General features: G+C 49.3%; 121 protein-coding genes, 22 tRNA genes and 4 pseudogenes (2 of these 147 running past the window's edge). 59 read left to right on the top strand and 88 right to left on the bottom strand.

What is annotated here, in order from left to right:
- Positions 1–188, bottom strand: the 5' portion of a protein-coding gene (locus FY034_RS18245; RefSeq protein ID WP_265555342.1) for a DUF1516 family protein. Its footprint begins 148 nt before the window's first position; 188 of the gene's 336 nt are visible here — the first part of the coding sequence; it begins with the start codon at positions 186–188; its stop codon lies beyond the left edge, outside the window.
- 93 nt (positions 189–281) lie between these two features.
- On the bottom strand, positions 282–689 hold the full coding sequence (locus FY034_RS18240) for a pyridoxamine 5'-phosphate oxidase family protein (protein ID WP_265555340.1): 408 nt from the start codon (positions 687–689) through the stop codon (positions 282–284).
- Positions 690–1,197: 508 nt separating this feature from the next.
- Here FY034_RS18240 and FY034_RS18235 point away from each other — a divergent pair.
- Positions 1,198–1,398 (top strand): hypothetical protein, encoded by a 201-nt coding sequence (locus FY034_RS18235; protein WP_265555338.1) that lies wholly within the window; start codon positions 1,198–1,200, stop codon positions 1,396–1,398.
- Positions 1,399–1,653: 255 nt separating this feature from the next.
- Here FY034_RS18235 and FY034_RS18230 read toward each other — a convergent pair.
- Positions 1,654–1,947: pseudogene (locus FY034_RS18230) on the bottom strand (hypothetical protein); the annotation flags it as partial.
- A gap of 126 nt (positions 1,948–2,073) precedes the next feature.
- Here FY034_RS18230 and FY034_RS18225 point away from each other — a divergent pair.
- Positions 2,074–2,625: a cob(I)yrinic acid a,c-diamide adenosyltransferase gene (locus FY034_RS18225; RefSeq protein ID WP_265555336.1), complete on the top strand. Its 552-nt coding sequence runs from the start codon at positions 2,074–2,076 to the stop codon at positions 2,623–2,625.
- A gap of 79 nt (positions 2,626–2,704) precedes the next feature.
- Here the strand turns inward: FY034_RS18225 and FY034_RS18220 are convergent.
- Both FY034_RS18220 and FY034_RS18215 read right to left on the bottom strand, forming a co-directional pair.
- A pseudogene (locus FY034_RS18220) lies at positions 2,705–2,863 on the bottom strand (PrpF domain-containing protein); the annotation flags it as partial.
- Between the two features lie 49 nt (positions 2,864–2,912).
- A pseudogene (locus tag FY034_RS18215) lies at positions 2,913–3,224 on the bottom strand (cobalamin biosynthesis protein); the annotation flags it as partial.
- A 206-nt stretch (positions 3,225–3,430) separates the two neighbouring features.
- On the opposite strand from FY034_RS18215, the gene FY034_RS18210 reads away from it, so the two are divergent.
- Both FY034_RS18210 and FY034_RS18205 read left to right on the top strand, forming a co-directional pair.
- Complete coding sequence (locus tag FY034_RS18210) at positions 3,431–3,682, top strand: type II toxin-antitoxin system Phd/YefM family antitoxin (RefSeq protein WP_265555334.1); 252 nt, start codon at positions 3,431–3,433, stop codon at positions 3,680–3,682.
- On the top strand, positions 3,679–3,933 hold the full coding sequence (locus FY034_RS18205; RefSeq protein WP_265552565.1) for a Txe/YoeB family addiction module toxin: 255 nt from the start codon (positions 3,679–3,681) through the stop codon (positions 3,931–3,933). Before FY034_RS18210 ends, FY034_RS18205 begins: the two co-directional genes overlap by 4 nt.
- A gap of 41 nt (positions 3,934–3,974) precedes the next feature.
- Here the strand turns inward: FY034_RS18205 and FY034_RS18200 are convergent, their stop codons facing one another.
- Complete coding sequence (locus FY034_RS18200) at positions 3,975–4,565, bottom strand: hypothetical protein (protein ID WP_416222796.1); 591 nt, start codon at positions 4,563–4,565, stop codon at positions 3,975–3,977.
- Between the two features lie 138 nt (positions 4,566–4,703).
- Here FY034_RS18200 and FY034_RS18195 point away from each other — a divergent pair, with 138 nt between their 5' ends.
- Positions 4,704–6,041 (top strand): transposase, encoded by a 1,338-nt coding sequence (locus FY034_RS18195; RefSeq protein ID WP_224963446.1) that lies wholly within the window; start codon positions 4,704–4,706, stop codon positions 6,039–6,041.
- On the opposite strand, the gene FY034_RS18190 is transcribed toward FY034_RS18195, so the two are convergent.
- The 13 genes from FY034_RS18190 to FY034_RS18130 form a co-directional block, all read right to left on the bottom strand.
- Positions 6,022–8,652 carry a UvrD-helicase domain-containing protein gene (locus FY034_RS18190; RefSeq protein WP_265555329.1) on the bottom strand — a complete coding sequence of 877 codons (2,631 nt, stop codon included), beginning with the start codon at positions 8,650–8,652 and terminating at the stop codon, positions 6,022–6,024. The two genes, FY034_RS18195 and FY034_RS18190, sit on opposite strands and share 20 nt — an antisense overlap.
- 18 nt (positions 8,653–8,670) lie before the next feature.
- Complete coding sequence (locus FY034_RS18185; protein ID WP_265555327.1) at positions 8,671–9,459, bottom strand: hypothetical protein; 789 nt, start codon at positions 9,457–9,459, stop codon at positions 8,671–8,673.
- A gap of 57 nt (positions 9,460–9,516) precedes the next feature.
- Positions 9,517–10,674: a vitamin K epoxide reductase family protein gene (locus FY034_RS18180; RefSeq protein WP_265555325.1), complete on the bottom strand. Its 1,158-nt coding sequence runs from the start codon at positions 10,672–10,674 to the stop codon at positions 9,517–9,519.
- Between the two features lie 9 nt (positions 10,675–10,683).
- Positions 10,684–11,220 carry a hypothetical protein gene (locus FY034_RS18175; RefSeq protein WP_265555324.1) on the bottom strand — a complete coding sequence of 179 codons (537 nt, stop codon included), beginning with the start codon at positions 11,218–11,220 and terminating at the stop codon, positions 10,684–10,686.
- Positions 11,221–11,277: 57 nt separating this feature from the next.
- Positions 11,278–11,565 (bottom strand): HU family DNA-binding protein, encoded by a 288-nt coding sequence (locus tag FY034_RS18170; RefSeq protein WP_265555323.1) that lies wholly within the window; start codon positions 11,563–11,565, stop codon positions 11,278–11,280.
- A 240-nt stretch (positions 11,566–11,805) separates the two neighbouring features.
- A complete protein-coding gene (locus tag FY034_RS18165) occupies positions 11,806–12,162 on the bottom strand; it encodes a hypothetical protein (protein WP_265555322.1) in 357 nt (118 codons plus the stop codon).
- Positions 12,150–12,800, bottom strand: a complete 651-nt coding sequence (locus FY034_RS18160) for a YcbK family protein (protein WP_265555321.1) — start codon at positions 12,798–12,800, stop codon at positions 12,150–12,152. Before FY034_RS18160 ends, FY034_RS18165 begins: the two co-directional genes overlap by 13 nt.
- A gap of 1 nt (position 12,801) precedes the next feature.
- Positions 12,802–13,182 (bottom strand): hypothetical protein, encoded by a 381-nt coding sequence (locus FY034_RS18155; RefSeq protein WP_265555320.1) that lies wholly within the window; start codon positions 13,180–13,182, stop codon positions 12,802–12,804.
- A 1-nt stretch (position 13,183) separates the two neighbouring features.
- Entirely contained in the window at positions 13,184–13,654 is a 471-nt protein-coding gene (locus tag FY034_RS18150; protein WP_265555319.1) for a hypothetical protein, read from the bottom strand.
- Positions 13,651–13,953, bottom strand: a complete 303-nt coding sequence (locus FY034_RS18145) for a hypothetical protein (protein ID WP_265555318.1) — start codon at positions 13,951–13,953, stop codon at positions 13,651–13,653. Before FY034_RS18145 ends, FY034_RS18150 begins: the two co-directional genes overlap by 4 nt.
- 17 nt (positions 13,954–13,970) lie before the next feature.
- Complete coding sequence (locus tag FY034_RS18140) at positions 13,971–14,474, bottom strand: metal-dependent hydrolase (RefSeq protein WP_265555317.1); 504 nt, start codon at positions 14,472–14,474, stop codon at positions 13,971–13,973.
- A gap of 112 nt (positions 14,475–14,586) precedes the next feature.
- Positions 14,587–19,485, bottom strand: a complete 4,899-nt coding sequence (gene traN, locus FY034_RS18135; protein ID WP_265555316.1) for a conjugal transfer protein TraN — start codon at positions 19,483–19,485, stop codon at positions 14,587–14,589.
- A gap of 51 nt (positions 19,486–19,536) precedes the next feature.
- On the bottom strand, positions 19,537–21,561 hold the full coding sequence (locus FY034_RS18130) for a hypothetical protein (protein ID WP_265555315.1): 2,025 nt from the start codon (positions 21,559–21,561) through the stop codon (positions 19,537–19,539).
- A 155-nt stretch (positions 21,562–21,716) separates the two neighbouring features.
- On the opposite strand from FY034_RS18130, the gene FY034_RS18125 reads away from it, so the two are divergent.
- On the top strand, positions 21,717–24,257 hold the full coding sequence (locus FY034_RS18125; protein ID WP_265555732.1) for an AAA domain-containing protein: 2,541 nt from the start codon (positions 21,717–21,719) through the stop codon (positions 24,255–24,257).
- Here FY034_RS18125 and FY034_RS18120 read toward each other — a convergent pair.
- The 3 genes from FY034_RS18120 to FY034_RS18110 form a co-directional block, all read right to left on the bottom strand.
- Positions 24,220–24,930 carry an OmpA family protein gene (locus FY034_RS18120; protein ID WP_265555731.1) on the bottom strand — a complete coding sequence of 237 codons (711 nt, stop codon included), beginning with the start codon at positions 24,928–24,930 and terminating at the stop codon, positions 24,220–24,222. The genes FY034_RS18125 and FY034_RS18120 overlap by 38 nt on opposite strands.
- Positions 24,931–25,008: 78 nt before the next feature.
- Positions 25,009–25,461, bottom strand: coding sequence for a hypothetical protein (locus FY034_RS18115; RefSeq protein WP_265555730.1), 453 nt, complete (start codon positions 25,459–25,461; stop codon positions 25,009–25,011).
- Positions 25,458–26,408 (bottom strand): hypothetical protein, encoded by a 951-nt coding sequence (locus tag FY034_RS18110; protein WP_265555729.1) that lies wholly within the window; start codon positions 26,406–26,408, stop codon positions 25,458–25,460. The genes FY034_RS18115 and FY034_RS18110 overlap by 4 nt, the downstream gene beginning before the upstream one ends.
- 391 nt (positions 26,409–26,799) lie before the next feature.
- On the opposite strand from FY034_RS18110, the gene FY034_RS18105 reads away from it, so the two are divergent.
- Entirely contained in the window at positions 26,800–27,297 is a 498-nt protein-coding gene (locus FY034_RS18105; protein ID WP_265555727.1) for a hypothetical protein, read from the top strand.
- Positions 27,298–27,641: 344 nt separating this feature from the next.
- Complete coding sequence (locus FY034_RS18100; protein ID WP_265555725.1) at positions 27,642–28,019, top strand: hypothetical protein; 378 nt, start codon at positions 27,642–27,644, stop codon at positions 28,017–28,019.
- 491 nt (positions 28,020–28,510) lie between these two features.
- Here FY034_RS18100 and FY034_RS18095 read toward each other — a convergent pair whose 3' ends face one another.
- The 3 genes from FY034_RS18095 to FY034_RS18085 form a co-directional block, all read right to left on the bottom strand.
- Positions 28,511–29,188 (bottom strand): hypothetical protein, encoded by a 678-nt coding sequence (locus tag FY034_RS18095; protein WP_265555724.1) that lies wholly within the window; start codon positions 29,186–29,188, stop codon positions 28,511–28,513.
- Positions 29,188–29,637: a hypothetical protein gene (locus FY034_RS18090; protein WP_265555723.1), complete on the bottom strand. Its 450-nt coding sequence runs from the start codon at positions 29,635–29,637 to the stop codon at positions 29,188–29,190. The genes FY034_RS18095 and FY034_RS18090 overlap by 1 nt, the downstream gene beginning before the upstream one ends.
- A gap of 299 nt (positions 29,638–29,936) precedes the next feature.
- Positions 29,937–31,262, bottom strand: coding sequence for an AAA domain-containing protein (locus FY034_RS18085; RefSeq protein WP_265555720.1), 1,326 nt, complete (start codon positions 31,260–31,262; stop codon positions 29,937–29,939).
- 565 nt (positions 31,263–31,827) lie between these two features.
- Between FY034_RS18085 and FY034_RS18080 the strand changes: the two genes are divergently transcribed.
- The 19 genes from FY034_RS18080 to FY034_RS17990 all read left to right on the top strand — a co-directional run bounded on the left by FY034_RS18080 (position 31,828) and on the right by FY034_RS17990 (position 43,550).
- Positions 31,828–32,184: a hypothetical protein gene (locus tag FY034_RS18080; protein WP_265555718.1), complete on the top strand. Its 357-nt coding sequence runs from the start codon at positions 31,828–31,830 to the stop codon at positions 32,182–32,184.
- A 110-nt stretch (positions 32,185–32,294) separates the two neighbouring features.
- The gene (locus FY034_RS18075; protein WP_265555716.1) at positions 32,295–32,741 is read left to right on the top strand and encodes a hypothetical protein; all 447 of its coding nucleotides are present in this window, start codon (positions 32,295–32,297) and stop codon (positions 32,739–32,741) included.
- Positions 32,742–32,992: 251 nt separating this feature from the next.
- Positions 32,993–34,186 carry a methyltransferase domain-containing protein gene (locus FY034_RS18070; protein WP_265555715.1) on the top strand — a complete coding sequence of 398 codons (1,194 nt, stop codon included), beginning with the start codon at positions 32,993–32,995 and terminating at the stop codon, positions 34,184–34,186.
- Positions 34,187–34,313: 127 nt separating this feature from the next.
- Entirely contained in the window at positions 34,314–36,539 is a 2,226-nt protein-coding gene (locus FY034_RS18065; RefSeq protein WP_265555713.1) for a vitamin B12-dependent ribonucleotide reductase, read from the top strand.
- Between the two features lie 78 nt (positions 36,540–36,617).
- Positions 36,618–37,010, top strand: a complete 393-nt coding sequence (locus tag FY034_RS18060) for a hypothetical protein (RefSeq protein WP_265555711.1) — start codon at positions 36,618–36,620, stop codon at positions 37,008–37,010.
- 1 nt (position 37,011) lies between these two features.
- On the top strand, positions 37,012–37,224 hold the full coding sequence (locus FY034_RS18055; protein ID WP_265555709.1) for a hypothetical protein: 213 nt from the start codon (positions 37,012–37,014) through the stop codon (positions 37,222–37,224).
- Entirely contained in the window at positions 37,221–37,841 is a 621-nt protein-coding gene (locus tag FY034_RS18050) for an ATP-binding protein (RefSeq protein WP_265555707.1), read from the top strand. The genes FY034_RS18055 and FY034_RS18050 overlap by 4 nt, the downstream gene beginning before the upstream one ends.
- A 96-nt stretch (positions 37,842–37,937) precedes the next feature.
- Positions 37,938–38,942: a hypothetical protein gene (locus FY034_RS18045; protein WP_265555706.1), complete on the top strand. Its 1,005-nt coding sequence runs from the start codon at positions 37,938–37,940 to the stop codon at positions 38,940–38,942.
- A 99-nt stretch (positions 38,943–39,041) separates the two neighbouring features.
- Positions 39,042–39,281, top strand: coding sequence for a hypothetical protein (locus FY034_RS18040; protein ID WP_265555705.1), 240 nt, complete (start codon positions 39,042–39,044; stop codon positions 39,279–39,281).
- Between the two features lie 225 nt (positions 39,282–39,506).
- Positions 39,507–39,935: a hypothetical protein gene (locus FY034_RS18035; RefSeq protein ID WP_265555704.1), complete on the top strand. Its 429-nt coding sequence runs from the start codon at positions 39,507–39,509 to the stop codon at positions 39,933–39,935.
- Positions 39,936–40,168: 233 nt separating this feature from the next.
- Entirely contained in the window at positions 40,169–40,969 is an 801-nt protein-coding gene (locus FY034_RS18030; RefSeq protein WP_265555703.1) for a hypothetical protein, read from the top strand.
- A gap of 3 nt (positions 40,970–40,972) precedes the next feature.
- Entirely contained in the window at positions 40,973–41,317 is a 345-nt protein-coding gene (locus FY034_RS18025; RefSeq protein WP_265555701.1) for a hypothetical protein, read from the top strand.
- Positions 41,304–41,591, top strand: a complete 288-nt coding sequence (locus FY034_RS18020; RefSeq protein ID WP_265555699.1) for a hypothetical protein — start codon at positions 41,304–41,306, stop codon at positions 41,589–41,591. The genes FY034_RS18025 and FY034_RS18020 overlap by 14 nt, the downstream gene beginning before the upstream one ends.
- Positions 41,584–41,952: a hypothetical protein gene (locus FY034_RS18015; RefSeq protein WP_265555697.1), complete on the top strand. Its 369-nt coding sequence runs from the start codon at positions 41,584–41,586 to the stop codon at positions 41,950–41,952. The genes FY034_RS18020 and FY034_RS18015 overlap by 8 nt, the downstream gene beginning before the upstream one ends.
- A 20-nt stretch (positions 41,953–41,972) precedes the next feature.
- Positions 41,973–42,314: a hypothetical protein gene (locus FY034_RS18010; RefSeq protein ID WP_265555696.1), complete on the top strand. Its 342-nt coding sequence runs from the start codon at positions 41,973–41,975 to the stop codon at positions 42,312–42,314.
- Positions 42,315–42,317: 3 nt separating this feature from the next.
- Positions 42,318–42,554, top strand: coding sequence for a hypothetical protein (locus FY034_RS18005; RefSeq protein WP_265555695.1), 237 nt, complete (start codon positions 42,318–42,320; stop codon positions 42,552–42,554).
- Positions 42,555–42,612: 58 nt separating this feature from the next.
- Positions 42,613–42,942 carry a hypothetical protein gene (locus FY034_RS18000; RefSeq protein WP_265555693.1) on the top strand — a complete coding sequence of 110 codons (330 nt, stop codon included), beginning with the start codon at positions 42,613–42,615 and terminating at the stop codon, positions 42,940–42,942.
- Positions 42,929–43,108 (top strand): hypothetical protein, encoded by a 180-nt coding sequence (locus tag FY034_RS17995; RefSeq protein ID WP_265555692.1) that lies wholly within the window; start codon positions 42,929–42,931, stop codon positions 43,106–43,108. Before FY034_RS18000 ends, FY034_RS17995 begins: the two co-directional genes overlap by 14 nt.
- Before the next feature lie 181 nt (positions 43,109–43,289).
- Positions 43,290–43,550 (top strand): hypothetical protein, encoded by a 261-nt coding sequence (locus tag FY034_RS17990; RefSeq protein WP_265555691.1) that lies wholly within the window; start codon positions 43,290–43,292, stop codon positions 43,548–43,550.
- A 310-nt stretch (positions 43,551–43,860) separates the two neighbouring features.
- Here the strand turns inward: FY034_RS17990 and FY034_RS17985 are convergent, their stop codons facing one another.
- The 48 genes from FY034_RS17985 to FY034_RS17755 form a co-directional block, all read right to left on the bottom strand.
- Positions 43,861–44,613 carry a DNA-directed RNA polymerase subunit alpha C-terminal domain-containing protein gene (locus FY034_RS17985; protein WP_265555690.1) on the bottom strand — a complete coding sequence of 251 codons (753 nt, stop codon included), beginning with the start codon at positions 44,611–44,613 and terminating at the stop codon, positions 43,861–43,863.
- Between the two features lie 14 nt (positions 44,614–44,627).
- Positions 44,628–45,938: a type II toxin-antitoxin system HipA family toxin gene (locus FY034_RS17980; RefSeq protein ID WP_265555689.1), complete on the bottom strand. Its 1,311-nt coding sequence runs from the start codon at positions 45,936–45,938 to the stop codon at positions 44,628–44,630.
- Positions 45,935–46,300: a helix-turn-helix domain-containing protein gene (locus FY034_RS17975; protein WP_265555688.1), complete on the bottom strand. Its 366-nt coding sequence runs from the start codon at positions 46,298–46,300 to the stop codon at positions 45,935–45,937. The genes FY034_RS17980 and FY034_RS17975 overlap by 4 nt, the downstream gene beginning before the upstream one ends.
- A gap of 132 nt (positions 46,301–46,432) precedes the next feature.
- Entirely contained in the window at positions 46,433–47,539 is a 1,107-nt protein-coding gene (locus tag FY034_RS17970; RefSeq protein ID WP_265555687.1) for an RtcB family protein, read from the bottom strand.
- A 211-nt stretch (positions 47,540–47,750) separates the two neighbouring features.
- Positions 47,751–47,825 (bottom strand) — tRNA-Phe (locus tag FY034_RS17965).
- Positions 47,826–47,831: 6 nt separating this feature from the next.
- Positions 47,832–47,908: transfer RNA gene (locus FY034_RS17960), tRNA-Arg, on the bottom strand.
- Between the two features lie 6 nt (positions 47,909–47,914).
- Positions 47,915–47,992, bottom strand: a tRNA-Arg gene (locus FY034_RS17955).
- A gap of 4 nt (positions 47,993–47,996) precedes the next feature.
- Positions 47,997–48,090 (bottom strand) — tRNA-Ser (locus FY034_RS17950).
- A 6-nt stretch (positions 48,091–48,096) separates the two neighbouring features.
- Positions 48,097–48,172 (bottom strand) — tRNA-Ala (locus FY034_RS17945).
- Positions 48,173–48,180: 8 nt separating this feature from the next.
- Positions 48,181–48,257: transfer RNA gene (locus FY034_RS17940), tRNA-Leu, on the bottom strand.
- A gap of 11 nt (positions 48,258–48,268) precedes the next feature.
- Positions 48,269–48,353 (bottom strand) — tRNA-Leu (locus tag FY034_RS17935).
- 12 nt (positions 48,354–48,365) lie between these two features.
- The gene (locus FY034_RS17930; RefSeq protein WP_265555686.1) at positions 48,366–48,710 is read right to left on the bottom strand and encodes an HNH endonuclease; all 345 of its coding nucleotides are present in this window, start codon (positions 48,708–48,710) and stop codon (positions 48,366–48,368) included.
- Positions 48,711–48,728: 18 nt separating this feature from the next.
- Positions 48,729–48,805 (bottom strand) — tRNA-Thr (locus FY034_RS17925).
- Positions 48,806–49,026: 221 nt separating this feature from the next.
- Positions 49,027–49,101: transfer RNA gene (locus tag FY034_RS17920), tRNA-Gly, on the bottom strand.
- Positions 49,102–49,109: 8 nt separating this feature from the next.
- A tRNA-Glu gene (locus tag FY034_RS17915) sits at positions 49,110–49,186 on the bottom strand.
- A 6-nt stretch (positions 49,187–49,192) separates the two neighbouring features.
- Positions 49,193–49,268: transfer RNA gene (locus FY034_RS17910), tRNA-Ile, on the bottom strand.
- A 28-nt stretch (positions 49,269–49,296) separates the two neighbouring features.
- A tRNA-Gln gene (locus tag FY034_RS17905) sits at positions 49,297–49,365 on the bottom strand.
- 59 nt (positions 49,366–49,424) lie between these two features.
- Positions 49,425–49,500, bottom strand: a tRNA-Asp gene (locus FY034_RS17900).
- A 12-nt stretch (positions 49,501–49,512) separates the two neighbouring features.
- A tRNA-Leu gene (locus tag FY034_RS17895) sits at positions 49,513–49,599 on the bottom strand.
- A 67-nt stretch (positions 49,600–49,666) separates the two neighbouring features.
- Positions 49,667–49,742, bottom strand: a tRNA-Trp gene (locus FY034_RS17890).
- A 103-nt stretch (positions 49,743–49,845) separates the two neighbouring features.
- Positions 49,846–49,922: transfer RNA gene (locus tag FY034_RS17885), tRNA-Met, on the bottom strand.
- Position 49,923: 1 nt separating this feature from the next.
- Positions 49,924–49,999, bottom strand: a tRNA-Ile gene (locus FY034_RS17880).
- A 417-nt stretch (positions 50,000–50,416) separates the two neighbouring features.
- Positions 50,417–50,494: transfer RNA gene (locus FY034_RS17875), tRNA-Asn, on the bottom strand.
- 8 nt (positions 50,495–50,502) lie between these two features.
- A tRNA-Ser gene (locus FY034_RS17870) sits at positions 50,503–50,595 on the bottom strand.
- Positions 50,596–50,910: 315 nt separating this feature from the next.
- Positions 50,911–50,985: transfer RNA gene (locus FY034_RS17865), tRNA-Cys, on the bottom strand.
- Positions 50,986–51,079: 94 nt separating this feature from the next.
- Positions 51,080–51,155, bottom strand: a tRNA-Lys gene (locus FY034_RS17860).
- Between the two features lie 7 nt (positions 51,156–51,162).
- Positions 51,163–51,240 (bottom strand) — tRNA-Pro (locus tag FY034_RS17855).
- A 741-nt stretch (positions 51,241–51,981) separates the two neighbouring features.
- The gene (locus FY034_RS17850; RefSeq protein ID WP_265555685.1) at positions 51,982–53,451 is read right to left on the bottom strand and encodes an HD domain-containing protein; all 1,470 of its coding nucleotides are present in this window, start codon (positions 53,449–53,451) and stop codon (positions 51,982–51,984) included.
- A 429-nt stretch (positions 53,452–53,880) separates the two neighbouring features.
- Positions 53,881–55,104 carry a hypothetical protein gene (locus FY034_RS17845; RefSeq protein ID WP_265555684.1) on the bottom strand — a complete coding sequence of 408 codons (1,224 nt, stop codon included), beginning with the start codon at positions 55,102–55,104 and terminating at the stop codon, positions 53,881–53,883.
- A 61-nt stretch (positions 55,105–55,165) separates the two neighbouring features.
- On the bottom strand, positions 55,166–55,789 hold the full coding sequence (locus FY034_RS17840; RefSeq protein WP_265555683.1) for a lasso peptide biosynthesis protein: 624 nt from the start codon (positions 55,787–55,789) through the stop codon (positions 55,166–55,168).
- Between the two features lie 12 nt (positions 55,790–55,801).
- Positions 55,802–56,434 (bottom strand): ribonuclease HII, encoded by a 633-nt coding sequence (locus FY034_RS17835; RefSeq protein WP_265555682.1) that lies wholly within the window; start codon positions 56,432–56,434, stop codon positions 55,802–55,804.
- Positions 56,435–56,441: 7 nt separating this feature from the next.
- A complete protein-coding gene (locus tag FY034_RS17830; protein WP_265555681.1) occupies positions 56,442–57,251 on the bottom strand; it encodes a DUF4942 domain-containing protein in 810 nt (269 codons plus the stop codon).
- A complete protein-coding gene (locus FY034_RS17825; RefSeq protein ID WP_265555680.1) occupies positions 57,244–57,729 on the bottom strand; it encodes a hypothetical protein in 486 nt (161 codons plus the stop codon). The genes FY034_RS17830 and FY034_RS17825 overlap by 8 nt, the downstream gene beginning before the upstream one ends.
- The gene (locus FY034_RS17820; RefSeq protein WP_265555679.1) at positions 57,730–58,362 is read right to left on the bottom strand and encodes a hypothetical protein; all 633 of its coding nucleotides are present in this window, start codon (positions 58,360–58,362) and stop codon (positions 57,730–57,732) included.
- Positions 58,363–58,666: 304 nt separating this feature from the next.
- Complete coding sequence (locus FY034_RS17815) at positions 58,667–58,918, bottom strand: hypothetical protein (RefSeq protein ID WP_265555678.1); 252 nt, start codon at positions 58,916–58,918, stop codon at positions 58,667–58,669.
- A gap of 77 nt (positions 58,919–58,995) precedes the next feature.
- On the bottom strand, positions 58,996–59,553 hold the full coding sequence (locus FY034_RS17810) for a hypothetical protein (protein ID WP_265555677.1): 558 nt from the start codon (positions 59,551–59,553) through the stop codon (positions 58,996–58,998).
- 138 nt (positions 59,554–59,691) lie between these two features.
- A complete protein-coding gene (locus tag FY034_RS17805; RefSeq protein ID WP_265555676.1) occupies positions 59,692–60,093 on the bottom strand; it encodes a hypothetical protein in 402 nt (133 codons plus the stop codon).
- The gene (locus FY034_RS17800) at positions 60,090–61,034 is read right to left on the bottom strand and encodes a hypothetical protein (protein ID WP_265555675.1); all 945 of its coding nucleotides are present in this window, start codon (positions 61,032–61,034) and stop codon (positions 60,090–60,092) included. Before FY034_RS17800 ends, FY034_RS17805 begins: the two co-directional genes overlap by 4 nt.
- Positions 61,035–61,057: 23 nt before the next feature.
- Positions 61,058–63,370, bottom strand: coding sequence for an ATP-binding protein (locus FY034_RS17795; RefSeq protein ID WP_265555674.1), 2,313 nt, complete (start codon positions 63,368–63,370; stop codon positions 61,058–61,060).
- Entirely contained in the window at positions 63,367–64,266 is a 900-nt protein-coding gene (locus tag FY034_RS17790) for a hypothetical protein (protein WP_265555673.1), read from the bottom strand. The genes FY034_RS17795 and FY034_RS17790 overlap by 4 nt, the downstream gene beginning before the upstream one ends.
- A gap of 3 nt (positions 64,267–64,269) precedes the next feature.
- Positions 64,270–64,746, bottom strand: a complete 477-nt coding sequence (locus FY034_RS17785) for a hypothetical protein (RefSeq protein ID WP_265555672.1) — start codon at positions 64,744–64,746, stop codon at positions 64,270–64,272.
- Positions 64,747–64,846: 100 nt separating this feature from the next.
- Positions 64,847–65,239, bottom strand: a complete 393-nt coding sequence (locus FY034_RS19080; protein ID WP_416222795.1) for a DUF4258 domain-containing protein — start codon at positions 65,237–65,239, stop codon at positions 64,847–64,849.
- A 185-nt stretch (positions 65,240–65,424) separates the two neighbouring features.
- Positions 65,425–67,728 (bottom strand): AAA family ATPase, encoded by a 2,304-nt coding sequence (locus FY034_RS17780; RefSeq protein ID WP_265555671.1) that lies wholly within the window; start codon positions 67,726–67,728, stop codon positions 65,425–65,427.
- A gap of 12 nt (positions 67,729–67,740) precedes the next feature.
- Positions 67,741–68,160 (bottom strand): hypothetical protein, encoded by a 420-nt coding sequence (locus FY034_RS17775; RefSeq protein WP_265555670.1) that lies wholly within the window; start codon positions 68,158–68,160, stop codon positions 67,741–67,743.
- Between the two features lie 74 nt (positions 68,161–68,234).
- A complete protein-coding gene (locus tag FY034_RS17770; RefSeq protein WP_265555669.1) occupies positions 68,235–68,453 on the bottom strand; it encodes a hypothetical protein in 219 nt (72 codons plus the stop codon).
- An 82-nt stretch (positions 68,454–68,535) separates the two neighbouring features.
- Positions 68,536–69,840, bottom strand: a complete 1,305-nt coding sequence (gene bet, locus FY034_RS17765) for a phage recombination protein Bet (protein ID WP_265555667.1) — start codon at positions 69,838–69,840, stop codon at positions 68,536–68,538.
- Positions 69,841–69,994: 154 nt separating this feature from the next.
- On the bottom strand, positions 69,995–70,426 hold the full coding sequence (locus FY034_RS17760) for a hypothetical protein (RefSeq protein ID WP_265555666.1): 432 nt from the start codon (positions 70,424–70,426) through the stop codon (positions 69,995–69,997).
- A gap of 14 nt (positions 70,427–70,440) precedes the next feature.
- Positions 70,441–70,983, bottom strand: a complete 543-nt coding sequence (locus FY034_RS17755) for a DUF6573 family protein (protein ID WP_265555665.1) — start codon at positions 70,981–70,983, stop codon at positions 70,441–70,443.
- Between the two features lie 989 nt (positions 70,984–71,972).
- Here FY034_RS17755 and FY034_RS17750 point away from each other — a divergent pair.
- Together FY034_RS17750 and FY034_RS17745 are read left to right on the top strand one after the other, a co-directional pair.
- Positions 71,973–72,347, top strand: a complete 375-nt coding sequence (locus FY034_RS17750) for a type II toxin-antitoxin system RelE/ParE family toxin (RefSeq protein ID WP_265555664.1) — start codon at positions 71,973–71,975, stop codon at positions 72,345–72,347.
- Positions 72,337–72,657: a helix-turn-helix domain-containing protein gene (locus FY034_RS17745; protein WP_265555663.1), complete on the top strand. Its 321-nt coding sequence runs from the start codon at positions 72,337–72,339 to the stop codon at positions 72,655–72,657. The genes FY034_RS17750 and FY034_RS17745 overlap by 11 nt, the downstream gene beginning before the upstream one ends.
- A 50-nt stretch (positions 72,658–72,707) precedes the next feature.
- Here FY034_RS17745 and FY034_RS17740 read toward each other — a convergent pair whose 3' ends face one another.
- The 3 genes and pseudogenes from FY034_RS17740 to FY034_RS17735 form a co-directional block, all read right to left on the bottom strand.
- Positions 72,708–73,250 carry a hypothetical protein gene (locus FY034_RS17740; protein WP_265555662.1) on the bottom strand — a complete coding sequence of 181 codons (543 nt, stop codon included), beginning with the start codon at positions 73,248–73,250 and terminating at the stop codon, positions 72,708–72,710.
- A 257-nt stretch (positions 73,251–73,507) separates the two neighbouring features.
- Positions 73,508–73,789: pseudogene (locus FY034_RS19075) on the bottom strand (uracil-DNA glycosylase family protein); the annotation flags it as partial.
- 123 nt (positions 73,790–73,912) lie between these two features.
- Positions 73,913–74,827, bottom strand: coding sequence for a LysR family transcriptional regulator (locus tag FY034_RS17735; RefSeq protein ID WP_265555660.1), 915 nt, complete (start codon positions 74,825–74,827; stop codon positions 73,913–73,915).
- A 119-nt stretch (positions 74,828–74,946) separates the two neighbouring features.
- On the opposite strand from FY034_RS17735, the gene FY034_RS17730 reads away from it, so the two are divergent.
- The 4 genes from FY034_RS17730 (at position 74,947) to FY034_RS17715 (ending at position 77,391) form a co-directional block, all read left to right on the top strand.
- A complete protein-coding gene (locus FY034_RS17730) occupies positions 74,947–76,080 on the top strand; it encodes a cysteine desulfurase family protein (RefSeq protein ID WP_265555658.1) in 1,134 nt (377 codons plus the stop codon).
- Positions 76,081–76,095: 15 nt separating this feature from the next.
- On the top strand, positions 76,096–76,347 hold the full coding sequence (locus FY034_RS17725; RefSeq protein ID WP_265555657.1) for a GSU3529 family protein: 252 nt from the start codon (positions 76,096–76,098) through the stop codon (positions 76,345–76,347).
- A gap of 2 nt (positions 76,348–76,349) precedes the next feature.
- Positions 76,350–76,607 carry a GSU3529 family protein gene (locus FY034_RS17720; RefSeq protein WP_265555656.1) on the top strand — a complete coding sequence of 86 codons (258 nt, stop codon included), beginning with the start codon at positions 76,350–76,352 and terminating at the stop codon, positions 76,605–76,607.
- A 133-nt stretch (positions 76,608–76,740) separates the two neighbouring features.
- Positions 76,741–77,391, top strand: coding sequence for an IS1595 family transposase (locus tag FY034_RS17715; RefSeq protein ID WP_265555655.1), 651 nt, complete (start codon positions 76,741–76,743; stop codon positions 77,389–77,391).
- 4 nt (positions 77,392–77,395) lie between these two features.
- On the opposite strand, the gene FY034_RS19070 is transcribed toward FY034_RS17715, so the two are convergent.
- From FY034_RS19070 to FY034_RS17680, 8 genes are all read right to left on the bottom strand, one after another.
- The gene (locus tag FY034_RS19070; RefSeq protein WP_416222794.1) at positions 77,396–77,689 is read right to left on the bottom strand and encodes a uracil-DNA glycosylase; all 294 of its coding nucleotides are present in this window, start codon (positions 77,687–77,689) and stop codon (positions 77,396–77,398) included.
- Positions 77,690–77,709: 20 nt separating this feature from the next.
- Positions 77,710–78,441: a hypothetical protein gene (locus FY034_RS17710; RefSeq protein WP_265555654.1), complete on the bottom strand. Its 732-nt coding sequence runs from the start codon at positions 78,439–78,441 to the stop codon at positions 77,710–77,712.
- Entirely contained in the window at positions 78,434–79,405 is a 972-nt protein-coding gene (locus tag FY034_RS17705) for a DnaB-like helicase C-terminal domain-containing protein (RefSeq protein WP_265555652.1), read from the bottom strand. Before FY034_RS17705 ends, FY034_RS17710 begins: the two co-directional genes overlap by 8 nt.
- A gap of 199 nt (positions 79,406–79,604) precedes the next feature.
- Positions 79,605–80,456 carry a hypothetical protein gene (locus FY034_RS17700; protein WP_265555651.1) on the bottom strand — a complete coding sequence of 284 codons (852 nt, stop codon included), beginning with the start codon at positions 80,454–80,456 and terminating at the stop codon, positions 79,605–79,607.
- On the bottom strand, positions 80,456–81,484 hold the full coding sequence (locus tag FY034_RS17695) for a DnaB-like helicase C-terminal domain-containing protein (protein WP_265555650.1): 1,029 nt from the start codon (positions 81,482–81,484) through the stop codon (positions 80,456–80,458). Before FY034_RS17695 ends, FY034_RS17700 begins: the two co-directional genes overlap by 1 nt.
- A gap of 31 nt (positions 81,485–81,515) precedes the next feature.
- A complete protein-coding gene (locus FY034_RS17690; RefSeq protein WP_265555649.1) occupies positions 81,516–82,445 on the bottom strand; it encodes a hypothetical protein in 930 nt (309 codons plus the stop codon).
- Positions 82,445–84,289 (bottom strand): BRCT domain-containing protein, encoded by a 1,845-nt coding sequence (locus tag FY034_RS17685; protein WP_265555647.1) that lies wholly within the window; start codon positions 84,287–84,289, stop codon positions 82,445–82,447. The genes FY034_RS17690 and FY034_RS17685 overlap by 1 nt, the downstream gene beginning before the upstream one ends.
- 8 nt (positions 84,290–84,297) lie before the next feature.
- Complete coding sequence (locus FY034_RS17680; protein ID WP_265555646.1) at positions 84,298–84,588, bottom strand: hypothetical protein; 291 nt, start codon at positions 84,586–84,588, stop codon at positions 84,298–84,300.
- A 476-nt stretch (positions 84,589–85,064) separates the two neighbouring features.
- Between FY034_RS17680 and FY034_RS17675 the strand changes: the two genes are divergently transcribed.
- Complete coding sequence (locus FY034_RS17675; protein WP_265555645.1) at positions 85,065–85,832, top strand: ParA family protein; 768 nt, start codon at positions 85,065–85,067, stop codon at positions 85,830–85,832.
- Positions 85,832–86,317 (top strand): hypothetical protein, encoded by a 486-nt coding sequence (locus FY034_RS17670; protein ID WP_265555644.1) that lies wholly within the window; start codon positions 85,832–85,834, stop codon positions 86,315–86,317. Before FY034_RS17675 ends, FY034_RS17670 begins: the two co-directional genes overlap by 1 nt.
- A gap of 36 nt (positions 86,318–86,353) precedes the next feature.
- Here FY034_RS17670 and FY034_RS17665 read toward each other — a convergent pair whose 3' ends face one another.
- Positions 86,354–87,742, bottom strand: coding sequence for a hypothetical protein (locus FY034_RS17665; RefSeq protein WP_265555643.1), 1,389 nt, complete (start codon positions 87,740–87,742; stop codon positions 86,354–86,356).
- Between the two features lie 2,115 nt (positions 87,743–89,857).
- Between FY034_RS17665 and FY034_RS17660 the strand changes: the two genes are divergently transcribed.
- Positions 89,858–90,187, top strand: coding sequence for an HU family DNA-binding protein (locus FY034_RS17660; protein WP_265555642.1), 330 nt, complete (start codon positions 89,858–89,860; stop codon positions 90,185–90,187).
- Between the two features lie 57 nt (positions 90,188–90,244).
- On the opposite strand, the gene FY034_RS17655 is transcribed toward FY034_RS17660, so the two are convergent.
- The gene (locus FY034_RS17655) at positions 90,245–90,670 is read right to left on the bottom strand and encodes a helix-turn-helix domain-containing protein (RefSeq protein WP_265555641.1); all 426 of its coding nucleotides are present in this window, start codon (positions 90,668–90,670) and stop codon (positions 90,245–90,247) included.
- A 158-nt stretch (positions 90,671–90,828) separates the two neighbouring features.
- Complete coding sequence (locus FY034_RS17650) at positions 90,829–91,509, bottom strand: IS1595 family transposase (RefSeq protein ID WP_265549735.1); 681 nt, start codon at positions 91,507–91,509, stop codon at positions 90,829–90,831.
- Positions 91,510–91,616: 107 nt separating this feature from the next.
- On the opposite strand from FY034_RS17650, the gene FY034_RS17645 reads away from it, so the two are divergent.
- The 23 genes from FY034_RS17645 to FY034_RS17535 all read left to right on the top strand — a co-directional run bounded on the left by FY034_RS17645 (position 91,617) and on the right by FY034_RS17535 (position 110,316).
- On the top strand, positions 91,617–92,441 hold the full coding sequence (locus FY034_RS17645) for a response regulator (RefSeq protein WP_265555640.1): 825 nt from the start codon (positions 91,617–91,619) through the stop codon (positions 92,439–92,441).
- Positions 92,438–94,927: a PAS domain S-box protein gene (locus FY034_RS17640; protein WP_265555639.1), complete on the top strand. Its 2,490-nt coding sequence runs from the start codon at positions 92,438–92,440 to the stop codon at positions 94,925–94,927. The genes FY034_RS17645 and FY034_RS17640 overlap by 4 nt, the downstream gene beginning before the upstream one ends.
- A 117-nt stretch (positions 94,928–95,044) precedes the next feature.
- A complete protein-coding gene (locus FY034_RS17635; protein ID WP_265555638.1) occupies positions 95,045–97,072 on the top strand; it encodes a phosphoadenosine phosphosulfate reductase family protein in 2,028 nt (675 codons plus the stop codon).
- A 7-nt stretch (positions 97,073–97,079) separates the two neighbouring features.
- The gene (locus FY034_RS17630) at positions 97,080–97,421 is read left to right on the top strand and encodes a hypothetical protein (RefSeq protein WP_265555636.1); all 342 of its coding nucleotides are present in this window, start codon (positions 97,080–97,082) and stop codon (positions 97,419–97,421) included.
- On the top strand, positions 97,418–98,044 hold the full coding sequence (locus tag FY034_RS17625) for a hypothetical protein (protein WP_265555635.1): 627 nt from the start codon (positions 97,418–97,420) through the stop codon (positions 98,042–98,044). Before FY034_RS17630 ends, FY034_RS17625 begins: the two co-directional genes overlap by 4 nt.
- A gap of 35 nt (positions 98,045–98,079) precedes the next feature.
- Complete coding sequence (locus FY034_RS17620; protein ID WP_265555634.1) at positions 98,080–98,580, top strand: hypothetical protein; 501 nt, start codon at positions 98,080–98,082, stop codon at positions 98,578–98,580.
- An 81-nt stretch (positions 98,581–98,661) separates the two neighbouring features.
- On the top strand, positions 98,662–99,687 hold the full coding sequence (locus FY034_RS17615) for a radical SAM protein (protein WP_265555632.1): 1,026 nt from the start codon (positions 98,662–98,664) through the stop codon (positions 99,685–99,687).
- Between the two features lie 16 nt (positions 99,688–99,703).
- Complete coding sequence (locus FY034_RS17610; RefSeq protein ID WP_265555631.1) at positions 99,704–100,282, top strand: hypothetical protein; 579 nt, start codon at positions 99,704–99,706, stop codon at positions 100,280–100,282.
- Between the two features lie 382 nt (positions 100,283–100,664).
- Complete coding sequence (locus FY034_RS17605; protein WP_265555629.1) at positions 100,665–101,105, top strand: hypothetical protein; 441 nt, start codon at positions 100,665–100,667, stop codon at positions 101,103–101,105.
- A 140-nt stretch (positions 101,106–101,245) separates the two neighbouring features.
- Positions 101,246–101,599: a hypothetical protein gene (locus FY034_RS17600; RefSeq protein ID WP_265555628.1), complete on the top strand. Its 354-nt coding sequence runs from the start codon at positions 101,246–101,248 to the stop codon at positions 101,597–101,599.
- Positions 101,600–101,609: 10 nt separating this feature from the next.
- On the top strand, positions 101,610–102,533 hold the full coding sequence (locus FY034_RS17595) for a DNA cytosine methyltransferase (protein WP_265555627.1): 924 nt from the start codon (positions 101,610–101,612) through the stop codon (positions 102,531–102,533).
- A gap of 165 nt (positions 102,534–102,698) precedes the next feature.
- Complete coding sequence (locus FY034_RS17590) at positions 102,699–102,890, top strand: hypothetical protein (RefSeq protein WP_265555626.1); 192 nt, start codon at positions 102,699–102,701, stop codon at positions 102,888–102,890.
- Positions 102,887–104,338: a phosphoadenosine phosphosulfate reductase family protein gene (locus FY034_RS17585; RefSeq protein ID WP_265555625.1), complete on the top strand. Its 1,452-nt coding sequence runs from the start codon at positions 102,887–102,889 to the stop codon at positions 104,336–104,338. The genes FY034_RS17590 and FY034_RS17585 overlap by 4 nt, the downstream gene beginning before the upstream one ends.
- A gap of 14 nt (positions 104,339–104,352) precedes the next feature.
- On the top strand, positions 104,353–104,490 hold the full coding sequence (locus FY034_RS17580) for a hypothetical protein (RefSeq protein ID WP_265555623.1): 138 nt from the start codon (positions 104,353–104,355) through the stop codon (positions 104,488–104,490).
- 126 nt (positions 104,491–104,616) lie between these two features.
- Complete coding sequence (locus tag FY034_RS17575) at positions 104,617–104,964, top strand: hypothetical protein (RefSeq protein WP_265555621.1); 348 nt, start codon at positions 104,617–104,619, stop codon at positions 104,962–104,964.
- Positions 104,952–106,004: a hypothetical protein gene (locus FY034_RS17570; RefSeq protein WP_265555619.1), complete on the top strand. Its 1,053-nt coding sequence runs from the start codon at positions 104,952–104,954 to the stop codon at positions 106,002–106,004. The genes FY034_RS17575 and FY034_RS17570 overlap by 13 nt, the downstream gene beginning before the upstream one ends.
- 606 nt (positions 106,005–106,610) lie before the next feature.
- Positions 106,611–107,510, top strand: coding sequence for a 3'-5' exonuclease (locus FY034_RS17565; RefSeq protein WP_265555617.1), 900 nt, complete (start codon positions 106,611–106,613; stop codon positions 107,508–107,510).
- Between the two features lies 1 nt (position 107,511).
- The gene (locus FY034_RS17560; protein WP_265555615.1) at positions 107,512–108,150 is read left to right on the top strand and encodes a hypothetical protein; all 639 of its coding nucleotides are present in this window, start codon (positions 107,512–107,514) and stop codon (positions 108,148–108,150) included.
- 82 nt (positions 108,151–108,232) lie between these two features.
- Positions 108,233–108,664: a single-stranded DNA-binding protein gene (locus FY034_RS17555; protein ID WP_265555613.1), complete on the top strand. Its 432-nt coding sequence runs from the start codon at positions 108,233–108,235 to the stop codon at positions 108,662–108,664.
- A gap of 129 nt (positions 108,665–108,793) precedes the next feature.
- Positions 108,794–109,117 (top strand): hypothetical protein, encoded by a 324-nt coding sequence (locus FY034_RS17550; protein WP_265555611.1) that lies wholly within the window; start codon positions 108,794–108,796, stop codon positions 109,115–109,117.
- Positions 109,118–109,119: 2 nt separating this feature from the next.
- Complete coding sequence (locus FY034_RS17545) at positions 109,120–109,380, top strand: hypothetical protein (RefSeq protein ID WP_265555609.1); 261 nt, start codon at positions 109,120–109,122, stop codon at positions 109,378–109,380.
- Positions 109,381–109,418: 38 nt separating this feature from the next.
- The gene (locus FY034_RS17540; RefSeq protein WP_265555607.1) at positions 109,419–110,006 is read left to right on the top strand and encodes a hypothetical protein; all 588 of its coding nucleotides are present in this window, start codon (positions 109,419–109,421) and stop codon (positions 110,004–110,006) included.
- Complete coding sequence (locus FY034_RS17535; RefSeq protein WP_265555605.1) at positions 109,996–110,316, top strand: hypothetical protein; 321 nt, start codon at positions 109,996–109,998, stop codon at positions 110,314–110,316. The genes FY034_RS17540 and FY034_RS17535 overlap by 11 nt, the downstream gene beginning before the upstream one ends.
- Before the next feature lie 503 nt (positions 110,317–110,819).
- Here the strand turns inward: FY034_RS17535 and FY034_RS17530 are convergent.
- Positions 110,820–110,973: the 3' portion of a GGDEF domain-containing protein gene (locus FY034_RS17530; protein WP_265555604.1), read on the bottom strand. Its footprint extends 794 nt past the window's final position; only the last 154 of its 948 coding nucleotides appear in the window; its start codon lies off the right edge, out of view — the gene reads right to left on this strand; the stop codon is at positions 110,820–110,822.

The following is a 110,973-nucleotide window of genomic DNA, read 5'->3' as shown; positions in this document are numbered from 1 at the left end:
CTGAACGGCAGAGTGAATAACAAATAGCATCCCGAAATGAGGATCAAAGCGTATCCAAGATAGAGGATGCCATGGGCAAATTTTTTAAGACCCGCGTTGCCGGAGAAAGCAGCTAAAATAAAGCTGACGATAACAACTAAGGCTGAAATAAAATGGGGCGGTTGGTTGATCAGTGCGAACGAATTCATGTTGTTTTTTCCTTTTCAATAAGTTTGATCAAATACCAGCAATAAGATTCGAGCTCGTTACTCAACTCTTACTGCCTCGTTTAGAAAGTTGCGTTATCCCATCGCCACCAAGGGGCGAATATCGGTAACATCAAAAACCACGCCTGCGACTATCATATTGGCAGCATCAGGTCCCGCGACTTCAGAGATGGCCTTTTTGACACCATCGATAATCGGACCTTCCTTTTGAATCTCACGAGTCTTCAAATAGAGTCGATATCCAGGTGTGGTGAAAGTAACCGGACTTTCATCGGCAACGAAAAAGACTGCAAAAGGGTTTTCTTCTAAATTTTCCAGAGACTTGTTGTTGCCCAAACCCATGACGATCTTCCCCTCTTCCGACAGCTGAGGGCTCCCGAAATAGGCAACGTTGGGCTGCCCTTGCTTATCCGCCGTACCGAGGGTGCCAATGCGACCGGGCTTATTGACGATTTCAAGAATTTCTTTGTTGAGCTCTACCATTTCATTCTCCTTCGGAATCAAATTAATGCTGCGTTAATCAATCATGCTTTGTTTTAAACGGAGCATACGGAGCATTCAGTCAACCGTCTGTAGCCGTTGTTACATCTGGTAAAAGATGAAACACAAATAAGTTTCTGCGAGCAGCCCACCTTGATCGTTCGCTCAAAATAATAGACGAGAGGATACCCGTCAAGCCTTTTTGAGCATTCATTCAACTTTTTTTAAATAGGTAGACGAATGAACCTGGTAAAGCGTCGCTATTGACTGGCTAAAATGACATGATTGGTGCCAGATTGAAATTTTCAGGAATGATGAGTTTTTTGCAGATAACGCGATGATGGAAACTTGCTTAGATACTCAATGAGCCCATGGAACTGTTTTGGAATAATCGATAAATTTCTTAATCTCATCCAAATTCAGATTATCCGACCATTCAAAACCAATATCCCGCTTTAACTTCAGTTCGGTTAATCCAACCTTGGTGACCTGCCCGAACTGCAAAGGTGTCATGCGGATACTGGCGTTTATCGAAGAAGAGCCGGTGATCCGCAGGATTCTGGATCATCTGGGGTTGTGGGATGTCCCGAAGCGGCAACCGCAATGTGGCAGGGGGCCGCCGGTAATAGTGGAAGCTGAACCAGCGCTGGTGTACGCCGACAGCCAGATTATTGAGTATGAAGAGGCGTACTTCATCCCGGAATACCTGTGAAGCCGGATAATACGGGGCGTTGCAGCAGGAATGGTGTGTGTTGAAAATGGCGAAAATGTGGTTTTTTGCTGGTCAGGCGGCGGCAATTGCAAACAATGATGCAGATTGAACCGTCATCAGGCCAGAATCTCCCCGGATAGTTCCCGATTTCCCCCCAAAAGTCCCGATAATCCATTGACGTAATCCCATTTCCAGTGGTATACAGTCTGCATCGAAAAAGCAAATTCCTATTCCTGAAAAAGCAAATTCCTATTCCTCAGCGAATTCCAGGCGCTTGGTGAGGAAGCGGATGCGGCGGTCAATTTCACGCAACCGGCGTTTGCCATAAATGTAGTCGCCGTTTTCCGAACGATCGCCGTTGGATGCGGCCCAGGAGACGATGCTGACTACCTCCGGGCGTTCCTTTTTCACCAGGTGGGTCAATTCATCACGCAGGCGACGATGGCCGGTGGGCGTCATATAATTGCGGCTGCCCTTGGGGATTTGCATCTCGGGCGGCAAATCGTCATCGTCTTCATGGTCGCTTTCGCGCACAAATGCCTTGTTCATGCGGGTACTCCGGAAAATCTGTAACATGATTGTACTAAAACATACCGCCACGGGCGTTGCCCGCTGAGGACGGAGTGGGGCCGGCACAACTTAGAATGGCGACAGAACGGCGCCAGGGAGCGTTTTATGGGTAACCGACTGACAAAAATTGTAACCCGCACCGGGGATGATGGCAGCACTGGCTTGGCAAATGGCACCCGGCTGGACAAGTCTTCGGCCAGGATCAATGCCTTGGGCGATGTGGATGAACTGAATAGCCACATTGGCGTGTTGATCGCCGATACGCTCAACGCCGAAGACCGGGCTTTTCTGCTGGCAGTGCAGCAGGATCTGTTTGATCTGGGCAGCGAACTGGCTGTGCCCGGCAACACCTATCTGCGTGCTGATGCCTGTGGCGATCTTGAGTGTTATGTTGCGCAACAGCATGTGTATTTGCCGCCGCTACGCGAATTCATTTTGCCCGGTGGCAGCCGTCCGGCTGCGCTGGCGCAAGTGTGCCGTACAGTGGCCCGGCGTGCAGAGCGGTCGCTGGTGGCGGTACAACGTGCTGACGGCGATCTGTCGGCTGCATCGCTGCAATATCTGAACCGCTTGTCGGATGTGTTTTTTGTGTTGGCGCGCCGTATCAATCAGCATATGGGCGTGGCTGATCCGTTGTGGCGCGGCGTGAAGAAATAGACTCTTTGCTGTTGTTAAACAAAACGCCCCGGCTTAAACAAGCCGGGGCGTTTTGTTTGGAGTGGCGTGCGATTGCGCTTCAGAACGCATCACCAGGTACACGCACCCAGCCTTCCATCAACACGCGGGCACTACGGCTCATGATGGCCTTGGTGACCGTCCAGTCGCCGTTGACCTGTTTGGCTTCGGCGCCCACGCGCAAGGTGCCGGACGGATGGCCGAAGCGCACTGTTTTCCGCCACCGACTCCACCGCTGCTCGGGTCACCTCACCTTCATCCAGCTGCTCCGTGTCCCGCCCTACCAGCCAGCTTACCCGCTGCCGCGCTTCTGCCAGATCACCAGCTTGCAAAGGCCGGTAAACAGCCAGGGCATGGTCATGCAGGGAGCGGGTTGCAAAGCAGGTATAGAGCAGCAGGATTGCTATGATATCTCCTGCCAGTGGATGCAGCAGAGCAGCTCCCTTTAACAGCCCAAAACCGATCAGGGTCGTACTGCCCACCACCCAGACAACGGCAACAATACCAGCCAGTTTTGGATTGGCAATCAGACGGCGCAGCGATGCTTCAGAACGCTGGGCCAGCCAGCCGATCCCCTGCACCGGATGGGGCAGCCAGCGCGGGTCGCCCAGCAGCAGGTCCAGCAGGATTGCCAGTAGTATTTGTTGGTAGAGAGGAATCACAGACTGTTAATAGCACGCGGATAACACGGATTGAACGGATTTTCGCAGATCATACAGAATCAGCGCCTTGTATTTATTGTCGCTATGTACTAAGTTATGTACATATTCATCAGGAGGTACCAGCAATGAATGCCCTGACCTATACCTATACGCGCCAGCATTTTGCAGAGGTCATGAAATCAGTAAATGAAGACCACGTTCCCGTGGTGGTGACCAGCCAGCGCGGCAAACCGGTTGTCATCCTTTCCCTCGACGATTTCCACGCTTATGAAGAAACCGCCTATCTGCTCCGTAATCCCCAAGGGGCCAAACGGTTGCTTGAATCTGTGGAGGAACTGCGTGCAGGCGGAGGGCAGACCAGAGACCTGACGGAATGATGATAAAATTCTCAACCGCAGCATGGGAGGACTATCTCTACTGGCAGACTACCGACAAGGCGATGCTGAAACGGATCAATCAACTTATCCGGGATATCCAGCGAGAACCGTTTGCCGGTATCGGCAAGCCGGAACCGCTCAAACATCAATTGGCCGGTTTCTGGTCACGCAGAATAGACAGCTGCCACCGCTTGGTCTATGCGGTTGAAGGTGATACGCTCCTGATTGCACAGTGTAGAGATCATTATTGAATAGCAGTTACTTGATACAGTGTATAAACCGTTTTCTGCTTCTAAATCAGCACACCGCCGCCAGAATCCCCCATGATAAACGCCGCACATTCTGCTGCGTGCGACATTGAGATCAAGTGACCCCCGTCAATCAGAAGATCAACCGTCTTCGGAGGCGGGATCACCAAGTCATGACTTCCGTGAAGCCGTATGACCTTGGTTGTACTCGGACCAAGCCCCTCCCAGTTGAAAATGGCAACACACATAGCCCGGACGAATCCGGGCTCGGCGCTGGTGAACATCTGTGCCAATTCCATCGGGATCTTACCTGCCAAAATCCGTAGCCAGTCAAGCGGGGCAATCTGAGCCAACGGGTGAAGGGCCGTAAGCAGCGTGCTGATTTCTTCTTTACGGGCTGCGCTGCCAATCAAATACAGGCGGGAGATGTCCCGGATCTTGCTAATCTCGCAGGCGACCATTCCCCCGAGGGATGCGCCAATCAAGACATCTCCATCGTTGATATGGTATGAGTCGCACATGGAGTGAGCAACCTCGCTCAAACTCTGCTCCCCGGCATAACGCACCCAGTCATGCGCTACAAATCCAGGAATGCTTGTCCAAGGTGCTGGGTACATTCTATGGTCGGCGCCCATACCGGGCAATGCATGGATCATAAAGTTACCGGTTAACGGGGCTGAGGCACCACCGGCTTGACCGGTGTTGCCGATGGTTGGAACTCACTCTTTCTCCATGGCACACCTTACGCATAACACATCTCTGGCAGGTGTGTCATGCAAAACTCCGTTGCGCCATACAGCCCGCGCAATCCCCGGTTATCCGACTATTACCGCTGTGTTGAGGATTATTTCGAGGAGCTGGAGCGGGTACACGAGGAGCGGTATCAGTCCCGTTTCGGGTATCTGAGACCTGAAATCAGGTTAACGATCTTTCGTTACCTAGACTGCGGCTGTCTGCACAATGGTTTCGCCCGTGTGAAGTGCGATGACTGCGGTCACGAATATCTGGTCGCTTTTTCCTGCAAGCGCCGTCACTTCTGCCCGTCATGCCATCAGAAACGGGTGGTGGAGTTCGGCGAATGGTTTCTCGATGATCTTGCCGTCACCGTACCACATCGTCACATTGTCTTCTCCATCCCCAAGCTGATCCGCCGCTGTTTCCTGTTTGATCGCACACTTCTTGCCGATCTAAGCCGCACCGCCTGGGAGACGCTGAGAGAGTACATGACAGGCACAGACAACTCCATGCCCGGCTGCGCCTGCTCCATCCAGACCTTCGGCGACTTCCTCGGTTTCAACCCTCACTGCCACATCATAATATCCGATGGCACCTTTGACGAGCATGGCATCTTCCACATCACTCCGTATTACGATTTCCACGCACTGGAACAGCTCTTCCGGCACAAGGTCTTGAAGATGCTGCTGGATAAGGGTGCCATCACCCAGTGGCACATTGATCTGCTCATGTCCTGGCATCACAGCGGCTTCAACGTACATATCTGCGAGCCGATAGCGGCTGATGACCGCGACGCCTTGGAGAAGCTGGCCCATTACATCATCCGCTGCCAGTTCTCGCAGGAGCGGATGACCTACATTGAACAGAGCGGCACGGTCATCTACCGCTCAAAAGACGGCCACACGACCAAAAGCTTCAGCGCCCTTGACTGGCTGGCTATGATCATCAGCCACATTCCGCGGCATGGCGAGCAGATGGTGCGCTACTACGGCTACTACAGCAACGCCGCCAGAGGCAAGCGCAGGAAGCTAGGGATGGACGACAACGACACACCGCAGATTGTCGAACAAGAGGCCGACACACCATATCGCAAAAAGTGCCGTGCCAACTGGGCCAGGCTGATCCAGAAGGTCTACGAGACCGATCCGTTGACCTGCCCGAACTGCAAAGGTGTCATGCGGATACTGGCGTTTATCGAAGAAGAGCCGGTGATCCGCAGGATTCTGGATCATCTGGGGTTGTGGGATGTCCCGAAGCGGCAACCGCAATGTGGCAGGGGGCCGCCGGTAATAGTGGAAGCTGAACCAGCGCTGGTGTACGCCGACAGCCAGATTATTGAGTATGAAGAGGCGTACTTCATCCCGGAATACCTGTGAAGCCGGATAATACGGGGCGTTGCAGCAGGAATGGTGTGTGTTGAAAATGGCGAAAATGTGGTTTTTTGCTGGTCAGGCGGCGGCAATTGCAAACAATGATGCAGATTGAACCGTCATCAGGCCAGAATCTCCCCGGATAGTTCCCGATTTCCCCCCAAAAGTCCCGATAATCCATTGACGTAATCCCATTTCCAGTGGTATACAGTCTGCATCGAAAAAGCAAATTCCTATTCCTATACACACAATCACCCTTGATAATAACGTAATCGCTTTCAAGCCCTTTTGACCTGTGCAGCGTATGCAGCGCGACTCCTTTGTACTGCTTCGGGAGATCCGAAAGTCCGATCAAGCCTTCGTTTGTGCGAGAAAGGATAAATATGGAAGACAGGGGATTTTTGTTTACAAGCAGAGAAACAAGTCTTTTTATGTCATCGTCACTTGCTATTCCCATAAACACGGCCGGCAATGGCGGAGACTTAACTTGTGACACACCATGCTTGCTGACAGCCCGGTCAAGGACGCGAGATACAACAACCTCTGCCGCATCAATGACCATCTGGCCACTCCTGAAGTTTTCCGGCATCACAAACGTGGCGGGCTCAGGGAAATACCGCTCAAAATTGATAAGAAAGTCCGGGTCGCTGCCGCGCCATCCGTATACAGACTGCCAGTCATCCCCGACTGCCATAAGCGAAGGAGTGATTCCTGACGCACGCAGCGTTTCCTGGACACCTATTACCCACCGGACGATTTGGCCAGAAATATCCTGGAACTCGTCAATCAGTAAGTTCGCCATTGGCTTAAATTTATCGAGTCCAAATTTTAGTATGTTTTCGCGTTCTGAAAGATGCAGAAAAAGCTCATCATAGGTGGTCATCTCCATCGACTGCAAAGACTTTGTGAACACCGGCCAAAAGTGAGCCAGAGCTAAACAGACATGACACTCCATTTTTGCTGATTCTTCATTTTTTAAGCGAGCTGCAATTTCTTGTGCAGCCGGCACAACATCGATACCCATACTCAGGATAAAGCTGGCGGTCTTATAAAGCAGTTCGAAAATACTGTAAGGCTTCCGCTCACCGGCGAGATGGACCTCAAAGGCAGGCAGTTTTTTTTGCTCAGACAAGGCACCATCGCACCAGGCAAGCATGGATTGCAGGCGTGCAAGGTCTGACTTGTTTTCAATGTAGAGGTAATGCTCGGTAGAGATGGCAGAGAGAACTTTGAGGCGTACGGTGTTTATGAAGCCAAAGTTACGGATACTGTCAATTGGATTCGCGATCTGGCCAGCATACTCGCCTAACCCACCGTTTCCCAAGATAATAGGCACACCACTGTCCTTGATTCGGCCATTGGCATGCCATGAGTCGCCCCTGCTGTTTTTGATGGGACTAATCTCCCATTCAACACCAGGTATCCCCGTCCGTAAATTTTCTGACCAAATCCGGTTAATTTCAGTGGCAAGCAACTGGTCTCGCTTGCTCGCCACCGCTATCGCTTTTTCAAGGCTCTCGCTGTCTTCATATTTAAGTCCATGCGGCTTATCAAACGCCAACATCATAAGGTCAATAATAATGCGCTTGAATTCTGGATCACTGTAAAAACAATCGGCAAACACTTGCCTCAAAACACTCATTTGCCGTGGATTTAAGGCGCCTGGATCTGCAACAATTCCTCCTGCTTCTTCGCCCTGAGGCATCGGCTCTCCCTGTTGCTCAAAAAATGATGGCCCCGCTCCCCCTCCGGCCGGCATGCTTTGAGAAATAAGTAGAGAATGAAATGTTCTGACTATAGATTTCACAACCCAAGGAGAAGCTGATATCCCGAAATCATTGAAGTCCCTTGTCAACTTTTCAATAAAATCCTTTCGAGATGCCTTGGTAAAGGTGACAACAGTTATCTGGTCAAGTGGGATATTGAGATACTTGTGCATGTAAACTACACGCAAAGACAAGCATGTTGACTTGCCAGAACCAGCACCTGCGATTACTCTCGAATTAAGAGCCCCTGAGATAATCACATTCCACTGGCTCTCGGTTGGTCTTTCTCTGCCGCAACCGACCAGGATAGCGTCCATGCTTCTTTTGTTGTTAGAAGCGAAGTCATCTTCAACAGGAGATCTCAATTTTTCCGGGGTGCAACCCTGGATGCTCTTCGTTTCTTCAGCTTGCCCTTCTTCACTACTTAAAGCGCAAGCTGGCGGAACAGCATCTTGCCCTAAGGTGGCAGGTCTTGAGTCAAGGCTCTTGGCCGCATATTTTTCGTAAAAATCCTCCTGCGGCTCAGTCAGTATTGCTGCTTCGCGTGCGATTTCGCCTGCTTCTTTATTACAGTTTTCCTCATTAGGCCCGCTCTGCACCGGATTTATTACTGGAGTCACAGACTGAAGCTTTACCCCCGCCCTTCTGGCTTTAATCTGCTCAATATCCTCAAACAGTCCCTGTCTGTCCAGATTGACCATCAGGTTTTTTATAGCGTCATCGCCACGTTTTCTCTCACTCGACGTAGTGATTTTTTTCATTATCTGTTTTTTTGAACCCAAGAATTGTAGTCCGCCATACGCGAATGCACTTACAGCCACTCCGAGTCCTATCAAGCCAATCTTTTCCATTACGTGCCTCTTCCCGCCTTAATCCGTTTTGTGTTTTGCCCACTCAAAAGGAGCGGCATCAAGCTCAGGAAATTCGCTGAATTTTGTCAACCAACGATTGGCTGCTTCAACCTGGTGGTCTGTGAGGTAGAGTTTTGTCTGGAGATCGGCAAGAAGCTTTGACAAAAAATTTCGCTTGTCTTCAGGAAGCATTAAAATAGCCTGAGACAGACAGTGGCTATACGCATAGCAAGCCTGCAGGTTTTCCATGGACAATCCCGGAAACTTGGAAGCAGGTATTTTGGCCATCAACTTTTTTACAAAATCCCTGTCATGGTCACTAAGCGCCCCACCTTCCTTGTATCTATTAAAGACACCGTCAAGTAGCTCAAACCCAGGTATCGAGAAACCTCTCAATTTTTCATAACGGAGAATCAGATACTCTTCTTCAAAACTAAACTGAGATCTTTTTACTTTTGAGGAGGCTCTTTTGAGGGAGACGCCTTCAGATGGTGGGTTCCGTGAGGCGCGGGTAAAATCTGGATAGACCTGATTTTTGGCTCCCGGCACACGCCGTTCCACGCAAGTAGGACCATACGGATGTTCAGCACCAGCAGGAGTTTTAACAATGTATGCCGTGCCTGAAGTCAGGGGCCTGTGACATGCAAAACACCGAGTAGACGCCGGGACAAAATCAAGACGATCCACCCTCAAGACACCTGTCAACTGTCGTGCCACCGCGCCTTTGTGTGGATGCTCCACGCTAACCTCAACAGTCCCTATCCCCTTTGACGCCGCCTTGACCACCTCAGCCAGACGTGTTGCCAAATCTGCTCCCGACTTAGACCCGTCTGATTTAATCTGCACCGTCACCATAAGTTGTCCCTATTTAACCGCTGTGTCAGCTGATTGAAGCATGGCAATCGCGGCCACAATCTTTACGCCAGAAACATCGTCGGCCCCGCGCAGAACCTTCGTTACGCCAGTTGACCTATTTATAATCACGGCGCTCGGAGTCATGCTTATGTCGTGAATCTTGCAAAAGTTGACCGTCTCTGCGACAAGGCGCCGGACTTCCCCTTCTTTTGCCGGCATAAACGCAATACCCGCTTCTTTCAACGCCTCGATAGCCTCTACGTCTGTAACGGACTGTTTTTTAGATGTAAGCCCATCAAGAATTTTTCTTCCCTTCTGCACGTCTTGGCGGGAGTTCAATAGCAATGACACACTGACAGGGACGACATTAAGAGATGCCATATGGACTGGCATATCAAGCCATGTATAACGGGCTTTACTGGCTACATCCGGCAGGCTTTTTTCAATGTCCGGTTGAATTTTTTTACAGTATCCGCAGTACCAGTCAGCGACCAGATATACATCAATCGGCGAATCCGCCTTGCCAATCCAAATATCAGCGTGTTCCAAAGGGTTAAGCAGTGAGTCTGGCGCCATACCCGACAGCAGACGTTTAGCTTGGGAACTAAGTGCAACAGGAGTTTTTTTCACACCGGCAACTGCTACCGCGAAGCCGCTTATAACAGTAAGTAAACATATAAGCGCCACCCCTGCAAAACGTAATACCGGTTTTGCTTTGCCTTTATCAACTTCCTCGACCAACCCACTCGCAGCCTTCTGCCTCAACCGGTCTCTGTTAAGCTCGTACCCCCGCATAACAGCAATCAAAACCACTACCGCGCAGATCGACAGACAAATGGGACACCACTGATGCACGCCAAACTTTTGGATTATTACAAAATAAATTTCTGCCCCGACCCCAGCCAACACTAGCGCATCAAACACATAGTATCGTTTTTCACGAGCATAGGACGCGATGGCAAAGCTGCCTGCTAGCAGGGAGAAATAGAAGACGCCCATATACGCGAAGCGAGTGCCAAATATCCTGTAGTCAGAGACAGCCGAACATCCACCGGTACACATATCGCTTAACGAAAAGAGCGACAGCAAAATGCCCCCCCAAAAAGCTCCATGAAAGGCCAGGCCCAAATTCGCTCTCGCTTTAATTTTTTTGATTATTGTGGTCATCCTCTTCCTCTACTCAAACAGATCCCACTGGATCTCGTCCTGGATTTGCACTTCTCCTGCAAATTCTACGGTTGACTTAGCCCGCTCGTGCTCAACAAAGCACCTCCCGCCAGCATCATCTTCAAAACAAAAGTAAGGGTCATCCACCCCAAGACAATCAAGAAGTTTGCTCGCAAGCCCAAGAGATGCTTCATAAACAACCACCCCCCTGCCCATCTCAACAGCGCCACCGATTCCCGCCAACAAACGTTCGTCAGGAGTGACAGGACAACCGGTAATTTCAAGTCGGTGGTGGCCAAAAGTGGCCAACAACTCGGAAACCACGCCACAACTTATCTCTTCACCATACACCGAGACCGCTGCCTCTACCGGGTACTTCAACCTCCCCAGAATGTCCGAAACAGCCTTTATTTGGCCCACCCCAGCAGACTTACTTATGACACTGCCACTAAATACCTTGCGGGTGTCCCTGAACTTAAGCTCACCACACCAAGCCAGCAGATGACCTTCTCTTAGCAGCGCTATGTCTATTGTTACATGCTGCATAAATTGCCAAACGCTCCCCCATTCTCGCTTTACGACCGGGGGAGCGTTTTTCAGCAACTACTTCTTTACCAAGCCGCTTACTGCATCCTTAAGCGACTTACCAGGCTTGAACTTGGGCACAACAGATGCAGCGATCTTGATTTCTTTGCCGGTTTGCGGGTTGCGCCCCGTACGTGCCGCTCGTTCTGAAACCTCAAATGTCCCGAAACCGACGAGCGCGATCTTATCTTTCGACGCCAAAGCCTTTTCAACACACTCGACAAAACCATTGAGGACTTTTTCAACCTCAGCCTTTTTAACACCAGATTTCTCAGACACCGCTCCGATCAACTCGTTTTTGTTCATAATCATACTCCTTAATTGTTTTTGCCATTACAGGCATGATATATATAAACTATCACAGTCTATATTTGTTGGCAACATTTTATGCCCTGCCGCCGGGCATCGAACCCGGTATTCCCCTCGGGATACCTTGCAAGAGAGGAAGGAGTTTGGATAAAAGTTGGGCGGTCAGCGGAAGAGGCTAAAATCCCCCGCCCTAGCAAGGTTACTCCGCGGCTCCCTCACCGCACGGCAGGGCGTACATCATTTTGCTTGATCCACATAATACGAAGCAGCTCCGGAGTTTTGCTTGTGTTTAGTCCTGGGGGATGAATACGAAGCAAACACCTGAGTTACTTCTTCTCGCTTAAGCTTGGCAGGACTGCTCCACCATTTGGCATCCTTAACAAGCCCAAGGTTTGCCCCTATTTCCTGCACTAGGGTCCCTTTGCTTGATGTGCTGGTTGAATTTACATATTTATCACCGTGTGTCTTTTTACCCTCATAAGAGTCTTTGCTCTTGACCACATCCATTACTAAAAGAACGAGGCCACCGACTATGCAAAGCCAAAAAACCACAGCTGGCAGCGCCATACCCTTATTACCTTCTAGCGGACCCATTCCTTGGCCTTTCCTGAATCCAGATGTACAAAACCTGCCTTAGGGTAGTAGCCTACCCCCCCTCGCCCCATAACATTCCTGGCGTACAAGGTGTACGAGCAGACATCGCGAGCAGACATACCAGGGACAGTAAAATCGATTGCCATCCCATATTGGTGCAACGAATTCCGGGCTACATTTTCATTTTTTCTGGCAAGCCAGGCGTTATAAGCTGGTGACCGGTACCCTGAATTAACCTGAATTTCAGGGACTCCAAGCAGCGCAGAGACATAGTTAAGTGTTTCGATTGTCGTTATATCCATATGCTGCCACGTACCGTCCTTGCAGCGCAAAAACCAGTTCAAGGCCGCAAGGATGTTTTCATCGTATTTGCCTTGTTGGTCCCTAAACCTGAATTCATAGCTTCCACCATGGATTGAACTTTTAAGGCGCAAAACACCAGGGCAAAACTCAGGGGTTGCACCTTTCAGATCTTGGACTGCTGGCAGGGGGCCTTCTTGCATATCTTCATGATCATCACCGGCCCAACCGTCCAGCCATTTTGCTGAGGCAAGAGCTCTTGATGGTACAGATCCTGCCCAAACCATTGCCGCAGAACATAAACCGAGCTTACAGATAAATTCCCTTCGCGAAACCATTCTACCGCTTTACCTCGCAAATCCGCTTTTGAGGGTCAAGAGGACAAGGCTTGCCAGATGCATAAACAGCCGACCGTACAGACGCAGGAAGCTGAACCGCTGGAATCAAATACGCTTGATGGGCTCCATGACGGGTTACAACCACCACGCCATCACCAAGAGACCCGACAACAGACACAACCATGCCTTTTGCAAGCGAACCTCCTACGTCGCGCCCAAGCCCATCCCACGGCAGGACATCTACATTTCTGTCAAGTTTGACATCCATTGCATGCGCTATTTTGTTACCGCTTTGCAACTCGCCCGCATACGCATCAATCGGCCCGTTATAAGACCAAAAAGTCACCACAGATAGCAAAGCTGCCAAGAAAAAAAATCTCATGTCATTTTTCCTTTTGCTCATTCACTTGCTTCATTTTTTTCTCAACAACTCGGGTTAATTCGGTCTGCAGATCCGGTCCTATTGACTTCATAAGCAGGTTTGATTTGTTGAGAATATTTTTAGCGCCTGGTTGGCTCACAAAATCAGCAAGCAATTTCATTTCTTCTGCATTGTAGATGTTAAGCAGGGCCTTTTTCATGGCAGATTTAATCTTTGCCATGTTGATTTCCTTCATGATGAAATCGACATCAGGGCTCTGCCCAAATGAGGCAACAAGAGCGGCATGAAGCACTTCATCTGGCTTGACTACAGCAAGATAGCGATCCACATCTTTTTCGTCCGCTTTAGCAGATCCCTGAGCAACAACCGGTGCCACATGTTTTTTTGCGCTAGGCTTTCGCTCAGCACAAAATGCGCCACTCGCCGTCAGAACCGATGATACGATTAAAACACAAGCCACAATTCTCTTCATTTAGCTCTCCAGTTACCCGTTGGTAGGATACGGTCAGTCCGCTGAGATGACCGCTCTTGCGCCGATAGACGCAGTTTTTTTATGTAATCGCTTTCTTTTTTTTGGTTTATCTGACCAAGTCCGCCACCCCCATCAGTGCGGCTTTCCATTTCCTTTTCATTGTTTTTGCTTTTATCCTTCTTCTTAGCGACGCTTCCTTCATCCTTTTGTCCATCTCTGGCATCCATTAGTGCGTAGACCGCAAGACTCACCCCTCCACCAATACCAAGAGAAAACATCAACGGCTTCAGCCAAATCATCTGATCACTCCCATAAACTAGACTGATTTTATCTTGTCAACAAAACCGGACATGAATTTAACAAAGCTCACAAGTTCGGCAGATAGATATTGATAGTCGAAGCGCCCAAGCAGCAGAGCTACCATCCCTGCCGCAAACATAATGGCACCAGCCGTGGCATACTCACTCAGCTCCCGTGTTATATAAAAATTTGCTCCCCACCTGCCGGTCCACGGCGTCTTGAGGGGGATTCCACCTTTACTCAGGGCGTCTTGAGCCAAGTGGCAAAGACAGCCGATCAACACGAAAAACATTACATAACTGGCATATGTAGGTTGCCTCCGCAAAGCAAACCAAACCAAAGCGGCTGGGACAGCATAGAGATACGGATAATGTGTAACAGTCCTATGGCTGATGACCCCTCGAAACTCCAAAGCATCAGGCAACACACATCCAAGCATTGCGCAACCTGTAGCAGCAAATGAACCGGTGGTTGAATACACCATCGCCAGCGTAGTGAGTTTGTGGTTTTGCCATCGCACAGTCTGCATTCCCCTCTATTAGATATATGTCCGCCCCCTGTGGCATTACTGGCAAAAAAAATGCCCCCTGGCTGGCCAGAGGGCATTAATACAGACATTTTTATTGTTGCTTCTATTGCGTCATAACTGACTCTGCGCGTTTCCCGGCATCACCACTTACTGAGTTCATATATGAAGCCATATCAGACGCCATATTAGATATCTGACTTGATATATCGGCTATGTATTCACTCAGGTCCAGCTGCCCCATATCTATCATTTGGAATTCGTCAGGTGTAAACCCGCGGCACCGAGGGCTTTTTGCGCTGCCCCAGCCTCCATCAACACCAAAAGACTGCAGTTGTGGCCGTCCTTGCTCATGGAATATTCGAGCAAGCTTTGACGCAAAGCAGCAGGATGTCTCTTTATGCGCCATGCACCAAGAGAGAAACTTTGTGTCACAATACACGCCAATCTTATGGCAATTGCCTTTAGCCTGTAGCGACCACTCTTCGAACTCTGACTTCGAGCAAGATGACGAAACCTTGTCCGGGTGACAGCACTTCTTGGTCCCGTAGGACGCCATCATGCCAGAGGAAATGGCGGGGGCAAAATCTTGAGCCAACTGTTTAGCCTGGAGTGCCCAGAGGCCGGCTACAGAGGCAGGAATTGTTGTTGTCGCATCAATAACTGTTTTGGTTGCCCCACCAGCAGCGTTATAGGTGATCATTACCGTTGTCTGCTTTTGAACTTCATTACCGAACATATCAGTAGACTTCTCAATTGATTTTGACGTGAACATCTCGGTAGCATTGCCGCTCGCGTCGACTGTCATGGTACCAGTATCTCTCATCGTTTGCGATACCTGTAAAATGTCTTTGCCAGATGCATCTGAAACGGTTTTTGTTGTCGTTGATATTGTACCATCAGCATTTTGGGTTGTACTTGAAACGGCAGGGTTGAAGTAGGCGAAGACGGCAGCACTCATCATACTGATCCCGGCTTGCATCGCCCATCCAGGCTGTATGCCAATCGTTGCCGCATCAATTGCCAAACTTACAGCCGAGGTAACAACTGAAGTAGCGATTGCGTTGGCTACCGCTGCAGCGGTCGACCCGGCCGCCAGAGTAACGCCTGACATCGCGGCAAAAATTGCCGCACCCATACCTGCTGTCACAACTGAAAGAACAATTGCTGCTACAATTTTGGCAACACTGCCAATCATCCCCCTGATATCATCTTTGGTGCAGCGCATATCACGGCCATTAAAGATGTATATCTGGCCTGCACAAGATCCGTCCGCATTTCGCGCACCGTCATCGGTGAGGTCGTTGGCCCCAACCGGATCCACGTCATTAGGATAGGTAAGCATCCCCGAGGTGTCGCTTTGGCACTGGTTCGGGGAGCAATACGTCATTGGGGTACCGTCCGGCTTCAGCGTGGTATCCCCGGAAATCTGTGAGCACGCCCCGCCTGTAGGACAAGCGCCTGAAACACAGGCGTTGCTGGTATTTGAGTAAACACCAACATCACAAATAGGTACTGCCTCACACTTGTCGACGGGCAGAGACATCCAAGTGAGATTCGACCCGCAAGTATGTACTGGCATCGCTACGCAGCGATCAATAGAAGGAGAAAACGCTATTGTCGCATTTTGGGGAGAAGCTGGGTCTGTAGGGCAAATAGGTGCGGCCGTACATACACTATTGTCCGTTGGGCTGACAGTATAAGCGGTCGAGCATTCTGCGACAACAAGAGCCTCGCACCTGTCTCGTGCAGGGACATAAGAACCATCCGTACACTTAACCTCAGAGACGCAAATACCATTTGTGTCAAGTGTCGTCCCGGCAGGACAAACCGGTTGTGCACCGCGATAGCAAACGTCATTCACACCGTCCAAAACCCCTGATGCTGTACACTCCACTGGCTTTGTACAAACACCGGATGCATCATATGTCCATCCTTCGTCACAGGCAGAATTTGCGTAGTAGCAGACATCGTAGGCCGGGTCCAGTATACCGGCGCTTATGCCGCAGAGAGCATCCGTGACGCACCTGTCAGCAGCAATATCCAGCTTTGTTCCTGACGGGCACATCGCTGCTGTAACCGTGTTTACGGTACACTGGGCCGGGACAGTTCCATCCTGTACTTCGCCGCCCGATGGGCAGGCTATTGAATCTGGTGTGCTGTGGCCACAAGCCGCATAAACATTGTAGCCCATGTTTGTGGCATGGCCCCACCCGCACCCCCACCCTGATATTGGCGACATGGATTCGTAACCACAGCTGTAGTATTTGATGTCCGTACAGCCCGCAGCCTGCAGATCGGTTTCCCCGCATGACGATCTTGGGAAATAATAAGGATCTATATATTGATCAGTACCGCGCTGACAGAGAGTAACATACCCCGCGCCTTCAACTTTTCCTGTGGGTGTCGTGACGTCACCCGTCAAATGAGTTCCGACAAACGGCCCGACCGTTTTTGTGCCAAGAAGCATCGTCAGAGGCAAGCTAAACGTATATGAGCTACCATAGACATATGTTACTGTACTGCCGTTTGATGCTATTGGGATTGCACTATCAAAAGTAACAGCTGCCGAGGCGTTATATTTAGTGACCTTTTGACAAACATTATCGGTGGTGTTGTACGTCCCTTCGGAGCACGTTGGCGTCGCCTCGCATCGGTTTGCCGAGGCTGAGTAACTTGTGTTCTGGGGGCATGAAACTGCCAACTCGCACCTGCTTCTTGCAGTTGACCACGTGTACCCATCATGACATTGCTTAATTGACTTGGAACATTTATCGAGGGTTGGTGAATAAGTCGAAGTGTACGTCTGACCAGATGGGCAGTTTGGTGGAGACAGTTCACAACGATTACGCACAAGCGAAAAGGAATAGCCATCGCTGCAGACCGGGTTTAGCTGACAGACGTCAAGCGTGCCGTTCAGCACGCCAGGCAAGCATTGTGCTGGTGCCACACATTTCCCTAGTGCGTTATCCAGGCTTGTGGCTGCAGTCGTACAAGGCAGAGGTGTTGTGAAACACACATCAGCATTACCGTCAAAAGACCCTCCTGTACAGGTTGGGTTCGCAATGATGCAGAGGTTGTCTTGCATGGTTGTCCCAGCCGGACACGCCTGGACTGTGGCTGAGCATGTATAGGACCCCGCATTGGTGCAATCAGTAAAACCGCTATAGTTACCCCAAGTGGTTATTATTTGTGTACACTGAGAAGGCGTAGGCGCTGTCCCTAAAGTGTAGCCAGCCGGGCATGTACCGAACTCTGACGGTGATGCGGAAGCCGCAGCTCCACCGAGTGAATATGATTTTTGTGGTTCATAACAACCATATTCATCGCAATATTGCTGATACACATAATACGTTTCTGAAACCGTAAGTTTCCCGGATGCGTCATAAGATTGTACAACCGGGTCAGGTTGCGGGCATTGCCATTCCCAACTAGGGACGTTCTTTGAACAAGAGCCTGCCCCACCCCAGGCATTTACATCCGAAAGGACAACCTTGCTGCCATCCCACGAAAAAGTGAAAGACACCGAATCCTGGGCGCACGGTGATGCGCAATATGTATTGGGATCATAGCCATTGCGGGGTTTATACTTAATGATTGTGTTTTTGTACGTTGCCTGCGCATAGCCGGTAATCCCTTGCGGATTCGAAACGCACTTGTTTAATGATGCGCTATATGTAGTCCCTGCTACACATTCCGGTGCTTTTTCGCATCGCCCACGTGCAGATACCCATAGATAACCAGGGGCGCACACGGCGTCGTTGACAGCAATACAGGTGTTATATGTGGCCGAGTATACCGTCCCTGCCACACACTCAGGCAACTTCTCGCATCGTAAAGTGCTGTTATTAAAAGAAAAATTTGCCGGACAAGATGTCGCTTGCGATAGTTCACATTTGTCTGTCTGGGGGTTATATATACTTTGAGATGGGCACTCTACTGCTTTAAAGCACCGCCCTACAGATTCATCAAAACTGTACCCGCTTGGGCAAGTCCGACTTATTTTTGCCTCACAGCGGTCGGTCAAAGGGTTAAATATGCCAGCATTATCAGGACATTTGGGTTCGATGACGCATCGGTCAATAGTATAGTCCCACTGATATCCTGACGGACAGTCTACTTTGATATGGTCGGCCTGACACATATCTCGATCAGTATTAAGAGTGCTCCCACTTGGGCAAATCGGGGGGTTGAGTACATCGGTGCACGGAAGCTTGTCTTCTGGACAAATATCGCCACCATCGGCCGTCTTAAGGCACTTGGAAAGACTTACGCCGCCCTGGTCCTTGCAGTAAGTAGCGCCAGCCTCTACATCTGGCAGGTTTTCTACCGGGATATCTGTAGGAGGAGTTGCCGTGCGCACGCAATCCAAGATAGTATTTGGCCACTCAACAACCCCCTTTAAGGCAAGTTTGACCGGACCATGATCTCCTTCGTCATACCACTTAGTATCTTGCCCTATTGCAACATAGTTTTCTCCGTAACATACTCGGTCCGGATGAACTGATCTCTCTTGTAGTGTGCAGTATCCGTCTGGCTGGCCCTCGGCAAAATTGGTATAGGTGCTTGTCCCGGCATCCCACTGGAACCTTTCAGGCATAACAGTTGTTGTCCCACTGCCCTCAATTGACCATGCAGGAGTTTTTTGAGGATCTTGCATGCCGATCCAAGCCTTATTACCCGACGACGGTGCCGGCACAAGGCTGAATTGATTGCTAAGTTTCGCGACAATCTCAGCAGCCTGGCTTTCGCTTGATATAACAGCCAACCGCCCACCGGAGGCCTTCGCCAAATCCTGGGCTTCCTGCCATGGCAACGGATTTTTTGTTACAGCATAGGTTGTCCTGCCATCAACTTCTGAAAGCACAAAAGATTCAAATTTATCGGTATCGCAAGCTGTTGAGGCCAGTGCCAACGTTGTGTCAAAAAGGCCAGTCATCAAAATTGAAGCCAGCAGCGTTACTGCGACAACAAGGGGTTTGTAAGTAAAAGACTTCATTTTCATAACATCTACTCCATCAGGTAGGGGATGCAGGGGTATATAAAAAAGAATTAATTAGTAGTTGGACGCGGGAACTGAAGAACAAATATTGTCATTTTTCAGTGTGTTGATGACACCCAGTCCTGCCATTGCCTCGCCGAAATCTTTGGTGTTGGCACACACGCATGCATCAACAACCGTTTCACCAGGATCAACCGGGCAGTAGTCTTTACCGTCGTTGTCAATCAGACAATTTTTCCAAAAATAGCGGTAACCAGCACCCGCGGCAGCAGGAGCGGTTCTTGCGTCAGAACTGACATCGAAGTGGGCCACTGTTGTATCCGCTGTAACCATCTTAGTTTTACACGCCTTTTCACACGGCATTTCAGCGGGCTCAACTCCAATCACATAGGTTTTGCCTATCCCGCCGTCGGTATAGGTCATTGTGTCACCATTGTGGGCTACCGTAGTCCTGGCTTCCTTAAAGCGAGACTCGTCAAAAGTGTAAGGTGCTTGGCCCGTCTTGCAGGTGTAGGTCCTCTTTTTTAGCCACCAATCCCGGCACATTTGTGTGTCGCGGATCTGTCCGGAAATAGTCTTACATACTTGCGATAGGTTAAATCCGGTCGGCATATAGTTGAACACCACTTCACGATCGTCCCATTGTTCGTCCTTGACTTTGCAATTTGAATCCGCCGCTATTGCAGCACACCCGTCGGTAATCGATTCATCCCACGTTTGAGCGGTATAGGTGAACACGGCAGAGGTGGTGATGACAAAATGCTGTACACCGGCACCAGCACACTGAGTTTGTGCCACCATGGGGAATGTTGTCATGCCAGGAATCCAGCTCACGGACTGGTTAACATTGCTACACCCATCACCAACAAGCTTGTAAATCATGTCAATTTTGGAAAGCGTGAACCCGTTCGCATAGTCTGGCCCGTCTGGGACAAACTTAAGCTGCCCAAGATCTCTGCTTTGCTCTAATCCACCACAACCTGGCGTGCAGCAACCTCCGTTGTAGTTGTTTGTTTGCAGATGCACATTGAGGCCGGTTTCCCCAAGTGTGTTGTAGGTCAAACACACGTAGTGGTCGCTTGCGGTCGAATCAATCAGCTGATCAGTGCCAAAAGTCTTGTCCTTCAAGGTAATTTGGGCATTGCGTTTCACTTCGCATGTTTTTGTTTGGGATCCTGGCTGGTTCGCGGCTACGCCCTGTATAATATTGAACATCGAGTTTGGCTGGGTCTGTTGGGATGTTATTTCAGACTGGCCTATTGAATCGACAGCACCAGGGTTATCTGAATAAGTCATCACTACGTCAGGTGTAGCAGATGAGTAGACAACTGGCTTGGGGACGTTTTTTGCTGTGTTATAATTGGGCCGATCAAGCTTAGTGCCATAATAGGATATGGAACCCAAACCGGAAGTTGCACTTGAAATTGCATACTCAGGGCGCTTAGACAAAAAAGCTGTAAGTATGCCAGAACCAAGATCACCAACAATTGAATCGAGATTAAGCATGGTGGTGTTGTTAAACCGCGCACAATAATTGTTGTAACAATAGCAGTTTGCAAGTTCGCTCAAGGTGGCTACCGGGGTTACGCCTACCGCACCATTCGAATCTGCAGACCACATTGAATATTTGCACCCGCTATAAGTGCCGGGAGAACATGCGATATACCCGTTAGAACAAACGCCTGAGATCATCTTTCCGGATTCAGCCAAAGTGGGGAAAGTGTTTGATATGTCGAGAGTCCCGTCGTTGTCGAGGTCCTGCTGGATAGTCACCGAAGCCACATCGCCTGTGGCTGGGTTTGGCACAGCCACCACCTTAAGCGTGGCCTTGTCCGAACCCTTGAAACTGTCTACAGTGAAGCTCTTTTTGCCATCGATTGTTTTTAGCGACCCCCCAGAGATCATAGGGTCGCTGACATTGGCCTTGAGTGCCGTGTTTGCCCCATACTGCGGCTTTATATTTTTGTTATAAATATTTGTTGCGCTGTCCTGCGGAGTCTCGGCCGACGCTATAAACGGAAAAGTACCTAAAAACAAAAGCATAAAAACCGCACTTGCATGCATCATCCTAATCCGCATAAATCCCCTCCAGCAATTGAAACTTTCCCTTACTATCTATATGTCCGCCCCCTGTGGCATGAAATCCGGACTTTTTTAGTTAAATCATCATTCACTTGTTTTTTTCGCAGATATGTGATATATATAAACCATCACAGTATACAGAAAGACGTGCTATGGAAAGCAAGCTACCAAAAATAATCAAAGCGTGGACAAAGCACCTGGAAGACACAGCTATTGCAACGGCCACTGTTAAAAATGATGGGGCTAAATCGCTCGTGATGCTTCCATCTGAAGTCATTGATGGAGATGTGCTTAAATTGACACCTGCAGCCGCTGACGTCATAAAACAAAACCTGCTCTCTGCGAAAGCACCAGACGACAGTCACGACATCTGCTTGCTGCTGCCGGTTGCCATGAACAAGGCCAGCAAGGGTAAAACAGAAGTAAGCGCATGCGTCGCTTACAAAATTGAGCCTACATTGCGGTCAACACTAAACTGTGCCAGCACAGAAGGATATTTTGAGGTCCCCCTTGACGTTAACGATCCAGACAAAACACAGGTTATGCTTCCTGTATGCCTTAGACTTTTGGACTTAGAGGAAACAGTCATAGAAAAATGCAGGACACAAGAAGGCCTCCGCAACTTCACCGCATCCCTGACAGGATCAGACAGTGCGGTAACTTTTCACCAGGTAGCGGAATCACTGATAGGTTTGGCCGTCAAAAAACAGAAGAAAACAAACTGCATCGAGCCCCGCTATGTTGTTCTTGCGAGACTCGATCTCGGGAAATATGAGGCAAACTTGGCAAAAGACTTAGAAGGCATTCTTAAGTCAGGCGGAGAAATAGCCAGCAATACACCTGCGCACAAATACCTCTTCGCAGACAAAGACCCTCATGCCGTGCCTATGGTTGACCCTGCGTCGATCTGGCTCGGGCAGGGGGCCCCTTACTCGTACGGTTATGGCCAGGCACAGGTCCTGCAACAGATACAAAACGATTCTGAGCCGCTTGTGGCAGTGCAAGGCCCCCCAGGAACAGGGAAAACAGCCCTTATCCTTGGCGCTATTGCTGACCAGGTATGCCGCCGCGCGTATGCTTTGGCTACTGGCCAACCCGATTATGACAATTTAATGCTTGTGACATCAGACACCAATGCTGCCGTTGACAATGTAATCGATGGGCTTAAACACGCTGTTGGAGAAAGCGCTGAGTGGTTCTGGCTCAATGGTGGCAACAAGGAAAAGACCGATAAGGAGTTATCGGAAAGGATGTTTGCATTCGAGGAATGGTTGAAAAACACTCCCTTCGACAGCAAAGCTTATGAACACGCGTCTGAAAAACTTCGGACGCTCGCTGACAAGGTTCTCACGCCGCACAAGTTATCATCGGCAAACAAGCACCAGTTACAGCAGTCTATTACTGACATGACGTCAGAGATTGAAAGACTGTGCAAGTTTGAAAAGGATATGGGAGACTACATTAAAAAGCTCGAACTTGATTATTCTGCCGCCCCAAAACCACCTGAGGGATTTGAGATGGCAATGGCCGAGGACGTCCTTTATGAAGCTGGTTTGCTAAAAAGGCAGATGGAACTACTTCACGAAACACTGAATAAGGAAGTTTGTGCGACAAAACTTATGCCATTAGTAAGAGAGGAAAGCTTGGTGGTGAAGTTCCTCTCTGCAGTCGGCATTATCAAGCAAAAAACAGAAGTAGCTTCGCACGACAGATCTGCTGTTTTCGAATTGGCAGAAAAAGAGACCACTATGTTCCGGTCTTTTAGAGATAAGGTAATCACAACGCTGCATAATTTTGGTGAAAGAGCTCCCACATCATCTATGGAGCTGGAAGCCCTCGTAAAGCGTATAGAAAGCCTATCAGCTCTCTACAAAACCAACCGGGAATCAGAAAAACTTATAGCCGACAAACTTGTGGATCTGGATAAGGCCCAAAAAATGATAGCGGAGAAATCAGATGCGGTTAACCAAGCCCAATCATCACTTGATGCCTGGGTGGACTTCTCGGAAAAACTGAGAATCGATAGTGCTCTTGTCAATACGCAGCATGAACTGTTTAACGCTTCCGTTGCCTTCTTGAGGCTTGAGGCCCTTAAGCGGAGTTCGCGCATGATACAAGTGCTAGAGCAGTTCAGGGGAGATGGGAGAGACAGAAGTGAAGTAGTTAACAGCCAAGAAAAAAGAACTTTACTGTCTTTGGCTTATCCTGTTCTAGCTTCCACGAGTTTATCCGTGAGGAATCTTTTGCCTGCTGGCCAGATGGGGCCTCAGCAAGGTATCTTGCGCCTGTGTGTAATTGATGAATCCGGCATGATTCCGCTTCACAAGGTTTTCCCGGCGATCTGGCGCGCTCGTAAAGCTCTGGTTGTTGGAGATCTCAAACAGTTGAAACCAGTACACCAAATGAGTGATCAGCAAATTGAGGCATACCACAATTATATGAGCCAACAGGGGTTCACTGTTGAGGAAATAGGTGTGTGGTCTCCGTACGAATCAACAGCATATCATCGCGCCTCACGCTGCCCTGCAGATGCAGGCACGATGACCGGTTATGCTCTGTTTCTTGAAGAACACCGGCGCTGTGCGCAGGAGATTGCAGACACATTCAAATCAATAGCCCGTTACGACATGATGGAGGTCTGCACCCCAGACCGGTCTACACTGGGAAATGAACGCATTTTGCGCTCCCTTTAAGCACCCCTTCCTTTACAAAAATGACAGCTATCCTATTTTTTGCCCTAACCGTGCTTACGGGTTGGGTTTCACCGAAACCACTAACACCACTTACCTCAAACCCTTTTTCTGTTGCTATCCTAGCCACCGCCTTGGCCCTTAACTCGGAAAGTTTCTGGTTGTAGGCCCGAGGTCCTATATCGCAAGTATGGCCTTCAACCCGTACCGTATCCCCACCGGCAGCCTTAAAATTATCAAGATAGGATTCAACGGACTTGCGCTCGCCTCGGCTCAGCACATGCCTGTCAAAACCAAAGTAAGCGACATAACCTTCAATTTCAGATTGCCCTGCCTGTACTGATGACGCTTTTTGCGCCAAACCATCCCCCACATCTGAAGGTACTGGCGCCACAAACGGAATCAATGGTGGATCGTTTTTTGCTACATCTTTGATTTTAGCCTCTTCGGCATACGGCGACAGACTTGCGAACCGTGGGCAGGCATCGCACAAGACATGTTGATTATCGCGAAGCAAAGACCGCACTTGCGGGCCATAAAAATAGTTATAAACGAGGGCCCGTGGCTCAGTGACACCAGTGTCATTTACTGTTGCTGCTTTCGCATGGGTCACCGCACCACCTACTAACGCAGCAGCAATCAACCCCACTGTGATGCCTTTTGAATAGAACCTCATCTGATCACCTCTGAAAATTTTCCCCTCAACATGTATATGTCCTCCCCCTGTGGCACTAAAACTTAGGTTTTTTAAAGATCACGCAAAAAAATCATTTAACCCAATCACGCAGAAATCAGCCTGCCTGCCAGAATTGGTTACTGGCGTCTGTTTCACATCTGCCTTTGATGTCTCAGACGGGCGATCAGGGGCTTTGGAAGCGGCCTGCAGCAAAGGCCTCTTTATCGTCTGACCAGTGGCTTGCATTTGCGGAGAACGGTCTTTTTGAATAACAGGCTTTGGGTTCAACGGTAGTCGCGGTTTTTGAATCTTTGCCGTCTTGGTCACTGCAGCTTGCGTCAAAACATCATCTGGCAAATCGGCCGCGGAGCCAGTATCACCAAACAACATTCTGCGCCCTTCCTGGGTTCGCAAGAAACGTCTGACCGCCATGCCGACCAATACACCGCGTTTGTGCCAAGAAAGCGTGTTCATCGCTTCTGCCTGCACGGTCTCCAAATGAAATGTTGCCTTTACTCGACTGTCTTTCATGCTGAATACTTGGATTCCAGCGCCTTGCTAATCACAAGGTCAAAACCAATAGCGTTGGAAAACTCTGGCTCTTGAGGAATGAATATGTTGATCCCTTTGCCGTTTTTAATCCCCCCGTCTGCCGGAAGCAAATTGGCTCCACCGCCAAAAATGACCACATTTTTGAATCTGGCGTTGACGCCTACGTGCGCAATCAGGTCGTTCGTGATATCCGACATCAGCGCCTCTACATATGAAGTCGCCGCACTTTCAATCTCTGGCCTAATGTCGATAAGTTCAAACCCTCTCTGTATCTCTTTTGACTCAATCAGCTGCGACAACTCAATTGGGGTAAATGATCGGCTGGAAGAATGATGGGCAATTAGCGGCAGCAGGTAGTTCATTGACAAGTCATGCACACCACGCTTCATCAATGTGTCACCCGAGACGATCTTTCTCTGTTCGGTATCATAGAGATTGTAGATGCAGGTGTTGAAGCCGATATCAATCCCGAGGATGTTTCCAGCAACACCGCCATCTGCATTGCAACTGTATTCAAAAGCTTTAATCCCTCCTAGCCCCTGCGGTATCACCATGATGTCGCTAAACCTTCCAAGATCATCAAGGGACTGACGCAGTGCCTGGTGGGCGTTCGCCATGCCAGCACTGTTTTCCTCCTCAAACTTAAAAAAGCTATACGGCAGACCAACAGCAAGACTCACTTCGCCTTCATAGGCATCCACCCCTGAAATCTTGGCCGCCTCGCGGACAAAGATCGGATAGTATGAAATCAACTCATCTAGCGTCTTGACATAGCTTGCACCGGTTTTAACCAGTACCTCGTCACCAACTTGAATGCCGTCGTGGCTTCTGCGCAATGCCGAACGGAAACGGCCCCGGCATCCATCAAATTGCCATTTCATTGCTGAAAACCCAAAGTCACACACCAATACTTTTGGCTGAGTCATAAATTGATCTCCTGTTTTTCAAATAAGCCTCTCTACTATCTATATGTCCGCCCCCTGTGGCATCCCATTCCCAGAAAATTTTAAACCCCCATCGAAACGGCGGGGGTTTTTATGATAACTGACTGTATTTACGATGTTATTTCTAAATGTGGCCAGATTAAATCTTTTTTGTATATTACAGTTACATCAGTCGTATATTACACAGACCAAATTGACTGCATAGTATATGTGGGTTTTTGCTGTAAGCACCCTATTCGATTGGTCTTTTGTTAAAATTAATAAATAGCCTATTGCATAAAGAATAATGCAATTGCAATACACATATGATATAAGCCTGATATAAAAGACAATTTAAATCCAGATGGGACGTCATAAAAATAAGGGAGGCCAGATGGGAAAAAGCAAAGGCATAAAAAAATCAAGATGCATATATTTAAGCGAGCAAGCCCTGGAAACACTTGAGCAATTCAAGCATGAGTCATGGAATGCCAGCGCCATCATTTCAAGCGCACTTATCCGCTATTATTCTGTGCTCGAGAGGGAGTGTCCCCAACTCAAGAAAAACGAATGGCTGGCTATATGCGATGTAGCTAACGCCCTGCCAAAGCATACGGACTCACGTCAGCACGACCCGGCTAGATTTTTATGGGCAAGCATAGAGGGCGCCGCAGAAGTGGATGGGCTTAGCGAAAAATGGGAAATTGATGGGAAAGAGTTAGCCTACAAGATCAAAGCAATGTCATACGTGCAGCAATGCGCTATTATAGAGGTCGCGTCCTTGTTCTGGTGTGCGCCAGGCAGTGACTACAGCGAGATGCTGGCATTTGCTAAAGCAAATATTACCGAGCAGGTCGGACAAATAAATGCCGCCAAAGATCATCAACCATAACGAGGCTACTCGACTCTTCCGGGATTAGCAGAAAACAGCCCAGAGAAAGAGATACGGCATTTCTGTAACCATTGGTTTGCGCAGCATAACTACTAACGACTACACCAAGCCTGCCGAGTAGCCCCAAGTTCCAACTATGTGGAGGTTCAGAAACCCTGAAGGTGTTCGCCAACTGTACTTTTGCCCGCAGTTGGTAGAGCCGATGGGGGGGCTAGAGGTGCCGGGACTGTTATCACGTACGCTGTTAAAGATGGGCTGATCAACCCGCTGCCAGAGTGTGACAAGAAGGTGCTGCTGCGATGGCTTAACGACAAGTACAGTCTCTAAAGGGGGGCCTTGGCCTAATGGAACCATTAAGCAAAGAAGAAAGAAAGATATTTGATAAACTTTCTGCACGAACAGCATCTGGTGAGATATTGACTGGTGAACACAAGGAATATTATGAGTATTGTGTTTGGAAGGATCGGCGTGCAAACGGGTCAGATCCTCGGATACCACCCGAAATAGAGTTGGCTGGCAGGATCACGGGCAAAGGTTACGAAGCTGTCGCTGAATTAGAGAAAGAGGGCATTGTGTTGTCCAAAGAAGAGAAGTTTTCTCTGGTCAAGCCGTTTATTATAGCCGGTATGAAAATCATTTTCCCTGGTCGGTATGCTGGAGAGACAGGAGACAAATTTAGTCAAATCGAAACGCTAACCAAAAATGAGTCAACGTCAGCCTAAATATGATAGCCACTAGCTACGCGAGGAGCGCCCCAGATGGCTTAGAGTATTCGGGTACCCAGATTTCGTGATTGACAATCAGAAATGAGTACCTGTTTTTGAGGCAAGTGTTTTTAATCCCTAGCCCAAACCCCTCCCGTTTTACAAAAGCCCCTCAGGCGAGCATATTTTGCGTGCAATCTATGTTTTTATGGCCAGTCAAAGACGCGCAAAAGTAAATACAGCCTTAAACATGATAACCTATTGAAAATACTTGTGACCTTGGAACTTAAATACACTTTACCAATGGTGCTTATTTTTACACTTCATCAATCATGATCAATCATGAAATCTGGATACCCGCCGAGAGTATTCTAACTGTATAAAAACGATTTCAGTACGATGAAAAGCTTTCAATCAAGGAAGGTGCTGTTGCGATGGGACGAAGGCAGATATAGATTTTGCGAATGTAGAGGCCTAGCTATTTTCATCTGCCAAATTTAAAGGAAGGATCAATTTACTGCCAACAGACTGAGTTTAAGAGTTTGCTGGATAATCGCATAGCGTTGTTTGAGCGCCGCAAAAGCCTTATCACACGTTGTCGCCCTCACCTGACAATCTGGTATTTCGTCAATGACTGCTGTAAAACACCGATCGCTCTTGTTGTAGCTAATGTGAATGGTACAGTTGGCAAACGCCTCGTCCCGCGATTTAGTTTTTGAGTAGGTCCTTGTTGTGTCGGCATCACCAGGAAAGTAAACTCGTTCGTACAGGTCAGGATAGTCATTTTGAAGAGCCGAGTGAACCTTGAGAGACAAATGGTTTTGCGGGTCCTTCTCTTCGCTCAGCAAGCGAGCCGCCTCCCTGAAGTCAGAGATTTTCCATCCATCGCACCAATTCACGAAATTGAAGTTCATAGTCTGGAAAGCAACGGATATTTTTCTTGGCAAGACCTTATAAACAGCTTTATTCACCCTGGTGTATCCCGGTATCTCACCACGTGCTATAAGCACATTCAGGATAAAGTATGGACTTGCAGATGCTAAATAACGCTGTAGAAAAACAACTGAATATCCGGCACGGTAGGCCCTAAGCAACAAGGCTTCATATTCATCTACTACCCTGTCGGCAGATTCCCCGCTTGTAGGGGATTGGCGCACACGCGCCCTTGACTTGTTACTTTTCCACACTACTCGTTATCACCTATATTATTTTTATGCCTTCTACTGCTCTGTCGAGCCCGTCTCTGTAAAGATTTTAGTGCATCATCAGAGAGTCTTGCCCCATGGAAATGCGAATTAACTCTTCCTGCCAGAATAGCCTTGTTTATTTTAAACCCGCCCTCATAGGCTTCCCTGTAAGTTGAAAAGACATATCGCTCAACATGCGTCAAGTCACAGAGTTCTACAGCATCAGTACGTTTGTCTTTCCTCATAGACAAGAGTTTTAATCGCAAAAACTCGAGGCTTCCATCTCCATTCCATAAATGGCTAACAACCGAAATGATCTTCATATCAGCATCACTTGGTTTTTTGGAAATCAAGTTCATCGCAACAAGAAGTTTATAAACCGGATCTGGTATTCCAAACTCTCCTGGAGTGTTCAAATCCCCTTGTGTGCATTTTATTTGCTTAGGCATCGTGCCATACCTCCCTGATTGCTACAGACTGGCACAACGCTGATACCCAAAATCGAAGGCAAGGTTTTCATCATGAGCCACAAGCACTTCTTTACGTCGCCTACGGCTTGGGCGTTCGGGCACAGATCCGCAATCTAAAAAATAGCGGAGATCACCCACTAAATGGTCATGAGTTCTACTTATGCGGGTCCTAACAGTGCTCATTGACACGCCTTCAGCCTCTGCAATTTCTGAAAGAGATAATTTGCCTCGGTCTCCAAGTCCACTTAAGTGATACCAAGTGTTACGACACCCATCTGTCATGTCCAATGTAGCCAAATGCATAACTGGTGCTTGTTTGCCGATGATAACTTGTGCGGCGTGAGAACCTTGTCAGCGAGCGTCCGAAGTTTTTCAGACGCGTGTTCATAAGCTTTGCTGTCGAAGGGAGTGTTTTTCAACCATTCCTCGAATGCAAACATCCTTTCCGATAACTCCTTATCGGTCTTTTCCTTGTTGCCACCATTGAGCCAGAACCACTCAGCGCTTTCTCCAACAGCGTGTTTAAGCCCATCGATTACATTGTCAACGGCAGCATTGGTGTCTGATGTCACAAGCATTAAATTGTCATAATCGGGTTGGCCAGTAGCCAAAGCATACGCGCGGCGGCATACCTGGTCAGCAATAGCGCCAAGGATAAGGGCTGTTTTCCCTGTTCCTGGGGGGCCTTGCACTGCCACAAGCGGCTCAGAATCGTTTTGTATCTGTTGCAGGACCTGTGCCTGGCCATAACCGTACGAGTAAGGGGCCCCCTGCCCGAGCCAGATCGACGCAGGGTCAACCATAGGCACGGCATGAGGGTCTTTGTCTGCGAAGAGGTATTTGTGCGCAGGTGTATTGCTGGCTATTTCTCCGCCTGACTTAAGAATGCCTTCTAAGTCTTTTGCCAAGTTTGCCTCATATTTCCCGAGATCGAGTCTCGCAAGAACAACATAGCGGGGCTCGATGCAGTTTGTTTTCTTCTGTTTTTTGACGGCCAAACCTATCAGTGATTCCGCTACCTGGTGAAAAGTTACCGCACTGTCTGATCCTGTCAGGGATGCGGTGAAGTTGCGGAGGCCTTCTTGTGTCCTGCATTTTTCTATGACTGTTTCCTCTAAGTCCAAAAGTCTAAGGCATACAGGAAGCATAACCTGTGTTTTGTCTGGATCGTTAACGTCAAGGGGGACCTCAAAATATCCTTCTGTGCTGGCACAGTTTAGTGTTGACCGCAATGTAGGCTCAATTTTGTAAGCGACGCATGCGCTTACTTCTGTTTTACCCTTGCTGGCCTTGTTCATGGCAACCGGCAGCAGCAAGCAGATGTCGTGACTGTCGTCTGGTGCTTTCGCAGAGAGCAGGTTTTGTTTTATGACGTCAGCGGCTGCAGGTGTCAATTTAAGCACATCTCCATCAATGACTTCAGATGGAAGCATCACGAGCGATTTAGCCCCATCATTTTTAACAGTGGCCGTTGCAATACCTTCTGCTAAAAGCTGCTCTTGCTGTAATCTCTCCAGCTTCTCTTCTGGGTTTTCATTATCCCTGAACAGTTCAATATCGTCAGGGTTAGACGACCTGTTCGACAAGCTTGTATCATCAGCCAACAAAGATATCGTTAAGCTTGTCAACGACATTGAAAGCGGAAAACTCGATCGTCCTCTTTCTGGCGTGCTTCAGTATATCCTTTTGAAACATAACTCACTGGAGTCAAGCGTCAAAGCTAAGTCGAGGCACTAACAACCCAAAAAGAAAAATCCTAAGAAAAATCTCGTATTCTTATTGACAAACGCAGTTGGGGGAGTAAAATGTCACTAATTTCTCTCCGCGCCTCTTTGGCACCCTCTCTGACTCGCCATCAGAGTTGTATTTGTGTGGTTACCTCGGCTCACACCTCTTCAAGCTGAACAGCTCCGCCGTCCCTATCAAGGCAGCAGCTGCTTCAGTATCAACATGATCAGGGTAATTATTCTCTTTACCTTGCATCCTCATATTGTTCCCCTGCCCGCATGTGACCTTCGCGTCTGTGCGGGTTTCTTTTCATCCTGGCCACAAACTCAAAGACGATGCGCCACCTCCGGGTGAACCTCGTCTTTTTTGTTGCCTTCCCTATATAACTCTTTAAGGCACCTCTTCGAAGGTCGCCAATCCAAACTCACGGAGGTACTGACTATGAACGTCAAGTACGAAATCAAACGCGCCCTTGTTGGTCTTGCAGCAACCACCTTGGCCGCACCCTTTACTGCTGCAGGAATATGTCTGCTTCTTTGGCTTACATGGAAAGGTATCATTCTTGATACCTGGGCATTCACCGCCATCGGAGCAATCGTAATCACCCGTATAGCAGGGATCCACATGGAAGACCGTCAGCTCCAGGACATCCTGGTTGACATCTTCCTGTTGACCTTGCTTGCTGGCTTCGTGCCGGGGATATACCTCAAGGACCTCTTCCGAGTGGCCCGGTATCCGGCTGAAGATAAACTTGTGAGATGGTTCGAGGGATACCTCCCTTGGGACATGACCACCTAAACACAAAACGATAGCGCCTCCTTGTGAGGCACCCACCCTGTTGAATTGGGAGTACGTCTTCATCAAGCACTCCCAGAGGGGGGAGTGCCTTTAATTCCAAGGAGGATACCATGCCTGAAATTCAAACCACCGGACACAAACACTTTGATGAGATCGCCAAAAGAGACTATGTCGGCACCGGTAACGTACTGAGCAACATCCAGATCAGCACCTACATCCGTGCTTACAAAAACGTTGACTGCAACGGCTTCGACTGGAAAGAAGGAGACCTGCAGAATGCTGACCTCAAGCGGTGGTCTGAAAACAAGTACGCCCCACCCCAACATGTAATCCAGTATGTCAAAGACCATGGCCTTGATGAAGACATGGTCCTTTACATGTTCTTCCACCGGTACGCCTCATACAAGGACCTGGTGGTACATGGGTACATCCTTACCAAAGGACATAAGCAGAACCACGCGCTGATGAAAAGCTGGGTAACTGGCCCAACGTACAAATCCGAGAAAATTATTGAGGAGTGTGTGCGGGTCATCAGCACGAAAGAAGGTGCTGCTTAATGGGCGTAACAGTCATCTGCTCCTACAAGGGGCGTCGGTATACCCTTCTTTGGACGGGTAAAACAAAATTCGGCATGCGAGCTCATCTTCAATTTACCGATGGCTCCAAAGACTTTTGGGTCGATGCAGACAAACTCGATCCTGTTGTTGCCTAAACAACCATTCTTTTCTTTCACCCGGCGGGGACACATCATCCCCTCGGGGCATTGGTGTGTCTCCTCCCTACCCTACCTCTCAAGGAGAAAAACACCATGACAAAGAAAACAGCCACCACTACCCCCGAGTTCGAGCAGTACCGTCAAGAAATGATCGCCAAGCGTCAAAGGTTCGGAGACAAAAAGATTCACTTTCCGGACGTAGTCAGCTTCGACCAGCTCTTTGACGGATCCGGCTTTGATAAAAAGCTTGTCAAGCCCAGTGGCCACCCTGACATCAGCACCTTCTGCTGGGTCAGTTATATTCAAGGCTACGAAGGCCCTCGCCCGAGCTCCTTCTACGCAACCCCAAACAAAAGCCTGGTTGAGTGGATAGCCCACGAAATGATGTACAGCTGTGGCATCCACTTCAAAATCATCCTTTATGACGACGGAACAGCCCTGCTCACTGCTGAATATGATCAGATTCTGGGAAGTCGTTGGCTGGCTTTAATCAAGACAGAAACTGTACCTGCTATAAAGCCAGAGGATGCACCCGAACAACAACAGGTGCCTAACGAGATGCTGGCCGTCCTTAGCCAATGTCTTATCGACGGCAACCTGCTGAAACTCCCCTGCCAACTTGACCGCAAGCTTTACACCAAGATCGATGCACTCTTGAAAGACCTTGGTGGTAAGTGGAACAGAAAGGCCGGCGGTCACGTATTCGAGGAAGACCCGTCCGAACTCATCGACAACATCATTGTCACCGGACGGACAACCAAACCGGAGAAATTTGGTTTCTTCCCTACTCCGAAGCCACTGGCAATGGATGTAGTGGACAAAGCCAATATTCGTCCCGGGATGAGAATACTCGAACCGTCAGCCGGCGATGCCGGTCTGGCAGACATAATCAAAGAAAAAAGCGACCAGATCTTCTGCTGCGAACTGCAGGAGAAAAACGTCGCCCTACTGAAAGACAAAGGCTACCAAGTCGTACAAGGAGATTTTCTTGACTTGGGCATCGGGTATGAGGCGTTCGATCGGGTGGTCATGAACCCCCCTTTTGAAAAACAGGCAGACATCAAGCATGTCCTGCATGCCTGGAACTTCCTCAAACCTGGTGGCCGTCTGGTCGCCATCATGTCATCCAGCGTGAACTTCAGACAAGACAAGCGCGCGACAGAGTTTCGCGAATTTGTCGATCAGTTTGAAGGCGAGATCACAGCCAACCCCGATGGCAGCTTCAAGTCATCAGGAACCGCTGTGAACACCGTCACCCTGGTAATTGACAAACCAGCAGCGGCTTAATGCCGCACCCCTTGGACATATATATGTGCAGGGACTAAATCCATTTCACCCAAATTGGGGGACATGTCCAAGCGAGCCCCCAAAGAGGGGCCGACATGTCTCCTTTTTATCTTAAGGAGAAAACATCATGTCTAAACATATTTCTATTTCTAAACAACTCTCCATGCAGCCTTCCGCTAACGCCACTACCATCCTTGAAAAACGCTACTTCCGTGGCGAGGACAAGGGTTTTACCGGTATGTGTAAACGGGTGGCCAAAGCTGTCGCATCAGTAGAAAAAGACGCCAACTATCGTAAAAAGATGGAAGAGGTATTTTTCAACCTGATGAACACAGGTCTGTTTATGCCCAACTCCCCCACCCTGATGAACGCCGGCCGGCCTCTTGGCCAACTGTCTGCCTGCTTCGTGCTGCCTGTGGAAGATTCAATCCCTGGCATCTTTGAAGCAGTCAAGCAAACCGCCATCATTCATCAAACCGGTGGCGGAACCGGCTTCTCATTCTCCCGTCTGCGTCAGGCCGGCGCCAAGGTTAAATCCACATCAGGTGAATCATCTGGCCCGATGATTTTCATGGATACCTTCAACGCCGCAACTGAAAGCATCAAGCAAGGTGGCGCACGCCGCGGTGCCAACATGGGCGCCCTGCGTTGCGACCATCCGGATATTTTGTCTTTCATTCGTTACAAGAAGGACCGCACCAAGCTTACTAACTTCAACGTCTCAGTCGCTGTGACCGAGGCATTCATGAAGGCTGTAGACTCCGGTAGTGAATATCCCCTCGTCGAGCCGCACACCGGCAAGATAGTAGGCATGCTTGATGCCCGCGCAGTATGGAATGAAATCGTCGATTACGCATGGGAATCCGGCGAACCCGGCATTCTCTTTATTGACGAAGCCAACCACCACAACCCCACTCCGCATATTGGTGAGTATGAGACGACCAATCCATGTGGTGAACAGTGGTTGCTCCCTTTTGAGTCCTGTAATCTCGGCTCCGTCAACTTGGCCCTCATGGTCAAAAACGGCGATATCGATTGGGATCTGCTCACGGTAGTCGTCCTTGAGTCCATTCACTTCCTGGACAACATCATTGACGCCAACCGTTATCCGATCCCCGAGATCGATGCCATGACCAAAGCCAACCGCAAGGTCGGTCTGGGTGTCATGGGATTTGCCGATATGCTGGCCCAAATGGGAATCGCCTACGACTCAGACAAAGGTGTTGAGCTGGCAGAGAAAATCATGGGCTACATCAACAATGTCGCTCATGACGCTTCAGAGTGGCTTTCAGTCATAGCTGAACGTGGTAACTTCCCTAATCACAAGGGGAGCATCTACGACGGCAAGCGGGCGCAGCGCAACGCCACGGTTACCACCATCGCCCCTACCGGCACGATCTCTATAATTGCCGGCGCATCATCAGGCGTCGAACCCCTGTTTGCGGTCAGCTTCATTCGCAACCAGGCCGACACCATCATGTTCGAGACCAACCCGCTCTTCGAAAAGATTGCAAAAGAACGTGGCTTCTGGAGTGAAGAACTCCTGAAGAAAATCTCAGCAGATGGCGGATCAGTCGCTCACTGCGACGAAGTCCCCGAAGATGTAAAAAGGGCATTCAGAACCGCCCATGACATCTCCCCCGAATGGCATGTTCGTGTGCAAGCAGCTTTTCAAAAGCACACCGACAACGCGGTCTCCAAGACCGTTAACTTCCCGAAGGAAGCCACTCGCGAGGAAGTCGAAAAAGCATTCAAACTGGCCTACCAGCTGAAGTGCAAGGGCATCACCATCTACCGAGATGGATCCCGTGACGAACAGGTCCTCTCCACTGCGGCCACCACCGCAAAAGAGACACCTGTAGACGCACCGGTTCAAACCTCACAGCAAGAGCCCACCAAGCGTGAACGTCCAAACAAACTCAAAGGTGCAACCTACGAGATGAAAACCGGATGTGGGCCTCTTTACATAACCATCAACGAAGATCAGACAGGTCTGTTTGAACTCTTCACCACCATGGGCAAAGCTGGCGGCTGCGCTGCTTCTCAAGCAGAAGCACTCGGTCGCATGGTCTCTTTGGCCTGGCGCTCCGGCGTTGGTGCCAAGCAGGTCATCAAGCAGCTTTCCGGAATCTCCTGCCACTGCCCTGCCGGCTTTGGCGAGAACAAGATCTCCTCCTGTGCTGATGCCGTGACCAAGGCCATTTCCGCTCACATGGAAGAGCTCACCGGTGATGAAGATTTCCACAGCAAAAAGCAGTCCGGCCATCAAGGAGCCTGCCCAGAGTGCGGAAGCGCTTTGGAACATGCAAGCGGATGCGCCGTCTGCCACAGCTGCGGGTTCAGCGCCTGCTGACTCACTCCACCACATAACAACAAAACAGAAAGGGCGGCCAAATTGGTCGCCCTTTCTATTGCGTCCAAGGAGGACGACATGACAAACACGACACTCACCACTACAGCAGCAGCCGACCAACTCCACAAACTGATAGAAAACTGCAGCAAAGAAAAGCTCGCCGAGCTGTATAGCGCCGCTTTTACCAGCACTTGCTCTATCAACGAAGAGGGAGCCCTTTCTGTGTCCCAGGAGAAATTCCGGGTCTACGCAGTTTGGGGGAGCGATGATGCTGGCGCAGCAGCAAACATGCAGTACGAAGACAAGCCGGACTGGACTGTGCTTGAAAACGATCCGGACTGCTATGAATTCAACACCGATAAAGAACGCGATGCGTTTATTCAAGGTGCGGAAGCGGCTGAAGGCTGGCTAGATTGGTACTCAATGGAAGAAGAAGAGTATCAGGCTTGCTGCGAACAAAGGGGGTGTTGAGATGTTTGATATCATCCCTTTCTCATCACAAACCTTCAACATCGTGAAGCTCGCGGCGATGCTCAAATGCTCCTACTTCGACAAAAAAGTATTGGAGTTCATCTACCTCTGGAACCAGAGCGTCCACTGTAAGTGTTTTTACACCTACAGGCTCAGTGCTTGGGGCCCGACGAACGAAATCATCTTTTTCCAAACCGAAGGAGGTCAAGCATGAGCGTCATCGCCCTATCAGGAGCGTCGTCCACAGGAAAATCCACCCTGTTGAGCGACCTTCGCAAACCCATCACTGAACTTGCCGAAGAGCACAACCGTGAGGTTGTCTTCCAGAAAGAGCGTGCACGGGAAATCTTCGAAGAGCAGTTCAGCCACTCTTACGAGTCGCTAACTGATCTCCTGGCTGACGATCCCCTGGTTTACCAGATGGCGTTGGCTGAAGCCTTCCAGGCAGATGCCTTGGTCGCTAAAACGAACCCCAAAACTCTCTATGTAGCAGATCGTACCGGCTTTGATGTTGCCGTCTACACCATGCTGCTTGGAGGAACCGGGTACAGTGACGCAGCCAAGATTAACGGTATCTTCGCCATGCTGCATTCCTCTCTTCACGTCGTTGACCACGTCTTTTTGACCGTGCCATTCAACGTCGAGGCAGAACAAGACGGTTTTCGACCTGATCAGTACGCAGATCCGGCAAAGAGGGCCTTGGAGGTGAACATGTTCCGTCACATTGGAGCAACGTTTTCCAACACGACCATCCTGCCGTCAAGCCATGCTGAAAGAATAGAAACCGTACTTGACCTGCTAAAGCGCAGGCTCTCAAACAACACAATCTAACCTAACAAGATATTTACGCCAACCCTGCCGGGGCAGATCAAAACTCACCCCGACAAGGGGAGGTCTGCCCCTTTCTAACTATGAAAGGAGCCTACCATGGCTAACAACTACGCTTCCGGAACATTCGCCCCATATATTCCCGCTAACCTCATCACTGACGACTTCAAAAAACTGGCTGATGCTGTTGGACTTACCATTCAGCCTTTTAACGATGATAGCGACATGGTGTACCTCTTTAACGAGAACTACTGCACCTCAGGCGACATCGAAAATGAAGACGGAACAGAGAAAGAAGTCACAGACGAAGATCTGTACGCCGCAATCCAGGACATCATTCGCAACAGCGAAGGGAAGTTGACCTGGGTTTCGCACGAACAGGCTTACACTTGTGACAAAATGAGGTCTGGGGAGTTCGGCGGGTCAGCAGTTTTCATCACTGCTGATGACATTCAGTATCACGGCACCAGCTCATGGCTGGAGCAACGGATACATGAAGCCGAAACAGGAACAGGCGACATGAGCCCGGACACACCTGATGTTCAGAAAGCACTGGACACCATTATGCCAGATCAGGGGAGTCAAACTACACTCCATGAGCTGATTCTGGATCTTTACAACTCCGCCGACGACTGCGGGTGTGAACATCCTCTGACGGTCTGCGATAAAGAGAAACTGCTTGCAGTCTATCTTGAGTCCAAGAAACAGAAGTCAGCTCAGCCACCCTACCTGGCAGTCGTCATTGACGGCGGTCTGGTCCAATCCATCATCTCTGACAACCCGGAGTATTTCGCCGGCGTCAAGACAATGGTCATCGACTACGACACTGACAGCCTCGATCCAGACAATGAAACACTCGGCCTGGTCGAGCAAGACGATGGAACCATCGCGATTGCCTACATGCGCGGTGATGCTGTAGAGGCCAGTGGCATAAACCTCGAGAAGGCTCATTCCTTCATTACTGAAGAGGCTTACGGTGCCACCCAGCAGCGGTTTGCCGCCTGCGGTGATAACCCCTGTGAAGACTGTCCGGATGTCAACCTGGATGGCGAGAAGTGCGTAAACCAGGATAAGTGCCTAGCCTGGCAGTTTTACGCGAACTAACGCCAGCGTTACTACCCACCACTAAATTCAACCCTTACCGGGGAGACATCAACTCCCTGGCGGGGTTGCTCTGTCTCCACCAACTCGAAAGGAACAGAGATGAGACACCAAAAAACTTTCAGCAGAAAGGACGGGAGCAAGGTCACCATTGTGAGCTCGGTAGTTTGCAATCTTTTCTCTCGGGGAATCGATTTTGACGTTTTTGCTTTTGTAGAAAAGACTGATTCCAGTGAAAAGGATTACTTCTATCCGCACAAAGGACTAATGGCTGTTGCACGCCCCCACGAAATCCTCAAAACCAACCTCGAAGCTCTGAAACTGGCAGGAGGTGTGGCATGAGAGGTAAAGACCTTTCAACCCTTAATTGGACACCAGCCCATGATCCTGATGGCATGGTTGCCTACAACGCAACTGACGCCAGAGGGCGCTGTTACTCCCTCGTTCGGAACAATCACAACCCTGAGCACCTTTTTGTAATCAGTGACGGGTTCAAGGTCCCATCCGGGTGGTACACCGACAAAACGGGCACTATCAAACGCATTCACTGACGAAAGGAGCTCAATTATGAGCCAAACCACTAACAACCCGACAAAGAAGCTGATCCTTTCAATCAACACTTCAAACGACTTTCTCGACTTTGACTACATTGTAGCCGAGTTGACGCAAGCGGATATCGACAAGATCCGTAAACTGTCGGAAGTCGTCAAGACCGCTAAGCAGTCCATCGATTCAGCCGTCTACCGGATCAAGATGTTTGATCACTCGGTGACGACTATGAAAATGGATTATGACGCGGAACCTGATGAAGATGGAAAACAGCCTCTGGTTGAACCAGAGTACGGGCGCATTGACTGTTGCTCGATCAGTGTGTCTGATGATGACTTTATGTGGTCATTCTACCCGAAACATGGGGATATGAGCGACCTCTGCGAGACATCATCGGTTCCGCTGGCTGAACTGGATAGTTTCGACGCGATTGATGAAAGGGAATAGTAATGGACCCTATTCATCAGCACACCTGGGACATTATGACAACAGCCCAACGCGAACAAGCTCTCCGCGACGCACTATTGTGCAAATGCGGTAATTGCCTTTGCTGTTGGGGCAAAAGTCATAATACCGCCCATTAAAACAATCAACCCAAACCCACGGGGCAGACCAAATCAAGCCCCGTACGGGGAGGTCTGCCCTTTTCTCTTTAAACTCACAAGAAAAGGAGCATCACCATGGGATACAACTACACACTCTCGATTGAATCTTTTGCCACTAACGACAACGCCGCTGTACTGGCCAAGATCCAAGAAGCTGCCTCTGACATCGCTGAAGAGATGGAAATAATTGATGGATCGATAGTTTTTGATCCATGCGAACCATATCAGAAGTGGTGTAATGAGGAAGCAGCCCTCGTTCCCATCATCGCTGCTAACATCCTGCCTGGCACATCCTGTCAGATAGACTGGGACGGTGAAGACGGGGAGCGTGGCGGACTGCTGATTGGCCATGGCAAGTCGTTCAGTATCTACTATGAAGCAATGGCTGAAGTAGATGGCAAATCAATCCCTCTCCACGAAGCAAATCTCCTGCTCACCGGATGCCCGGACTGCCCTCACAGTGATACAGCACGTGTCAACTGCATAGAAGGCAGAGAAAGTTGCACTCCTCCCGAGTACACTTCCTCCTGGCAGTACCATGAGCACGGCGAGCACAAAAACTTTCCTCTCAATGACTGGTCATATGAAGTCCAGAACAAGGACACCATCTTGGGATACCAGGAATGGGTCGAGCATCAGCTTGAGTCCCTGTTCGACGACACTCTTGACGAGATAGGCTTCGCCGATGCAATCGAAGTCTCTGGCGCCAACGAGGATGGCCACACCCTGGAAGGTGATGCTGACTACTTCTTTGTTTCCGGGCATGTGCCTGGTGAAGGAGCAATCCAAATCGCCGACTTCAACACCAAGGAACTGGCCATGGAATTCGCCACCGCCCTGTCAGCCTACAAAGGCCTGCAGATCGTGGAGGCATAAACCATGAACCAGCCCGAACAAATCAACAAAACATGGCAACTGATGTTTGCTGGTGTCGCATCAACCCCTGATTACACCATCAGGGCTGGGAGCTCCTTCAAAGAAGCATTGGATGGAGAACTGATCTGCACCTTCCCGGAGACCACCACCAGCACAGCCGAACAGGTCATGGCCAACGCCAAATCGTGCGTACTCGTTCCAGAGATGAAAAATCTTCTCAAAGAACTGGTACAGACAAGCCCGCTTGTCGGGCAAAGCCGGTTCAATACAGACATCTTTGCTTTGCAGTCTCAAGCAAAGAAGCTTCTTGAACAGGCTGGCGAGGAGGTTCCCCGTGAACAAAAGTAACTTTTTGTCCATCCCGGGCGTTCCTTACCCTGTCCTGCCCGCTGATCGCGTCATCACAAACAAAGACGTTTTTAGATGTGATGGCGAAACCAAGGTGGCAAAGGGGGCCATTGGCACCATCGTGTGCCGTAATGGCAGTATTTGCACGGTTCTTTTTGATCCGGAGTCAACGAAGCTTGTTGGCCCTGGATACAAGGACCATCCTTATACGGGGTGCAAATACCAAGATGTTCCATTTCTTAACCTTGACACCTTGGAGGTGCCCCATGGGTAACCTAAGTTCAGCGCAAGCTGCTGGCTACGACAGCCTGTCCGACCGAGACGCCCGCAGCGTCCTCACGGTTGCCAACACAATACTCCAACAGCTCGGTGGCAACCGGTTCAAAATCATGACCGGTGCCAAAGACTTCATTGGGGACGAGACATCGCTGATGTTCCGGATCCCCCGGGCGAAGGACGGCATCAACAAGGTCAGGGTAACGCTTGATCTTGCTATAGACCTCTACTCCGTAGAGTTTATGCGTGTGAACTTCAAAAAATACACGTTTGAGACCGTCCATACGTCCAACCAAGTGTACTTTGACGACCTCGAAAGGGTCTTTACTGAGCACACCGGTCTTTACACCCGGCTTTAACCAACTACACGGAGGCAAAAATGAACTGCCCTGCATCAAACATCACTGACCCTTGCGCTGTGCCCAGCGACAACGCCGCCGGCTGCATCTATTACGATGCCGGCAAATGTGCAGTTGCAAAACCTCAGCGCTATTTCACCCCAAAAACCGGTTATCCGATCGATGATTGCCCGGCCTGCCGTCTGGCTTACTTGTGCTGCCCCGCATGCGGTGCATCCACCAAGCGTCAGACCAAAGCCGATGCTGGCGAAACCTGCAAATGCGGCAGAGGTATTGTTTATCTGAAAATCTCGCACATTTGTTGCCAGCGGCACTATCATCACCTGGGCTCAACCTGCCCGCACTGCGGCCAGAAAGGATAACCCATGGCAAAGCAAACCGGACTGACATGGCAGCAGGCCGTAGAAGCGCTTGCTTACGACCACCCAGAAGGTAAAGCGTTCATCCAGCGCCAGCCGTCCATGAGTAACGGACCTCGCTGGAAATGGATGGGAGGCAAACTGGTTCTTTTCAAAGACATGGTAGACGGGCCACACCCGTTATTGCCCTGCCTGAGCCAAGAAGCTTACACGTCACAAGACTGGGCGTTGTTTACCAACTGACAACACTATCCCGGGGAGGTAACACTCCCCGGATGACTACAACACAAGGAGGTTCTATATGAACCTGAAAAACAACACATTCAAAGGCCCTGACGGAGAAACACTCAACATTGAGCTGAAGACATTCTCCAGTGGCCAACTCAAAGTTCAGCTTTGGGTTAAAGAGGAAGAAGGATACTTGTCCCCTGCCGGCTGTCTCTCCGTAAACGAACCAGGTGCTCAGCTCGCCAAAGGCGAGTTCGTCGCAAAAGACTGGTGCGAAAACGAAGAACTGGCTGTAGCGGCATTGCAATCCGGCCTCTTTGAGGACACCGGGCGCAGGATTCAAAACGGATATGTCAAACCGCCGATCTGGCGAATCAAGGAGGTGTCAGATGTCACTTCCTGATCGACGCATCCGCAACGAGGAAGGCCTGCTGGTATTTCCAGATCGTTTGACTCCCTGGGAAACCGGCGAGTTGAAGCGCAAGCCCTCCTACTCCTGCAACTACCATAACCCCCCAGCTGCCGCCCAGCTCCGTGAAGCCATCAAGGCCCATAACGAGCACCGGTAGCCCTGCACACAAACACCCCCTGACAATTTAATACCGGGAACAAGCTGATGCACTCAGTCAGGAGAGCTGCATCCCGTATTCACCTATCCCCTCCAATCACCCGGTCATGGGTGGACCCGCTGCAATCGGGAGTCGTTCAAACAAGCTCCCATGCAGGGGAGCCTATCGGAGGAATAAGACCATGAAACGGTCACGACTCAAACCCGTCCCCGGACTCAGCCAACAGCAGTACAAGGATCTCTCTAAATTCCTTTATAAGGTATCTGAATTGATCCTGGCTGGCTCAGTCCTTAACCAGATCTTCGTCCCCACCACCCAGCTTTCAACGCTGACCACCAGTGGGGGCCTTGCTGCTGTATTCTTTCTGCTCGGTATGTATGTAAGTGGTAAAATCACTGAACCGACTGGAGGAAACAAACAGCCTGAGGATGATGACGATTAGCCTTGACAGGCATTCTCATTATCAAAGATAATCACATAGAAAGGAGGAACGCATGGACGCTATCAATTTATTGGCCGGCATTTTGGCTGTCGTAGTGATCGGAATACTGATCGTCGACCACATAGCCAAGAAGAGGACCCGCCATCAATAGCACACCCAGCTGTTCCCACTTGCATCAAATTATCCCGCGCAATGCGGAAGAAATAAGGCGACCCTCTTCGGAGGTGTCGCCTTTTTTGTTTTGCTCCCTGTGTGCAGGGATTAGTCGAGCATAGATCTCCACGCAATGTGGATTGCCACCTTTTCACCCCTATGCGTAGGGGCCAGACGTTTTCCCCTGCGGACAGCAGTCCAAGCCACCAACTTTGCCACAAAGCCCCACCGCATGAATCTCATCCTGGAGTCTCATCCTCCGTGTCGGGTGCCGTAACTTCCGGAGTGCCTGGCCCTCGATATCTCTGGCCCGGTGGAGAGAAAGCCCAAGCATCTCTCCTATGGCCTTGAATGTGGTCTTGGTTGCCCGTTCGCGCAACACAATCGCTTCTCTCTCGGTGAGGCCTGCGAGCTGGATGATCTTTGCCAAATGCGGGTTGCCACCTGACAGACGTTCTCTCTCACGAGCATCCTTCTGCTCCTGCTCTGCCTCTTCTTCAGCCGTCTGGACATGGATATGTGTTGGCACTTTGGCCAACTCCTGCAGTCGTGCTATTTCGGAATCTATCCTCGCCTTTTCTTGCAACAGGTACTGTATTCTCACGTTAATTTCAAAAGGCGACATGACCGGCTGGCCTTGACTCCCCTCCCGGATGGATGCACTGGCCAATGTGAGGCCAATATCCCGCAAAAGATCCTTTATTTCAAAGAGGCTTTTTCTTCCCAGATGTCGTCCGGCCAGCAGTTCACTTTCAGTTCTCTGGGTGAGCTGGCTCAGCATGATGATGTCCATGTTTTTGAGGCAGTTCAAAGTGCGTACGGTTAGCCGAAGGTCGGAGATTTTAATGTCTCCTAGCTGGATTAGTCTGTCTTTAACGCCTGCTATATAGTCGTTGTAATAGTCTGACATTTCTGTCCTTTCTTTCAGAGGCTCAGGCGATGCGCAGCAGCGATACTCTCGGCAGTCTTTTCGTCAATACCTGCTCTGCCAGCATAATCCGGCCAATTCAGAACTACAGACTGGACCTCCCGGAGTATAGACAAGCCCTGCCCTTGCTTGAGGCCTGCCACCCTTGAGCACTCCTTGAAATCGTCAGGTGCGAATCCATCGCGCTTACCGTTCATTGACATCTGGTGCTTATCAGTCCAATCGCCGGTAGGATTATAGCTGTAGGCCATATCGAAGGCAGGAGACAGCGCCCAGCTGCCCTTCTTGTCCATAAGGAAGGCTATGTTTTTGACATGATCATCCTGGTTGCGAGCCACAATATTGAACGCCATCCGCCGGAACATCTGTTCGATCGAGCCGACAGGCGCCCCGATTCGCCGGCACACCATCATCGCCTGCTCGTAGCTGTTCACTCCAGCCACATTGAAATCATAATGGGCAAGGGCTGCCAGGGACTGCATGTGAAGCTTGCTTCCATTTGGCAACCGATCAAAGCGTTTTGTCATAAAGTGGCTGCGGCCATTTTCGTGCAGCAACTCACACTCAGACATATCAATATGGCAGTCTTTTGCCATCAGGTAGTAGGCATACTCTATCTTGCCAAATCCTTGGGGGTCGCTGACCTTTTCCTTGTCCTTGTTGCCCGATACCCCGTCGAACTTGATAAGCCAGTATTCGAATCCAATCGGTGCTTTAACCTGTCCAGAACGGACCTCTTTTGTTTCTGGGTTAAACGCAATAATCGCCTTCGCGCGAGCGCCCCCTGCTGAGGTTCCGACCCGCAAAATATCAAGCAAAGCCGATTCTGTTAGATCATCATTGCAAAATGATGCCTGCAATTCTCCTCGCCTGTTAAGCACTTCTGAGGCAAGTTGGACTAGGCGATCAATATCGACTGGTGTTGCTGATTTTGATCGGTTAGGACCAGTTGCCGGCAGATACTCCAAAGCACCCATGCCACGGCTACCCGTATAGCACAAACGCTCCACCGCATTCATGGAACCAGGCAAGCGTCCCTGCAAAGCGAGCCATTCATCAATCAGCGCATTGCCATACTTGTCAGGGAGTGAATCAGCGAGCAGGCCCGGGAGGCCGTGAAAACTATCACGGGACAACGCCGGAAACGAGTACACACCACCAGACAGAGGCATCTCCAGAGGGGATACCTCAATCCCGCTACGAACAAAAGCTGGATCGTACTCGAACAGAGCGACATCTCTCCCGTCTTCTAAAACCACCGCCCCGATGGTCTTCCCCCAGAGCTTAACTTCGGCAACCGTACTCAAGATTCATCCCCCCACTGCCAATCTTCAGCTTCTTGGGCCACCTGCGCGGCCCTTACCCGCTTCCGCGCTTTTTTCTTAAGCTTCAACAAATCCATAGGACTCACCTGCTGTTCAGGCAACAAGGCATCCAGCGTTTCGAACAAACCCAGCGCACGGAATAGTCTCACCAGACTCTCGCTCTGGATAGATCTACCAGCTTCAGCATATTGAATTGTGCGCCTGGCAAGCCCGCTCTCCTCAGCCAACTGCATCTGGGTTTTTGCGAGCTCTATTCTGCGTCTGGCTAGTCGTTCACCCAGTTCGTGCAGGACGGTTTGGTCAGTTAGATTAGATGTGATTTTCATATTTTTGTTATAGCGCAATTATGTGCGCTTTGCAAGCAGTTAATTGTTTTAGGCGCATGGTGCTGCGCCTTGCCGAAACTTAAAAGAAAAGGGATGGCCAAACAAGCCATCCCCCACGGGAAATACAGAGAGAAAATTTCCTTCTTTTACTCAGTCACCTTGAGCCTTAATGTTGATTAAAGGCCGAGCGAAGTCCACAACAGTGACCACAACACCCTCTTGCAGGGCCAGAACGCCCTTAATGTCCTTGTAAGCGCCTGGAGCTTCATCCAGCGTAGTTTTGTCTGCAATTGATACTACGTCCTTCATCTGGCCCTGAAATTGTTCCAAATCCAACGTTTTTTTTGCTTGGTTTCTGCCCATCTTTCTGCCGCAACCATGGGAAGCTGACGACAAGTAAGTATCGTTACCCAATCCTTCTGTGATATAAACTCCGTCCCTCATATTGGCGGGAATGATTCCAAGTTGGCCAGCCTCTGCCGGTGTGGCGCCCTTGCGATGCAGCACGCCCTCCCCTGTCACCACAGCATGGTTATGATTCTCGTTAACCATCGTTGCCAGAATCTTTTTGGACTGATAGCCAAGAACGAGACAATCCAATATTTCCAGAATCATTTGGCGGCGGTTTTCCAGCGCCCAATCAAGCGAGAATTGGAGGTCCTGTTGATACATCTGGCCAAGCTCCGAATCTAGCGGAAACATCCGCCCCTGCTTCATGTAATAACCGCCGAGGGTATGCCCAACATTCCGGCTACCGGAATGAATGGTTACCACAATGTTTCCGGCCCGGTTCTCACCGATCTCTATAAAATGGTTACCGCCCCCAAGCGTCCCCATCTGCTGCCGAGACTTTTCCTTTGCTCGACTGGAGACATCTTTAGGTAAGTGAGTAGCGTCATACACCATCCCGTCAACTGGCGACGAAAGCGAAGAAAACCCAGTCGGAATACGTTCCATGATTTTGCGCTGGACCAGCTCCATGTCCTTCCGCCCACGCGGGAACAACTCAGCAGCAGTCACCCCTGTATCGACATAGCAGATGCCGCAACCAATATCATAGCCCACGAAAGACGGGGAAATCATGCCGTCAAGCAAGGCTACTCCACCAATGCAAAGGTCATAACCTGCGTGGACGTCCGGCATAATGGCCAGCTTCTTCAGACAATCCAGACGTAGCACGTCATAGATCTGCTGCTGAGCGGACTGTTCGATCTGTTCCACCGGAATCAGGGTATATAGTTTATCTAGTATAGACATAGCATCCTCACCGACTAGGCGTGTTTAAGCAAGCTGACTATAGCGCAATTATATGCGCTTTGTAAATATTTATCTGGCTTAAGCGCAAAACTATACGCTTTGTTAAAATTGCCGCCCGCAGGCTTGGCATTGTTTTGTGGAGCCGTCGCTAGAATCGATATAGCTCCAGGTGCTGCAACTGCACATACTCGCACTTCCTTTCTGAAATATCTGGTGCCGCCAGAGGATCTTGAGCCCCCGACCTCTGCCTCTTCAGGGCAGCGCTCTCCATCTGAGCTATAGCGGCAATTTTTGGCGCGCCTGGCGGGATTCGAACCTGCACTGATCCGGATTAGAAGTCCGGTGCCATATCCGTTAGGCGACAAGCGCATTGCATGGCGTCCCCTGAGAGATTCGAACTCCCGACCTTCTGGTTCGTAGCCAAATGCTCTGATCCAGCTGAGCTAAAGGGACAATATGGAGGAAGCGGGCGGATTCGAACCCCCAGTCCGGCTCTCGCCGGACCCGCTGTTTTCAAGACAGGGCCCCGCACCAATGGGGTCAGCGCTTCCTTATTTTGGTGGACCAGATCCGGATCGAACGGACGACATTCTGCGTGCAAGGCAGATGCTCTCCCAGCTGAGCTACAGGCCCATAATTATTGGTACCCACGGAGGGAGTCGAACCCCCAAAATTCTGATCCTAAGTCAGACGCCTATGCCAATTCGGCTACGCGGGCATTTATATTCTTGGTACCGCCACCCGGCGTCGAACCGGGACGCCTTTCAGCACCGGTGTTTGAGACCGGCCTGTCTGCCAATTCCAGCATGGCGGTATACTGCTGCGATCAAACCTTGTCGGCTTTTTCCTGATTGCAGGAATAGCAAGCCACAACTACATTGCCCTTGTCGAATTTCCCTCCACCCTTCGACACAGGATAGACATGGTCTATCGTAGCCAATTCCCTGAGCTGGGCCTTTGTGGGAAACTCGCCAACGTCTTCCTTAAGGCCAGGCGTGCCACAGTAGAAGCAAACGAGATCCCCCTCCAGTGCGCGTGCCTCGCACAGAACCTCTGCCCGAAAATCCAGGTAATCCTGCAGTTCCTGCCTTCTGAGTAGACGATTCAAGAGAACCAGAGAAGCCGTAGACTTCACCGAAGGATCTTCGTATAAAACAACGTGCTTCCTCATGTTATTCACCTTAAAAATTGGAGCCAGCGACAGGCATCGAACCCGCGACATCCTGCTTACAAGGCAGGCGCTCTACCAAACTGAGCTACACTGGCATCTATTTCCGGTTTACACATCCCTCATTCAAAATCACCGGGGCGGTCTCGAACCGTCCGTCTTCCCCTATGGAACCATCACCATACAAGGTGCATGCTGCGGCGGCCGTCACCGCTGCTGCTGTTGTCGCCAAGCCGGAATCGAACCGGGCACGGGGCTATTCTGCCTGCTGAACTACACGGTGTTGCGCCATGCATACCGTCGCATGCAGACGCTGATTTGGAGCGGGTAATCGGACTCGAACCGATGTCATCAGCTTGGAAGGCTGAGGCCCTAACCACTGGACGATACCCGCAGAGTTTTTGGTGTTCCCGACCAGATTTGAACCGGCGACCTGCGCCTTGAAAGGGCGTTGTCCTTGACCGCTAGACGACGGGAACATGTTTTGGTGGGCCACCGCAGTCTCGAACTGCGTACCTGCCGGTTATGAGCCGGCGGCTCTACCTGTTGAGCTAGAGGCCCAATATTCTCCGGAGACCGGTTACCCGGCGGCATGGATACGGGACTCGAACCCGCATTTTCCTCAGAGGATCGTCCTGACCTTTAGACGAATCCATGCCCAGTTGTGCGCACCAACCTTGCGCCGATCGCTCGACGCTGCTCCGGCTGTTTATCAATTGGCGACCCCAGCGGGTTTCGAACCCGCTACCTCCGGCGTGACAGGCCGGTGCTCTCCCGATTGAGCTATGGAGCCAATTCTTTACTTTGGTGGCCGCCGCGAGACTCGAACTCGCACGATCTTTTGGTCGAGGGATTTTAAGTCCCTTGTGTCTACCTATTCCACCACGCGGCCAACTGCTTAAATTCTTGCCGAGCTATTCGTCCGGCAGGCCCGGTTATGTTCATCCGGGACTTTTGTTTGGCGAAGGAACAAGGATTCGAACCTTGGTCGTCGGTTTTGGAGACCGAAATGCTGGACCACTGCACCATTCCTTCAATTTTTTTGTGTCGCGGTCGGAGGCTCGAACTCCGTGTTAGCCTGGCCTGGCTTGCGGTTCCCCTGTACAGTGATGCCCAGATCCCGCGACAAAAAGATGTTTGGTAGCTGAGGCTGGATTTGAACCAGCGAATACCGGCGTATGAGACCAGCGCCTTAGACCACTTGGCGACTCAGCTATGGTACCGAGAGCAGGACCCGAACCTGCGACCTCCCGATTATCGATCGGGTGCTCTGCCAACTGAGCTATCTCGGTATGTTCAGTAAACCCCTCCGTGATCAGGTCTGGGCGACCATGTACCTTCAGGGCGAACCGGCAGCAGATTGTTGGCTTTCGCCTGCGGAGGGCTTCCGCTTCTGGGTGGCACTTAACCACTTACACCGGTTTTCAGTTTGGGAGCGGAGGCAAGGTATCGCGCCTTGCGTCATTGGGATATGAACCCAATACCGGACCTCTCCGGGTTACTCCGCACAAATTGGTTGAGAGGCGAGGCGCAGGATGCGTCATCAACTGCGACCTCGAACCATCTCTGTCCAGGCGGGGCATGCTCTGGGCCCCCTTTAAGACTCCGCTCAACCTGGGCATTTTGCTTTGCCACGCCGCCCAGTTTCGGCTCCTGGGGTCCGATGCGCTCTACGGAAGAGAGTCGGAAGTCCGTGCTCGGCGTGAATTTGGCTGTGAGGGTGGGGATCGAACCCACCTCATTTCCGATTAACAGTCGGACGCGCTCGCCCTGAGTGCTACCTCACAATTCTTTTTGGCGGAGAAGGAGAGACTTGAACTCCCGCGCCACGTTTCAGTGACCTGGCCGGTTAGCAACCGGCTCCCTTCACCAGCTTGGGTACTTCTCCACAATTTAAGAGGGTGGGCTTAAAACACCCAGCTGCACCCTGTCTTTGCAGACCGCAGCTCAGATCGGCCCCCGATCTCCTTTTGTATCCGCAGTCTCGGGAGAACAACACTTCGGAGGAGTTTTCACCTGTATGGCTTTTGCCATAGAACGCGCACCACGTACGCTTCCCAGCCCCATCTTGGTGGTTATTGGCTGTTGGGTGGAATTTGGTGCCGCCCGGGTCGAGTTGAACGCCTTGCCATATAGGAACCGGTTTACAGCCGGCCGATCAGACCCCTGATCCTTAGTTGCGAACGGCATATTCAGTTGTCATTGGAGCGCCCGACCGGAATCGAACCGGTATCCTCGGTTTTGCAGACCGGTACCTAGCCTTTCGGTACACGGGCGCTTGCTTGTTCTTTGGCGGCGGTGGAGAGGTTCGAACTCCCGTAAACTGGGTCAAAGCCAGTTGCCTGTGCCATCTCGGCTACACCGCTGCATTTTGGTGAAGGCAGGGAGGATCGAACTCCCGACTCTCAGATTAAAAGTCTGATACTCTACCGGCTGAGTTATGCCTTCGTTATGTTGGTCGGAGTGAGAGGAATCGAACCTCCGGCCTCTTGGTCCCAAACCAAGCGCTCTCCGCAGACTGAGCTACACTCCGAAAACTGTTCGATTTAAAAAGACCAAAAACAAAAAACCCCAGCTTCTCGATGTGAGGGCCGGGGTCGTAAGCGACTGAACGCTTTTCGATACACTACCTCACCTGCTATGTCTCCCGACTGGATACTGCTCCTGAATATTCCATCCCTTGCCCATGCCATTATCTGTGCCGCACTCCGAGCGCAATGATACAACTGGGCACAATGATGTCACTGTGGCGCTTGGGCTTAAGCGGAATATGGATCTGGTCGTCGGTTGCATTTCTTCTCCTGCGTGTTTGAGTTTCTGCAAAACAAAAAACCCGGCTGCTCATGTGAGGGCCGGGTTAACAAGCGTCAAACGCTTTTGGTACCTACCTCACGGATTATGCCCTTTAATTGGATACTGCTTGCCATCCCAATTGCCACACTCGCACAACGACATTGGTGATGTCGTGCTGGCGAATCCTGAAATTATGTGGCGCTCAATTGGTTGCATTTTTTGTCCTTTTATAATCAACTTTTCAATGTGTAACATGATCTGTTTGATTATGTCAACAAAAAGTTTGGCTCTGGTAGCCAGAAACAAAAAGAGGCCTCAGCAAACCAAGACCTCCTTCTCTTTGCCCAACCAGAACGGCTTTCCTGTTCGGCTCGTCACGACACTTACCGAGAGAAAAGATCGTGACCGGTCCGGATGGCACAAAATTTTAGCAAAAATAACATTGGCATGCTCCTGTTGTCAAAAGGTCATTTCTATTTGGCTAAGCAGACCCGTTTCGTCCTGCAACCGCCACCATAGCCTCCCAAGTCTTGAACCCAAGTGTCTTGGCCACCATCTGGTAGGTCTGGGCGAGGGAGGGCTTTTTGCCATCAGGTTGCCAGGTCGCCCTGAATTCCTTTACGGCTTGCTTGATCTGCTCGATGTCCTCAGTAGATATCGGACAATAAAGAGATTTAGCGAATTGCTCAAAGGTGCCCCCCGCTTTAATCTCGGCACAACGAAGCTTGATATTTGGGTTGGTGTTTGCCAGAAAAGATCTGTTGATTTCTGCCAACTCGTTTTGGCGGGCGGCGGTATTACAAAAAGCCAGCAACTTACCTATTGGCGTAACTGGATTAACATTGTGGTGCTCATCAATCCCTTCCCATACTTTTCTGTAACTCTTGAACCAGACGCCTATCTTGCCAAATCTTATACCACTCATTTTTGCATGGCCAATCGAAAGCGGATTCTCGCCCTCTTCCAAAAAATCATCTTTGTACGGGAGCTTTCCAATATCATGGGCCAATGCTGCGACAACCGCGTCCCCCATCGCCACTTTGAATTGCTTGGCATGCAGCATGGCCATTTCTGCCACCCCAAGAGAGTGTTTCCAGAGGGGCACTGTAGCAAGCGCACTATATACTTCTGAGGAGACACCTGCCTTCTTCTCCGTGAAGGGGGCGACCGAAGAACAAGAGGTGTGAAGATCTAACTCTTTCAAAATACGACGAATAGACTGCCTGTATTCACGCAATGCTGGCTTGTTGCTGACATAGGTATCCCAAAAAAGCTTGATGCCAGGTTCAATAAATCCCCCACTTACAACCCTGAGTTGACCGCCTTTGTATGAATTTTCAAAGTTTTGCAAATAAACGTGCCAAACATACTCTGCCCACATTTTTAAAAAGAGATAGTCAAAGCGGGGAATGGTCATCACCGTTTCTTTGCAGTCAGCCTTGAATTGCTTAAAAGCATCTTCTGCCACAATGCGAGCGTCATTTAATATGTCGGCATCACTAAGAGTAAACAGCCTGATATGCTCTGTATGCGTACGAACCGCTTTGATGACATCAGTCTGATTATTATCAAGCCACGACAATGCGTCTTCAAAGCTTAAAATCTGTGCCCATGCGGGCTGTCCTTTGATTTCTTTGACTGGTAGTAACTCATAAGTGTTTAAACCGGCTATTAAGCAAAATTGGATTAACGCCCTCCTGGCCTCTGGCGTCAACTCACCATCCTCCACAGCCTTAGCAATTACACCCCGAGCTATTGCAATTTCTTCTGATGTAGGCTTGTCAGAAAAAACCGGTAGCCCTGGCACAAGTTGAGGTAGAGCTACAGCATACTCATTTTTCTTTCTGTTGATGGCAGCAGAAAACCCATGTGGCAGCGCAGCGCCACTGGTGGCTTCATCTTTTTTGTCTTTGTTTACAAAACGCTCTAAAACTTTTCTGAAGCTGTCCATAACGCATTCCTCCGGGCGCAATTACGCCTAGCATGTAACAGAGAAACACCTGCGCGTAGAGATTACCAACGAGGTGTTTTCCAATCCGATCGAGAGCTGCCTTGTCTAGTTGCCTGCGTTACCAGTTGGCTCCCGACCCAATCAGAAAACATGGGGGAGAGTTGTGATGCTTTGCCATAGGTTTTACCCTGCAGGCGGCCGGCGCATCTAAGCCGTATATTGTTAATATAACAGTATTTATATTTACCGTCAACTGCATATGAGCCACTTATGGCGTAACAGGCACGATAGAGACAAAAAAATTTCCCTTATCGTAGTTGACACTCACGAAGAATCTTTTTGGGCACAAAAAATCCCCCGAATTATGTGCATTCGAGGGATCGTGGAATGACAGACAAGATAAGTTGGACAACGATGAATTCGGATGGTTCACTGTTTGTCTTTTTTACGGGCTCTTTTGCCTACACACACAAATAACTTTCTTTGATCCGATGGCGCTTGAAAATTATTAGGGTCATATTTTACTCCATGGAGCAGATAGCGATACAGTAACTGGCTACTGAGCCCCACTGCTTCAGCTGCTTCCTTCACCGTAAGACCCTTACGCTCTATCAAGCCCCTGGCTTCTTCGGTTCTTCGTATCCTTTCATCTGGATGCAGTAGCACCCTGGCCTTCCTCCAAGATTGGAGCTGATCCTCAAGCCCTGCTTTACGCATAATACGATTGACCACCGTAATGTCACATCCGATGTTTACTGCTGTTTCCAAAAGCCCAAAACCGAGTTCCTTGAGCGCCAAAACCATACTCAAATCAACGTAGGAATAGGTACGTCTTTTCCCGTTTTCCCGTGCCCAGTCAATAACCGTTCTGTATGCGACACCGTGCCTTCTCGAAACCTCACCCGCAGTCATTCCGGACAGCAAATCCTGTACAGCAACCGATTTTAAGGGGTGGCACCTTCTGTTCCTTGCCCCGGGCCTCACTTTTGGAGAAGCGGTTTTACAGGCAGCATCAGAGTTGTCTCTTTGCAGGCCAAGACGATTAAAACAACTAAGAAGTGTATCTACTGTCATCCCTGCGTCTCCAGCGACATCTTCGGCTGCCGCCCCTCTTGCAATACGCCCCCAAGATTTCACTATCACAACCGGGTCAAAGCCAAGCGTTTCTTTACCCTCTGGTTTTTTTCTTATACTCGGTGGTCTCCAGAGCTTTCTTTTTTTGAGTCCTACCTCTACCATAAAATTATGTAACGTAGATGCACTGACCCCATATTCCCCGGCAACCGCTGACTCAGCTTCACCATTTTCTATTCTATCGAGCAAGGTTTTAAGCAAATCCTGCTCACCCCGTAAACGCGTAAAAAAACCCTCTTTCCGGAGCGACCTTACTAAGCGGCCAGGATCAACACCGATATCTCGCGCCACCCCTGTGATTGCTTCACCTTTCTTGATGCGCTCAAACACCGCGGAACAATCAACGCAGGGAATAGATTTAGCATAAGATATCCCCGCCTTAGACCAATAAGCCCTAAGGGACTTTGGCTTGAGGCCCAATGCTGATGCCACAAGCACAATGTCTTCGCCTGCCTGGAAACGCTGGCACGCCTCCGCAAGGGCCTTAATATCATTCCGAACAGAGGTTTTTCCTTTCATTCCTGTCTCCCCAAATATTCATCAGTCAGCCGTTTATAACTGCCAACCGGCCCGCTAAAATTCAATCAATCATGTCATTTGGCCCGAAAACAATCACGCCAGGGTTATTGAATAGAAGCAATACTGTTTCAATATCCCCCGGATCAGCCGCCTGCGAAGTCTCCATTATCTTCTTTTCAAGCACAACATTTCGTTCGTAATAGAAATCCCCTACCCGGCCTTTTGCCGTCTCGCGTAGTGATTTTGAATCCTGTTTCTTCTCCAACAGAAAGTCTGGACACCAGTCTACTTCCGTATGCCCGCCGTCAAGTGCATCAAGAGCCCTTGCTTTTTGTCTCAACTGATAACTGGTTACATCAAAAATCATCCCGCCGACCTCAAGCCAAACATGGTAAGGCACCCCATCCTGCTCCTTCATGCCAGACAAGGGTGCATGGACTACAACCGAATCATCGTCATCGCTTAAGCGCCAGGCTGCAAATCCGACGACAAGATCGGCTTTTATCCCCTGCCTTGTCAGTATTTCACGAGCCAGATCGGCGTGGATAAAACAATCGCTGCCAACGTGTGAGCTTGCGGCTGTCGCCAAACGCCGCACAGCAGTAGCCACTCGACTAAAGTCAAAGGACTTAATCAGTTCGGACTGTTCCTGGCGTGCCGCCGCCTTTTTCTTTGCCTGTCCCATACTCTACCTCACCTAAAACTCAAAACTGGCTTGTTTTGATTCATCAATTTCTTTTACCCCGGTAAATGTCATTCGATGAATTGGAGTCGGGCCCAGACGCCTGATCGCCTCAAGATGATCCCTGGTGCCATACCCCTTATTACTCGCAAGCCCATAGCCAGGATACGTGCATTCGTATTCTTCCATCATTGCGTCCCGTTTCACCTTAGCCAGGATCGAGGCGGCAGCAATAGAATGGCTCCTGTTGTCGCCACCAATAACAGTCATTTGGGGGATCATGAGCTTCGGGATCTTCTGATTACCATCAATCAGAGCGTAATCAGGTTGAGGATCCAGTGCTGCGATTGCGCGCCTGAATGCCTCGAATGTTGCCCGCAGGATATCAGTGCGGTCTATTTCGCCCGCGCTCACAATTCCATAACCAATGCCCATCGCCTGCCCGATTATTTCGACCGCCAGTTGGTCACGCTTTTTTACTGAAAGCTTCTTTGAATCGGCAACACCCGGGATGATCAGGCCAGGTGGCATAATCACTGCCGCAACACAGACTTCACCAAAAAGGCACCCACGGCCGACCTCATCGGCCGCAGCCACCAACTGGTAGCCAGTGTTGTATAACTCGTTTTCGAGGTTCAGATCCGGCATGTGGTTCCTATGCTTTCGTCTTCAGCCGAGCACCGCCGGCAATCCTGTTCAACTGTTCGACTAGATCGAGTCGCTTGAATTCAACGTGAAGATTCGAGTTGAGACAGCACTTCAGCCTGAAATATTCCGTTTCGCACCGGCCATCCGCACCGGCGGACTCGATAGCATCACGGCAAGGTCCATGATAGGTGCTAATCACCCCTTTACCGTCCAACCGCAAAAAGACATTATCCAGCGCGGTCAGCTGAGCATCATAGCTATACCTAACCCGAAACCCCTTTTTGTTGTACGTCGGCTCAACATAACGTTCTAAAACCACTCGCTTGCCGACCTCGAACTCAGTGTTGGTCTTCAGCTTTGAGCGATGCGGACGCAGCATCTCAAATACCTCGGCAACAGCTTCCTCCATGTAGGTATCAATATTTGCAGCAGCCGATTCAAACAGACCCCACACGTTCTCAATAGTGATCTCTGGGAGGTCTTTACCATCCGCCAACTGCTTGTCCAGCTCGCTCCTGCGTCCGATCGACAACAACTTGCGCAGCTCAAGTCTTTCGACAAGCACACGCCAGGCGTCGAGCTTGATCTGTTTGAGCACCGTGGCCAAAGAGTCATCACGCAGCGACTCCCCTCTTCCATATCCGTGAGGCAAGACATCAAACGAATAGATCCGCTGGCCAAGTCCATACGAGGTGTTCAGACGGTTCTTGGCGGCATGCAGCAGATCGTACGCCCGCGTAATGTCCTTAACGGCATCAATGTAGTTCCCAACCAGTTGGGCGACCGTGTCGCGCTGTATCAGCGAACCATCATGCACTTTGCGCCACCCAATCAGCCTTTATCTGCTCAATTTCTTTTTCGTAGTTATGAACGCGTGCTTGTCGGTCGCGAATTTCCCTTTCTAATTCGTGCACCTTATCCTGAACCAGTCTAACGCGGTACTCAAGCCCACTGAAACAGAAGGCATCCGGGATAAAAACTTCATATTCCTCCTGCACTGTCTTAATTATGGGTACCGAGTCGTGGTCCTGACGTGATACAGCAGTTTCAACCGCCACCCTTATCCGCTCTTTTTGACCACCCATCACCCTGACTCCACCAGAAACATCACGAAAGGCATCTCCCTCAAGCAACCCGATCTTTTGCGCCAGTTCATTGTTCTGTTGTTCGAGCTCGTTGACGGCGTCCAGCAGCTTACCGAACTCACTTGGGCAGCATTCTCCGATGCTTGACGTGAATGAGCGTCCTTCAAATTCAAAACGCCATAAGGCCCTTTCCTCAGCAGTCGGTAGCATCTAAGCATCCTCGCTTCTGCATGGACTTACAGAGGTATTGCATTTTGGACACCGGTCATCGCACTGGCAATCCCATTCGTCCTGCCACTCATGGCCACAGGTGCACCGGTAGTAATTGATAAATCCTTCAAAAATGGTTTTCTTATGGAACTCGTCATGAGCGATGTCGGCGACTGTATCAGTGAAGTTCCTAAGACCTTCTAAAAGCTCCATGTCCTCTTTTGTCGGACGGTACGATTCATCATCGGCGATCCTGTCCAAACAAAGACGCTGACGCTTAAAAAGCTCGCCGTCCATCCCCGAAAATAGAGCGCATATTGATGACGTTGGTTCTTGGGGCGTCGGGACGGCACACTCTTTTGGCTCCACTCGCCCCTCAAACGGCACCCGCAACAACGATGCTCGACGCTGGAGCATTTCACAGAGCACAGCGTCGAGTGTTCCACCCGGCAATGACGCATAGAGCGCATCGACAATGGTTTTTCCTTGGTCGGCATGAAGTCCCCTGGCCGCAGCAAGTCCAGCTTCTCCGGATACCGCGATCTCAGGGAACGGCTCTGTCGCAACAAGCCGGAGAGGTGCAACCCCCCTACCCGCCGAGGACTGTGCTATGAATATGGTTTTAGAACTCACATCCCCTCCGGTCTACAAACGACGCCACAACGCCCGACACGACGCGCCAAATAGTCTTCGTAGGGCTCAATCCATCCAGACGGGTCGCCGTCATTATCCTCGTAAGGGACAAAAAGCCAAGATACAGGGATTCCCTCTGGCCGATCAGGCTCTACTTCGACCGGGCTTGGCGTTGCCACAAACTTGCGCCCCGGTGTTCCATCTCTCATTTCAGTAGTAAAAACCCAAGCCATACAGCCAGTACCGATACAATTTGCCTGTGACCTCACCATTGGACACATCTTCTCGCGGGCTTCTTTTTCTGTTACTTGCATCTTTTCCCCCTCGCCTTGTCGAGAGCCGAGCAATTGCCATTCCATGCCCCGAGGACACCACTGATAAAAGCCGTCCTCTCAGCCTCAGTCGCCGTTGAGCAAAGATTGTGACCGGAGGCATTGACGACTGCTTCAATCGCCTCTGCAAAGGCATACAAATCCTGTGAGGCGGCAATCATCTTCCCATTTGCATCTGCCTCGGGCAGGTCGGACGCACCCAGATCAGCAACCACCTTGAGCATATCCTTCCGACCAACCACCACAGACCTCATGTGATCCACATAGACCCACGTACCTTTTGAACACTCCACAGACATGGCTACTGCACCTTCTTTGGCCAACGCTGCTTAACCAACTCCAACATCCGTGCGCGGCACTCTGGGTAAGACTCTTCTCCGCACGCCTCCTCTTTCCTATCACCGTCCACCTTTACTTCAAAACCTGGCACTCCACCGCTATATTCGCTTGAACCAAAAGGATTTTTGTTGCCGATCATGGTGCCCTGACCAAAACCGCCGCCAACCGTTATGGCAGCAACAGACGCCAGTAGCCCCGCCGGGTTAAAGTTACGCTTAGTAAGATAAGCCTCCTCAATAACCACCGAAAAGTCTTTTGCATCCTTGGTGTAAGAAGCATACTTACGCAACCTCATTGCACCGTAAGCAACCATGCGCTCCATGGGATCCTTCGGCAAACTCGGGTCATCAATCTGAAGGTCCTCACGCTCTCGACAGACATCAACAAAAGGGCTGATCTTTTCACAAACGCCCTTTTCGTTCCCGACATACAAAACTTTGCCGCCATCAGCCCGCGCTGCAGACATACCAACCAATACAAAGATTACAACAATCAGTAAGTGAACGAGTTTTTTATACATACTGCCTCCATTTCGTTCCGCGACCCCTTTGCCGCGGCAGCTATATTTGATGGTTTATATATATCATAATCTTTCTATTTTGTCAACCTGCCACCATAAAAAACAAAGGGGGATTTAAAATCCCCCACCGCTGCTACATTATTGTGCCGAACCAGAAGGTTGTCCAACCGGTGGTGCAGGGCGGCCATCACCCTGGCGAGGCATCGTCCTTTTGTGCAATTCAAAAAGTTTCTTTTGTACTGCTTGGCTTTGTTCTTCTGCTTTTTCAATAACAGACTCTGACGGCTTCTCTTTAGCGAGTTCACGCAACACTACAATTCGTGCTGAATGCATTTCCTCGATAAGCGGGATGGTATCAGCCATACGTTTTTTGCACTCCAACGTCGAACAGTTACGGATCTGATCAGCAGCGCTCAGTGGCCTGAATTGGTGGGGCTTCCCTTGCGACGGAGGCCCTGGGGGTGGGGTTTCTCCAGCAAAACTCCCAACAGGAAGTGTCAGCAACGTAAAAGTTAATCCTAACAGCGCCTTTTTCATCATAATTTTCTCCTTTTCCTTTGTGAATTAGCATCACGCCTCTGAAGGGCATCAAGCAGCTCAACCCTCAAATCCAGCAACTCTTCCTCGTTTTTTCCTTTAATGGCAGCTTGGCCGCTTTTACCTAAACAGCAGCAATACCTGCCAATTTCGTTCTTTAAAGATTCAATCCGCGCCCCACTATGTTGCCCGGTATAATGTTGATCACCAACACGATACTGCCTTCTCTCCGATAAAAGGCACTCTGGGCACCAGGATCCACGTTGAATGTTCTTCCACTTGTTTTCGAAAACGTGGCCATTACGACACTGAACAATCAAAACCGAGTTGTTGTTTTTGTATTCACCATTAACACCAAGCAGTTTGGCGCCACCTTCTGCCAGTCTCTGATCAATCTCATCAAGGGCAAGCTTAGGAGCTCCACCCGGATTCCTTATCATTGGGTGCCCGAGCTCAAGCTCAAGGGCTGCCCGCGCCGCAGCTCTCCGCTCCCTTTGTCTCCTGTTATATTCATCGGGGTCATAGGGCTCTGGCATCCCTTCAAGCAGAAAACGGTCATCAAGCGACTCCTGCATCACTTGAGCGACCTTTTCAATGTCCCTCGAATCACGAGAATCCAATCTTAAAGTGATTCGTTGAATGTGAGTTTTGTCTGCCATACGGGTAAGCTGTGAACAGCTTACCTTGAGAAGTTCCAGATCCGGATTTGCCCCAAAATCTGTTTTAATTGGATAGACAAAAGCCCTGTAGTTCCAAAAAGCAAAAGAGCGCATTCCGTACTGCTGTATGTAAGACATCAACTTGTCAGGAATGTCCTTATAGCGGCCCGCCAACCACCTGAGGTGCTGGAATCTCCGCACAGCAACACTCAAGGGCAAGCCGCAATCATGGAAATTGGTACTGATGCTAACAGCCACCCAGCTACCCAAATCATACTCTTCCATTATATGACTGCCCTTAAGAGCTATCATGCCTGCTTGATCGCCTTGTACCAGTCTTTGCAGTCAAGCGGCTCCCGACCACAGTATTCAGCGAGTACAGGCTCTTTTCCAGCCCATGCACGCAAATATTTCCTGCATAGATCCGAAACATAAAAGCCTTCATTATCAGTTTTGGGATCTCTGGCAGGCACCAAGCTTTTAGAATCACCTCCGTTTAGATAGAGATAAGCACCAAGTAAATTGGCGAGGTCAACCACCTCATCCTGTGATGCCTCAAACATCTGGCAAAAGTCCCTTTCCCACACACAGTTTCGATACAAGTTTCTCAGTGTGTAAGAACGCAAACCGTCCTCACTCTCATTTCGCCCACCATAAAATTCAATGGCAAGACGCTCTTTAACCAGCAACTGGCGTCCCCCACCCCATCTGTTTTCATTACCCTCGATTACCATGAACGGGCCGGCGCAACTCATGTAAAAACAAAGATCCTTGCCTCCAACTTTCATCTTATAGAAACAAAGCCTTTCCGGATCATCCACCAACGGCGAGGCCATCTTGAATAGCTTAAGCTCCTTCTTCGTGTCCCGAAGGTTGTACTTCAAATTAGTAAAGACATCCCTTGCAGCACCGCCAAATTGGGCATAGGACTCCGGTATCTCCACTTTCGCTTCAAACAAGGCAGACGCATAATACGATGCGATGGTTGTTGCCACGCTATAGAGATCCCTGACACAGGTGCCTTTCATCTTTACATGCAAAATTGCCCTATGGAAATCTTCATGGAAGAGCTCGTCATGGTAATGACGCTGGTTGTCCTGGCATTCGTGAAGGTACTCATGCACAAGCAGCTGCACGACATACAGGAACCGGTCTGGACTCTTGTGAACTGCCTTCAAGTGCCTGCGGTTGATGCAGATGTACGAAATGCCGTCCGTCCATGCCTCTGAATCGGATTCGCCTGCGTAAATTTTTCTAGGCTTGACCCATGTTTCGATATCCGCATCCTTCAAAATACGACAGATGTACTGATTCCCGCGCCTCAGAGCGTTTAGCGCCATTCTTTCGCGTGGCTTGAGCATCTTGTCATCGACAAGTGAAAAACCGTTGCCAAAGGAAGGCGCATATTCTCTTACATCCTCGATCCAGGCCAAAGATTCGGCGGCCTGAAGATCGTCTTCCAAAATTTTGCCAGTCCTGCCCTTTGATTCAGACTTCTTCTGAGCGTTTTGGATAGAGCTCATCAGAATCAAATGCAGACCGTATAAATCTTCGCAATCAAAACGCTCAAGTGTTTTAAGGGTTAACACACGCGCCATTTTCGAAGCATGCACCTGGTCGCTCAAGGAAGAGGCGTCATTTGACATAACCGTGATTGCTTTGCTTCTGAATAAAGTGGCAAAAGAAAAATTTACCCCGGCCACATCTGTCAGAATTGGACAATCCCTGACCTGGAGGTATTCAAATTCTCCCGACAAAAAACGATCAACTATCGCCTCCTGTTCGCCGGCCGACAGGTACTTTTTGCCGAGTAATTTGTTAACTCCAACGTCTTTGAGATGTTTTTCTATCCGGTGCCAAACCTTGCACTCATTCATCATGATCTGGTTTCTGGCGAAGTTTACGGTCAACGGTTGCTTAGAAACCACAGTGCCGGCAAGGCCCAAAGCACCTAAATCGAAGTTAAAACAAAAAACACCTTGGTTATAGGTTGAGAGGTGGCCGAATCTTGACGAATCGATATCAATGTAGGCGTCGTCCGTCTCGTACATCCATGGCTTCTCCGATGGCTTTGTGTTGACTTTTGTCCCGTTGACAAAAAGATCGGTTTCAACATACTCAACCATATGGTTAAGCTCACGTAGCTCTGACTTGAGAACGTAAGACTCTAATGGAGCATACAATTCGCCAGTTACAACACATCCTTCGACAAACGGCTCATTTTCATGGAAATCAAACTGGAGGCCTTTGTTTTTTGTATCCACCACCATCCGGTAGGTGCCTGACCGCCAGGTAACCTTGCCCCAAACAAAACACTGGCCACGGCCGATCCGGAACCTCCCGAAAGTCTTCTCCTTGGACTGCGGCGTGCCGAACTCAGCAAAACAGGTCATGATCTCTTCACGGCTCTCGAAACCCTTGCCGTTATCTGCGACAACGAACGTTTGAGCGTCCAGCGTCACTTCTACTTTTGACGCCCCCGCGTCAATGCTGTTCATAACTAGCTCGGCCATCGCCTTGTGAAGCGTTCCCGACTGTTTCGATATAATCGAATCCAGAATAGCCGGGTGGACAGTAAAATTAACGGTGGCAAGAGATGAATCCTGGGTGGCTATGCTCACACAGCCCCCCCGCTTGCATCCCGTTTGTAGCCAGGGCATTCACCGACGATTTCCCTGTGGCCGAATCCGAGCAACTGCTCCATCTTCCTATTGACCTCCGCAAGTGCCGCTGCTACCCCGCCCCGCGCGTTAAGCAGTTCACGCGCCGACATTACGTCCTTAATAGGCATATCCCGCGCCATTCTTCTCTCGAGAGCCCTGCACAACTGATCAGAGTTGGCAAGCAGTGCTGCAATCAGTTTTGTCCCGTCTGCCTCTGCCAGCAGCACGACAGATTGCTCACGTTGGGCAAGTTCGATCTTTTTTTCTGTTTTCCCCGTTAAAAGCCTGTTTTCTGTTTTCTGGTAACTGTCTTTTGCCGTCGCACAGATTGCTCTCAGGCGATTGCGTTGCCTCATGTGTTTTTCAACCATTCCCACCATGCTGCGGATATACTCATCGGCGTGACCTCCACAGAGCCATACAAGAAGATTATCGAATTGTTTAACGTGTCCGCTCTTGCCGGGCGCAAAACGCCTTAAAGCATTGCTATACTTCTTCATTGCATCGCACACCCAATGCCACTCCTCCCGCGACCAATCTCGGGGAGTGCCACCAGACACCGTTTTCTTCACACTATCCAAAGCACTATTTCTCTCGTTCAACTCCGCTTGTTGCTGTGGGATATCCGCGACTTCAAGCAATTCCTGGGCACCTTTCACACTTGATTCAATCACATCAATAAGCACCAGTCGCATTTCGTCGCCCAGGCTGGCAATCTGTTCCAAACCGACAGGCGACGGTTTTTTAAGCCAAGCCTCCGTCTGACTCAACAAAGTTTTGTTATCAGTCTTTGACGGCTTCTGCCGCTTCCCACGCCCTTCAGAATTGCCTGCTGCTGATCTACTAGCACTCATGCGCTACCCTCCTGCTGTAGTCTTAGTCATCTGCAGAATTTTTACCCGCTCCGCCTGCAGATCTACCTCTTTACCCGTGCCATACACCACCTCATCAACGCCTTCCACAAAAGGCCTGGCGTACCGATTACCACCGCTTTTGTGTGATCTGAAGCAGGCATCATGGCGACAAACACATTGGGTTATCACCCTCGTCGCCCTGCCATCGGCCGGTACTCTCAAAAAACGGAACTGAACAGCAAGTTTATCCGTTTTACCGCACACCGGGCACGGGGGTAGATATGAAAGCGGGCGCCCAGACATATCTTTGTCGTCCTGGTCGTCCTCAATCTTTTGCCGCTGCTCCAGAGCCATCACACCAACGGCATCAGAGAGTTTGTTCAGAACAGTAAGTTTCTGTTTATCGTTGAGCGCTGAAAGCTCTTCCTTAAGCGCCGAGACCACTCTTTGGGCCTTAACGGTGAGTGCTTCTACTGACATTCGAGCTCCCTTCTGTTTATGGAATCCAAAGTTTTTTCGAACATTGGGTTACTTACACAAACACCACCGAGGAAGCCGAGACTTTGGGCGGGACTGGGTGCTAACTTTTGCCGTACCGCTTTCTCGGCGAAAACCTGTTTCGAGGGCACTGCCCAGACTGATACCTGCGCTCAGTAAAAACCTTATTGCGATACACCGTGATGACCACAGCGGCATTTGGAGAGCACACCACATGAATACCCTCACAATCAGCAAGAGACCGGTCCTGTGCTATTTCTTTGGAGCCTACAAAAAAGACAGTGGCGTGGCGATGGTGGACCTCACGACCACCATCGATAACACGCCTGATCTGTTCCTCCGATATTGCTCGACCGGAAACTTTTTCGCGAGCATGGTAGGTGAAAGGGATATCCGTTAACTCAACGGTATCCCAATCATCTATTCGCCTCCCCGCCTTGTGCAGAGATTTGTACGCCTCTTCGTGCCGCCTCACAGATCAAGCTGCTCCCTGCCCCATCTTTGTCTTAGTGTTGTTATCATCATGACCCCATTGGCTGGCCAACTTGCATAAAAGTTCATCTGATTTGCGCTTTGCCGCTTTCTCCTCTTCTGTCTTCCTTCTGAATAACGAACGCACTCCTTGTAGTAATTTTACGACCATCTTTCTGACATCCCTTTCTATGATTTGGGCTTATCCATAAGGACAAGCCTGCTTAAAACAGTAGTCCGAGCTGTTTCCGACAAGGACCTGATACAGCGCTCAAACATAAACTTCTGGCCGACAACCAAGCACTTCTGCCGAGCCCTGGTTATTGCCGTGTAAAGCCATGGGGCTGTCAGCATCATTGTATGAACAGACGAAATCGGAAGGATCACTAGCCTAAATTCACTTCCTTGCACGCGATGGGTGGTGAGGGCATAGGCTAACGACAAAATGCCGCCCATGAGCATCAATGCGTCATATCGGGCGATAAAACCCTCGGGGTAAGCAACCCAAATTTCCCGATTCTGTATATCAATGGCCAAAACCATCCCCAAAGAACCGTTAAAAACTCGCCGCGTATTCGGTTCTTGTTGTCCATCAAGCCCTTTTGCAAGATCGTCTACCGTCCATCCGGGTAGGACCTCAATGTCTTTATTTTGGTTATGGATAACCTTGTCCCCTACCTGGAATAGTGTGCCTCCGATCAACAGAGTCTCTTCCTTTGGTACATCGGGGTTCAAAATGCGCTGCGCCAGATCATTGAGAGCCGCAGTGCCCAAGGGGCCTTTTTTTATAGGGGACAGAATTTGTAGATCACCAATCGGGTCGCGCAAGAAGGGTGCAACCGCCCGGAGCTTTGCCGAAACGTAGTCCAGAATTTCAGCCGTGTTCTTATCGCGTAACGGCTGTTTTTCTTCGTCTGGGAGGGAAAAATACTTACTGGGAAGATTTTTTTCTACAAAACCGAAATCATGATAATCGCTTCGATCACGATACCCCTCAGGAACAATTCCGTTACGAATATCGCTTGCAAACATAGCCAGAACCGAGTTTTCAGACTGACGGTATATTTTTGTCAATCTCGCCGCGGGGATAAGCTCACTGTCCAACATATTTCGGAACACATCTCCACTGCCAATTGGGGGAAGCTGCCCAGGATCGCCAGCAAAGATCAGACAAGCATCTCGATCAACAGCCTCCAAAACCCTGAGCATCAGAGGTGAATTAATCATAGAGCTTTCGTCCACCACAACAACCTGATAACCAAGCTGCTTGTCTGCGCCGAATTCAAATTCCGTGCCCTTCCAACCGAGCGCCGAATGGATTGTTTGCGCGTTAAATCCGCTGAGTTTGCGTATCCTGTCTGCAGCTATACCGGAAAGAGCCATACAACAAACGTCGTCAGCGTTGAAACGCTCCAGAAGTAGGTTGATCAATGCTTTTGAAAGTGTACTTTTACCAGATCCGGCCAGACCCGCTATACCTATGGTCCTGTGCCCTGCGGCCACCATCCGGATAGCTTCTGCCTGTTCTGGCGAGAAAACTATCCTCATCTCTTGCTGGGCTTTTGCGATATACGCCTCAGTTTTTTCTGGCGACAAAATCCTGAAAGGGGGCATGCTGGCTCTTTTTTTCAGGATGGTGTAAATCTTCTTTTCAATAAAGTTGTACTTAGCCAAAGCAACGCTCTCATCGTACCTGACCACGTCACCGCGGGCCTCAAGCTGAGCAAGCACATCAGCGACCTCACCGGTCATTACCCGTCCATGCTCACAGTCCAACTCCTTTACAGCTACAGAGACCGCCGTCTCTGCGGTAACGAGCGTAGTCCCCTGGTCCTCGGCCAAAGTTTCAAGCACATACTGCAAAGCCGCTCCAATCCTCAATGGATCGTGCGGCTTAACACCAAGATGCAGCGCCACTTCATCTGCACGTCGGAAACCTATTCCGCGCACCTCGCACAGACGGTAGACATTAGACCGGATTACATCGACTGAGGGATCACCAAAATGATTGTACACACGCATAACCAGATTCGCGGTTATGCCATACGGAGCAAGCAGATCCGACAACAACTTCACATGCCGATACTTTGACCAGGACTGAGCAATCTTCTCAAGACGCGCTTCCCCTACCCCTTTGATTTTGAGCAATTCAGCATGCCGGCGCCTATCCTCCATAATAGCAGTCAACTCATCATCGCTGTAAACTGCGACCAACTCCTGAGCCACCTTTTCGCCCACCTTAACCACCCTGGACAAAAAGAAAAACATTTCCGATCCGTCTGGCGCCAACGATGCAATTTTGAAAGATACGCCATATCGGGGATGCTGTTCCCATTCCCCCTCAAGAGTACAGATCACACCGGTAATTGCCTCGACATCAAACAGAAGTGTGCCGTTCGCCCTAAACCTGTCCCCACTGCCTTTCTCGCAATTAAGGACAGCCCAGCTGTCGTCGTACATACGCACACTACAAATCTTGGCCTTAAGCTGCACCCCGCTGTACTCCTATGCTCTTCCAGGCATAATGAGTGCCTTTAGAGCCGCAAACATATCTTTAAACGCCATCCTGATGCCGTTCAGGCTCCCTGCGTAAACCTTTGAGCGATGCCACTCACCACTGTCATCCTGCCAATCGTACATTTGGTCACTATGCAACCTCACACGAAACGGCGTATTGATACCGCACTTTGGGCAAACACCAACCAGGTCAAGATCCAAAACACGTGGCACCACGTTGGATACAATCCCTCGCACGTCCCGTGGGTACATCTTGGCGTCACAGACATTGCAGGCAAAATCGAGCTTCTCTACCTTAAAGCCCGAATCCTTGAACACAAACGGGAAATGCCCCTCCACCGTTGGCATTTCAAGCAACTTGATCTGCCGAGGGGTCGCTTCTTTACATGCGCTTAGCGGGGCTCCCATACAGCACCCCCTGGAAGAGAAATCCCTTCTGACTTTATGCTTCCGTTAAACATCGAAAATCCCATGTAAACCTCCTAGTAGCCATCAACCCGCCGCATGGCAGACACATCGCCATCCGGTCCAATCAAGCGGAATTCGGTGTACTCCTCCGGGTTTTCAAACCTTGTACACCAGACCTGCAGCTTCAACGCTTTTTGCACCTGCTCAGGCGTAAACCCTGCGCCAGATGGTGGTTCAACCAAGGCTACCGCAGCCATCGCGTCGGCACCAACGTACTCTTCCTTGAGAAACATAATGCCTCCTTATTATCTATATGTCCGCACCCTGTGGCATTAGCCATAAAAAAGGGGAGCGGCGAGCCCCCCTTCCCCGGACCTACTTCTCCTGGAACACCCAAGATCGGCCCTGTTTTGCGAAACCCATACCCTTTAAAAGAGCAATAGATGTCTTATCATCAAGGGCCGGGGTAGCGTGCACCAACTTAGCTTCCTCATCGGTCTGCACAGGAATATTGCGAAGCGCCAGCGCAGCGAGAACCTGCGACATCGTCATCCGCTCCTTACCAGCCTCTTCCTTTTCTTTGGCGGCAGCCTTCTCGTTGGCCACACGCTTCCGCTCCAGAAGAGTCACTGCCTCGCCGAACCTATTTGCAGGCAGCTCATACATAGTGGTAATCCCGAGGTGGGTCAGAAAACCAACCTCGTCAGCGCCAACATCCTTAACCATTTCCAGCAACTGCTGGCACTGTGAGTGGGAAATTACAGGAACAGACGTTGGAGCAGACATAGAGTCAAAAAGACCCAGCTCCTGAACCGGCTCACCTGCAGGCGAAGCTACTCCCACAGAGGCTTGAGCCACCTGCCCCCCCACCACTGATTCGCCAACCACAACTGTTTCGGCTACCGAATCACTTACCACCCCACCACCCTCAATCACCGCATCGATTACCTGCTCAGCGCCTTCATGCACCACTGCCCCCGTCTGCTGCTGAGAAAAATCAGCGGGAGCCTTCTGAAAAGGGCGTGCATCCTCACGAGGCGCGGAAACAGAATCCTTATCAAGCACCAGGTTTCCATCCTCAGTAACTACACCTACACCCAGCTCCTCAGGAGAATAAACACCGTGGATATTAAACGCCTTGCGCAGCGCCTGAGACTCCGCGACCTTCTTGAGCATGGTGTCAGGCTTTGACGCCCAAAACTGGGTTGGCTTGCCGTCGGCGTTTGTCTGCACATACTCATGGTACGCAACCTCAACCTCAAACGGGCGATTGAAGTCCTTGCGATAAGCACGCCCTGTCGCAACGAGCGTCTTAACCATAGTCCACTCACCGTTAACCAACTTCGGGACCTCCTTGACACAGGTCGTGGCATCAACACCATCGAATGCATGGTTTTTATGAGCAATCACCAGATAGCCATCACGTCCAACCATTGGCTCAATCTTCTCCACCCAGCGCTCGGTGTTATTTTCCTTAATCTTTTGGCGCCGAGGCACAAACATAATCTCTTTAACCAACGGATTAAGCCCCAGATTAGCCGCCACAGAGAAACAGTAGTCTCGCTCTGCGGCAGACACACCAGCCGGGAAAAACTGACGGTCAATCACTTCAATCTGTTCAGGAGTAAATGCCTGAGTTACGATTGCAGGCAACGTTTGTACACCTTGGTTGTTTGCCATATAGATACCCTCCATTTGAGTTTCAGCCGCTTGGCTGTTTCGTCTTTGTGATGGTTTATATATATCACTATTCCGCAAGCCAAGTCAAACTTTTTTACTTATCGATGCCCGCGATTATGGTCAGAGCGCTATGCGGATATTTAGCAGCGGAACCCTAAATGAAGCACCATTGCCAGTTCCAGGGTTTTTCGTCTAACAATCTTGCCGCCACGGCATTGGCCGTCTCATCATCCTCCCAGACGACCATCCCTCGCGGATATCCTTGGGCAAACCAGAAGTAAAGCTTCGCTGACCGCCCGCCGCAATAAACATTATGGATCCCCTCCGTGATTTTCCCAGGAGGGACGTTACAGTAGACAATGCGGCAGTTGTCCTGCACAACCTCTTTAAGAGCCTGCCACAACCCGCCAGAGAACCAAACACCGTAGCACTCATGGTAGTCGCCCATTGACAACAGATCATCCTTGCAGAGCTCCCGGTCATCCATACGGTCGAGATACACTCTGAAGTCCCGCTGCTCAGACTTCGCACGCCTTTGAAGCGCAGCAAGCTGGTCCACATCTTTTTTTACCGCCACTCTCAACATTTAACAGACCTTTCTTAGTCCTCGTGTGGCAACATGATGGTTATACAACGAGCAAGGTTGTCATCCGGCCCAACCATCATCTTCAGCGTACGGGAGACTCGTACAGGCACAGGCAGAATAACATCAAACACAACCACCGCAGCCTCCGGGCTTTTTTTTGCCGCCAAAGACGCCATCCAAAGCAGATCCCAGACGACACCCTTTAGGGACTCACGGTCGGCGCCAGCTCCAGCAACTAGGTTCCAAACAGACTCGGTACACGCAACCGGGCAAGCAAACAGTTTTGCCTCTTCAGGATATTCAGTTGAGAGGTCGAGCAAAACACCATCCGCAATTGCCGTCCTGCGACCATACACCACCATATAACCGCACGAATCAGCCTGCTCCACTGAAACGACGACACCGTCGGGGATCGGCATAAACATAGATTCAGGTGGCACGTCGTCCGAATCATAGACCGTCGCCTCATCCCTGCCCGTCCAGCCAAATTCATTAGACCAGAAGCTTTTCTTGCCAAATGAGTCAGTTTCCTGCTGACTGTAAATAAGATACTTCATGGCCACCTCACGTTTTTAATACTTACTTGCCGAGAATACTGTTTGACCCACTCAGGAAGAGCTGGTTGTGCAGCGTACGCTGCGCAGAAGGGACAGTGGCAAAGCTGATGATGGTTGTACCACACTGTGCCTTCCTGATCTCCAGCCCTGAAAACTGATCCACAGAACACGCATTTACGATGCAAATCGCCGGCAAAGTACACATCTAAAAAATCTGCGTTCCCCATGTTGGCCTCCGCTGCTTATCATGGTTTATATATATCACCAATGAGCGCTGAGTGTCAATCAAACAAAAAAGCAATTAGATTGCAAAAACAGCTGCGTATTCCGGTTGAATACGGTTACGATTCCGGCAGGAAAGCGGCCACCGTTCCGTTTGGAATCCGGTCGGCATTCCGATTCGGTTCCGGCCACTGTTCCGGCAAATTCGGCCAGTATTTTTTGAGAATGTAGCTACGGGGTAACTCACACGGGTATCCTGTCTTCCTTGATTCATTCCAAGGAGGGCGAGATGCCATGAGAAAGAGTTGCCATGCGTAAGATATGAGAGATACTTCGCCTTGTCTGGTCATGCGGACAAAGTCGACGTGATGTTGCCAGATCATGCGGTGTCGGCAAGAGTACCGTAGATGACATGATCAACCGTGCCATGGTCACCGGTTTATTGTAAAATCACCCAGCTTGTTGTTCACCGCGTCCATTGCCTGTGTCATTTTTGCTTTTCGCTGTTCTTTAGGAAACAACGGCAATTGTTGGTTGTGATGCTGCCGGTTGGAAAGGCTTATTCCCAGCCCCTTGAAAGGAGAGGTTACATGCAGCACCGCAGCGCTTCGATCGCTTCTCGGCTCAGGACCGTGTTGCGGATTTGGTTGAACAAAACCCTCGCCTCGATCTCACGTTCAGACACACGGGAAAAATTACGGGTGAGGCAAATTAGAAAAGTTGATTTATGGGACTTGGTCCTATAATGTTATTTTCAAGGAGTGGTTATGCGGGTTTTTAAGACCAAATGGTTTGCTCGTTTTACAAGGAGTGAGGATATTGAAGACGAATGTCTGATCACGGCCGCCAGGAATGCCGAAAGCGGCCTGATTGATGCCGTATTGGGCGGCGGACTTATAAAACAACGCATTCCACGAAGAGGGGCGGGGAAAAGTGGGGGCTATCGGTCAATCATAGCCTGCTGTATCGGTGACCGGTATTTTTTCGTGTATTGCTTCGGGAAAAACGACAAGGACAATCTGACAGCCAAAGAGACTGAGGAGTACAAAAAGTTTGCTGGAAAGATCCTGGCGTTAACAGATTCTGATATATCCAAAGCCATTCAAGAAGGGGCTTTGACGGAGGTTGAGTATGAAAAATAAAACCTACAAAAGTAAAGCACTGGCCGCCTTGCACGAGACCACGAGTGATTTACACGCCATTGGCCTGGTAGACTCAAAAACCATGCGGGAGTTTGACGAATCTTGTCTTACTCCTATCGAAAGCCTCGCCCCTGCGGAGATCATAGAAACAAGGACACAGTCAGGAGTAAGCCAAGCTGTTTTTGCCCATTACCTGAATGTGTCCGTAGATACCATCAGCAAATGGGAGCAAGGCAAAAAGCATCCAAGCGGCCCAGCTCTAAAACTGCTCAACCTGGTGAAGCAGAAAGGCCTTGCGGCTGTAGCATGAGATTGATAATTTCACCGCGAAGCATAGTAGGATAAGCATCGCCAGAGGGATCAGAGTAGTAATTTTTGCTGCATTTTTTCGTACGCTGCTTCCTTGACTACCTTCTGATGCTCCTGCGACAGACGCAAATAACGGCGATACGCTTCATCTTGGTCGGCTTTGGCCTTAGCCTCAGCCAACTCCATTTTTTCAGCCTCTGCTCGTTTGGCGGCCTCCTGCTGTTCTCGACGCTCGCCCTCCTGCTGTTCTTTTATTCTCTCTTTTGCCCCCCAGTCTCCTTTTACCGCATTTCTCAGCCAACCGCAGTTATCTGCTTTGCCTTCGCCAAGCTTTCGGCCAAACAAAAGAAGAGCATCAAGCTTTGGCTGATCCTCAGAGTCTTCCTCCCTGCAGACCTGCCTGGCATCCTTCTGGTGTTCAGCAGGCAGTGTCTGTATCGCCGCCTCGATCTCAGTGGAGAGGGGTTGGTATTTTGTGGCAGGAGCCGCAGGCAAAGAAGCAGCAGCAGGGGCTGTTCGGTCTGCTGCTGCCTCATGGCTAGCCTCCTGTGTAACATCATGGTACTGTTCGTGCGATTTCGCACGATCCATCATGCTGTATTGCACGATGGATGATGCCGTTTGGCACATTGGCTAGTTTCAGTGACTTGTGGTTTTACAGGACCCACAAAAGTAGCTTTTTTGTGAATAATTGTGAGTCGATCATGATCGACGGCATACCATTTTGTTCTGTCCCACGTAGATTGGTTCATGTCTTGCCTGCTGATCACAACTCCAATATTCTCAAGGCGCAACGCCATATAGCGCTCGCTCGGGATGCAATAAAATTCTGTCCAATGTATTTTTTCTTGTTACCGCACCACCTTCCCTATGGCAGCCTGAAATGCCTGGCGGATCTGGTCTTTCGCCCACGGTGTCCTATTGGTGCATAAAGGGGATGAATGATAACAGACATGCACTGGTACAGCATGACCGCCGATCGACACAGGTATCCCGCCCTCCCCTGCCCTTTCAATAAGCTGGACCATTGATTCCTTAGTTTCCAGCAGAGACTGTGCTGATGTTAATCCTACAGAGACGATCGCTCGTGGCATTATCTCTGCTATTTCCTTTTCGAGGTGTACCCGGCAGGATGCTTTTTCTTTGGGGCTGTCCTAGATAACTAAAATCATCTAGGATAGCATATCTGCATATTCCAACGAATTTGAGCAGTTGGCCCGATTTAGACATGACCGCTGTTATTACAACCTGACCGGCTAAGGCAAAGGAAATGACCCCGCTGCCTGCGTGATCATGTAATACTCATCCAGTTCCCGGATAAGAAAATCTACAAAGGCGCGGTTTGCCCTCGAAAGATACGAATTTTTCTTCCACGCGATGTGGAGATCCATAAAAAGTTGCGGATCAGATGAGATGGCGACTACTTCGGCATCCCGTGCTACTACCATCTTGAGGAAAAAAGCCAGCCCCAACCTCTCCTTGACCAGACTTCGGATCAAGGTGAACAAGTTAGATTCTGCCACCACCACAGGTGTGATCCCTTCCCCGGCATGTAGTTCATCAATCAACTCGCGCAGATGATACCCTTCCTTGTAGTGAATCAGAGGTTCTTTGAGCAGTTCGCGTAGCGCAACCTTTTTACGTCCGGCAAAGGGGTGTCCGGGGTAGACGCACGCAACGATTTCTTCTCGTAAAAGGTGGTGAGAGTCTAAACCCTCTGGCACTTCTCCGGCGATAACTCCGACATCCAATTCACCAGATTCGATTTTTCGCTGGATGTTCCAGGCGCTGTCACCGGAAATGGAAATCCTGAGGCCAGAATGACTATGTTTGAATGATGCGATTATCTTCGGAAAGAAAAAACTGCTTAACATCGGGGTGAGACCGACGCGCACCTCCCCCTTGAGCAGACCCCGCAAATCGGCAATCTCCTGTTTTGCGTTGTTGACCCCCTGCAGAATACTTTGTGCATGAAGTAACAGCGCTTCACCTTCGGCAGTTAGAGATATTTTCCTGTCCCGCCGATTAAACAAAAGCACATCCAACTCTTCCTCCAGTTTTTTGATGGCTATACTGAGGGCCGGTTGGGCTATATGCAGTTTCTCTGCTGCCCTGGTAAAACTCTCGCACTCCGCCACACCCAGAAAGAATTTCAGCTGTCGCACATCCATGGATTTGGTACCCCCTCAGGTGTATTCGATATTTTTATAATAATCATAAAAACAATATATTTTCCTTATATACATGCCCTGCGTATACTTGGCAATAAATTCAGGTGAGAGAGGGATATATGGCTATCTATCTGGACTGCAACGCTACAACGCCGGTAGATCCGTCAGTAGCATCAGTGGTGATGCGATTTCTGGAAAAAGATTTCGGCAATGCTGCGAGCCCCATCCATGACTACGGTGTGTTTGCTCTGGCAGCTGTGGAACATGCACGGGGGCAGGTTGCCGAGGTAGTCAAAGCGCGCCGCGATGAAGTGATCTTTACCAGCGGTGCTACGGAGAGTAACAACCTTGCGATACTCGGACTCGCCGAGGAGGGAATACGGAGCGGTCGCCGTCATCTGATTACCACAGCAATAGAGCATAAGGCGGTGCTAGAGCCGTATGATGAGATGGTACGCTTGGGTTTTGATGTACAGATTCTGCCGGTAGGAGCCGATGGCCGTTTCGATCCGCAATTATTGGCGGATGCGCTTCGTCCGGACACGCTTCTGGTTTCAACCATGCACGTAAACAACGAGACCGGAGTACTGCAACCGCTGACGGAGGTTGCGGATATTGTATCGAACCATGACACCTGGTGGCATGTTGATGCCGCCCAGGGGTTCGGTAAGGAATTGGAGCAGCTCCGGCACCCACGAATAAACCTCATCTCCATAAGCGGTCACAAGATATATGGCCCCAAAGGCATCGGTGCTCTCATTGCCCGCAAGCATGACCGTCAGTTCCCACCGCTGCGCTCGCTCATGTTCGGTGGTGGACAGGAACAGGGACTTCGTCCTGGCACTCTGCCGGTTCCCCAGATTGCCGGTCTCGGGGAGGCGGCAAAGCTGGCAGCACGTAACAACTGCGAGCGAACAGAGAAATGCCGTGAATTTCGCGAACAGGCTGTGGCAGCGTTCTCGGCGCTTGGTGCGCAGCAGAACGGCGCAGAAGAATATACGTTGCCGCATGTGCTCAATATATCACTGCCGGGAATCAATTCGGATCAGGCAATCAAGGCGCTGAAGAATGTTATAGCCGTATCCAGCACTTCGGCATGCACCTCACATACTCACACGCCAAGCCATGTACTTGCAGCAATGGGGTTATCGCCTGAAAAAGTGGAGCAATCAATCCGCTTGTCGTGGTGTCACATGACCCCGGATGTTGACTGGTCTGAAGTGGAGAATATTCTCCGTGCTTTGCGCGGATAAGAAAGGTGGTTTGAAATGAGCAACATATTCAGAGAACTGGAAGAAGTTACAGTAGAGCAGTATGACCACTATGATCTGCCGAAATGGCTAGCCGATCCAGTCCTTGTAGTGGCGAGAAGCCCTGAGCTTTATCAGGGGAAGGAGTATCTAGTCGAAATTCTAGTCGCCCAGGTTCGGGAGTATGACATCTATGCCGAAGCAGGCTGTTGTAAATGGGCCTATGATCATGAAGATATCAAGCGGACACTGCGCTGGCTGGAGGAATAGAGATGACAATATTTGAAAAACTGCAATCTGTTACTGAAACAGCACAAAATGAACAGGATCTGCCGAATTATCTGGCGGAACGTATATTTCGACTCATTGAAAACCAGGACAGATTCAATGCCAGAAACTCTGAAATGGAAGATCTGGTGGACAAAGTGACAAACTACGATACCTACGGCCAGACTGGGTATCTTGGCATGGGAATCAATAGTGTCATTCTGGAAAAGGCTTTGAATCGTCTGGAGACTATTTGTGATTAATGATGTCGGTCGCGAAACATCTAATGATTAATAATTTCGTCATAGCGGTCATTGCAGCGGTATGTGGTCATCAGGTCGGAATAGTGGTCACGCTTCGCAAGGCATGCCGGTCAAGTTTACACGTGAAATGCATATGCGTAAAAGTCGACTCAGCCAAGAAAAGCAAGACCGACTCATTGAGTATTTTGTTTCTGGTGCAACAGCCAGAACCACCGCTGCACTGGTGGACGTTCATCGCAATTCAGCAGCACTTTACTTCCATCGCCTGCGCCAACTGATCTGCCAGGCTATTGATGATGACTCTCCATTTGCCGGAGAGATTGAAGTTGATGAATCCTATTTCGGTGGTGCTCGTAAAGGCAAACGAGGCCGAGGTGCTGCTGGTAAAGTCCCCGTCTTTGGCATCTTAAAGCGCGGTGGCAGGGTCTATACCAAGATTATCCCTGATGTACGCTCAGCAACTTTGATGCGCATCCTAGAAGAAAAGATCGTACCAGACAGCATCGTCTATACTGATTCGCTCTGTAGCTACAATGTGCTTGATGTCAGCGGGTTTCATCATGTGCGCATCAATCACAACGAGAAGTTTGCCGAAGAGCGCAATCACATAAACGGTATTGAAAATTTCTGGAGCCAGGCAAAACGTCACTTGCGAAGGTTCAACGGCATTCCAAAAGAGCACTTCAACCTGTTTCTAAAAGAATGCGAGTGGCGATTTAACAACCCAGACCCTAAGCTGCAGGTATTGTTACTAAAAGAACTTGTTAAAGGGTGTCTCAACTAATTATCTAGGACAGCCCCTTTTCTTTTCCTGTTGGTCGGCGGTTACCTGGTGGCCTGCATTTGACAATGTTCGTTATCCAAACCTCGGAGGGATCCACTCCGGCTTCCGCCATCAACCGCCGGAGAATTTTCCCGGCTGCACCGACAAACGGCCTACCCTGTTCGTCCTCATCACCACCCGGAGCCTCACCAATAACAACGACACCACCTTTTTTATAGGCCCCTTCGCCCTTCACTATCTGTATTCTAGTTTCTGACAGGCCACAAGCCTCGCAGACAACTTTTTCGCTACAATCCATAGACACCCCTTCTCTATACCCTAAAAACCGGTCTCATCTGAGAGCTCGTGCAGCAGTTCCGCCGGTATTTCGTCCAGATCAATCAGCATGTCCCTCGCGATAATTAACTCATCTGCTACAATCCTGGCGCAACGCTCTCCTCCACCGCTCACGAGGTCGCTATACAATGTCAAACTCAATATGTATCCCTCTGCGGCCAGACGCGTAGCGAGGTGTCTATAGACGCCTGCCAACTCTTCACCTACATAGGCAGCCAGGCTTGCGCCATAGCCCTTACCCGTAAAGTGCGGCGCAATAAAGATGGAATCCAAGCTAAAGGTAATGTGAACAGACAAATCATCCCACACTGAAGCAGAGACAGATGCGGCCGAATAGCCTATCGGATCGAGCCGGCCATCTGTAAGGTAGATAACAAAACAATAGCGGGTTGCAAACTCATTGGCATCAAACTCGAGACCCAGCGACTTTTGTTCATCAGGCACCTGAGGAGGAAAAACATCAGTTCCAGCGGATCTGCATCTATCAATGAAGTATCGCTCCAGCGCATCAATCGACCATCGAACGTCATTACAGACTACCTTGGCTTTAGGCCGTGATAAAATGGCCTCTTTGTTGGGATGGCTACCAAGCGCAGAAAAATTGATATCACCAATATTTGTAAACTCTTCCAGATAGTATACGTTTGTTTCGATCTCAAGCAGCGCAGACCTGTCTGCTTCAGTAAATGATGGTGTTGCTCCACTGTTATTCATGCAGTTGGTTCTCAAACCTGAAGTGCTCACCAATGAAATTGAGCATCACTGAGCCGGTAGGACCGGAACTGTTTTTGGCAACAATGATTTCGGCGTCGCGCTCATGGTACGCCGTACAGCTGCCATCTTTTGCCTGGCAATGCTCGCAAAACAGTGACTCTCGATGTATGAACATGATTTTGTCGGCGATATCAGCAGTATTGCCCGCCACCCCAACCAGATCTTGCAGGGACGGGCGCTTGTTGTACCTTTTGTCTGCAGCACTATTTGTCCACGAGGTGACAATCACCGGGACATTATAGGTTAACGCCAGTTTTTTCAGCTGATGCGCTGCATGTGTGTATGCTGGATGCCGTGTTTCATTGCTGTACGATTCGCTTGAGCAAAAATCCTGAAGTGAATCTACCGCAATCAATGCAGGAGGATCATTGTCGCGCAAATACTCGCAAACTTCGTCCACCACATCAGTAATACTCTGTGGGTACATCTTCATATGAGGGCCATAAATCTGCATAGGCGACTTGTAAAGATCCGTAGCACTGCGCTGCAACCTTGGCCAGTCAGTGTCTATCATGTACCCGCATCCCAGTCGCCCCGAGTCAACACGGGCTTGACTGGCCAGTAACCGCTCCATGATGGCGTTAATAGGGATGTTTTTCTGGAAAAATAGAGTTTTTTGGGAAGCCTCTCCAATTGACATATTTAAACAGATGTTCATGACCAAAGAGCTTTTGCCGGAGCTTGCATACCCCGCTACAACAGCAAGCTCGCCTGGGAGCACCCCGCCTTGTGTCAGCAGATCCAAATCTCGGAAACCGGTAGCGGCTGCTCCAGGATTCTTCTTGGTTTCGTATACTGCCTGCAGATTCTTAAATACATCCTTCATCATCGGGGCCAGTGGTCCGCCTTCCGGCTGGCGCTGGCCAGCTTCAGCTATGCCATTTCCATCTTTTTTGGGTGTCACGCATCGACTCCTTTGGATATCCACTCGTACTTCCAGTTTTTCTTGGCGATGTATTTCCTTACTTCCGCCCCGCTCATCCCAACCATATATCTGAGGATTGGAGCAGCATGGAAGCATTCCCACGATCCACTTCTGTTTTTCCGCCACAAAGAAGCTGCACAGAAATGAGGGGCATCAACAACAAGAATCTGCACCGCTATCAAGCCTCTCCCTGTTCGAGCTTTTGCTCAACTAGGCCCTCAAGCGAAAAACTCGCACTCGGGATGACTATCGCCGAATTGTACTGAAACTCCTCGAGCAAAAAACAGAACTTTTGGCCCCATTTTTCAATTTCATCATTTAATGCTTCCAAATTGATGTTGACCAACACACTCACGTTAAAATGCATGGTAGCGTTTTCGTCCCAGTCATTATGCTGCAAATGATATATTTCTCGATCGTCCCAGGATGCGTTTTTCATCAAGCCCTGTAATGTGCCTGTTAACTTGTCCAAGGCCCGAGCAAAATGTTCTCTGCACGCCTTGCCAGTGATTTTGATAGTCACAAGCGCCATTGTTTTTTTGCCACTGAAAATTACCGCGTCCTCTTCTTCTTGAATTCTCATCCTACGCCAACTGGCACTAATCTCAGCACTGTAGTTCTGAGGCTTTGTTGAATTTAGCAACGCCTCCCTTTCACTGTTTATTTTGTTCTGACGCTCGCCGAGAGCTTTCATGTCTTTTTGCAGGCGCAATCTGACCGACTCTACACCCGACCCTGTCGCGGCTTCAAAAGCATCAAGCAATGGTAGGTTGTAATACACTGCCCACTCCGCCAGACTAAACCCGCCTCCTCCCATATTGGCAAATTTCAGTTTGTGAGCGTTGAGACGCTTCACCAACTCAGGTATCAAGCTCCTCGCACCAACGAAAGATATGGGCTTGGCAACACAGCCAATGCGGATCAAGTGATTTAACACGACACCTGGACACCGCTCTACTTGCTCTACAATTTCATGCAGAGCAGCACCATTTGTGTACATTTCAATAATTGTGGTTTTTTCGCCTATCACTATTCCTCCTCCGCTGTCTCAAAACCAAGATGTGCGCCATAAAAAGACAGCTCGACAATACCCGTAGGTCCATTATTCTGCTTGGCGATGACAATCTCGGCCAATCGGTCATGCATAGCGGTACACGAGCCATCTCTTGCTATGCAGTGAGGACAGAACATTGCAGGGCGGTGTATGAATAGGACGGCATCAGCAATGTCGGCAGCGTTGCCTGCAACGCCCACAAGATCACCAATAGACGGGCGCTTATCATAAGTATTACGCTTTTCTATTGTGCTGTTGATTGACGATGTGAGCAAAACGGGCACGTCATGCTTGGCTGCGAGTGCTTTAAGGCGATAGCACATGCTTGTATGGGCCAAATGTTTTTCTTCTGCTGACGTGATATGTGAACAAAAATCCTGCAAAGAATCTACAACAACAAGACCCATGTCGTTCTCCGACTTGAAATGTGCAATTTCGTCCTCAATCTCGGAGATATCTATCAGCCCTCCGTGGTTGCCGGAATAGATGTTTATATTTGCGCGGTGGAGTGTGGCTGCGGTTCTTTGCAGGTGTGGCCAATCGTAGTCCAAGAAGCGTCCCGAAAACATACGTCCCAGGTTTATTTTGGCGTGACTGGATATAAACCTTATTGCCAAATCCGTTGGCCTATGCTTCTTTTGGAAGAACAGAATCGGTAATGCATCTCCTTTTGCGATTGTATTCATAACAATTGAAGAGACCAGTGCCGTCTTGCCCGCAGCAGTGTAGCCACCCACAAGAATCAGTTGTCCACCTTCAAAGCCGCTGCCCATCATTATGTCTATATCACGAAAGCCGCTTGAGTGCGTTGGGTACACAATCTTTTCGGGTTCCTGCGCGGGATCGCGTGGGGGCAGTCCTGCCGCTTTGCGACTGGCTTCAATTTCAGCTGGAGTTAGACGGGAACTATACCGTTCCTGCAGCAACCCAAAAGCGTCCCTTATATGGGATTTTATATTACTTGCTGCTTTGGAATCGTCTTCAGTATTTTTTTGATCTTTCATACAAACTCCTTGCAGTCTGCATATGATTATTTTACGAAGTTCTCTTTTGGACAGCTGGATGATTTGGACCTCGTGTTATTGCCCACATCCCGTTTGGCCCTCGTTTGGTTTTGTAGGGCATTATGAGCACCGTATGACAAGTTGGGTCGTCCAAGTACGACAGCCAAAGGCCCGGCATTGGTGAAATGGTTAGTGCGTGGCCGCCGATGGTTATCGGCATTTCCTTCCTGATCAGGCAACCATATAAATCCCACGAATCAGCGTATTCCCTATGAGACAACCATTTTGCCGCAAGATCCAGGCATTGACTATATTTGCTGGCACGGCGCGACTTGATAAAATCAAGGCGCTTCTTGGGCACATTTTTTTCAATTAAAGGGAATGCAGCCAACGCATCCCACTCAAACCACTGCCAATCTATAACACCAGACTTTTTCAGCTCTAACATTTTATCAGGATCTGCGATGCAGATCTGTTCCATCCGCAGCGGAATTTCATCCCACTCCCGTTCGTGTCTCCCGGCGTCTGGGCTTACCTTGATGCCAGCTAAGGCTTTTTCCCAATCTGGTTGTTCCTTTGACCACAACAACACTGCATCATCAAATGAGGCATAGGAACTGTTTTCTTCAGGTGTGCCTACATAAGTCCTGACGTACGGCGGCGCTCCGACCAGGGCTTTACTAACGGTTAGTCCTGATGCGCGGAACGAAGTGTATTCTTCCTCGGCGCACAGGACCAAATCCAGATCGCCGCAATACTCAGCGCCTCTTGCAAATGAGCCAACTACCCACAGTGCTGTCGCTTTCGCTCGACCGGTGTAGTCGCCTCTGAGAACAAAAAATTCTTTCCAGTGAAAATCGACCCACTCCCCTTTGGACACTCTTTCAAGAATTTTCCGCAATTTCTTCTCGAAAAAGATTCGTGGGTGCCGTAGACCTTGGGAACTGTTTATCGGGGTCATTACGCCACCATCCCCTTGAACTCTTCTTCGGTCAACACTGTTACGCCGAGTTTGTTGGCCTTGTCCAGCTTAGACCCGGCAGCCTCCCCTGCAACGAGATATGACAGATTTTTGCTCACACTACTGGCGACTGACCCACCATTGTCCACAACCATCTTTTCAGCTGTCTTACGATTCATAGAGAGCGTACCAGTAAACAAGAAGCTTTTACCTTCCAGCTTGCCGCCAATTACTTTTATCTCCTCTGTTGGCTCCCTGTAGCGAAAATCCGAGCAGATCCGCCCGGTCATCTCCAGATTATTAAACCATGAATTCGCCGCTTTCGACATATTGAGCGAGGTGAACCCTTCGGGGAACCCGCCAGACGGCGTGACGCCATCAACTACCGCCTGTATCGCAGCAGTCGCCAACATCCTGTTGCCATAGAACTCAATCAGACGGTTAACCAGCTTGCGGCCAAAACCATCAAACAGCAGCGCAGCGAAGATTTTGCCAGCCGGTGCATGGAAGATCTTTTTATCGAGTTCCTGCTCAAGGTTGACCTGACTTTTATAGTTCCTGTCGGCGCGCCATGCCAACAGATCGTCAAATGTACGGATACCCAAATTTTCAAGGGTTGTTGCTTTTGCCCCCTCAACATCCATCTTCACCAAAAACGATTCGACTTCTTTCACAGAAGCAGCACCACACTCATCATTGTTACAGACAAGATCAACACCCTGCTTATCAAGCGGTGTATTGCAGTGTGGACATTCACCTGGCCATGCGACCTCCGTTGCACGAGAATAGACTTCAACGCACTTTGGTATGATCATGCCGCTCTTAACCACAGCGATGATCGCACCTTCGTCAACACCCATCTCATGCAGCCAATCTGCATTATTCCCAGTTATTCTTGAGACTGTTGTACCGTCAATTTCAACAGGATCAATTAAAATTACAGGCTTTACAAGCCCAGCCTTTGATACATTCCATTCAATTCCAGTAACAGTCGCACGTACCGCATCCTGATTTATCTTAAACGCAACCATACCTGTTGGATGGTATTCATCTTCGAGCAGGTAACTTGTTGAACACACCACCAATCCATCAATGTCGTATGGCTCAGTCACTGTTTTCCAACGATTCATCGTGTCGGCAAGCTTTTGCTCCAGATCATCGCCCAGATTTTCGTTCCTGATAGTCACCCAGGCGGGCGTCAGGAATCCCAGGTTCCTCAACTCCTTTACCTGTTCAGCTACCGGCAGTTGAGATCCCTCGCCGCCCTTAATCTGATAGGCATACCCCTTGATCATTTCCACATCACAAATTTCAGCGTCATCCCTATTCATTATTCCGACAGTACCGTTGCGCCGGTTTTTCATGCCAAGCACAAGATGGTCATTCCCCGTCAGAGTAACCTCACCACGAATATCCATCGAAACTGCGCGAGCAAGTTTTTTCGGCAAAACCCTCGCAAGCTTTTCACTCCAGTTTCTTCCGGTTGTACCATCCCCCCTGCTTGCGCCTTTTACAAACACACCATTTACATATGAAGCCACAAAAGATGCACCATCAATCTTTGCCATTACGAGCAGATCACCCTGGCAATACTTATTAAGCCAAGGCCGCAGCTGTCCCTCCCCATACTTAACCTTCTTAAGACTTCCAACCACATACGCATGGTTCACTTCACCGCCAGACTCAGTCAGCGACCTTACAAATTGAGCATACTCCTCAGCGCTTTCTACACTCTTCAGGCTCTCCAACATATCGTCATACTGCTCGTCCGAAACCAAAGGTTCGCCGTTCCGGTAAGCTCTATTAAACTTCTCTATATCCATTTTCAATTGAGCAGCAATCATAGTCCCTCCTAAATATCCCCTAAAAATTTGTAGCCCAACTGCTCTGTCTTGATCTTTGCCGCCGCCCTCGCCTCCCTGGCCGAAGGCGCGTACACCCGATCAATAACGTCATCAACGACCAGCGCCTTTTCAACTAGGTCAACATCCACAAAACCACCCGCACAGGCCTCACAGGCTCTTATTGACACCCCAAAACTTCTTCCGGTCAGCCTCTCACAATGGCCGCACTCGCAACCTTTTTGGTGCCGCTGGATGTCGTCAAACATCGTAATTGCATATCGCTGCCCAATACTGCTCATTGTTCACCACCAATATATTTTTATGTACATAAATGTTCATTAATGAACATGATTATACTGTACACCACAACACTGTATAATGTCAATGCGTTGTGTGTGCTATATAGCAGGTCAATGCACCACATAACTAAACAATTCAGTTAGGCTTTGTTAAATACAGCTTCCAACTGAATAGTATTGTATAGTCGTGTAAAGTTTAGTCATATATTGAACTAAACTGTTGTGTTCGGTACGCGACACAATTGCATGATTGTAATGTGTGTTGAATTATGTTGAAGTATTTAGCGTTGCATTATGGCTAGCAATGTGATATTGATCAACACAGTGCAATTCGTATTAATGCCTCATGATATTGTGTTGATCAGTTGTATGCAGATATATTGAGGTCTATGCACAACACTACGACACAGTATGATGCACAACCTATCACTGCAGTTTGATTCAAAACACTACTGGATAAAACAATGGAGGGGCACATGAAACAACGAATTATTGTTTACGCCAACCAGAAGGGGGGCGTAGGTAAAACCACAACAGTGGCTAACTTGTCCGCAGCTCTTGCCTTGACCGGCAGGCGCGTATTGCTGGTTGACATGGATCCGCAAGGGAACGCGTCAACTCACCTGAATGTAAAGCCTGCAGAGAACCAAAAATCCACATACGACCTGCTGCTCAAGGAATGCCCGCTCAAGGATGTCGTTGTAACGGCAAAAGAGAATCTTGATGTAGTACCCGCTGGAGTAATGCTCGCAAACGCGGAAGCTGAACTTGTAGTGGCTAAGGGAAGCGACTCTCGTCTGAAGCGTGGACTCGCAAACGCTACTAACTATCATTATATTTTGATAGACTGCCCTCCAAGCTTAGGTCAGCTCACTGTAAACGCAATGACAGCAGCAAATGAAGTCATGGTTGTCGTCGAAGCTGAAGGGTTCGCTTACGAAGGGACGGCTTATCTTCTCAAAGTGGTAGAGGAAACAAGGAAATATTGTAATCCACTTGTGAAAATAACCGGCCTGATTTGCACCAAGTTCGTTAGCACTCTCAAGCTCAGTAAAGACATCCATGAACGCCTCACTCAAAACTTTGGGGAGGTAATGTTTAAAACTAATATCCGCAAAAATGTGAAACTTGCTGAAGCTGCTGCGGCCAAAAAGGACATTTTTGAGTACGATGAAAATTGCACTGGCGCACAGGACTACGCAGCACTATGCAAAGAAATTATTGAACAGGAGGGGAATCAGTGATGACAAAAAAAGAAGGTTCTAAAAGTCTATTGAGCTCCGTATTCCCAGCCCCTCCGGCCCTTAACCCGCCAGACCATATCGTCAAGGAGGAAACAGACGAACAAAAAACAGGTGAAAAGCCCGCAAAGCCTGTACAGACGGGAGCTAAAGGACCGGAAGCAACAAGGCAGCCCAGGAAGTCCTCCTCGCGCGAACCCAAAGCAAAGACCAAGGCGAAGCCCTTAAAGTCCGTCCAGAAGGGTGCTGGGGCCGTTAAATCAAAAAAACTGGCCAAGGCGGCCATAGATAGCAGCGTTGACGTTAAAACTACGAAAGAGATTAAGGTTAACTTCAACCTTGTCATGACCGAGTCACTACACAAACGTCTCTCTTTCTATGCCGACAACTATGCGATTGGCCGCAAGAGCAGTGTCACAAAAATCATCAATGACGCAGTTGAAGAAAAACTGCTTGAGTTGGAGAAAAAAGCAGGTATCAGAAAATAGGGGTAGGGTAGGGGCATCCGAAAGCCTGGCCTAAGGTCAGGCTTTCTTTTTATCGCCTATCAATTTCTTGCCCGCTGCAGACTTAATAACTCTGGAGCGAGGTGAGTCCATATCAATAACAACCATATCGTCATCACCACGCTTCCGCGAAACAACAGATGTTCGCGGCCCAAAAAGACCATCGGTTACTAATCGCGTCAAACCACGGACAATCAACTTCTTTTTGTACGCCTTAACATCTTTATCTGGCCATTCGCTCACGTCCTGGGGAAAATCTGTGAGCATATTGTTGTTTTTAACAACAGTAAGGAGATTCATCCGGATGCAACCATCAGGACCAGGGGTGTGACTTGAAAAAAACCTGAATAAAGCGGCGCTCGTGGGAGGAAGTTTACAAAAAGCGCGAACATCAATCCGGGAATACATGTGCATTGACCTGATAAACGTTTCAATATAAACCCTGTCCAAAATTACAGTAAAGCTCTTGTTTACTGAATCCACTTCGTAGTTTGAAATGAGGCGGAACCCCGCCTTAAGCGCCTTGTCTTTCATCCTCTTCTTTTTCAGTCGATTATCATGAAGCTTTTCCTTGAAATCCTTGCTTTCAAAAGTAAAAGAACCGGAATAAAGAGCTTCAAGGCTTAACACAAAACGGTCAGTATAATCGCCATTCTCGGGCAGGCCGGCTTGCCGTAAAAAGCTGCGTATAGATCCGCGGACAATATGCCAGTCCTGTATGCCTAGTAACCGCTGCTGCTCTGCAATACCAGCAAGGATGACATAAGTCTTTTCGTCACCGATATAAAGTTTGACGCCAGAATAAACCGTGTATCCCCATGAACCAGTACCGATGACAAAATCAGTTAAGTGCTCACGAACTTGGCCCTTGTTTTCATCAATAAAATATAGCGATTTACGCGAGAGTTCGTGGTGGTAGGGGGCAAAAAGCTCCTGCTGCTGAGGAACAAAATTTTGTGTAATTGTGGTTACTATGTTTTTCGAAATGATTTGTTCTGCATCTGATTGTTTTTGAATGCTCGCATGTCGAAGATCGCTCAGCTCCAAATAGCGGGTGTCATCGTCAAGCCTTACTATTTTCTTTTGCACGGATGCCGGGAGGGTTCCCATAAACTTATCAAGGACAGATTTATTGTAAGCATCCTGAATAGCAATCATCAGGTTAAATTCTTCGAGACCGTCAAACTGCTTTCGGTCGACTGGGTCTAGCGATTGGTAGAATTCTCGCACCTCTGATGTCAACATGCCGTCATCAATTAAGCGCGCATAGGCATCTGCGAGTGGACGTCTGGCCATACCAACACCTCCTCCTGTATCTCCGGAAGTGAAAGTAGCACAACAGAACTCTACATGTCCACCTGGCGCTATAACCAGATCTGGTATTATTGTCGTTGCCTCTTCATACATAACACTCCTCCTGCACATAATTTCCTGTCATATATATGTCAGAGGGGTGTGGCATGAAAAAACGAAGGGAATTGTTGCGACTGTTTGGTCTGCTATCTCAAAAAAACAACGTCAAATCAACACCATGCATTCTAATGCTTGAATTGATATGAAAGGGAATGACTCACTTTTAAAAATCGATACAAAAATTGCAACATGCTGTAATTAAACAAGAATGCAACTTACGGGTCTATGTTTTTTTGTTTGCTATAAAAACTAAAAAGCAAATAGCTCAATAAACTCAGGCCGTTACATCTAAAAGCGACTGCGACTGTTTGGTCGGCCTTCTACAAAAACATCATAATTACGGGCAGTTGATATACTTAATCCCAAGAATCACTCTAGGTTATTTTGCAATAAAAGTGATCAGACTCCAACTTATTGTGGCGAATTAAAGGAACCAGAAGCTTGCGACTGTTTGGTCTGCTAACTCCAAAATGACACACAAAAACAGATATATAAGTCATCTACATAAAGCACTGTTCCGGTGATTAATTCACTGCGACTGTTTGGTCTGCCTTCTGGATACAAGCCGATTAGAAGGAAGTGCCCAACAAAACAGCCCGAGGTGTCCACTAGCCTTTCCCGAAACAAAATCAATACAATAGTCAGAAATTATTGATATTATGCCTAATTACTGCTGCGACTGTTTGGTCTGCTAAGTTTTTCAACCAGGTACCTGATCAGTGCCTCATAAGACACTCGACAAAAGGATCCCACTGCGACTGTTTGGTCTGCTAAGCACAACCGGCTAAAAACACAAGGCCTCTGCTTAAGCAAGTCTTGCGACTGTTTGGTCTGCTTTCTACTTTGAAGATTTTTTGCCTACTGATTACGGCTTGCGACTGTTTGGTCCGCCAATTTGTGTAACATACTGTTGTTTTTAGCTGTTTAATGATTAAAGTTTAAAATAACCGCTGCGACTGTTTGGTCCGCCTTTTTTCGTCAAGCCCGATTGAAATAAACGCAAGAGAATGTAACTCGCCTATAAAACTGATAATTGCAGTAGACGCGTTGCGACTGTTTGGTCTGCTTTCTCAGCTGTTTTTTGTTGTTCTCCCTGGTTTCCTCTGCGACTGTTTGGTCTGCTAACTGCTAACCCCCTATAAATAGGTAATAAAATTCGAACACGCTTACTGCCAAATATCCCTTACGCCGCTACACGCAATCAACAGCAAAACAAAATGAGCTAAAATCTGCGACTGTTTGGTCTGCTCCGGGGCCCCTGTGCGACTCTTTGTGCTGCCTTCTGCGACTCTTTGTTCCTCTATAAGAGGTAATCTGCGACTGTTTGGTCTGCTTTGTGCGACAGGTTGTTCTGACACTCTGTTCTTAACTCCAGTGTTTACGCGGATTCGCACACTCCTATAGATTTTGTTTTTAGTATTTTTGTTTAGAAAAGATTTTAGAACGGCAACTGCATATCAACGAACAAATCAAAAGAACAAATCAAAATCTGCGGAGATGATAAGCCGTCTGTCTGGTCACAGCCCAAAACAGACAGACACCTTTACTTGACACTAGAAAACTTAAGCTGAATGCTACAACCAACGCGTTTTAACCGTGGGAGTACATCAACAGCACCAAAGAAATATTGACTTGACATTCTCGGCTCCCTGAAGAAAAGTTGATTCCAAGAGCAGCGGCTAAGCCGCAAGTCTTGAGGTTCCTGTTTCCGACGGCATTATCCCCCAAATGACTGTTGCCAGTCTGATGAACAACCTTAAAGGCGTGCCAAGCAGACGTCAGGCGAATGAAGCTTGGCCGGCTGCGGAACCGCTGCTGCGACGGGCGATGTCAAGGTTAGCCCAAACTGCAAAGGGAAGAATGTATCCTCCCAGCTTCGGACTTTCCCGGAGACAGAGCGGTTTGCCCGTTGAAGACGGATAGCCTCTCGTCGAGGCCGTGGATGCTGTAGTGATTGGCAACAGTCACGAGAGCCACGGAGAGACGCAGATGCTTGCCGTTAGACCCCCCTGGTTTTAACCATGGGGAGTTTAAGTCTTGCGAATAAGCTTAAACCAATAAAACCACAGGATCGCGCAGGCGGCAAACCACCACAAGGAGGAACAAGCGATGACAAAGGCTGATCTGGTAGCAAAAATTGCAGAAGGAGCAGGCATTACCAAGATACAGGCAGAGAAGGCAGTAGCGGCGTTTACGGGTGCAGTAGAAACGGCCCTGAAAGCTGGAGATAAGGTCACTCTCATTGGTTTTGGCACCTTCAGTGCCGTCGCCCGGAAGGCAAGAACGGGACGCAATCCGCAGACAGGCAAGGAGATCAAGATTCCTGCTAAAACCAACGGTAAATTTAGCCCAGGATCTGGATTAAAGGATCTTGGAGTAAAAAAAACTGCTAAGCCAGCAGCCACTAAAGTAGCTCCTGCTAAAGGGAAAAAGATATAAGTAAACCGCTGGCGATAAGGAATAAGGGGGGTGAGGGTCACAAATCCTCAACCCCCCTTATTTTTTGTTCAGGTCGGCCATCATCTGCGCGGCTAGTCGGTGCCTCTCCACCGGGTCGAGATCTTTCCAGATGGTGCATGCAGCCTGGATAACATGATTGAGCTCGGGGAAACGGTCAAGCATGGGGTCAGCCGCTGGTAAGGGTATGGCAGGCACTGATGCGGGAGCAACAAGTGAAACTGGGGCAAGTGCAAACATGTCGCCTTCGCCCGTCAGGATCCAGTCCCTGTTGACACCGGTGTGCAAGGCGATCAGATCTATTGTCTTTGCGGTTAAGGTTTCGTGACCGTTCAGTACGGCACTCAGGTGTGCCGGACATACGTCTAGTTTGGCGGCAAAATCCTTTTGCTTCACACCTGTTGACTTGATTGCTCGTCGTGCACGAACCACCAGGTCAGATATATCGATCTTTGTTGTTTCCATGTCGCCAAATCTAATTTCCAACTAAATTAAAGAACTATAATTATTGAATATTTCTTGCCACCACTATATCACAATTATAGAAAAACAAAATGGTTTATCATTGCAATACGCGCACTTGGAGCTTGCAGTGATCGATACAAATAATTTAAGGGTCATGACTAGAACAGCGGATTTTGTCTGATGATTTTAAGCATCATTTTGTACAAATCCTGATCTCTGAAATTGAATCTAAACTCGCACTCCTTGAGGTGCAAGTAAAAGGTTGCAGAGTTCATACCTCTGAACCTGGTTAGCCTCGATTTGGCAAAGCCCCAGAAGCCTTCTATACCGTTGATGTGGGTCTTGCCCCTAGCGAACTCATTACGGCCATGATCAACTCTTAGGTGCTTGCCATAGCCGACATCTACAAGTCCATTATAGCCACGCCAGCCGTCGGAATATATGATGCTCTCCGGCTCTACTTTTCCACGGATGATGGCTTGTAGCGTTGCTTTAGAGCAATCAGGAACAATCTCGGTGTAGACTTTACCATTACGCTTGAAGACACCGAAAACAATTGTTTTGCCATATGCACCACGCCCACGCTTACCTTTTATGCGTCGGGCTCCAAAGAACGATTCATCGACTTCAATCTCGCCAGAAAATGGAGATTGCTGCTCACAAAACTCGGCCAGACGAATACGAATGGCTTTGAGAAAACGGTTAACAGTATTTCGATTCAGGCCGCTCAATTCAGCGATCTGAGTCGCCTCCAAATTCAGTGAAAACAGCCGTAATAATTCCCTGAATTTGGCCTCTGAAATTTTTGAACGATTTGCGTACCTATTTTTCATTGTCATGACTAGATGTTAGCACACTTTCTAATGTGCTGTTCTAGTCATGACCCTAATTTAATATATCGACAAGTCAAAATACGGGCGCCTGTAGACAAACTTTGGAGATTATTATGGAAGAAAACACATCTTTTGTAGATCTGTCTAAGATAACCATGCTTGTCGTGGATGACGAACCCTTTATCCGGACCTGTATTAAAGATCTATTTACTCGCAGCAAAATGAAGGTTTTTGTGGCCGCGGACGTAAAAGAAGCACAAAAGATAATCAGCGAGGAAGATGTAGATATTGTTCTTACAGATCTGCAATTGCCTGAAGAAGACGGTGCGGGTCTTATCTCGTGGATGAAGGATTTTGACAGCGACATTGCGGTGCTCGTTATTTCAGGTACAGCCAATATTAGTGATGCTGTACGTGCAATGCGCGCAGGAGCCTGGGATTATGTGACTAAACCGTTTGAACCTATTGCCGATCTACAAACCAGAGTCGAGCGGTGCATAGAACGTCGGGAGATGTTACTCCAGATAAAACAATACCAGAAACAGATGAGAGACATGGTCGCCGCGAGCTCTGCCGATCTCTATAAACTGCACGCAGCAGTGGAACAAATAGCGGCTGGAGTGTTTATAACCTCGATAGACGGTACCATAGAATATGTGAATCCTTGGTTTGCCGCTTCTACAGGATACAGCAAGGAAGAGTTAATAGGGCAAAACCCACGAATTCTCAAGTCTGGCGTTCATGTTCCCGAATTCTATAAAGACATGTGGAGTACCATACTGAACGGCGAAACCTGGTCTGGCCGGATCTGTAACAAACGAAAAGACGGTACGCTCTACACAGAAACTTGCAAGATAACATCTCTTAAAGATGCATTAGGAAATGTTACTAACTTTGTGGCAAGCAGAGAAACAGTCCAAGAAGAGCAAATCTCTTGAAAAAAAGAATTAGATCCATTTTCATTCTCTCCCTTTGTGCAATCATTGGCTCATCCGCTTTTGCAGATAAAGCATCTGCGGAAGAGTCTCTACCCAGGCCTGACATGAAGGCGCATAAAGTCCATGCCGAGCCCCTGTCAAGTCGCATATTGCTCATAGGTATTGATAAAAACCCACCGGTTTCAATCCCCGTATCAGAAAATAAAGCCCTTGGCTTTTACCCTGAAATTTTGGAAGAAATTGCTAAAAAGGAAAGATGGAATATAAAATACATCCCCTGCAGTGGCCGCCAGTGCTGTGGAATGCTTGATGCCGGCGAAGTAGATGCTGTTATAGGCTCGCCCTGGTCGAGAAAACGGACGGAGCTATACGATTTTTCAGCAACCGGGATTATTAACAACTGGGGACAGATAATTGGTCGACGTGAGGACGACACGACAAAAAATATTGCTACACCCCATGACCTAAAAGGGCTGACTATTGCCGGTGTCGAGAAGGATACTCAGCTTGAAAAACTGCGTGATCTGCTTTTTGACGAGAATGTCGATGCCAATATCATAGAGTTCCAGGATTACAGCCAAGTGGTCCTCGCTGTTGCAGGCAAGGCTGTCGATGTAGGTGTTGTTAACCGCTTTTACGCGGTCAAGGCGAAAAAGACCTGGTACAACCTACAACAAAGCAACATGGTGATTAACGCGACTCCATTGGGTATTGCCACTAAAAAGGGACACGAAAAAGAGATGCAGTCCCGGATAGATTATTGGATAACTAGGTTCAAAAAAGATCCGGACTCGATTTATCACAAGGCCTATAAGCACTGGCTTGGTGATCTTGACAAACCCCCTGTGTCGCGGTGGTTATATATCTCTGCGGGCGTAGTAAGCATCAGTTTTCTCTTTGGCGCCATTCATCTTTTTGTTCTGCGCAGGCAGGTAAAAAAAAGAACATCCGCCCTGTCCCAAGAAGTGCAAGCAAGAATCGATGCAGAGGCAAAGCTTGTTGACGAGAAAACAACACTCGAAGGTTTCTTTAACAGCCTCCCGGGACGAGCTTTTGTCGTTGATCCTGGCGGCAATTTGCTCCGCTGGAACAAATACTACTGTGAAGTCGGCGGATGGGATAATTCTTCGCTCAGCAACTCCAGATTCGTTGATCATATCGCACCAGAGGATAAAGCCAAGGCTCAGCAGGCCCTTGACCGCTTGTTCTCTGGCGATGTTGCAGAAGGGAAAATCATAGCTGAATGCACCACAATAACCAAGGATGGCAACAGGATCCCAATGTTGTGTGCCGCACTTGTCCAATCGAACGCCGAACCTCGTGTCATAGGTATTGGGGTAGACATCTCCTCACAGAAACAGGCTGAGACCAGCTATACAGAGATTTTTAATGCGGTCAGTGATGCCCTTCTTGTTTTTGATCACGACGGCAATCTGCTTGATGCCAACACCCAGGCGTCCACCATGTTTGGGTTCAGTAAAGCAGACTTGATGGATATTGGAGCTAAAGCTTTTTGCTCCGGCTCTCTACCATATACATCCGCTGCCTGGCTTACCCATCTTCGTGTCGAGTACGAGAAAGAATCCCCCAAAGTCATTGACTGGGCTATTGTTGGTAAAGACCGGAACCAGATAAATCTTGAGGTTGCGCTACGCATCGCATGCATTGGAGGCGAGAAGCGGATTGTTTGTTCCTTCCGTGACGTAACCGAGCGGAAGCAACTTGAAGATTTTATTGCCCAACAGAAAAAAATGGACTGCGTCGGGCTTTTTGCGAGTGGTGTGGCCCATGATTTTAACAACGTCCTCTCGCCCATGCTTGTCTACGGACAGCTTTTAAAAGAAGAGTCTGCACCCGATTCTTTGTCGCAAGGATACGCTGTACAACTGCTTGAAGCGGGCAAGTTGGCCAAGAAACTCGCCTCGGACCTAGTGGGTCTGTTTCGTAAAGATTCTGGAAGTGCCACCTGTTTTAACTTAAACCAACAAGTACTTACCTTGCTCCCGTTTTTACAGAAGACAGTCGGTAAAGACATTGAAATGTCCATCAACTTAAATCCTGATCCTTGTTATGTCATGGGTTTTGTTTCGCGGACAGAACAGATCTTGCTAAACTTTGCCGTAAACTCCCGTGATGCAATAGAAAGTAGTGCGAACACCAATAAAGGGAAAATCGTAGTGGCTACGCGCCTGGTCGACATAACGGAAGCCGACCAGTCAAAATACGGCACAATAGAACCCGGCAAATATGTTATGTTGAGCTTCGCAGATAACGGTTGCGGCATGACAGAAACCGTTAAGAACAGAATATTTGAGCCATTTTACACAACAAAACCCCCTGGTCATGGCACTGGCCTTGGCATGGCAACCGTTTACAATGCCATTCACACCAACAGAGGTGGTATTCATATTATAAGCAAACCAGAACGCGGGACGACAATCGAAATAGTGCTTCCGCAGTGCCTGGATGAAAACTGCCGCGACTGATCCCCCTACAACCTGTTTCTTCAACAAAGCCGCTATATGCGGCTTTGTTGAAGACTCCAATATTGACATTATCGCCCTGTTGTGATATATATAAACCATCACAGCATGGGGGCAGGTATGGATACGGCAAAAATAGAAAAAGCAAAGCAGATCATCAAGGACGTAGCAGAAAAAGGCCATCCCTTATTCACTTCAACCTCATGGGGCAAAGACAGCACCGCGACACTTAACCTTGTACTTACCTCCTTGAAAGAGTTGAAAGAGCAGGGGCTAGAAGTACCACCGCTGTTCATCACAACTGCAGACACCTTATTGGAAAACCCTGAAATGGCATCACATGTGCAGCGTGAAATGCAGTCTGCTCAGTCATACATAGCAAAACATGACCTCAATGCTCGTATTGAAGTGTCAACCCCGAATCTTCTCTCTCAGTGGGCAGTAAAAACTATCTCTGGCAGAAACCTTCCTGTGTTTGCCAACAAAGGCACACGCGACTGCACGGTCGACATGAAATGCAAACCGCTGGAATCGCTCAAAAACAAACTCATGAAAGAACTGGCTAAAGAAACAGCTCTTAAGCCAGTCACCTGCATCGGCACACGCTATCTCGAGTCATCAGGACGCGAAAAAAGAATGATAGATCGCGGAGAGATACCCGACGGCATATGGGTAGACCCTGAGAGCAAAGGGCTTATGCTCTCGCCGATTGCCGACTGGACCGATTCTGACCTCTGGCAGTACCTGTATGCCTGTTCCAGAGGAGAAACAGAATCCTACGGCGACCTGAGCAGTCTGATCGACATTTATTGGGCAGGCACATCTGAAGCAGCAAGTTGTGATGGCATTGAAATGCCAAACTGCCGGTACGGGTGTGCAATCTGCTGCGTGGGGAGAGACCGTTCACTCGAAGCTATGCTGGCCAAAGGCGAGCGTTATGCTTACATGCAGTCACTCTATGACCTGCAGCGCTTTCTCATCAACACTCAGCACGACCTTTCCTTACGTCAATGGGTAGGGCGCTCGATCACTGATGGCTACCTAGCTATCGGCCCAGATGTCTATTCACCTGAGATGCTTGAAAATCTTCTCCGGTATTGTCTGACGATTGACGTGCAGGAGATGGAGTCTGCATATAACGCCGGGATTGCTCCGCGCTTCCAATTGATCTCGCCAGAGGCATTAATAGCCATTGATGCCCTTTGGTCTCAACAGGGGGTGCACCGATCCTTCCATGCACTCGAGATCTACCGTGACATCTATGTCAACGGCAAACGATATCAGATCCCAGTCACCGCTCCAGGTAAGCCCGTCAAAATACCGGAAGCACGCTATATTGAGGTAGGCAAAGGATGGGAAGACCGTGGCGGCAAATACGAATATTGCGGTATGCGCGATATCCACCTGGAGATGGTTAACGAGCAGGGTGATGGTGGGTGCCTTGAACACAAAAAACTTAAGGACGGCCGAGTAGTTCTGGATGCAGAAAGCTCAAAAGAGGCATTTGAAATCAATCAGGAGTCTATAGAGTTCATTTTAGGCTTTGAGCTTGATTATCTCATTGAGCTTGGATACCGGATGCCACGCAGTTATGGCTACAAACACTACATCACGCTCGGGGCATTCAAACTAAACTCAAGCCAATTTCTCTCAACCGATGACATCTTGCGCAGAACCACCTTTAAAGAGTTCGAGGGAATTTTTGAGATGCCGGTTGAAGAGTTGATGGAGTTGACCATATCTGCAGAAGATATGCGATTGGCAGTTGCAGACAGCCTCAGGCCAGGTTGTGTAGGCGACAGTCACCAGCCTGGTGCCAGGGTGCTTACTGCCTCAAACAGAGCAACCAAACCTTACCCCAAAAAGCCGCAAGACGTAGCAAGGTGGCTGATTGACTGTGCTTACACTGAAGCCCGCCTACGAAAGGATAAAATAGCCAAGGAGACGTTCAGAAAAGCGAAGAGGGACTACCTTCCTGCAGATGCGGAAATTGCTGAATACTACTTGTTCACAAGGGCCGAGGACCCTCAGCAGGGACAACAACAAAGCGCAAAGATTATTCCGATTCACGATAAAATTCTGGACATCATCCCAGAACAACACAATATCCCGGCCAACTGGATCCAGCTAGATCTGCTGGCTGCATGAGGTGCCTATGATTAAACGCGAAGAGACATTGGCGACGAAAAAATTCGGCCAATACAGAGTACTGCTTGTAAGGGCTCTCGGAGGCCCCCAGGTCCGTATCACTGACACAAAAGCTTGTGGGCGTATAGTGGTTATATTTGAGGCCATAAGTGATGGTATAGCCTGCTTCGATAGCATCACGGCGGATACGGTTGAAACAATGGTAAAGGCCTGCTATCACGCCAAAGAAGCAGAAGAAGCCAAACGGCAGCTGGCATTGGCGGCTGGGCACTATATCTACGGCACCTTGGACTGGATTGAAGCAAAAGAAATATTTAACCCGATCGCTGCCAGGGAACCCTCTACATGAAACTGCTTGTGTCAGGTGCCACTACAACGATCCGGCGGCATATCAATCATGGAAATCTAGGCCAACTAATAACCCCAAGAGACCGGAACGCACCTATCCGCGGCATGGCGTACGCTGCTGATAACTCGGCGTACTCTGACTGGAACGAGCCAGCCTTCATGCGCATGCTTGACAAAATCCAGGGGTACGAACAAAAGCCACTGTTTGTGGCAGTACCCGATTTTGTTGGGAACGCCCGGATCAGCAGTAAGCTTTTCGATATATGGGCACCGGAGATTATTGACAGAGGTCTTCCTGCCGCTTATGTGCTCCAGGATGGCCAAGGAGGCGTTTGTGTCCCGTGGGGGGATATCAGCGCTCTGTTCATAGGAGGTAGCACCGCTTTCAAGTCCTGTGATCATGTCCGCTACCTAGTCAAAAAGGCGAACCGAAAAGGCATATGGGTCCACATGGGACGCGTGAATAGTTATCAACGTCTGCAGGTGGCAATGGATATGGGTGTTGACAGCGTAGATGGGAGCGGGTACAGCAGGTTTGCTGAACTTAAACTGGCCAAAGCGCTTAATTATCTGCAGATGGAGCAAGGGGCTCTCGAATTAAACAAATATTTACTTGTGGCTTGATACAGCATCCCAAAATATCGGAGAAAGGAGAAATTATGAGTGAGTCAAAAAAAGAAACATTGGAGCGATTAGCACGGAGGACATTTCAGTTGGTACGTCTTGAAAAACTTGAAGCCCCTGAAAACATTATTCAGCACCAAAAGCAGATGCTCAATGAAACCATCGGTAGCAAAGAGATCAACATAGGAACCGACCAAAATTTAATCAGGCAGTTTTTTATGCATCATGCAGCGATGATGATTGCCAATGATTACTTTGCCCGGATAGGTGCCATGGGTAACGATTGCTTAGACTGCGCACACACAGATTCTTGCAGCGAGACAGAAGAAGTGCAAGAGAGCGTTATCGACCACACCCGCACATGCAACAGTTTCGTAAGAGCAATCAGGGCGTCTGAGGCGCAAGAGATAGAATCAAGCTTTTTAGCAGTGGACGGTTACTACGGAATAGACGCTCACCGAGACATTCATGAGGTGCGAGAAATTGTAAAGACAATGATCTCAGAAAGAAATACTGCTATTCGCCCTCCTGTATAACCGCCTACAAAAAGAGTAACACGTTGACAAGTTTGCTCTTTCGTGATATATATAAACCATCACATCGCGATGGAGCGAAATATGAGAATCGGCATAATTGATTTTGACTCAACGCAGGTCAACCTAGCCTGCATGAAGATCTCGGCCTACTACAAGCGGATGGGTTGCGATGTGGTTCTAAACCCGACGTCAGCATCGCAGGCCGACCACGTTTTCTGTTCCGTCGTTTTCTCCTGGAACAAGGAGCAGGCCCTCAAGCTCGCCTCAGTTTTTCCTAGTATCGAATTCGGTGGCACCGGGGTCGATATCCATAAAAAACTTCCCGCAGACATTGAAAGAATGAGACCGGACTACGATCTGTATAGTGCGGACATGATAGCCAGGCGTCTCAGGGGCATCATGACCAGTGATCGCCGGAGAGAAAAGGCCGAGGTCATAGTCAATGCGGGTGTGGGCAGAACCAGTACTGGATGCAGCAGATCCTGCAGTTTTTGTATAGTGCCCAGTTCAGAGGGAAAGCTTAAAAGTGTCGGTTCGCTAGCCGAGCTCGTGAATCCGAAATCAAAAGTAATAACCCTGCTAGACAACAACCTCACAGCTGATCCTGACTGCCTCGAAAAGCTCAAGCAGGCGAAAGAGATGGGGTTTACCCTCGATATCACTCAGGGGATCGATTCGCGAATCATAGCTAAGCGCCCTGACATTGCAAAGGCATTGTCTGAGGTCAAACACCTGAGATCCATTCACACTGCTTGGGATCTGATGGAATCAGAATCGCTTGTTTCAGAAGGGATCCGTGTGCTTTCGCGCTTCATTGCAAAAAGCCGTCAACTTGTCTTTATGCTCACGGGCTTTAACACGACCTTTGAGGAAAACATGTACAGGTTCCGGAGGCTGCTCGAAATGGGCGTGGATCCGTACGCCATGCGATTCCGCGGGGGTGATGGTTGCGGCGATGAATACGACAAGCTGCAGAACATGCACTTCAGTCGCTGGGTCAACGGACGCTTGTACAAGAAATGCAACTTCGGCGAATACACAAACTGGCTGGTAGCTGAGAAAAAGTATTTTGATTCACTCGCCCAGCCGCTTTTGTTGGCTGCCTAAAAAGGGGAGATCACGCGTGGCCTTTAAATGGTGGGAAAAGACGGTCGAGTATCTGTTTGTGCTCGTGATGCATCAAGAGGGCAAAATGTTCCTTGCTCCGCTCGATGGCCCAGAGGAAAGGGCTGGTGACGCCATTTTTTCGCGGGACAACAGGTGGGCTCTGATAGAGTTCAAGAAAGACGAGTCATCTATCAAAGATGAGTGGAGCAAATTCCACAACTTTGAACAGGCAAAGGTAGTCTTTGAGAAGGAAGACAACCACCACTTTCTTGTTTACGGGTTACCGGTGGAAAAGGGAAAAGAGCTAAAGCTGATGGCATGCACGTATTTTTCTGCTCGATACACGCCAGTAACCAAAATCGTCCGCAACGGCGAGAAATTTTCCGAATTCCTAGCATATGTGAAGGCGTTTATAAAATGGAAAAAAGGGCCGGATAGCGGACCTGGTGGACTGGATCCAATCTTAGATAACAGCGTAGTAGCAGGCATAAGCACAGAAGGCATCATTGTGGAATGTATAAGTCTTTCTGACTTTCTAATACAAGCTGGCGAGAAAACGGAGCCTAATAACGAGTATTTCACTGCAGGAGCCTAGCGCGGCAGACGTTATGCCACACTCACGAAACATATATATGTAGATAGTACTATCAAACGGAGAGGCGTAGCAGTATGGCCCGCAAAAACAATCTCTCACTAGGTGCCCTGGTAGTCCTTTCGGGGTCTGGTGCTCAAATGCGAATAGAACAGATTGAAACCTGCAGACGCAACCAAAACGTGATCACGCGCATTACACTCCGTGACCAATTCCATCGCTTGCACATAGCGACAGCGGAAGAAATAAATTCAAATCCGCGTAAACCAGTATAGTGGTGTCTGCCGAGGAAAGAATTTGCCCGGTCTGCGGCAACATGTATATGGCAAGGACTGCCGAGCTCAAGAGGGGTTGGGCACAGACATGCCCTCAAAAAACATGTGTGATGACACGCCGTGAAAGCATTCGCAAAGAGATGACGGCCGTACAGAATGGACGCGTACTCGCAATGCCAACCGCAGGGCTGAGTTTCGCCGACATATCTTTGGCCGCCATGGATTGCGGCGGAAACAAAACACGCACCGCCAAACGCCTGGGGGTGAGCATCAAAGGGCTTGAAGCGACAATTGAGCGAGAAAAACTGCACCACTGGTTTTCCGGAAGGTCGGCGCCCCGCCCACGCAGTCGCTGTGTCTCTAAAAGCGATGTTGAATCCTTGGCCCAAGAAGGATACACCCGTAACGACACCGCATACCTGCTTGGGATAAGCCCGGCCTACCTCAAAAGCCTGATTCAGTTATGGAATCTAGCGGATGCTTTTATATTACGGAAAGGTGTCGCCGCCGCCGTCACGCGTAATGGGTACGCATGGCAGGCTGGGCGGTAGGGTATGGTAATTTCCAGTCAGAATAGGTCGTTTCATGGGGGATCGCATTACCGGATCCCCTTTTTGCCCTTTAGCAAAGGAATTGACAATTCTGTGTTAGTATGATATATATAAACCATCACAACGGAAAAGAGGACAAAATGGATAGCGACAAAGACAGAAGTTGCTGGATGTGCGGATACTTTGGCCCACGTGGGGCAAAAGCGGAACAGAGGGATGATCACTCTGGGCGCTGCCATGCTTTTGATGACGAGAACGGAACTGAATCTCTGCTTATTATCAGCGGGTCAGAGCGTGATACTGCCATCAAATGCAAACGCTATTTCAGGCGCAGTCGTCACTTGACACTTGCCGAGTTTTTGTCATGGCGCAGTAGTATCGCCAACGACCTGCATAAACAGGTGACAGAGCGCCAGTTCCGGATAATCACGTTACTGCTGGCAGGATGTGCGTTTGTCGATTTTGCCTGTAAAGCCTTCGGACTCTGGAAGTAGGGAGATACTTATGTCAACTGAGCTTGCTATTGACCTTTTTGCAGGAGCCGGTGGCTTTACAACTGGGGCTGAATCTGCAGGGATCAAAGTGATCTGGGCAGCAAACCATTGGCGCCTTGCCGTTGACTGTCATGCTGACAACCATCCAGATACCTTCCACTCGTGCCAAGACCTTCACCAAGCAGATTGGAGCGCCATTCCATCACACAACATCCTGGCCGCTTCGCCTTGCTGCCAAGGGCATTCCCGTGCGAGGGGGAAAGACCGACCTCACCACGATCTGCAGCGGAGCACAGCATGGGCTGTAGTCTCTTGCGCTGAGTATCATCGGGAAGATGTTGTTGTGGTTGAGAATGTGCCTGAATTCGCAGACTGGGCTCTATATCCATGCTGGGCTGATGCCATGAACCGCCTTGGATACGCTGTCAGCCCTCATGTTGTAGACGCTGCCGACCATGGTGTCCCTCAGCATCGCAAACGCCTGTTCATTGTCTGCACCAAATCAAAGACCCCGCTTAAGCTTGATCTACCCCAAAGGGAGCATATGCCCATCAACAACGTGATCGAGTGGGACTACCCGAAATGGAGCCAGATCGACAAGCCGGGAAGAAGCTTGGCAACCCTGCGCCGGATAGACGCTGGACGACGGCAATTTGGAGAGCGTTTTGTCGCCCCATACTACGGCAGTGGGAGCGGCATGACCGGCCGAAGCATCCACCGTCCTATTGGCACCATCACGACGCTGGACCGGTGGGCAATAATCGACGGAGACCGCATGAGAATGATGCAGCCACCAGAGATAAAAACGGCCATGGGGTTTCCGGCTCATTATCTTTTACCGGCTACCCGTAGAGAGGCCATCCAGATGCTTGGCAATGCGGTGTGCCCGCCTGTAGCGAAGGATATTTTTGAAGCAATTCGAAAGACGGCGTAAACGGGCCCACCTGCCCGGATATAGTGACTGCCCGTTCGACATTATACTTCGCACACAGCAGTGCAGTATCTTGACCCGCTTCAAAGGCCGGTTACAGCTAATAATAAATTTTCGGTTAAGTGGGCAGCAGACCAATTCGGCAAATTTGAAAAACGGAGATAAGATATGAAAACCTACTCAATAGAGCCAATAACTGCCGATAATTTCCGTCCAGGCATGGAACACAAAGAAGGCTTCCTGGTTCGGTACCGTCCCCACGAAGCCTATGGCTGGCTCTCTTGCCGCACCTTCGCAACCATATCTGAAGCAGAAGTTTTTGCTCAATCACTCGATAGCACCGGAAACCTCTCGCTGTGACGCCACGCCTTCAGAAAATATTGGACAGGGCGAAAGAGATTGGCTACTCGCTTCCTGGCAATCCAGATACCGATCGCTATGCGGCTGGTGTATCCGGGGGAGCCGATTCAACAATTCTGGTCATCCTACTGAAGCACCTGTTTCCGGAACAGAAGATTGACTATATTTTCACTGATACCCATGCAGAAGCGAAGGCCCTGTATCAGAATCTCGATCGCCTTGAAGAATATCTTGGCATCAAGATCATTCGGATAGTACACGCAAAAGGCATGTACGGCACGATTGAACAGTACGGCGGGTTTCTTCCTTCTATACGCGCCAGATGGTGCACAAGAGATCTGAAAATTCTTCCTTATCGCAAATGGGTGAAGTCGGTGGTCACTGATGGCCAGGTCCTCCACTCATTTGCCGGAATTCGCGCAGATGAAGAGCAACGGCATGGTCTCGTGACGTCTGATTCACAACTGGTGAGTCACTTCCCCTTTAAAGATCTTGGAGTGGATCGCAATGACGTTTTCACCATCCTCCAAGAGACGATCGGTATCCCTGGATTCTACTCAGGCCGGACTCGGTCAGGGTGCAGCGTCTGCCCGTTCATGCGCAAGAGTGAATTGCTGGCGACCTTGAGGTGGGAGCCAGATGCCTTCTCACTAGCTACGCGCAGCGAAAAATTGTGCGAAGCAGACCTGATTCGTTTTGACGATTACACGGTGCCGGTGACAGAGGAAACACGATTGGCCAGCAACCATGTCACTCTGCCTATTCCAAGGCGGGTTGATGTTAGGACTGCCGACTCATCCTCTCCAGCCTGCTGGATCAAGACTGACAAAAAGAGCCTGTTTGCCGAGGCCCAAACGCAGGTTCTTTGGGTCGGTGCTGAGTTTTTTGTTCACCCAGGTGTGGGCGACCATGGCGTTTGGTGGCAAGAGCTCGTGGCTGTCTCAACGACTCGTTCAGGCCTAGTGCGTCAAATGAAGAACCACCATCAGCATCGGCTCAATGTCCCAGAAGTTAAAGGCTTGAACCGAGAGCAGATGCTGGACGAGCTGAAGCTTGCCATCTACCAAGTAGAGTTGCCACCTGGTGCAGTTGACCTGGGCAAGCCGGGTGCAGGTGCCTACACATGGCAACCAGGCATAGCATTGTCCCAGATGAAGCAGCAGCACTCTGCTGTGCTTCGCACTTTGCATGTAGATGGAATGGATCAGGAGATAGAGGATTATGCCTGCGCTCCTGAGCTTACATGGGCACACGAGCGCAGGGAAAGCTTACTCCGTGAGCGCAAGAAAATAAGTGAACCGTTTGGCCGCGTATTAGCCATGGATTTACTTGAGATGTCTCCAAAGGAAACGGTCGAAAATGCCGCACACGATTTGGCGGCAGAGGTAGACAAGCTTTTCAGTGGCCAGCACCAGTCAGACGATTCACAGATGCACCTGTTTGGCTAAGGTGGTGTTTAAAAATGCTAACGATTGAAGAACAAAAAGCGTTGATAGAGAAGATACTCAGAGAGCACCCTTATCTGTCTTTTGAAGGCAACTTGCTTGATGTGACAATATCCGACCTTGCTCAGAAAATCGTAGATGCGTTGGGCAGGTAAGGGCTTTTGACAGTTTTGGCAGTTAGCCAAGTGGCTTCGCAAAAATATTATCCGGCAAGTTGGCAGGATTGACTTTTAAGCATGTGCGTGATATATATAAACCATCACAAAGACGGAGGACATGCCATGCACTTGAGCCAACAGGCAATCCAAACCATAAGAACGCAAGGGAGATCACTCGGCCTGGATGAGGATCAAATTAGCCAGGCCATAGAATCTGCAGATGAAGAGGTGGCAGAAGGGCGCTTTGAGGCTCATGCAGTCAGATCAGCGTTTTCCTCCAGGTCGCCTGCGTCATCTTCAGCAAAAGCCGAATTTAATCGGATAATGTTTTCCCCAGACACATCGTTCTGGCTCAAGTGTGCTCTTGGATCTGCAGTAGGGTCAAACAACAAGCGTGTTTTAGATGATGCGCGCAAACTCCTAAGCATTCTTGAGCGCCTGCACCAAGAAGAGGAAGTATGCAAAGCATGACAGGCCCAAACGAACTGTTTTGTTCATTCGAGGGTTTTAAGCCGTTCAAACAAGACGGATCTCCAAAGCCCGGTGTCTTCTTTGCAGAGTGGAAGCAAAGCAAAAACCGGACAGCGATTATGGCGTACGGCAGGAACGTCGATGCTTTCTGGTTTTACACAGACGAGAACCTGACGCTGGAAGATGCCAAAGCGAAGCTGGGCGGGGTTGCGGTGCTTTCTCAGGAAGAATACGAGAAAAGGTACTCAAAGTGGGTTGCAAAGACGGCAGTAAAGATCCGCAAGCAGATTGATACCTTCTGGGCTTCACGCCAGCCAGCAAACATTCTGGCAGAGAAGACGCCATGCCTTATTGGCGACATGCGTATTGACCTGTCAGGAGCGCCAGTAACACGATTCACCGAGAAAGACTTTCTCAAGTCACAAGTAAGCAGGATTCACTGCGGTGAGTACCTGCACCTGAAGATAAAGCGGGAATGGGGCGAGTTTGACTACTTCGGCACCGGCGCATATATCCGTGGGGAGTTGACGTCGTACCCTCTGCTTGCCCCTTCTACTTTATTTCAGAAAACGGCAGAGCATCGGTATGGCCTCAAGGCAATAAAAAGCCCATTGGCGCCATTGTTGCCACTCACAGACAAGTCAGCTTTCTCCTTGTTTGGTTGGTCGGTCAGTGGTGGAGTGGGATGCAGTGACGTGGCAATCAATGTTGCATCTGGAGCTGTTGTGCCACTGGATGACGAAAATGACCTGAGCCACCACAAGATGGGCTGGAGTTACGCGCACAAATACATGGGGCCTCATGGCAACACTGGTGAGATGGTGATCATGAGAGAGCACGGAGTACTTGATTTTGGTCTTACCGATGAACTGATAGAAAGTGTTGGTGACGGGTCGAAAAAACAGGGGGTATCCAAGCTCGTGAAATATCTGTGCGCCCTGATGGTACTTAGCGGATGGAACCCAAGCGATGCACTTACGATCCACGCTGGCAACGAAGAACTGGATATATGGCCGCAAGAGGTCCTTTCGCAATGCTAAGCATAGCAGGTTTCACCCGCCTGGCTACGACGTACCAGCGCTTTGCCTTGGGCCAGATTGGCGGGGACAAATTCCTCGATCAGTTGTTTGAGGCGGTTAAAGCCTGTAGGGTCAGTGACCAAGTCATGGAACAAGCACTGGCGAAGGCAAGCGCAACAAACCATATGATCGATATAGAGCGAGCAAAAGAACTATTCCATTCCCGGCTGCGAGCATTATCCAGATCTGGGATGCTTCCGGACGGGATAGACCCAGACATGCTGTTTGACCAGACGCCAGGTATGAGGCCTGGGCGATAAGATAGGAGCGCTATATGAGCCAGCATTTCACCCAAGATCAGCATCCAGACGGCCATAAAAACTGGAATTGCCCTGATTGCGGGGCAGAGCCGGGCAAGCCTCACAGCGAAGGTTGTGATATAGAGATATGTTCTGTTTGTGGCACCCAAAAACTCTCGTGCAGTTGCAACGGCCATGATCGCCTCTTCGCCAGGTGGACTGGCTTTTGGCCAGGCGCCGCAGAGGCCGCCATGTGCGGTCGGGATCTAAATTGGCTGTACACAAACGGCATGTACAAAGCTTTATTCATCAAACCGAAGGGGTAAAAATGGATATTTCAACCGCAATAGAAATGGTTAAGGCCTCCGGATCATACAAGTTGCTTCAAAAGCTGGTGATCGATAATCATCCTCACATTGGCAGTATGCACGCGTGCAGCAATCCATCAAGTGGTGCCTGTCTTGACACCGAGACCACTGGTTTTACACACGGGACAGACAAGATTATTGAGCTGGGTATCGTGACATACGAGTACAACCCTGAGACTGGCGGCATCATTCGCATACTCGATCGGTATAACGGCTTCGAGGATCCAGGCCACCCCCTGAGTCAGGATGTGATAAAAGTGACAGGTATCACGGATAGTCAACTGAACGGCCAAACAATCGACAACGCTAAGGTCGAAGCTATGCTCGCCCCAGCTGATGTGATCGTTTGTCACAACGCTGCCTTTGATCGTCCGTTCGTTGAGGACCGCTTCCCGTCAACCAGGCGCAAGGCCTTTGCCTGCAGTATGAGCCAGATAGACTGGGCCAAAGAGTTCATCACATCACGCTCCCTGGAATATCTCCTTTACAAGTGCGGTAGTTGGTTCATTGATGCTCATCGGGCGCTGAATGACGCAGAAGGCCTGCTGGGCCTTCTCGCGGAACAACTCCCGGATTCCGGCGTGAACGTCAATGCGACGATGCTTGCCAAGGCATTCTCGGTAGATACAAGAATTTTTGCGGTCGGAGCGCCGTACGACTTCAAGGACGATCTCAAAAACAGATCTTATCGCTGGAATGATGGCAGTGACGGCCGACCCAAGGCGTGGTGGATTGACGTCCCAGGCGATGGCAGTAATGAACTGGGGTGGTTGTCTGCTAACATCTACAAGCCTGGCGCCGATAGACAGATCGTTGTTGAACATGTCGATGCAACTACACGTTTTTCAAAAAGAGGTTAGTATGCCCAAACGTTCAAACAGGGTAGTTATCAGAATGAGTACAGCTGAACATGCACTGATCAGCCTTGCAGCCAAACAACAAGGGATTACATTCGCGGATCTCGTACGCAATGCAGCCAGTCGGAACGTCGGCAGTGCCGTTGCTTTGAAAGAGATTACTTATAGCAATAACAAATCAACAATGGTGATCATATCGGACAAAGAAAAAGAACTTTACGCACAGGCCGCTGCAACCAGGGGAGTATCCTCTGAATCGTTTCTACGCTTATCAGCAGTGCATGCAGCATTAAGACAGACACAAACATCACTTGAAGACCTGTTGCGCCAGATAGGTGAGCCCAAAAAACGGAAGCGTCCCGAGCAGACGCCCGCGCTGCTGGCAGCGCAAAAGGCCTCTGGAGAACGCTTTGCCAGAATGCGCGAGCTCGGCAAAAATTCTTGCCGGATAGCCAGCCAAACCGACAAGTTAACTGCTTGGTTGAGCGAACACCATGGAATTATTGTGTCAACAAATGAGGCGGCCGAGAAAACAGGCGTGAGCATTCACCTAGTGAGAGATGTTTTTGCAAAGTTTAAAAAAGACGGTTTGATTGTCGCAGGCGGACGAAACAAATGGGTTTATAAAACCGAAAGAAATTGACATCTGCGCCAGTCAATGATATATATAAACCATCAAATATAGCTGCCGCGGCGAAGGGGTCGCGGAACGAAATGGAGGCAGTATGGCAAGCTTAAACAAGGTGATTATTCTGGGCAACGCAGGCAAGACGGTTGATCTTCGCTACACCACATCAGGCCAGGCAGTGGCGTCATTCTCGGTAGCGACCAGTGAGAAGTTTAAAAACAAGGAAGGCGGTTACACCGAAAAGACAGAGTGGCATAAAATTTCATTGTGGGGACGGCAGGCTGAACTGGCCGGCGAATACATCGATAAAGGCACCACAGTGCTGATTGAGGGCCGTCTGCAAACAAGGAAGTGGACTGACCGGGATGGCAACGAGAAATACACAACTGAGATTGTAGGGGACCGATTCCAGGTTGTTGGCGGGAAAAGAAGTGCAGGCGAGCATTCCACAGACGGTGATTCTGTTGGCGCAACTGACTACTCTACGCCTAGTGTTGATTTTGATGACCCAGATTCGATACCCTTCTGACGGACGGAACACCGCATAAACGAGATTTATATCAAGAAAACGGGGTCAGTGCTGCCCCGTTTTCTTATTCATGCCACAGGGGAAGGACATATAGATGTCAGAGGGTTATGCAAAACAAAGGAGAACACCATGACCAAGATAAATTTGAATGGCGGTAAATGGTACGGGGATCCTAAGTCGGACTCGTTGGATGAACTGCTAGTCAAGATAGCGAAACATCCCCTCGACCCACGTTTTGAACACTATTTAGACCAGTTCATCTCTCGTGACGTTGACCAGAACGGCAACTCGACAGGTTTTGTCCGTTTTTATGGCAATTTTGCCGAATTTACCCATGCTTTTGACATTCGGACAAACGAGGAAGAAATGATTCGCAAATTCACTGAAGCCATACAGAGCAACCTCGCTTCTGACAATTACAAACAAGCCCGCCGGGCAGCCGGGATCAGATAAAAATGATAGACACTGAAAACATTGTTTTCGACCAAAGAATGATCGACGACGCCTACCAAATGATGGAACAAAATGTACTTGCCCTTAAAAATTACCTGAAGGCGCAGGGGGACAAACTGCTTACTGTTAATCTGGGCGACCTATCTCGCTGGCTAGAGATGCCCGTTATAGAGATCCGGGATTCAGCTGCCGTCCTGCTTTATATGGGGTTCATAAAAAACATCGACTCCCATCATGGGGATGTTGTTGTTATTCACCTGTAACCAAGCCTGTCAGACATCAATTGCAAACTGGAGTATCCATGATCAAGTCAATCGTATCATTTTGCATTGGAGTTGGCTATGCGGCTGGCGATGTGGTGCTTTGGAATTATGTGGGTGGGAATGCTGTGAATTATTCTGATCCTTCGGGACTTGTGAAGTGGAAGGACGCGGGCATGGCAGGACTTGGGCTCGCCAGCAACTCCTTTGGATTGGTTTTGGGGGTGGGTTTTGCATTTTTGCCAGAACCGACATTGGCAACAAAAATAGCCGCTGGGGCCGTTCTTACAAAATCGGGTTATGGCTTTATGGCCAACGCCGCCAACATGGTTGCTGCAATAAGAGACAAAAAACCTGTTTCGACAGGAGGGTTGTTTGCCGATGTTGCGTGCAAAGCAAGTGGCGGCAATAAAACTGCAAAAGGTTTAGCAAGCGCAGGAGACCTTGCTTTTGACTTGCTCATGGGGCAAGTAGCAGGCCAGGCGGCAAAACAATCCTACGGCATTTTAGGGCGGTATGGGGTTGAAAGAGCGTTTGTAAGAGATCCGGCAAGATTGGGAAATACTGCAACAACAATTCAGGTTATTGACGCTGGCAAGACTACATACGAGGTGCTTAATGAAAAGTAATATATTAAGATGGATGTTGTATGGTTTTGTGGTTTCGTTCTTTGCTTATGAAACATGTAAAGCCCACTTCATGAAAGATCATATAAATTTATTTGACTATATTTTTGTGGCGTTAACAGTCTTGGTGGCTGGATATGTTTCTATCAAGGAAAACAAAAAAGAATCAGGTGTGTTGTCAAAACATGCTGGATCAATTGATGATATTGAAGATACAAAGAGAAAAATGAATAAATTTATTTGGATTTACCTGTTTTTTTTAGTTTTCTTAGTTTTGTTTGGTGTTGTTATTTATTTTATGGATAAGACTTGAAAAAATTCTCAGTCGCTATACTCGTAACGCTTTTAATGATGGCGGCCTCGTTATCTCAAGCCTCCTTCGTTACGACCTACGCCAACGGCAATCTGTCCACCATCACCAGCAACAAGGCCGGTCAGTTCGGGTACAGTTACGACACCCTGGGGCGGCGATCCACCGTCAGTTATCCCAACGGTATCACCGGTACCTACTCCTACCACCCCGACCAACCCGGCTGGCTTGCAGGGATCAACTACGGCTCAGCCTATTCAGCTTCGTATCCTTCCTTCGACAAAGTCGGTAACCGTCTTTCCAAGTACGACGGTATCGGAACTTCCTACAGCTATGACACGGTGTACCGATTACTGACTTCGACTGCAGGTGAATCGTTCAGTTATGACAATGCCGGGAACAGGCTGACTGATGCAGCACGGCTTTACACTGTTGCGGCTGGCAACGTCATGGCCTCAGCCGGTGCGACTCAATGGATATATACCTGGGGAACCGGGAAGATGGATTCATGCGGGATATTCATTCGCCCAAAGACCGCTTCCAGCGCCCTGAATTGCATCTGCATTCTCTGGTTGAGCACACCTGACCTCCCGCCAGGAGCTAACCCTGTTCCTTCCGGCCACCTTCGCCGCGTAGAGAGCCTTGTCAGCACAATCCACA

Origin of the sequence: Trichlorobacter lovleyi (assembly GCF_015239775.1) — a bacterium.
Taxonomy (GTDB): Bacteria; Desulfobacterota; Desulfuromonadia; order Geobacterales; family Pseudopelobacteraceae; genus Trichlorobacter; species Trichlorobacter lovleyi_B.
This window is presented reverse-complemented; position numbering and strand designations above follow the sequence as displayed.

What these genes read in the sequence shown, in the direction of transcription:
- FY034_RS18240 (WP_265555340.1), bottom strand. Translation starts at nt 689, where the DNA reads ATGGTAGAGCTCAACAAAGAAATTCTTGAAATCGTCAATAAGCCCGGT.
- FY034_RS18235 (WP_265555338.1), top strand. Translation starts at nt 1,198, where the DNA reads ATGCGGATACTGGCGTTTATCGAAGAAGAGCCGGTGATCCGCAGGATT.
- FY034_RS18225 (WP_265555336.1), top strand. Translation starts at nt 2,074, where the DNA reads ATGGGTAACCGACTGACAAAAATTGTAACCCGCACCGGGGATGATGGC.
- FY034_RS18210 (WP_265555334.1), top strand. Translation starts at nt 3,431, where the DNA reads ATGAATGCCCTGACCTATACCTATACGCGCCAGCATTTTGCAGAGGTC.
- FY034_RS18205 (WP_265552565.1), top strand. Translation starts at nt 3,679, where the DNA reads ATGATGATAAAATTCTCAACCGCAGCATGGGAGGACTATCTCTACTGG.
- FY034_RS18200 (WP_416222796.1), bottom strand. Translation starts at nt 4,565, where the DNA reads ATGGGCGCCGACCATAGAATGTACCCAGCACCTTGGACAAGCATTCCT.
- FY034_RS18195 (WP_224963446.1), top strand. Translation starts at nt 4,704, where the DNA reads ATGCAAAACTCCGTTGCGCCATACAGCCCGCGCAATCCCCGGTTATCC.
- FY034_RS18190 (WP_265555329.1), bottom strand. Translation starts at nt 8,652, where the DNA reads ATGGAAAAGATTGGCTTGATAGGACTCGGAGTGGCTGTAAGTGCATTC.
- FY034_RS18180 (WP_265555325.1), bottom strand. Translation starts at nt 10,674, where the DNA reads ATGACCACAATAATCAAAAAAATTAAAGCGAGAGCGAATTTGGGCCTG.
- FY034_RS18175 (WP_265555324.1), bottom strand. Translation starts at nt 11,220, where the DNA reads ATGCAGCATGTAACAATAGACATAGCGCTGCTAAGAGAAGGTCATCTG.
- FY034_RS18170 (WP_265555323.1), bottom strand. Translation starts at nt 11,565, where the DNA reads ATGAACAAAAACGAGTTGATCGGAGCGGTGTCTGAGAAATCTGGTGTT.
- FY034_RS18165 (WP_265555322.1), bottom strand. Translation starts at nt 12,162, where the DNA reads ATGGGTCCGCTAGAAGGTAATAAGGGTATGGCGCTGCCAGCTGTGGTT.
- FY034_RS18160 (WP_265555321.1), bottom strand. Translation starts at nt 12,800, where the DNA reads ATGGTTTCGCGAAGGGAATTTATCTGTAAGCTCGGTTTATGTTCTGCG.
- FY034_RS18155 (WP_265555320.1), bottom strand. Translation starts at nt 13,182, where the DNA reads ATGAGATTTTTTTTCTTGGCAGCTTTGCTATCTGTGGTGACTTTTTGG.
- FY034_RS18150 (WP_265555319.1), bottom strand. Translation starts at nt 13,654, where the DNA reads ATGAAGAGAATTGTGGCTTGTGTTTTAATCGTATCATCGGTTCTGACG.
- FY034_RS18145 (WP_265555318.1), bottom strand. Translation starts at nt 13,953, where the DNA reads ATGATTTGGCTGAAGCCGTTGATGTTTTCTCTTGGTATTGGTGGAGGG.
- traN (WP_265555316.1), bottom strand. Translation starts at nt 19,485, where the DNA reads ATGAAAATGAAGTCTTTTACTTACAAACCCCTTGTTGTCGCAGTAACG.
- FY034_RS18130 (WP_265555315.1), bottom strand. Translation starts at nt 21,561, where the DNA reads ATGCGGATTAGGATGATGCATGCAAGTGCGGTTTTTATGCTTTTGTTT.
- FY034_RS18125 (WP_265555732.1), top strand. Translation starts at nt 21,717, where the DNA reads ATGGAAAGCAAGCTACCAAAAATAATCAAAGCGTGGACAAAGCACCTG.
- FY034_RS18120 (WP_265555731.1), bottom strand. Translation starts at nt 24,930, where the DNA reads ATGAGGTTCTATTCAAAAGGCATCACAGTGGGGTTGATTGCTGCTGCG.
- FY034_RS18115 (WP_265555730.1), bottom strand. Translation starts at nt 25,461, where the DNA reads ATGAAAGACAGTCGAGTAAAGGCAACATTTCATTTGGAGACCGTGCAG.
- FY034_RS18110 (WP_265555729.1), bottom strand. Translation starts at nt 26,408, where the DNA reads ATGACTCAGCCAAAAGTATTGGTGTGTGACTTTGGGTTTTCAGCAATG.
- FY034_RS18105 (WP_265555727.1), top strand. Translation starts at nt 26,800, where the DNA reads ATGGGAAAAAGCAAAGGCATAAAAAAATCAAGATGCATATATTTAAGC.
- FY034_RS18100 (WP_265555725.1), top strand. Translation starts at nt 27,642, where the DNA reads ATGGAACCATTAAGCAAAGAAGAAAGAAAGATATTTGATAAACTTTCT.
- FY034_RS18090 (WP_265555723.1), bottom strand. Translation starts at nt 29,637, where the DNA reads ATGCCTAAGCAAATAAAATGCACACAAGGGGATTTGAACACTCCAGGA.
- FY034_RS18080 (WP_265555718.1), top strand. Translation starts at nt 31,828, where the DNA reads ATGAACGTCAAGTACGAAATCAAACGCGCCCTTGTTGGTCTTGCAGCA.
- FY034_RS18075 (WP_265555716.1), top strand. Translation starts at nt 32,295, where the DNA reads ATGCCTGAAATTCAAACCACCGGACACAAACACTTTGATGAGATCGCC.
- FY034_RS18070 (WP_265555715.1), top strand. Translation starts at nt 32,993, where the DNA reads ATGACAAAGAAAACAGCCACCACTACCCCCGAGTTCGAGCAGTACCGT.
- FY034_RS18065 (WP_265555713.1), top strand. Translation starts at nt 34,314, where the DNA reads ATGTCTAAACATATTTCTATTTCTAAACAACTCTCCATGCAGCCTTCC.
- FY034_RS18060 (WP_265555711.1), top strand. Translation starts at nt 36,618, where the DNA reads ATGACAAACACGACACTCACCACTACAGCAGCAGCCGACCAACTCCAC.
- FY034_RS18055 (WP_265555709.1), top strand. Translation starts at nt 37,012, where the DNA reads ATGTTTGATATCATCCCTTTCTCATCACAAACCTTCAACATCGTGAAG.
- FY034_RS18050 (WP_265555707.1), top strand. Translation starts at nt 37,221, where the DNA reads ATGAGCGTCATCGCCCTATCAGGAGCGTCGTCCACAGGAAAATCCACC.
- FY034_RS18045 (WP_265555706.1), top strand. Translation starts at nt 37,938, where the DNA reads ATGGCTAACAACTACGCTTCCGGAACATTCGCCCCATATATTCCCGCT.
- FY034_RS18040 (WP_265555705.1), top strand. Translation starts at nt 39,042, where the DNA reads ATGAGACACCAAAAAACTTTCAGCAGAAAGGACGGGAGCAAGGTCACC.
- FY034_RS18035 (WP_265555704.1), top strand. Translation starts at nt 39,507, where the DNA reads ATGAGCCAAACCACTAACAACCCGACAAAGAAGCTGATCCTTTCAATC.
- FY034_RS18030 (WP_265555703.1), top strand. Translation starts at nt 40,169, where the DNA reads ATGGGATACAACTACACACTCTCGATTGAATCTTTTGCCACTAACGAC.
- FY034_RS18025 (WP_265555701.1), top strand. Translation starts at nt 40,973, where the DNA reads ATGAACCAGCCCGAACAAATCAACAAAACATGGCAACTGATGTTTGCT.
- FY034_RS18015 (WP_265555697.1), top strand. Translation starts at nt 41,584, where the DNA reads ATGGGTAACCTAAGTTCAGCGCAAGCTGCTGGCTACGACAGCCTGTCC.
- FY034_RS18010 (WP_265555696.1), top strand. Translation starts at nt 41,973, where the DNA reads ATGAACTGCCCTGCATCAAACATCACTGACCCTTGCGCTGTGCCCAGC.
- FY034_RS18005 (WP_265555695.1), top strand. Translation starts at nt 42,318, where the DNA reads ATGGCAAAGCAAACCGGACTGACATGGCAGCAGGCCGTAGAAGCGCTT.
- FY034_RS18000 (WP_265555693.1), top strand. Translation starts at nt 42,613, where the DNA reads ATGAACCTGAAAAACAACACATTCAAAGGCCCTGACGGAGAAACACTC.
- FY034_RS17995 (WP_265555692.1), top strand. Translation starts at nt 42,929, where the DNA reads ATGTCACTTCCTGATCGACGCATCCGCAACGAGGAAGGCCTGCTGGTA.
- FY034_RS17990 (WP_265555691.1), top strand. Translation starts at nt 43,290, where the DNA reads ATGAAACGGTCACGACTCAAACCCGTCCCCGGACTCAGCCAACAGCAG.
- FY034_RS17985 (WP_265555690.1), bottom strand. Translation starts at nt 44,613, where the DNA reads ATGTCAGACTATTACAACGACTATATAGCAGGCGTTAAAGACAGACTA.
- FY034_RS17970 (WP_265555687.1), bottom strand. Translation starts at nt 47,539, where the DNA reads ATGTCTATACTAGATAAACTATATACCCTGATTCCGGTGGAACAGATC.
- FY034_RS17930 (WP_265555686.1), bottom strand. Translation starts at nt 48,710, where the DNA reads ATGAGGAAGCACGTTGTTTTATACGAAGATCCTTCGGTGAAGTCTACG.
- FY034_RS17850 (WP_265555685.1), bottom strand. Translation starts at nt 53,451, where the DNA reads ATGGACAGCTTCAGAAAAGTTTTAGAGCGTTTTGTAAACAAAGACAAA.
- FY034_RS17845 (WP_265555684.1), bottom strand. Translation starts at nt 55,104, where the DNA reads ATGAAAGGAAAAACCTCTGTTCGGAATGATATTAAGGCCCTTGCGGAG.
- FY034_RS17840 (WP_265555683.1), bottom strand. Translation starts at nt 55,789, where the DNA reads ATGGGACAGGCAAAGAAAAAGGCGGCGGCACGCCAGGAACAGTCCGAA.
- FY034_RS17835 (WP_265555682.1), bottom strand. Translation starts at nt 56,434, where the DNA reads ATGCCGGATCTGAACCTCGAAAACGAGTTATACAACACTGGCTACCAG.
- FY034_RS17825 (WP_265555680.1), bottom strand. Translation starts at nt 57,729, where the DNA reads ATGCTACCGACTGCTGAGGAAAGGGCCTTATGGCGTTTTGAATTTGAA.
- FY034_RS17815 (WP_265555678.1), bottom strand. Translation starts at nt 58,918, where the DNA reads ATGCTCAAGGTGGTTGCTGATCTGGGTGCGTCCGACCTGCCCGAGGCA.
- FY034_RS17810 (WP_265555677.1), bottom strand. Translation starts at nt 59,553, where the DNA reads ATGTATAAAAAACTCGTTCACTTACTGATTGTTGTAATCTTTGTATTG.
- FY034_RS17805 (WP_265555676.1), bottom strand. Translation starts at nt 60,093, where the DNA reads ATGATGAAAAAGGCGCTGTTAGGATTAACTTTTACGTTGCTGACACTT.
- FY034_RS17800 (WP_265555675.1), bottom strand. Translation starts at nt 61,034, where the DNA reads ATGGAAGAGTATGATTTGGGTAGCTGGGTGGCTGTTAGCATCAGTACC.
- FY034_RS17790 (WP_265555673.1), bottom strand. Translation starts at nt 64,266, where the DNA reads ATGAGTGCTAGTAGATCAGCAGCAGGCAATTCTGAAGGGCGTGGGAAG.
- FY034_RS17785 (WP_265555672.1), bottom strand. Translation starts at nt 64,746, where the DNA reads ATGTCAGTAGAAGCACTCACCGTTAAGGCCCAAAGAGTGGTCTCGGCG.
- FY034_RS17775 (WP_265555670.1), bottom strand. Translation starts at nt 68,160, where the DNA reads ATGGGAGCCCCGCTAAGCGCATGTAAAGAAGCGACCCCTCGGCAGATC.
- FY034_RS17770 (WP_265555669.1), bottom strand. Translation starts at nt 68,453, where the DNA reads ATGTTTCTCAAGGAAGAGTACGTTGGTGCCGACGCGATGGCTGCGGTA.
- bet (WP_265555667.1), bottom strand. Translation starts at nt 69,840, where the DNA reads ATGGCAAACAACCAAGGTGTACAAACGTTGCCTGCAATCGTAACTCAG.
- FY034_RS17760 (WP_265555666.1), bottom strand. Translation starts at nt 70,426, where the DNA reads ATGTTGAGAGTGGCGGTAAAAAAAGATGTGGACCAGCTTGCTGCGCTT.
- FY034_RS17755 (WP_265555665.1), bottom strand. Translation starts at nt 70,983, where the DNA reads ATGAAGTATCTTATTTACAGTCAGCAGGAAACTGACTCATTTGGCAAG.
- FY034_RS17750 (WP_265555664.1), top strand. Translation starts at nt 71,973, where the DNA reads ATGCGGGTTTTTAAGACCAAATGGTTTGCTCGTTTTACAAGGAGTGAG.
- FY034_RS17745 (WP_265555663.1), top strand. Translation starts at nt 72,337, where the DNA reads ATGAAAAATAAAACCTACAAAAGTAAAGCACTGGCCGCCTTGCACGAG.
- FY034_RS17740 (WP_265555662.1), bottom strand. Translation starts at nt 73,250, where the DNA reads ATGATGGATCGTGCGAAATCGCACGAACAGTACCATGATGTTACACAG.
- FY034_RS17735 (WP_265555660.1), bottom strand. Translation starts at nt 74,827, where the DNA reads ATGGATGTGCGACAGCTGAAATTCTTTCTGGGTGTGGCGGAGTGCGAG.
- FY034_RS17730 (WP_265555658.1), top strand. Translation starts at nt 74,947, where the DNA reads ATGGCTATCTATCTGGACTGCAACGCTACAACGCCGGTAGATCCGTCA.
- FY034_RS17725 (WP_265555657.1), top strand. Translation starts at nt 76,096, where the DNA reads ATGAGCAACATATTCAGAGAACTGGAAGAAGTTACAGTAGAGCAGTAT.
- FY034_RS17720 (WP_265555656.1), top strand. Translation starts at nt 76,350, where the DNA reads ATGACAATATTTGAAAAACTGCAATCTGTTACTGAAACAGCACAAAAT.
- FY034_RS17715 (WP_265555655.1), top strand. Translation starts at nt 76,741, where the DNA reads ATGCGTAAAAGTCGACTCAGCCAAGAAAAGCAAGACCGACTCATTGAG.
- FY034_RS19070 (WP_416222794.1), bottom strand. Translation starts at nt 77,689, where the DNA reads ATGGATTGTAGCGAAAAAGTTGTCTGCGAGGCTTGTGGCCTGTCAGAA.
- FY034_RS17710 (WP_265555654.1), bottom strand. Translation starts at nt 78,441, where the DNA reads ATGAATAACAGTGGAGCAACACCATCATTTACTGAAGCAGACAGGTCT.
- FY034_RS17695 (WP_265555650.1), bottom strand. Translation starts at nt 81,484, where the DNA reads ATGAAAGATCAAAAAAATACTGAAGACGATTCCAAAGCAGCAAGTAAT.
- FY034_RS17690 (WP_265555649.1), bottom strand. Translation starts at nt 82,445, where the DNA reads ATGACCCCGATAAACAGTTCCCAAGGTCTACGGCACCCACGAATCTTT.
- FY034_RS17685 (WP_265555647.1), bottom strand. Translation starts at nt 84,289, where the DNA reads ATGATTGCTGCTCAATTGAAAATGGATATAGAGAAGTTTAATAGAGCT.
- FY034_RS17680 (WP_265555646.1), bottom strand. Translation starts at nt 84,588, where the DNA reads ATGAGCAGTATTGGGCAGCGATATGCAATTACGATGTTTGACGACATC.
- FY034_RS17675 (WP_265555645.1), top strand. Translation starts at nt 85,065, where the DNA reads ATGAAACAACGAATTATTGTTTACGCCAACCAGAAGGGGGGCGTAGGT.
- FY034_RS17670 (WP_265555644.1), top strand. Translation starts at nt 85,832, where the DNA reads ATGACAAAAAAAGAAGGTTCTAAAAGTCTATTGAGCTCCGTATTCCCA.
- FY034_RS17665 (WP_265555643.1), bottom strand. Translation starts at nt 87,742, where the DNA reads ATGTATGAAGAGGCAACGACAATAATACCAGATCTGGTTATAGCGCCA.
- FY034_RS17660 (WP_265555642.1), top strand. Translation starts at nt 89,858, where the DNA reads ATGACAAAGGCTGATCTGGTAGCAAAAATTGCAGAAGGAGCAGGCATT.
- FY034_RS17655 (WP_265555641.1), bottom strand. Translation starts at nt 90,670, where the DNA reads ATGGAAACAACAAAGATCGATATATCTGACCTGGTGGTTCGTGCACGA.
- FY034_RS17650 (WP_265549735.1), bottom strand. Translation starts at nt 91,509, where the DNA reads ATGACAATGAAAAATAGGTACGCAAATCGTTCAAAAATTTCAGAGGCC.
- FY034_RS17645 (WP_265555640.1), top strand. Translation starts at nt 91,617, where the DNA reads ATGGAAGAAAACACATCTTTTGTAGATCTGTCTAAGATAACCATGCTT.
- FY034_RS17635 (WP_265555638.1), top strand. Translation starts at nt 95,045, where the DNA reads ATGGATACGGCAAAAATAGAAAAAGCAAAGCAGATCATCAAGGACGTA.
- FY034_RS17630 (WP_265555636.1), top strand. Translation starts at nt 97,080, where the DNA reads ATGATTAAACGCGAAGAGACATTGGCGACGAAAAAATTCGGCCAATAC.
- FY034_RS17625 (WP_265555635.1), top strand. Translation starts at nt 97,418, where the DNA reads ATGAAACTGCTTGTGTCAGGTGCCACTACAACGATCCGGCGGCATATC.
- FY034_RS17620 (WP_265555634.1), top strand. Translation starts at nt 98,080, where the DNA reads ATGAGTGAGTCAAAAAAAGAAACATTGGAGCGATTAGCACGGAGGACA.
- FY034_RS17615 (WP_265555632.1), top strand. Translation starts at nt 98,662, where the DNA reads ATGAGAATCGGCATAATTGATTTTGACTCAACGCAGGTCAACCTAGCC.
- FY034_RS17605 (WP_265555629.1), top strand. Translation starts at nt 100,665, where the DNA reads ATGACACGCCGTGAAAGCATTCGCAAAGAGATGACGGCCGTACAGAAT.
- FY034_RS17600 (WP_265555628.1), top strand. Translation starts at nt 101,246, where the DNA reads ATGGATAGCGACAAAGACAGAAGTTGCTGGATGTGCGGATACTTTGGC.
- FY034_RS17595 (WP_265555627.1), top strand. Translation starts at nt 101,610, where the DNA reads ATGTCAACTGAGCTTGCTATTGACCTTTTTGCAGGAGCCGGTGGCTTT.
- FY034_RS17590 (WP_265555626.1), top strand. Translation starts at nt 102,699, where the DNA reads ATGAAAACCTACTCAATAGAGCCAATAACTGCCGATAATTTCCGTCCA.
- FY034_RS17580 (WP_265555623.1), top strand. Translation starts at nt 104,353, where the DNA reads ATGCTAACGATTGAAGAACAAAAAGCGTTGATAGAGAAGATACTCAGA.
- FY034_RS17575 (WP_265555621.1), top strand. Translation starts at nt 104,617, where the DNA reads ATGCACTTGAGCCAACAGGCAATCCAAACCATAAGAACGCAAGGGAGA.
- FY034_RS17570 (WP_265555619.1), top strand. Translation starts at nt 104,952, where the DNA reads ATGCAAAGCATGACAGGCCCAAACGAACTGTTTTGTTCATTCGAGGGT.
- FY034_RS17565 (WP_265555617.1), top strand. Translation starts at nt 106,611, where the DNA reads ATGGATATTTCAACCGCAATAGAAATGGTTAAGGCCTCCGGATCATAC.
- FY034_RS17560 (WP_265555615.1), top strand. Translation starts at nt 107,512, where the DNA reads ATGCCCAAACGTTCAAACAGGGTAGTTATCAGAATGAGTACAGCTGAA.
- FY034_RS17555 (WP_265555613.1), top strand. Translation starts at nt 108,233, where the DNA reads ATGGCAAGCTTAAACAAGGTGATTATTCTGGGCAACGCAGGCAAGACG.
- FY034_RS17550 (WP_265555611.1), top strand. Translation starts at nt 108,794, where the DNA reads ATGACCAAGATAAATTTGAATGGCGGTAAATGGTACGGGGATCCTAAG.
- FY034_RS17545 (WP_265555609.1), top strand. Translation starts at nt 109,120, where the DNA reads ATGATAGACACTGAAAACATTGTTTTCGACCAAAGAATGATCGACGAC.
- FY034_RS17540 (WP_265555607.1), top strand. Translation starts at nt 109,419, where the DNA reads ATGATCAAGTCAATCGTATCATTTTGCATTGGAGTTGGCTATGCGGCT.
- FY034_RS17535 (WP_265555605.1), top strand. Translation starts at nt 109,996, where the DNA reads ATGAAAAGTAATATATTAAGATGGATGTTGTATGGTTTTGTGGTTTCG.